At 68.1% G+C, this 111,290-nt stretch carries 113 protein-coding genes and 1 pseudogene; 65 read left to right on the top strand and 49 right to left on the bottom strand.

Annotated features, from left to right (window positions below):
• Nucleotides 1-11: 11 nt before the first annotated feature.
• From ACFWUU_RS08760 to ACFWUU_RS08740, 5 genes are all read left to right on the top strand, one after another.
• Nucleotides 12-953, top strand: coding sequence for a fatty acid desaturase (locus tag ACFWUU_RS08760; protein ID WP_137252913.1), 942 nt, complete (start codon nucleotides 12-14; stop codon nucleotides 951-953).
• A gap of 119 nt (nucleotides 954-1,072) precedes the next feature.
• A complete protein-coding gene (locus ACFWUU_RS08755) occupies nucleotides 1,073-1,765 on the top strand; it encodes a GAF and ANTAR domain-containing protein (protein WP_380173917.1) in 693 nt (230 codons plus the stop codon).
• A 130-nt stretch (nucleotides 1,766-1,895) separates the two neighbouring features.
• The gene (locus ACFWUU_RS08750; RefSeq protein ID WP_380173915.1) at nucleotides 1,896-2,627 is read left to right on the top strand and encodes a GAF and ANTAR domain-containing protein; all 732 of its coding nucleotides are present in this window, start codon (nucleotides 1,896-1,898) and stop codon (nucleotides 2,625-2,627) included.
• 48 nt (nucleotides 2,628-2,675) lie between these two features.
• A complete protein-coding gene (locus ACFWUU_RS08745; protein ID WP_380173914.1) occupies nucleotides 2,676-3,407 on the top strand; it encodes a GAF and ANTAR domain-containing protein in 732 nt (243 codons plus the stop codon).
• 77 nt (nucleotides 3,408-3,484) lie between these two features.
• Nucleotides 3,485-3,658: a CsbD family protein gene (locus ACFWUU_RS08740; RefSeq protein ID WP_137252917.1), complete on the top strand. Its 174-nt coding sequence runs from the start codon at nucleotides 3,485-3,487 to the stop codon at nucleotides 3,656-3,658.
• Nucleotides 3,659-3,669: 11 nt separating this feature from the next.
• On the opposite strand, the gene ACFWUU_RS08735 is transcribed toward ACFWUU_RS08740, so the two are convergent.
• The 12 genes from ACFWUU_RS08735 to ACFWUU_RS08680 all read right to left on the bottom strand — a co-directional run bounded on the left by ACFWUU_RS08735 (nucleotide 3,670) and on the right by ACFWUU_RS08680 (nucleotide 14,294).
• Nucleotides 3,670-3,882, bottom strand: coding sequence for a hypothetical protein (locus ACFWUU_RS08735; protein WP_137252918.1), 213 nt, complete (start codon nucleotides 3,880-3,882; stop codon nucleotides 3,670-3,672).
• A complete protein-coding gene (locus ACFWUU_RS08730) occupies nucleotides 3,882-5,924 on the bottom strand; it encodes a catalase (RefSeq protein WP_380173912.1) in 2,043 nt (680 codons plus the stop codon). Before ACFWUU_RS08730 ends, ACFWUU_RS08735 begins: the two co-directional genes overlap by 1 nt.
• A gap of 43 nt (nucleotides 5,925-5,967) precedes the next feature.
• The gene (locus tag ACFWUU_RS08725; RefSeq protein ID WP_380173910.1) at nucleotides 5,968-6,813 is read right to left on the bottom strand and encodes an NAD(P)-dependent oxidoreductase; all 846 of its coding nucleotides are present in this window, start codon (nucleotides 6,811-6,813) and stop codon (nucleotides 5,968-5,970) included.
• A gap of 10 nt (nucleotides 6,814-6,823) precedes the next feature.
• Complete coding sequence (locus ACFWUU_RS08720; RefSeq protein WP_170989586.1) at nucleotides 6,824-7,834, bottom strand: LacI family DNA-binding transcriptional regulator; 1,011 nt, start codon at nucleotides 7,832-7,834, stop codon at nucleotides 6,824-6,826.
• 11 nt (nucleotides 7,835-7,845) lie between these two features.
• On the bottom strand, nucleotides 7,846-8,979 hold the full coding sequence (locus ACFWUU_RS08715) for a glycoside hydrolase family 99-like domain-containing protein (RefSeq protein WP_380173908.1): 1,134 nt from the start codon (nucleotides 8,977-8,979) through the stop codon (nucleotides 7,846-7,848).
• 17 nt (nucleotides 8,980-8,996) lie between these two features.
• Nucleotides 8,997-9,785, bottom strand: coding sequence for a carbohydrate ABC transporter permease (locus tag ACFWUU_RS08710; RefSeq protein WP_380173906.1), 789 nt, complete (start codon nucleotides 9,783-9,785; stop codon nucleotides 8,997-8,999).
• Between the two features lie 4 nt (nucleotides 9,786-9,789).
• Nucleotides 9,790-10,665, bottom strand: a complete 876-nt coding sequence (locus ACFWUU_RS08705; RefSeq protein WP_380173904.1) for a carbohydrate ABC transporter permease — start codon at nucleotides 10,663-10,665, stop codon at nucleotides 9,790-9,792.
• The gene (locus ACFWUU_RS08700; RefSeq protein ID WP_380173902.1) at nucleotides 10,665-11,984 is read right to left on the bottom strand and encodes an ABC transporter substrate-binding protein; all 1,320 of its coding nucleotides are present in this window, start codon (nucleotides 11,982-11,984) and stop codon (nucleotides 10,665-10,667) included. The genes ACFWUU_RS08705 and ACFWUU_RS08700 overlap by 1 nt, the downstream gene beginning before the upstream one ends.
• A gap of 101 nt (nucleotides 11,985-12,085) precedes the next feature.
• The gene (locus ACFWUU_RS08695; RefSeq protein ID WP_380173900.1) at nucleotides 12,086-12,289 is read right to left on the bottom strand and encodes a hypothetical protein; all 204 of its coding nucleotides are present in this window, start codon (nucleotides 12,287-12,289) and stop codon (nucleotides 12,086-12,088) included.
• 38 nt (nucleotides 12,290-12,327) lie between these two features.
• The gene (locus ACFWUU_RS08690; RefSeq protein ID WP_380173898.1) at nucleotides 12,328-12,999 is read right to left on the bottom strand and encodes a DsbA family protein; all 672 of its coding nucleotides are present in this window, start codon (nucleotides 12,997-12,999) and stop codon (nucleotides 12,328-12,330) included.
• Complete coding sequence (locus ACFWUU_RS08685) at nucleotides 12,996-13,466, bottom strand: pyridoxamine 5'-phosphate oxidase (protein ID WP_380173895.1); 471 nt, start codon at nucleotides 13,464-13,466, stop codon at nucleotides 12,996-12,998. The genes ACFWUU_RS08690 and ACFWUU_RS08685 overlap by 4 nt, the downstream gene beginning before the upstream one ends.
• A 9-nt stretch (nucleotides 13,467-13,475) precedes the next feature.
• Complete coding sequence (locus ACFWUU_RS08680) at nucleotides 13,476-14,294, bottom strand: phytanoyl-CoA dioxygenase family protein (protein ID WP_380173893.1); 819 nt, start codon at nucleotides 14,292-14,294, stop codon at nucleotides 13,476-13,478.
• Between the two features lie 71 nt (nucleotides 14,295-14,365).
• Between ACFWUU_RS08680 and ACFWUU_RS08675 the strand changes: the two genes are divergently transcribed.
• Nucleotides 14,366-15,202 carry a helix-turn-helix domain-containing protein gene (locus ACFWUU_RS08675; protein WP_380173892.1) on the top strand — a complete coding sequence of 279 codons (837 nt, stop codon included), beginning with the start codon at nucleotides 14,366-14,368 and terminating at the stop codon, nucleotides 15,200-15,202.
• On the opposite strand, the gene ACFWUU_RS08670 is transcribed toward ACFWUU_RS08675, so the two are convergent.
• The 3 genes from ACFWUU_RS08670 to ACFWUU_RS08660 are packed head-to-tail and all read right to left on the bottom strand — an operon-like array spanning nucleotide 15,180 to nucleotide 17,466.
• A complete protein-coding gene (locus tag ACFWUU_RS08670) occupies nucleotides 15,180-15,578 on the bottom strand; it encodes an MAPEG family protein (RefSeq protein ID WP_137252931.1) in 399 nt (132 codons plus the stop codon). The two genes, ACFWUU_RS08675 and ACFWUU_RS08670, sit on opposite strands and share 23 nt — an antisense overlap.
• Entirely contained in the window at nucleotides 15,575-16,564 is a 990-nt protein-coding gene (locus ACFWUU_RS08665; protein WP_380173890.1) for a hypothetical protein, read from the bottom strand. The genes ACFWUU_RS08670 and ACFWUU_RS08665 overlap by 4 nt, the downstream gene beginning before the upstream one ends.
• On the bottom strand, nucleotides 16,561-17,466 hold the full coding sequence (locus ACFWUU_RS08660; RefSeq protein WP_380173888.1) for a glutamate-cysteine ligase family protein: 906 nt from the start codon (nucleotides 17,464-17,466) through the stop codon (nucleotides 16,561-16,563). Before ACFWUU_RS08660 ends, ACFWUU_RS08665 begins: the two co-directional genes overlap by 4 nt.
• A gap of 58 nt (nucleotides 17,467-17,524) precedes the next feature.
• Between ACFWUU_RS08660 and ACFWUU_RS08655 the strand changes: the two genes are divergently transcribed.
• Nucleotides 17,525-18,028 carry a MarR family winged helix-turn-helix transcriptional regulator gene (locus tag ACFWUU_RS08655; RefSeq protein WP_380173886.1) on the top strand — a complete coding sequence of 168 codons (504 nt, stop codon included), beginning with the start codon at nucleotides 17,525-17,527 and terminating at the stop codon, nucleotides 18,026-18,028.
• Here the strand turns inward: ACFWUU_RS08655 and ACFWUU_RS08650 are convergent.
• A complete protein-coding gene (locus tag ACFWUU_RS08650) occupies nucleotides 17,992-18,567 on the bottom strand; it encodes a transcriptional regulator (protein WP_137252935.1) in 576 nt (191 codons plus the stop codon). The genes ACFWUU_RS08655 and ACFWUU_RS08650 overlap by 37 nt on opposite strands.
• A gap of 57 nt (nucleotides 18,568-18,624) precedes the next feature.
• Here ACFWUU_RS08650 and ACFWUU_RS08645 point away from each other — a divergent pair, with 57 nt between their 5' ends.
• Entirely contained in the window at nucleotides 18,625-19,203 is a 579-nt protein-coding gene (locus ACFWUU_RS08645; protein WP_380173884.1) for a dienelactone hydrolase family protein, read from the top strand.
• Here the strand turns inward: ACFWUU_RS08645 and ACFWUU_RS08640 are convergent.
• Nucleotides 19,200-20,636, bottom strand: coding sequence for an MFS transporter (locus ACFWUU_RS08640; RefSeq protein ID WP_380173882.1), 1,437 nt, complete (start codon nucleotides 20,634-20,636; stop codon nucleotides 19,200-19,202). The genes ACFWUU_RS08645 and ACFWUU_RS08640 overlap by 4 nt on opposite strands.
• A 120-nt stretch (nucleotides 20,637-20,756) precedes the next feature.
• Between ACFWUU_RS08640 and ACFWUU_RS08635 the strand changes: the two genes are divergently transcribed.
• From ACFWUU_RS08635 to ACFWUU_RS08610, 6 genes are read left to right on the top strand one after another with little or no spacing between them, the layout of a single operon-like run.
• Nucleotides 20,757-21,407, top strand: a complete 651-nt coding sequence (locus ACFWUU_RS08635; RefSeq protein WP_380173880.1) for a TetR/AcrR family transcriptional regulator — start codon at nucleotides 20,757-20,759, stop codon at nucleotides 21,405-21,407.
• Nucleotides 21,404-22,567: an NAD(P)/FAD-dependent oxidoreductase gene (locus tag ACFWUU_RS08630; protein ID WP_380173878.1), complete on the top strand. Its 1,164-nt coding sequence runs from the start codon at nucleotides 21,404-21,406 to the stop codon at nucleotides 22,565-22,567. Before ACFWUU_RS08635 ends, ACFWUU_RS08630 begins: the two co-directional genes overlap by 4 nt.
• Nucleotides 22,568-22,596: 29 nt before the next feature.
• Nucleotides 22,597-23,796: a cytochrome P450 gene (locus ACFWUU_RS08625; RefSeq protein WP_380173876.1), complete on the top strand. Its 1,200-nt coding sequence runs from the start codon at nucleotides 22,597-22,599 to the stop codon at nucleotides 23,794-23,796.
• 11 nt (nucleotides 23,797-23,807) lie between these two features.
• On the top strand, nucleotides 23,808-24,002 hold the full coding sequence (locus ACFWUU_RS08620) for a ferredoxin (protein ID WP_137252939.1): 195 nt from the start codon (nucleotides 23,808-23,810) through the stop codon (nucleotides 24,000-24,002).
• Nucleotides 24,003-24,022: 20 nt separating this feature from the next.
• Nucleotides 24,023-24,370 carry a VOC family protein gene (locus tag ACFWUU_RS08615; protein WP_380173874.1) on the top strand — a complete coding sequence of 116 codons (348 nt, stop codon included), beginning with the start codon at nucleotides 24,023-24,025 and terminating at the stop codon, nucleotides 24,368-24,370.
• Nucleotides 24,360-25,478, top strand: coding sequence for an epoxide hydrolase family protein (locus ACFWUU_RS08610; RefSeq protein WP_380173872.1), 1,119 nt, complete (start codon nucleotides 24,360-24,362; stop codon nucleotides 25,476-25,478). The genes ACFWUU_RS08615 and ACFWUU_RS08610 overlap by 11 nt, the downstream gene beginning before the upstream one ends.
• 78 nt (nucleotides 25,479-25,556) lie before the next feature.
• Here ACFWUU_RS08610 and ACFWUU_RS08605 read toward each other — a convergent pair.
• Nucleotides 25,557-25,880: pseudogene (locus tag ACFWUU_RS08605) on the bottom strand (GNAT family N-acetyltransferase); the annotation flags it as partial.
• Between the two features lie 126 nt (nucleotides 25,881-26,006).
• Between ACFWUU_RS08605 and ACFWUU_RS08600 the strand changes: the two are divergent.
• Nucleotides 26,007-26,498 (top strand): winged helix-turn-helix transcriptional regulator, encoded by a 492-nt coding sequence (locus ACFWUU_RS08600; protein WP_380173870.1) that lies wholly within the window; start codon nucleotides 26,007-26,009, stop codon nucleotides 26,496-26,498.
• Here the strand turns inward: ACFWUU_RS08600 and ACFWUU_RS08595 are convergent.
• Complete coding sequence (locus ACFWUU_RS08595; RefSeq protein ID WP_380173868.1) at nucleotides 26,495-27,373, bottom strand: helix-turn-helix domain-containing protein; 879 nt, start codon at nucleotides 27,371-27,373, stop codon at nucleotides 26,495-26,497. The genes ACFWUU_RS08600 and ACFWUU_RS08595 overlap by 4 nt on opposite strands.
• Before the next feature lie 171 nt (nucleotides 27,374-27,544).
• Between ACFWUU_RS08595 and ACFWUU_RS08590 the strand changes: the two genes are divergently transcribed.
• Entirely contained in the window at nucleotides 27,545-28,375 is an 831-nt protein-coding gene (locus ACFWUU_RS08590; RefSeq protein ID WP_137252943.1) for an SAM-dependent methyltransferase, read from the top strand.
• A gap of 52 nt (nucleotides 28,376-28,427) precedes the next feature.
• Here the strand turns inward: ACFWUU_RS08590 and ACFWUU_RS08585 are convergent, their stop codons facing one another.
• Nucleotides 28,428-29,504 (bottom strand): ricin-type beta-trefoil lectin domain protein, encoded by a 1,077-nt coding sequence (locus ACFWUU_RS08585; RefSeq protein WP_380173866.1) that lies wholly within the window; start codon nucleotides 29,502-29,504, stop codon nucleotides 28,428-28,430.
• A gap of 107 nt (nucleotides 29,505-29,611) precedes the next feature.
• On the bottom strand, nucleotides 29,612-30,166 hold the full coding sequence (locus tag ACFWUU_RS08580) for a helix-turn-helix domain-containing protein (protein WP_137252945.1): 555 nt from the start codon (nucleotides 30,164-30,166) through the stop codon (nucleotides 29,612-29,614).
• A 70-nt stretch (nucleotides 30,167-30,236) separates the two neighbouring features.
• Between ACFWUU_RS08580 and ACFWUU_RS08575 the strand changes: the two genes are divergently transcribed.
• The 6 genes from ACFWUU_RS08575 to ACFWUU_RS08550 are packed head-to-tail and all read left to right on the top strand — an operon-like array spanning nucleotide 30,237 to nucleotide 34,298.
• Entirely contained in the window at nucleotides 30,237-30,923 is a 687-nt protein-coding gene (locus ACFWUU_RS08575; protein ID WP_137252946.1) for an AzlC family ABC transporter permease, read from the top strand.
• On the top strand, nucleotides 30,920-31,243 hold the full coding sequence (locus ACFWUU_RS08570; protein ID WP_380173864.1) for an AzlD domain-containing protein: 324 nt from the start codon (nucleotides 30,920-30,922) through the stop codon (nucleotides 31,241-31,243). The genes ACFWUU_RS08575 and ACFWUU_RS08570 overlap by 4 nt, the downstream gene beginning before the upstream one ends.
• A gap of 16 nt (nucleotides 31,244-31,259) precedes the next feature.
• On the top strand, nucleotides 31,260-31,913 hold the full coding sequence (locus ACFWUU_RS08565; protein ID WP_380173862.1) for a hypothetical protein: 654 nt from the start codon (nucleotides 31,260-31,262) through the stop codon (nucleotides 31,911-31,913).
• 5 nt (nucleotides 31,914-31,918) lie between these two features.
• Nucleotides 31,919-32,620: a tyrosine-protein phosphatase gene (locus ACFWUU_RS08560; protein WP_380173860.1), complete on the top strand. Its 702-nt coding sequence runs from the start codon at nucleotides 31,919-31,921 to the stop codon at nucleotides 32,618-32,620.
• A 42-nt stretch (nucleotides 32,621-32,662) separates the two neighbouring features.
• Nucleotides 32,663-33,553: an ABC transporter permease gene (locus ACFWUU_RS08555; RefSeq protein WP_137252949.1), complete on the top strand. Its 891-nt coding sequence runs from the start codon at nucleotides 32,663-32,665 to the stop codon at nucleotides 33,551-33,553.
• Complete coding sequence (locus ACFWUU_RS08550; RefSeq protein WP_380173858.1) at nucleotides 33,540-34,298, top strand: ABC transporter ATP-binding protein; 759 nt, start codon at nucleotides 33,540-33,542, stop codon at nucleotides 34,296-34,298. Before ACFWUU_RS08555 ends, ACFWUU_RS08550 begins: the two co-directional genes overlap by 14 nt.
• On the opposite strand, the gene ACFWUU_RS08545 is transcribed toward ACFWUU_RS08550, so the two are convergent.
• Nucleotides 34,295-35,299, bottom strand: coding sequence for a glycosyltransferase family 2 protein (locus ACFWUU_RS08545; RefSeq protein WP_137252951.1), 1,005 nt, complete (start codon nucleotides 35,297-35,299; stop codon nucleotides 34,295-34,297). The two genes, ACFWUU_RS08550 and ACFWUU_RS08545, sit on opposite strands and share 4 nt — an antisense overlap.
• A gap of 6 nt (nucleotides 35,300-35,305) precedes the next feature.
• Nucleotides 35,306-36,781: an LCP family protein gene (locus ACFWUU_RS08540; RefSeq protein ID WP_380173856.1), complete on the bottom strand. Its 1,476-nt coding sequence runs from the start codon at nucleotides 36,779-36,781 to the stop codon at nucleotides 35,306-35,308.
• 248 nt (nucleotides 36,782-37,029) lie between these two features.
• Between ACFWUU_RS08540 and ACFWUU_RS08535 the strand changes: the two genes are divergently transcribed.
• The 3 genes from ACFWUU_RS08535 to galE all read left to right on the top strand — a co-directional run bounded on the left by ACFWUU_RS08535 (nucleotide 37,030) and on the right by galE (nucleotide 41,032).
• The gene (locus tag ACFWUU_RS08535) at nucleotides 37,030-37,863 is read left to right on the top strand and encodes a serine protease (protein WP_380173854.1); all 834 of its coding nucleotides are present in this window, start codon (nucleotides 37,030-37,032) and stop codon (nucleotides 37,861-37,863) included.
• A gap of 64 nt (nucleotides 37,864-37,927) precedes the next feature.
• Nucleotides 37,928-40,012, top strand: coding sequence for a spermidine synthase (locus ACFWUU_RS08530; RefSeq protein WP_137252954.1), 2,085 nt, complete (start codon nucleotides 37,928-37,930; stop codon nucleotides 40,010-40,012).
• 66 nt (nucleotides 40,013-40,078) lie between these two features.
• On the top strand, nucleotides 40,079-41,032 hold the full coding sequence (gene galE / locus ACFWUU_RS08525; protein WP_380173852.1) for a UDP-glucose 4-epimerase GalE: 954 nt from the start codon (nucleotides 40,079-40,081) through the stop codon (nucleotides 41,030-41,032).
• Here galE and ACFWUU_RS08520 read toward each other — a convergent pair.
• Both ACFWUU_RS08520 and ACFWUU_RS08515 read right to left on the bottom strand, forming a co-directional pair.
• Nucleotides 41,029-41,808 (bottom strand): SDR family NAD(P)-dependent oxidoreductase, encoded by a 780-nt coding sequence (locus tag ACFWUU_RS08520; protein ID WP_380173850.1) that lies wholly within the window; start codon nucleotides 41,806-41,808, stop codon nucleotides 41,029-41,031. The two genes, galE and ACFWUU_RS08520, sit on opposite strands and share 4 nt — an antisense overlap.
• A 1-nt stretch (nucleotide 41,809) precedes the next feature.
• On the bottom strand, nucleotides 41,810-42,490 hold the full coding sequence (locus tag ACFWUU_RS08515) for a TIGR03089 family protein (RefSeq protein WP_380173848.1): 681 nt from the start codon (nucleotides 42,488-42,490) through the stop codon (nucleotides 41,810-41,812).
• 67 nt (nucleotides 42,491-42,557) lie between these two features.
• Between ACFWUU_RS08515 and ACFWUU_RS08510 the strand changes: the two genes are divergently transcribed.
• Nucleotides 42,558-42,875, top strand: coding sequence for a twin-arginine translocase TatA/TatE family subunit (locus ACFWUU_RS08510; protein WP_380173846.1), 318 nt, complete (start codon nucleotides 42,558-42,560; stop codon nucleotides 42,873-42,875).
• 195 nt (nucleotides 42,876-43,070) lie between these two features.
• On the opposite strand, the gene ACFWUU_RS08505 is transcribed toward ACFWUU_RS08510, so the two are convergent.
• Nucleotides 43,071-43,994, bottom strand: coding sequence for a LysR family transcriptional regulator (locus ACFWUU_RS08505; RefSeq protein ID WP_380173844.1), 924 nt, complete (start codon nucleotides 43,992-43,994; stop codon nucleotides 43,071-43,073).
• 562 nt (nucleotides 43,995-44,556) lie between these two features.
• Between ACFWUU_RS08505 and ACFWUU_RS08500 the strand changes: the two genes are divergently transcribed.
• Genes ACFWUU_RS08500 through ACFWUU_RS08475 form a run of 6 tightly spaced genes read left to right on the top strand, consistent with a single transcriptional unit; the run spans nucleotide 44,557 to nucleotide 50,700 of the window.
• A complete protein-coding gene (locus ACFWUU_RS08500) occupies nucleotides 44,557-45,144 on the top strand; it encodes a hypothetical protein (RefSeq protein ID WP_380173842.1) in 588 nt (195 codons plus the stop codon).
• Nucleotides 45,145-45,184: 40 nt separating this feature from the next.
• The gene (locus ACFWUU_RS08495) at nucleotides 45,185-46,072 is read left to right on the top strand and encodes a siderophore-interacting protein (RefSeq protein WP_380173840.1); all 888 of its coding nucleotides are present in this window, start codon (nucleotides 45,185-45,187) and stop codon (nucleotides 46,070-46,072) included.
• A 9-nt stretch (nucleotides 46,073-46,081) separates the two neighbouring features.
• Nucleotides 46,082-47,425, top strand: a complete 1,344-nt coding sequence (locus tag ACFWUU_RS08490; protein ID WP_380173838.1) for a hemolysin family protein — start codon at nucleotides 46,082-46,084, stop codon at nucleotides 47,423-47,425.
• The gene (locus ACFWUU_RS08485) at nucleotides 47,422-48,480 is read left to right on the top strand and encodes a hemolysin family protein (RefSeq protein ID WP_380173836.1); all 1,059 of its coding nucleotides are present in this window, start codon (nucleotides 47,422-47,424) and stop codon (nucleotides 48,478-48,480) included. Before ACFWUU_RS08490 ends, ACFWUU_RS08485 begins: the two co-directional genes overlap by 4 nt.
• 43 nt (nucleotides 48,481-48,523) lie before the next feature.
• Nucleotides 48,524-49,594 (top strand): NAD(+)/NADH kinase, encoded by a 1,071-nt coding sequence (locus ACFWUU_RS08480; protein WP_137252963.1) that lies wholly within the window; start codon nucleotides 48,524-48,526, stop codon nucleotides 49,592-49,594.
• A gap of 11 nt (nucleotides 49,595-49,605) precedes the next feature.
• Complete coding sequence (locus ACFWUU_RS08475; protein ID WP_380173834.1) at nucleotides 49,606-50,700, top strand: mannose-1-phosphate guanylyltransferase; 1,095 nt, start codon at nucleotides 49,606-49,608, stop codon at nucleotides 50,698-50,700.
• A gap of 708 nt (nucleotides 50,701-51,408) precedes the next feature.
• Here ACFWUU_RS08475 and ACFWUU_RS08470 read toward each other — a convergent pair.
• From ACFWUU_RS08470 to cofD, 3 genes are read right to left on the bottom strand one after another with little or no spacing between them, the layout of a single operon-like run.
• The gene (locus tag ACFWUU_RS08470; protein WP_233714536.1) at nucleotides 51,409-52,167 is read right to left on the bottom strand and encodes a DUF3105 domain-containing protein; all 759 of its coding nucleotides are present in this window, start codon (nucleotides 52,165-52,167) and stop codon (nucleotides 51,409-51,411) included.
• A 44-nt stretch (nucleotides 52,168-52,211) separates the two neighbouring features.
• Nucleotides 52,212-53,186, bottom strand: a complete 975-nt coding sequence (locus tag ACFWUU_RS08465) for a coenzyme F420-0:L-glutamate ligase (protein ID WP_380173832.1) — start codon at nucleotides 53,184-53,186, stop codon at nucleotides 52,212-52,214.
• Nucleotides 53,183-54,160 carry a 2-phospho-L-lactate transferase gene (gene cofD / locus ACFWUU_RS08460; RefSeq protein WP_137252966.1) on the bottom strand — a complete coding sequence of 326 codons (978 nt, stop codon included), beginning with the start codon at nucleotides 54,158-54,160 and terminating at the stop codon, nucleotides 53,183-53,185. The genes ACFWUU_RS08465 and cofD overlap by 4 nt, the downstream gene beginning before the upstream one ends.
• A 115-nt stretch (nucleotides 54,161-54,275) precedes the next feature.
• Here cofD and ACFWUU_RS08455 point away from each other — a divergent pair, with 115 nt between their 5' ends.
• The 4 genes from ACFWUU_RS08455 (at nucleotide 54,276) to ACFWUU_RS08440 (ending at nucleotide 60,651) form a co-directional block, all read left to right on the top strand.
• Complete coding sequence (locus ACFWUU_RS08455) at nucleotides 54,276-55,505, top strand: hypothetical protein (protein WP_380173830.1); 1,230 nt, start codon at nucleotides 54,276-54,278, stop codon at nucleotides 55,503-55,505.
• Between the two features lie 327 nt (nucleotides 55,506-55,832).
• Nucleotides 55,833-56,084, top strand: coding sequence for a WhiB family transcriptional regulator (locus tag ACFWUU_RS08450; protein WP_020389877.1), 252 nt, complete (start codon nucleotides 55,833-55,835; stop codon nucleotides 56,082-56,084).
• Between the two features lie 170 nt (nucleotides 56,085-56,254).
• Nucleotides 56,255-59,170, top strand: coding sequence for a glycosyltransferase (locus ACFWUU_RS08445; RefSeq protein ID WP_380173828.1), 2,916 nt, complete (start codon nucleotides 56,255-56,257; stop codon nucleotides 59,168-59,170).
• Nucleotides 59,167-60,651, top strand: a complete 1,485-nt coding sequence (locus ACFWUU_RS08440; RefSeq protein WP_380173826.1) for a DUF5719 family protein — start codon at nucleotides 59,167-59,169, stop codon at nucleotides 60,649-60,651. The genes ACFWUU_RS08445 and ACFWUU_RS08440 overlap by 4 nt, the downstream gene beginning before the upstream one ends.
• A gap of 1 nt (nucleotide 60,652) precedes the next feature.
• Here ACFWUU_RS08440 and ACFWUU_RS08435 read toward each other — a convergent pair whose 3' ends face one another.
• The gene (locus ACFWUU_RS08435) at nucleotides 60,653-61,036 is read right to left on the bottom strand and encodes a DUF3499 domain-containing protein (RefSeq protein ID WP_137252970.1); all 384 of its coding nucleotides are present in this window, start codon (nucleotides 61,034-61,036) and stop codon (nucleotides 60,653-60,655) included.
• Nucleotides 61,037-61,067: 31 nt separating this feature from the next.
• Between ACFWUU_RS08435 and ACFWUU_RS08430 the strand changes: the two genes are divergently transcribed.
• The 8 genes from ACFWUU_RS08430 (at nucleotide 61,068) to ACFWUU_RS08395 (ending at nucleotide 68,301) form a co-directional block, all read left to right on the top strand.
• A complete protein-coding gene (locus tag ACFWUU_RS08430; RefSeq protein ID WP_233714537.1) occupies nucleotides 61,068-61,514 on the top strand; it encodes a metallopeptidase family protein in 447 nt (148 codons plus the stop codon).
• Between the two features lie 89 nt (nucleotides 61,515-61,603).
• Nucleotides 61,604-62,692 carry a Gfo/Idh/MocA family protein gene (locus ACFWUU_RS08425; protein WP_380173824.1) on the top strand — a complete coding sequence of 363 codons (1,089 nt, stop codon included), beginning with the start codon at nucleotides 61,604-61,606 and terminating at the stop codon, nucleotides 62,690-62,692.
• Nucleotides 62,685-63,428 carry a ThuA domain-containing protein gene (locus tag ACFWUU_RS08420; protein WP_137252972.1) on the top strand — a complete coding sequence of 248 codons (744 nt, stop codon included), beginning with the start codon at nucleotides 62,685-62,687 and terminating at the stop codon, nucleotides 63,426-63,428. Before ACFWUU_RS08425 ends, ACFWUU_RS08420 begins: the two co-directional genes overlap by 8 nt.
• Nucleotides 63,429-63,465: 37 nt before the next feature.
• The gene (locus tag ACFWUU_RS08415; RefSeq protein WP_137252973.1) at nucleotides 63,466-64,860 is read left to right on the top strand and encodes a phosphomannomutase/phosphoglucomutase; all 1,395 of its coding nucleotides are present in this window, start codon (nucleotides 63,466-63,468) and stop codon (nucleotides 64,858-64,860) included.
• Entirely contained in the window at nucleotides 64,861-65,064 is a 204-nt protein-coding gene (locus ACFWUU_RS08410; protein ID WP_137252974.1) for a Trm112 family protein, read from the top strand. It abuts the gene before it with no gap.
• A gap of 9 nt (nucleotides 65,065-65,073) precedes the next feature.
• A complete protein-coding gene (locus ACFWUU_RS08405; protein ID WP_137252975.1) occupies nucleotides 65,074-66,150 on the top strand; it encodes an SIS domain-containing protein in 1,077 nt (358 codons plus the stop codon).
• A complete protein-coding gene (gene manA, locus ACFWUU_RS08400) occupies nucleotides 66,144-67,307 on the top strand; it encodes a mannose-6-phosphate isomerase, class I (protein ID WP_380173822.1) in 1,164 nt (387 codons plus the stop codon). The genes ACFWUU_RS08405 and manA overlap by 7 nt, the downstream gene beginning before the upstream one ends.
• Before the next feature lie 34 nt (nucleotides 67,308-67,341).
• Complete coding sequence (locus ACFWUU_RS08395; RefSeq protein WP_380173820.1) at nucleotides 67,342-68,301, top strand: cation diffusion facilitator family transporter; 960 nt, start codon at nucleotides 67,342-67,344, stop codon at nucleotides 68,299-68,301.
• On the opposite strand, the gene ACFWUU_RS08390 is transcribed toward ACFWUU_RS08395, so the two are convergent.
• Nucleotides 68,298-68,657: a MerR family transcriptional regulator gene (locus ACFWUU_RS08390; RefSeq protein WP_137252978.1), complete on the bottom strand. Its 360-nt coding sequence runs from the start codon at nucleotides 68,655-68,657 to the stop codon at nucleotides 68,298-68,300. The two genes, ACFWUU_RS08395 and ACFWUU_RS08390, sit on opposite strands and share 4 nt — an antisense overlap.
• A 109-nt stretch (nucleotides 68,658-68,766) precedes the next feature.
• Between ACFWUU_RS08390 and ahcY the strand changes: the two genes are divergently transcribed.
• Nucleotides 68,767-70,203: an adenosylhomocysteinase gene (ahcY, locus tag ACFWUU_RS08385; protein WP_137252979.1), complete on the top strand. Its 1,437-nt coding sequence runs from the start codon at nucleotides 68,767-68,769 to the stop codon at nucleotides 70,201-70,203.
• Nucleotides 70,204-70,254: 51 nt separating this feature from the next.
• On the opposite strand, the gene ACFWUU_RS08380 is transcribed toward ahcY, so the two are convergent.
• Nucleotides 70,255-71,214: an RDD family protein gene (locus ACFWUU_RS08380; RefSeq protein WP_380173818.1), complete on the bottom strand. Its 960-nt coding sequence runs from the start codon at nucleotides 71,212-71,214 to the stop codon at nucleotides 70,255-70,257.
• 73 nt (nucleotides 71,215-71,287) lie between these two features.
• Here ACFWUU_RS08380 and ACFWUU_RS08375 point away from each other — a divergent pair, with 73 nt between their 5' ends.
• Together ACFWUU_RS08375 and ACFWUU_RS08370 are read left to right on the top strand one after the other, a co-directional pair.
• The gene (locus ACFWUU_RS08375) at nucleotides 71,288-72,283 is read left to right on the top strand and encodes a stage II sporulation protein M (RefSeq protein WP_137252980.1); all 996 of its coding nucleotides are present in this window, start codon (nucleotides 71,288-71,290) and stop codon (nucleotides 72,281-72,283) included.
• 47 nt (nucleotides 72,284-72,330) lie between these two features.
• Nucleotides 72,331-73,083, top strand: a complete 753-nt coding sequence (locus ACFWUU_RS08370; protein ID WP_233714539.1) for a DUF1206 domain-containing protein — start codon at nucleotides 72,331-72,333, stop codon at nucleotides 73,081-73,083.
• Here ACFWUU_RS08370 and ACFWUU_RS08365 read toward each other — a convergent pair.
• The 4 genes from ACFWUU_RS08365 to ACFWUU_RS08350 are packed head-to-tail and all read right to left on the bottom strand — an operon-like array spanning nucleotide 73,073 to nucleotide 76,949.
• Nucleotides 73,073-73,819, bottom strand: coding sequence for a DUF899 family protein (locus tag ACFWUU_RS08365; protein ID WP_380173816.1), 747 nt, complete (start codon nucleotides 73,817-73,819; stop codon nucleotides 73,073-73,075). The two genes, ACFWUU_RS08370 and ACFWUU_RS08365, sit on opposite strands and share 11 nt — an antisense overlap.
• Before the next feature lie 39 nt (nucleotides 73,820-73,858).
• Nucleotides 73,859-75,445, bottom strand: a complete 1,587-nt coding sequence (locus ACFWUU_RS08360; RefSeq protein ID WP_380173814.1) for an ABC transporter permease — start codon at nucleotides 75,443-75,445, stop codon at nucleotides 73,859-73,861.
• The gene (locus ACFWUU_RS08355; RefSeq protein ID WP_380173812.1) at nucleotides 75,442-76,338 is read right to left on the bottom strand and encodes an ATP-binding cassette domain-containing protein; all 897 of its coding nucleotides are present in this window, start codon (nucleotides 76,336-76,338) and stop codon (nucleotides 75,442-75,444) included. Before ACFWUU_RS08355 ends, ACFWUU_RS08360 begins: the two co-directional genes overlap by 4 nt.
• A gap of 2 nt (nucleotides 76,339-76,340) precedes the next feature.
• Nucleotides 76,341-76,949 carry a TetR/AcrR family transcriptional regulator gene (locus ACFWUU_RS08350; protein WP_137252984.1) on the bottom strand — a complete coding sequence of 203 codons (609 nt, stop codon included), beginning with the start codon at nucleotides 76,947-76,949 and terminating at the stop codon, nucleotides 76,341-76,343.
• 958 nt (nucleotides 76,950-77,907) lie between these two features.
• Here ACFWUU_RS08350 and ACFWUU_RS08345 point away from each other — a divergent pair.
• The 9 genes from ACFWUU_RS08345 to ACFWUU_RS08305 are packed head-to-tail and all read left to right on the top strand — an operon-like array spanning nucleotide 77,908 to nucleotide 85,069.
• Nucleotides 77,908-78,795: an ABC transporter substrate-binding protein gene (locus tag ACFWUU_RS08345; RefSeq protein ID WP_380173810.1), complete on the top strand. Its 888-nt coding sequence runs from the start codon at nucleotides 77,908-77,910 to the stop codon at nucleotides 78,793-78,795.
• Nucleotides 78,699-79,709, top strand: coding sequence for an ABC transporter substrate-binding protein (locus tag ACFWUU_RS08340; RefSeq protein ID WP_380173808.1), 1,011 nt, complete (start codon nucleotides 78,699-78,701; stop codon nucleotides 79,707-79,709). Before ACFWUU_RS08345 ends, ACFWUU_RS08340 begins: the two co-directional genes overlap by 97 nt.
• On the top strand, nucleotides 79,706-80,728 hold the full coding sequence (locus ACFWUU_RS08335) for an ABC transporter permease (RefSeq protein WP_380173806.1): 1,023 nt from the start codon (nucleotides 79,706-79,708) through the stop codon (nucleotides 80,726-80,728). The genes ACFWUU_RS08340 and ACFWUU_RS08335 overlap by 4 nt, the downstream gene beginning before the upstream one ends.
• Nucleotides 80,725-81,609: an ABC transporter permease gene (locus ACFWUU_RS08330; protein WP_380173804.1), complete on the top strand. Its 885-nt coding sequence runs from the start codon at nucleotides 80,725-80,727 to the stop codon at nucleotides 81,607-81,609. Before ACFWUU_RS08335 ends, ACFWUU_RS08330 begins: the two co-directional genes overlap by 4 nt.
• Nucleotides 81,609-82,547: an ABC transporter ATP-binding protein gene (locus ACFWUU_RS08325; protein ID WP_380173802.1), complete on the top strand. Its 939-nt coding sequence runs from the start codon at nucleotides 81,609-81,611 to the stop codon at nucleotides 82,545-82,547. The genes ACFWUU_RS08330 and ACFWUU_RS08325 overlap by 1 nt, the downstream gene beginning before the upstream one ends.
• A gap of 3 nt (nucleotides 82,548-82,550) precedes the next feature.
• Nucleotides 82,551-83,480 (top strand): ABC transporter ATP-binding protein, encoded by a 930-nt coding sequence (locus tag ACFWUU_RS08320; protein WP_380173800.1) that lies wholly within the window; start codon nucleotides 82,551-82,553, stop codon nucleotides 83,478-83,480.
• 49 nt (nucleotides 83,481-83,529) lie between these two features.
• The gene (locus ACFWUU_RS08315) at nucleotides 83,530-83,862 is read left to right on the top strand and encodes a helix-turn-helix transcriptional regulator (protein WP_137252993.1); all 333 of its coding nucleotides are present in this window, start codon (nucleotides 83,530-83,532) and stop codon (nucleotides 83,860-83,862) included.
• A complete protein-coding gene (locus ACFWUU_RS08310) occupies nucleotides 83,862-84,659 on the top strand; it encodes a VOC family protein (RefSeq protein WP_380173798.1) in 798 nt (265 codons plus the stop codon). The genes ACFWUU_RS08315 and ACFWUU_RS08310 overlap by 1 nt, the downstream gene beginning before the upstream one ends.
• On the top strand, nucleotides 84,656-85,069 hold the full coding sequence (locus ACFWUU_RS08305; RefSeq protein WP_380173796.1) for a hypothetical protein: 414 nt from the start codon (nucleotides 84,656-84,658) through the stop codon (nucleotides 85,067-85,069). The genes ACFWUU_RS08310 and ACFWUU_RS08305 overlap by 4 nt, the downstream gene beginning before the upstream one ends.
• Nucleotides 85,070-85,498: 429 nt before the next feature.
• Here ACFWUU_RS08305 and ACFWUU_RS08300 read toward each other — a convergent pair whose 3' ends face one another.
• From ACFWUU_RS08300 to ACFWUU_RS08280, 5 genes are read right to left on the bottom strand one after another with little or no spacing between them, the layout of a single operon-like run.
• Nucleotides 85,499-86,791 carry a DUF58 domain-containing protein gene (locus tag ACFWUU_RS08300; RefSeq protein WP_380173794.1) on the bottom strand — a complete coding sequence of 431 codons (1,293 nt, stop codon included), beginning with the start codon at nucleotides 86,789-86,791 and terminating at the stop codon, nucleotides 85,499-85,501.
• Entirely contained in the window at nucleotides 86,791-87,762 is a 972-nt protein-coding gene (locus tag ACFWUU_RS08295; RefSeq protein WP_380173792.1) for an AAA family ATPase, read from the bottom strand. The genes ACFWUU_RS08300 and ACFWUU_RS08295 overlap by 1 nt, the downstream gene beginning before the upstream one ends.
• Nucleotides 87,759-88,901, bottom strand: a complete 1,143-nt coding sequence (locus ACFWUU_RS08290) for a DUF4350 domain-containing protein (protein WP_380173790.1) — start codon at nucleotides 88,899-88,901, stop codon at nucleotides 87,759-87,761. Before ACFWUU_RS08290 ends, ACFWUU_RS08295 begins: the two co-directional genes overlap by 4 nt.
• Entirely contained in the window at nucleotides 88,898-89,530 is a 633-nt protein-coding gene (locus ACFWUU_RS08285; protein ID WP_380173788.1) for a DUF4129 domain-containing protein, read from the bottom strand. The genes ACFWUU_RS08290 and ACFWUU_RS08285 overlap by 4 nt, the downstream gene beginning before the upstream one ends.
• On the bottom strand, nucleotides 89,527-90,537 hold the full coding sequence (locus tag ACFWUU_RS08280; protein WP_380173786.1) for a hypothetical protein: 1,011 nt from the start codon (nucleotides 90,535-90,537) through the stop codon (nucleotides 89,527-89,529). Before ACFWUU_RS08280 ends, ACFWUU_RS08285 begins: the two co-directional genes overlap by 4 nt.
• A gap of 252 nt (nucleotides 90,538-90,789) precedes the next feature.
• Between ACFWUU_RS08280 and mtrA the strand changes: the two genes are divergently transcribed.
• The 5 genes from mtrA to hpf all read left to right on the top strand — a co-directional run bounded on the left by mtrA (nucleotide 90,790) and on the right by hpf (nucleotide 96,687).
• On the top strand, nucleotides 90,790-91,467 hold the full coding sequence (gene mtrA / locus ACFWUU_RS08275; protein ID WP_130445425.1) for an MtrAB system response regulator MtrA: 678 nt from the start codon (nucleotides 90,790-90,792) through the stop codon (nucleotides 91,465-91,467).
• 155 nt (nucleotides 91,468-91,622) lie between these two features.
• Entirely contained in the window at nucleotides 91,623-93,299 is a 1,677-nt protein-coding gene (gene mtrB / locus ACFWUU_RS08270; protein ID WP_380173784.1) for an MtrAB system histidine kinase MtrB, read from the top strand.
• Entirely contained in the window at nucleotides 93,296-95,068 is a 1,773-nt protein-coding gene (locus ACFWUU_RS08265) for an LpqB family beta-propeller domain-containing protein (RefSeq protein WP_380173782.1), read from the top strand. The genes mtrB and ACFWUU_RS08265 overlap by 4 nt, the downstream gene beginning before the upstream one ends.
• A 64-nt stretch (nucleotides 95,069-95,132) precedes the next feature.
• Nucleotides 95,133-95,822, top strand: coding sequence for a ComF family protein (locus tag ACFWUU_RS08260; protein ID WP_380173780.1), 690 nt, complete (start codon nucleotides 95,133-95,135; stop codon nucleotides 95,820-95,822).
• A gap of 238 nt (nucleotides 95,823-96,060) precedes the next feature.
• Entirely contained in the window at nucleotides 96,061-96,687 is a 627-nt protein-coding gene (hpf, locus tag ACFWUU_RS08255; RefSeq protein ID WP_170989589.1) for a ribosome hibernation-promoting factor, HPF/YfiA family, read from the top strand.
• A 63-nt stretch (nucleotides 96,688-96,750) separates the two neighbouring features.
• On the opposite strand, the gene ACFWUU_RS08250 is transcribed toward hpf, so the two are convergent.
• Complete coding sequence (locus tag ACFWUU_RS08250) at nucleotides 96,751-97,566, bottom strand: S1 family peptidase (protein WP_380173778.1); 816 nt, start codon at nucleotides 97,564-97,566, stop codon at nucleotides 96,751-96,753.
• Nucleotides 97,567-97,700: 134 nt separating this feature from the next.
• Here ACFWUU_RS08250 and ACFWUU_RS08245 point away from each other — a divergent pair, with 134 nt between their 5' ends.
• Nucleotides 97,701-98,915 carry a winged helix-turn-helix domain-containing protein gene (locus tag ACFWUU_RS08245; RefSeq protein ID WP_137253002.1) on the top strand — a complete coding sequence of 405 codons (1,215 nt, stop codon included), beginning with the start codon at nucleotides 97,701-97,703 and terminating at the stop codon, nucleotides 98,913-98,915.
• Nucleotides 98,916-99,088: 173 nt separating this feature from the next.
• Entirely contained in the window at nucleotides 99,089-102,073 is a 2,985-nt protein-coding gene (gene secA, locus ACFWUU_RS08240) for a preprotein translocase subunit SecA (RefSeq protein ID WP_380173776.1), read from the top strand.
• Between the two features lie 48 nt (nucleotides 102,074-102,121).
• Here secA and ACFWUU_RS08235 read toward each other — a convergent pair whose 3' ends face one another.
• Entirely contained in the window at nucleotides 102,122-103,360 is a 1,239-nt protein-coding gene (locus ACFWUU_RS08235; protein ID WP_380173774.1) for an SGNH/GDSL hydrolase family protein, read from the bottom strand.
• A 52-nt stretch (nucleotides 103,361-103,412) separates the two neighbouring features.
• On the opposite strand from ACFWUU_RS08235, the gene ACFWUU_RS08230 reads away from it, so the two are divergent.
• Nucleotides 103,413-104,387 carry an NAD(P)H-dependent flavin oxidoreductase gene (locus ACFWUU_RS08230; protein ID WP_380173772.1) on the top strand — a complete coding sequence of 325 codons (975 nt, stop codon included), beginning with the start codon at nucleotides 103,413-103,415 and terminating at the stop codon, nucleotides 104,385-104,387.
• Here ACFWUU_RS08230 and ACFWUU_RS08225 read toward each other — a convergent pair.
• Genes ACFWUU_RS08225 through ACFWUU_RS08200 form a run of 6 tightly spaced genes read right to left on the bottom strand, consistent with a single transcriptional unit; the run spans nucleotide 104,351 to nucleotide 110,419 of the window.
• On the bottom strand, nucleotides 104,351-105,640 hold the full coding sequence (locus ACFWUU_RS08225; protein ID WP_380173769.1) for an alpha-glucosidase/alpha-galactosidase: 1,290 nt from the start codon (nucleotides 105,638-105,640) through the stop codon (nucleotides 104,351-104,353). The two genes, ACFWUU_RS08230 and ACFWUU_RS08225, sit on opposite strands and share 37 nt — an antisense overlap.
• On the bottom strand, nucleotides 105,637-106,551 hold the full coding sequence (locus ACFWUU_RS08220) for a carbohydrate kinase family protein (protein ID WP_380173766.1): 915 nt from the start codon (nucleotides 106,549-106,551) through the stop codon (nucleotides 105,637-105,639). The genes ACFWUU_RS08225 and ACFWUU_RS08220 overlap by 4 nt, the downstream gene beginning before the upstream one ends.
• A 1-nt stretch (nucleotide 106,552) precedes the next feature.
• Nucleotides 106,553-107,371: a carbohydrate ABC transporter permease gene (locus tag ACFWUU_RS08215; RefSeq protein ID WP_380173764.1), complete on the bottom strand. Its 819-nt coding sequence runs from the start codon at nucleotides 107,369-107,371 to the stop codon at nucleotides 106,553-106,555.
• Nucleotides 107,368-108,294, bottom strand: coding sequence for a carbohydrate ABC transporter permease (locus tag ACFWUU_RS08210; protein WP_380173762.1), 927 nt, complete (start codon nucleotides 108,292-108,294; stop codon nucleotides 107,368-107,370). Before ACFWUU_RS08210 ends, ACFWUU_RS08215 begins: the two co-directional genes overlap by 4 nt.
• Nucleotides 108,294-109,586 carry an ABC transporter substrate-binding protein gene (locus tag ACFWUU_RS08205; RefSeq protein ID WP_137253009.1) on the bottom strand — a complete coding sequence of 431 codons (1,293 nt, stop codon included), beginning with the start codon at nucleotides 109,584-109,586 and terminating at the stop codon, nucleotides 108,294-108,296. The genes ACFWUU_RS08210 and ACFWUU_RS08205 overlap by 1 nt, the downstream gene beginning before the upstream one ends.
• Nucleotides 109,587-109,615: 29 nt before the next feature.
• Nucleotides 109,616-110,419, bottom strand: a complete 804-nt coding sequence (locus tag ACFWUU_RS08200) for an endo alpha-1,4 polygalactosaminidase (RefSeq protein ID WP_380173760.1) — start codon at nucleotides 110,417-110,419, stop codon at nucleotides 109,616-109,618.
• A gap of 281 nt (nucleotides 110,420-110,700) precedes the next feature.
• Here ACFWUU_RS08200 and ACFWUU_RS08195 point away from each other — a divergent pair, with 281 nt between their 5' ends.
• A complete protein-coding gene (locus ACFWUU_RS08195) occupies nucleotides 110,701-111,273 on the top strand; it encodes an OsmC family protein (RefSeq protein WP_380173758.1) in 573 nt (190 codons plus the stop codon).
• Nucleotides 111,274-111,290: the final 17 nt, after the last annotated feature.

The following is a 111,290-nucleotide window of genomic DNA, read 5'->3' as shown; positions in this document are numbered from 1 at the left end:
GAGGAGCGGCCGTGACCACAACTGCAGACCCCGTCGCTTCGCCCCAGGACGAGTTCCAGCCCGCCGGTGGCAGGCTCGAGCGCGGGCTCATCTGGGTATTCATCGTGGTGCCCACGCTGGCGCTGCTGCCGGCGATCTACTTCGCCTGGGGCGGCTGGATCAGCTGGCGGGACGTCGTACTGCTGGTCGTGTTCTACGTACTCACCACCACCGGCATCGGCGTTGGCTACCACCGCCTGTTCACGCACAGCGCGTTCAAGAGCAAGCGCGGCCTGAAGATCGCCCTGGCGATCGCCGGCAGCATGGCACTCGAGGGTCCCGTCATCCGCTGGGTGGCCGACCACCGCAAGCACCACAAGTACGCCGACCGGGACGGCGACCCGCATTCGCCGTGGCGCTACGGCACCTCGGCCTGGGCGGTGACCAAAGGGTTCGTCTTCGCGCATGTCGGATGGGTCCTGTGGGGAGAGGAGCGCGCCGACCCGAAGCGCTACGCCCCGGACCTCCTGAACGACCGCGACATGGCGTCGATCTCGGGCATGTTCCGTCAGCTGGCGGTGCTGTCTCTGCTGGCGCCCGCGCTTATCGGTGGACTGTGGGACAGGTCGTGGCACGGTGCCGCGACCGGATTCTTCTGGGGCACGCTGGTCCGGATCGCGCTGATGCACCATGTCACGTTCTCGATCAACTCGATCTGCCACGTCACCGGACGCAAGCCGTTCGCCGCCCGCGACCGATCCGGGAACGTGTGGTGGCTCGCCGTACTGAGCCAGGGCGAGTCCTGGCACAACCTCCACCACGCCGATCCGACCTGCGCACGCCACGGAGTCCTCCGCGGACAGGTCGACATCAACGCCTGGCTGATCAAACGCTTCGAACGGTTCGGCTGGGCGTACGACGTGAAATGGCCCGACAAGGAACGCTTGAAGAAGAAGCGCACGGCCCTCGTCTGACGGACAAACCGGCGTACGCTCTAAGGACCTGACTGGTCGGGTCAGGCTGCCCCAGACACCGCGGCAGTGATCGTCGCTGAGATCCGGGGTGTTGTCATGAGTGTTCTACGGCCGGCGCTATGAGCGCCCGTGACGCGGACCGGTCCGCAGCCGCGCTGGCCACGCTCACCGGCGATCTCTACATGGCTCCGGATCTCGACACGCTGCTGGAGCAGACGCTGAGGTTCGTGTCCGTCGCCATCACCTGCGACTGCGCCGCCATCGTGCTGTGGCCGGGTCACGGCGTGGAGCGATGGCGGGTCACCGGTTCGGACTCGCGGGCGGCCAGGGCCCAGTACATCCGGTACGAGCCCGGCGAGGGCATGGCGACAGTTCGCTCCCAGCCGGTGATGGTCGGTGACACCGATGCGGAGGTTGCGACCGAGCTGGGGCTTCACAGCGTGATGAGCAGCGTCATCCGGGCCAGGCATCACGACATCGGAGTACTCGACGTCTACGCGTGCGAGCGCGACGCGTTCCGTCCGTCGGACACGGCTCTTGCCGGTGCACTGGCCACGCACATCGCGGTCGCGATCAGCACGGTGACAACGGCTGACACCCTGATCCGCGCGATCGATGCCCACACCGCGATCGGGCAGGCGGTGGGCATCTTGATGGAGCGGTTCGACATCGGGCCCGATGCGGCCATGGTGCTGTTACGGCGTCATTCGCAGGAGCACAACGTCAAGCTGCGGGCCGTTGCCGCGGACGTGGTGTCGGCGCACCGCCCCGCCACGCGATGGTCGCAGCGATCAGCCGGGCTGCCCGGCTGAGCAGGCGGCGGCGGTGAGCCCGGTGGACAGGGGACGCCTCGATGGGCAGAGTGGGAGCAGCGACGTCAGGACCGGGATCGCCCGGTCGAGCGGCCCAAGGCGCGCGGCGACGTCCGAGGTGAGCTGATCCGTGGCATCACCGCGTGTGCGCCAGATTCTTCTCGAGGTCCTGACCGATCCGCCCGGCCGGGCGAGCACGGCCACGCAGGTGATGCAGCGATTGGTCGCCGCGGCGCTGCCGGCGGTGAAGGTCGACGGCGCGAGCGTTGCCTTGATGACGCCGGCCGGTCACGCCGGCCTGTTGGCCGCGACCGACGGTCCCTCCGCGGAGCTGGAGAACCTGCAACTCACTCTCGGAGAAGGTCCGTGCCTGGACGCCTCACGCGCGGGCAGACCCGTGCTCCAGCCGGATCTCAGCAGCGGCGGTACTTCGCGCTGGCCGGGATTCACCTCGTCGGCGACCAACGCCGGCATCGCCGCTGTGTTCGCGTTCCCGCTGCAGGTGGGCGCGATCCGGTTGGGAGTGCTTGACCTGTACCGCACGATCACAGGATCGCTGGAGCCTTCGCAGCTCGCCGAGGCGCTCGACTTCGCTGCCGCTGCGACGACGATCATCCTCGACCTGCAACACAGTGCGCCGATCGGGGAGCTGCACCCGCTCCTCGCCGTCGCCGCCGACGCGCATCGCGAGATCCATCAGGCCACCGGGATGATCTCGGTCCAGGCCGCGGTCGGGCTGACCGAGGCCCTGCTGCTCCTGCGCGCCCGTGCGTACGCCGCGGGCCGCCCGCTGCTCGACATCGCGAACGACGTTCTGAATCGACGACTCACCTTTCACCGCGAGGACGATCATGATGAGTAGGCAGGGCGATCCGGAGAGCGGACCACCAGCGCGGAAAGGAGCCAGGTCATGACCAGGGAGCAACGCCTCGGACGAGTCTTCGTCGAGCTCGCCGACAGCCTCGTCGACGATTTCGATGTCATCGACCTTCTCCATCTGCTCTGCGACCGCAGCGTCGAGCTGCTCCAGGCCGACGCGGCCGGGCTGATCCTGGCCGATCAGCGCGGCCTGCTGCACGTGATGGCATCCACCACCGAGGAAGCCCGGCTGCTCGAACTGTTCGTCCTGCAGAACGACGAGGGTCCGTGTCTGGACTGCTACACCACCGGGCAGCAGGTCGTGAACGTCGATCTCGACGAGGTCGGCCAGCGCTGGCCCAGGTTCTACGCCGCCGCGACCGCGGCCGGCTACCGGTCGACGCATGCGTTGCCGTTGCGGCTGCGTGGCCGGACGATCGGCACGATCAACCTGTTCTGCGAACGGCTGACGAGCTTGAGCCAGGAGGACATCGATCTCGGGCAGGCCTTGTGCGACATCGCGACCGTCGCATTGCTCCAAGAGCGCGCGATCCGCTCCGGCGAGATCCTGGCCGAACAGCTGCAGGGCGCGCTGAACAGCCGCATCGTGATCGAGCAGGCCAAGGGCGTCCTGGCCGCACGAGCAGACGTCCCCCTGGACGCCGCCTTCGCCCTGATGCGGGCCTACGCGCGCAGGAACCACCTGCGGCTGGGCGTGGTCGCGACAGATGTCACCGCAGGCACGATCACCCCCGCCGATCTCCAACCCACAAAGAAGTCCTGACCTCGGGTCCGCACCCGCATGGAGTGGTCCGGCGGGGGCACCGGGGGATGAATACCGGGACGGAAGAGGAGATGGCAATGGGTACGGACGACAAACTCCAGAACGCGGCCGAAGAGGCCAAGGGCAAGCTCAAGGAGAAGGCCGGCGACGCGACCGACGATCGCGACCTGGAAGCCGAAGGTAAGGCGGACCAGACGAAGGCCAACCTGAAGCAGGCCGGCGAGAAGGTCAAGGACGCCTTCAAGGACTGACGCCAGGCCCCTCAGGGGGTCGAACGTGGGGCTATCTGTTCGGCGGCCATCCATTCGGTGGTCTCGGTGTGATCCCGGTCCTGATGCTGGACCAGGCCACGCCAGCCGGACGGGTGGTTCTCGCAGGCGATGAGCCAACCCGGCTGCCAGCGACCGTGGATCCACAGATCCACGTGCGCCGGCAGCTGCAGGTGATCCAGCCGGTAGTCGTCGAAGGTGTTCATCAGACGGACCGGTCCCAGGCCCGATGCAGGCCGACTGCGGCGATGAGTTCGCTCGTGTAGGGCTTGGCGACCGTGTCGCCGAGGACGATGCCAGGTGCGGTCGTATCGATACCGGCAGCTGTGAGTACGTCGACACCGTCGCCCCACGCGGCGATCACCTTGCAGTGCCGGAAGAGTTCGCCGAGCAGGACGGTCAGCCTGCCGTCGGTCAACGTCGGGTTGCCAGCGGCAACGACCACGGCGTCGTACTCGATCGACCGGGTGGTGAGGAACGTGCGCTCGACGGGCTGGGTCGTGCGGGCGCGCTTGATGGTCCCGCCGGACGGCGCGAGGAGCCGCAGTACGGCGCCCTTGGCCTCGATCGCCCGGCGCAGCTTGTTGATACCGGCGAGGTCGGCGCCGTCGGCCGCGATCACTCCGATCACCCGTCCGGCGATCGGCCCAGGCGTGTCGACGAGCTGGGACAGGGCGGGGGAGGGCGTCGGGTCGACCACGGGAGTTCCGCTGGGCGCGGGCATTCCGAGTCCGGCCGCGACCGCCGTACACAGCTCTGTGGCGACGTTCGCGAGTACGCCGAGCATCCGTTCGCGGATCGGCTGTTCGTAGCACTTGCTGAGCTCGAAGGTGAAAGCCTCGACGATGTGGGCCTGCTCGATCGCCGTCATGCTCGCCCAGAACAGCGCGGCCTGGGAGAAGTGGTCGGCGAACGACGCCGGATTCGCCCGGACCTTCGGACCGCTGACCTCACGCGGGACATGCACGAAAGCGCCCTCGTCGGCGGGCACCGGCTCGCCTTCCTGGCCGAGGCTGTTCGGCAGGTACGGCGCGATGCCGCGATGTACTGCGGTCTGGTGCATCCCGTCGCGGAGGTTGTCGTTGACGCCGGCGTGCGGACAGTTGATCGGCAACTGGGTGAAGTTCGGGCCGCCCAAACGGGTCAGCTGGGTGTCGAGGTACGAGAACAGCCGGGCCTGCATCAGCGGGTCGTCGGTGACCTCGATCCCGGGCACCAGGTTTCCGGTGTGGAACGCGACCTGCTCGGTCTCGGCGAAGTAGTTCGTCGGATTGCGATCCAGGCTGAGCTTCCCGACCAACTGGACCTCGCACAGCTCCTCGGGGACGATCTTGGTCGGGTCGAGCAGATCGATCCCCTCGAAGGTCTGGTCGTCGGAGTCCGGCATGATCTGCAGCCCCAGCTCGAACTCCAGCGGTACGCCGGCATCGATGCCGTCGGCAAGGTCCCGCCGGTGGAAGTCGGGATCGGCGCCGGCCGCGATCTGAGCTTCTTCCCAGACCAGCGAGTGGATGCCGGCGACTGGCTTCCAGTGGAACTTGACCAGACACGTCTCGTCCTTGGCGTTCACCAGCCGGAACGTGTGGACGCCGAAGCCTTCCATCGTGCGGAATGAGCGCGGAATGCCGCGGTCGGACATCGCCCACATGACGTGGTGGGTTGCCTCGGTGTGCAGCGAGACGAAGTCCCAGAAGGTGTCGTGCGCGGTCTGCGCCTGCGGGATCTCGCGGTCCGGGTGCGGCTTGCCGGCGTGGATGATGTCGGGGAACTTGATCCCGTCCTGGATGAAGAACACCGGCATGTTGTTGCCGACCAGGTCGAAGTTCCCCTCGTCGGTGTAGAACTTCGTCGCGAACCCACGGACGTCGCGGACAGTGTCGGCCGACCCGCGGGAGCCGAGCACGGTGGAGAACCGGACGAACACCGGCGTCTCCCGGCCACGCTGCAGGAATCCGGCCCTGGTGATCGAGCCGGCATTCCCGTACGCCGTGAACGTTCCGTGAGCAGCCGCGCCGCGTGCGTGCACGACCCGCTCCGGAATCCGCTCATGGTCGAAGTGCGTGATCTTCTCGCGCAGATGGAAGTCGTCCATCAGACTCGGGCCACGCGGACCGGCCTTCAGCGAATGGTCTGTGTCAGCGAGTCGCACGCCCTGCGCGGTGGTCAGCAGCGAGCTGGTCTGAAGCTTGCCCTCCGCCGCGTCGACCGGACGCTCGTCCGGCTGTTGTGCTTTGCGTTTCGGGGGCATGAGACTCCTCAAGAAAGATGCGGTCCACCCCCGGTACCCGCGGCTACGCCTGCTCCAGGTGGGCGATCGCGAGGAGTTCGCCGTCGACGGGACCGAAGTGGGCGAGGGCGTCGCGGTGGATGCTGGTCACCAGCGAGGTCATGGCGGCGGGAACCTCGTGCTGACCGGCGAAGTCTTCGAGGGACTCGAGTTCCTCGACGATCCGATCCAGGCCGAAGGTCGCGAGCTGGTCACCGGTGAGCAGCCGGGGTACGACGTCCTCGATGAAGGCCGACGCGGCCGGACCGTTCAGCAGCAGCTCTCTCAGGCGCTCGGGGTCGAGTCCACCGCTCCGGGCGAGCATCAGGACCTCGCCGACGGCGACGACCTGGTTGAACCACAGGAGGTTGACCAGCAGCTTGGTCAGGTAGCCGCTGCCGTGTGGACCGGTGTAGTGCACCTGCCGGGCGAACGTGCGCAGGATCGGCTCGACCCGGTCTAGGGTCGCTGATTCGCCGCCGGCGTACAGAGTGAGCTCACCTGCTTCGGCCGCGTCCGGACCGCCACCCACCGGAGTCTCGAGGTAATCGATGCCGTAGCGCCTCGCGGCCGCGACCAGCTCTGCTCCGAGGGCAGGGGACGCGCTGGTCAGATCGAGCCAGATCGTTCCTGGGTGGAGGCGTTCGAGCAGTCCGGGAATCGCCGACCGCAGCTCCGGACTCCCGGGCAGAACGGTGACGAGGACAGCGGTCCCCGGTAACGGCTCGCCCCAGGTCGCACCGAAGCCCGTGACCAGATGCTCGACCTCGGCACGTACGTCGTGAACCCGGACCGAGTGACCGGCGGCGACGAGATGCCGGGCAACCGGCAGCCCGATCCGGCCCGCACCGACAAGCGCAATCTCAACCATGACGCCATTGTCAGCGGGGGATTGTGGACGCGCGAACCACGAGCTCCGGTGTGAAGGTCACCTGCCGGTGCGGGCGCGACGGGTCGTCGGCGGTCTCGAACAGGAGCCGAGCGGCGGATTCGCCGATGTCGTGCGCCGGCTGCCGGATCGTGGTCAGCGGTACGACGGCCAGCTGCGCCTCGCCGATGTCGTCGTACCCGACGACCGCGATGTCGCCCGGAACCGACCAGCCGTCCCGGATCAGCTTGTTGACGATCGCGATCGCGATCATGTCGTTGCCGCAGAGGACCGCCGTCGGCCGCGGTTGCATCGCGGTGATGAGGTCGGCCAGCTCGCTGCGTTCGCGGATCGTCCGGCCGCCCGCGTCGGCGCGCTGCAGCAAAGCAGGGTCCTCGCCGGCCGCCTCGATCGCGAGCATCGCGCCCTCGTACCGCGCCTTCAGGACGAGATCGCCGCCCGGACCGCCGGCGAACAGCACCCGCCGGTGACCCAGGTCGAGCAGGTGCTTCATCGCCAGGAACCCGCCGCGGTGCTGATCGACGATCACCGCGGACGACGTCAGCGCCATCCCCTCATGTCCCAGTACGACGATCGGCGTACCGATGGACTCGAGATCGCCGAGGTCCGGCGGCTCCGCGGTCGCCGACGCGATGATCAGCCCGCCGGCCCGCATCTCGGCGAGGTTGCGCACGTACACGCCCTGACGGACCGGATCGCCCGCGGTGTCGCAGTACACGAGCACGAAGCCGCGGCTGCGTGCCACGTCCTCGACCCCGCGGGCGATCTCGGTGAAATAAGGGTTCGCGGCGTCCGGCACGAGCAGCCCGAGCGTGTGCGTGCGGTTCCCCCGCAGCGTGCGTACGGCGCGGTTGGGGACGAACCGGGTCTCCTCGATCGCGCGGTCGATCCGCTCGCGGGTCGCCTCGGCCACCGTCTTGGTGCCGTTGATGTAGTTCGACACCGTGCCGATCGACACGCCCGCGAGCGCGGCGACGTCCTTGATCGTGACGTTCTTCGCCAATTCATCTCCACCTAGCCGAATACAGCCCGGATCATCTCGAGGAACCCGTAGCCATTGTGGCTGTCGGGGAGCAGCGCCGAGCCCTCCGTCCACTCGTTCCACGCGTTCACGGTGATGATCGGATGCGGTTGACCATGCCGTTCGAGGAACGACTTGGCCAGCAGCAGCCCCTCCTTGAACTCCTCGGGCGACGGATCGAACGTCGTCGTCCACGGGTACCGTCCGCGGGCGAACTCCCGATCCTGAGCGGTCCGCGGCGACGCGTCCCACCCGACAGTCACATTCGGATAGAACGGTACGTCGAGCTCTGCGGCGTACCGCTCGTACTCCGCGAACGCGGCGTCTCGCAGCGGGCCGATCTCGGCCTGCGGGAACTCGAACCTGCCGAGATCGGCGTGATGCACCCATACGTACGACGTCGCGGACCGGAAACCGAGCTTCCGCACCAGCTCGGCCGGATCGTCGAGCGTGATCGCCGCGGGCAGTACGCCGACGCCCCAGATCACCGCGTCCAGATGGAGCCCGTCGAAGCCCGCCTGACGCGTCTGCTCGTCGAACCACTGCAGCGCGTCGGCCGTCTCCTCGACGCCGCCGAGGCCGACGATGAGGTTGCCGAGCTCGTAGATCGTCAGCCAGGGCCGGCCGTCGATAGTGAGGTAGTTCGGGCGTGCGAAGTACGTGTCGATGACGTGGTGGGCCAGCTTCTCGAAGGCGGCGCGATCGATCGCGCCGTTCTTGAGGCGCTGCGGCGATTCGTTGGCCGGGTCGTCGTGCGGGAAGATGTTGACCAGTTCGTGGTTCGCCCACATCAGCGCGAATTTGATGTCGTCGCTGTTCCGCGCGGCGAGCAGACCGTCGTCGAGGGCGCCCTGCAGATACGGCCCGTCGTCGTACCAGTAGTAGTCGACGAGAAAGCCGTCGACGCCGTACTCCTTGGCGAGACGGATCTGATGTTCCGCGGCGGCCGGGGTTGCCTCGTCGAAGCGCCCGTCAAGCGGAATGCGTGGTTGCCGGTGCCCGTCGAAGCGCGGCTTCGCGGCCTCGAGGAGTTTCCACTCGTCCCAGTCCTGGCCGAACCACTTCGCGTTCCGCGGATCGGCATGCCAATCCGGGAAGTAGTACGCGAGGATCTTCGGTCGGTCCATCAATGAGGCTCCTTGATTCATTTGACCGCACCGGCGGAGATGCCGGTACGGAAGGTCTTCTGCAGGACGATGAAAACCACCACGACGGGCAGTGAGATCAGAATGTTCGCGGCGAAGATCTTCGGGGTGTCGACCAGCCGCTCGCTCTGGAAGTACGTCGGGACCTGGGTCAGCATCTGCAGATCGGTCGACTGGATGAACAGCAACGGCAGCAGGTACTCGTTCCATGCGGCGAGGAATGTGAAGATCGCGACGACGGACAGGATCGGCCGGCAGATCGGCACCAGGATCTGCCAGAAGAACTGCCACGAATTCGCGCCGTCGAGACGCCCGGCCTCGTAGAGCTCGGCCGGCAGCCCGCGAATGTAGTTGCTGCTGACAAGCACCCCGAACGGGATCGAGATCACCGTCAGCGGGATGATCACCGACCAGTAGGTATCGAGCAGCCCGATCGCCTGGACGACGTAGTACAACGGAACGACGAGCGCGATCGCAGGCAGTGCGAGCCCGGTCAGGATGACGACGGCGCCGACCCTCGAACCACGCGGCCGCAGTACGGCGAAACCGTACGACGCGCTGAGTCCGAGGAACATGACGAGAAGAACGGTCGACACCGAGACGATCAGACTGTTCGCGAAGAATCGCAGGAACGGTGTCGACGACAGGACGACCGTGTAGTTGGTGAATCCCTCGCCGCCCAGGGATTCCTTGACGATGAGCACGAGCGGGATGACGAGCACCACGAGCGCGATCAGCACGAGGAGCTGGCTGAGCACTCGCCCGGGCAGTCTCTGGAACTGGAACATGTCGCTACTGGCTTTCGCTGGTCGAGAGGCGAACCTGCAGGATCGAGAAGACGAGCGCGATCAGCACGAGCACGATCGACAGTGCGGCGCCGTACCCGGCGTGGAACTGCGCGATCACCTGCTTGTAGATGTAGCCGGTCAGCACCTGCGTCGTCGTACCCGGACCGCCGCCGGTGGTGAGGAAGACGAGATCGAACATCTTCAGCGAGCTGATGAAGCCGAGCACGATCAGCACGAGGTGCGACCCGCGCAGCATCGGCGCGACGACCGTCGTGTTCAGCTGCCACGTCGTCGCGCCGTCGATCCGCGCGGCCTCGAACAACCCGCGATCGATCTGCCCGATCGCGGCGTCGTAGATCAAGAAGCTGTAGCCGGTGTACTGCCAGACGTTGATCAGGATGATCGTGCCGAACGCCGTCTTCGGATCGGCCAGCCAGGGCTGGTCGAAGCCGTGCAACCCGAGGCTCTGCAGCAGGTGGTTTAACCCGCCGTCCGGCGTGAGCAGGATGCGGTACGACGTGGCGACGACCGCCGGCGCGAGGACGACCGGGACGAAGACGAGCGTCCGGAGCAGGCCGCGCAGCCGTGTCTTCGTGCGCACCAGGATCGCCAGCGCGAGGCCGAGGGTCAGCTGGATCGCGACCGTGGCGACCGCGAAGACGAGCGTGTTGCGCAACGCCTGCCAGAAGATCGGATCCTGCAGGAGCTTCGAGTAGTTGGCGCCACCCACGAAGTCGGTCGGCGAACCCACGCCGGACCAGTCGAACAGCGAGTAGAACGCGTTGGCTGCGATGCCCGCGTGGATCACGCCGATGACGAGGATCAGCGCGGGCAGCGCCCAGAGGTAGTCCGACAGCGCCAGCGGGCGGTGACCCCGCACTAGCGGCTCACCGCTTTCGACGCGGACTCGACCTTCTTGAGTGCGTCCTCCGGGGACGACGTACCCGCTGCCACCGCCGACAAAGCGTCGCCGAGGGCCGTGGTCAGGTCGCTGTACGGGATCTGCCGCGCGCCGATCAGCTCGGTCAGCGACTGCTGCTGGCCCTGGATGTCCGCGACCTGCGCGGGGTTGATGACGTCGGTGGTCGCCACCTTCACCGAGGTGACCGCCGGGATGTTTCCGCCCGCCGCCTGGATCTTCTGGCCGTCACCAGCGGTCAGGAACTCGAGGAACTTGAACGCGGCGTCCTGCTTCGACGACTTCGCCGAGACCGCGAACCCGTTGTCCGGGCCGCCGAACAGCTTCGTCGGCTCGCCGCCGGTGACCGGCGCAGGGAACGGAGTGGACAGGAACAGACCGTCGATCTTCTTCGTCACGGTCTTCTGCGCGTCGACCTGTCCGGTCTTCGTCATCGTCGCCGGCGTGTTCCAGGTGCCCAGGGCAATGAACGCCGCCTGGTCCGACAGGAACGTGGTCTGCGCATCCGGGTACTCCGTGGCCGCGGTCGCACCGGCCGGGATGATGCCGCTGGTGAACAGGTCCTTCCAGGCGCTCATGGCCTGCACGAACTCGTGGTCCGTCCACGACGTCTTGCCCTGGATCGCGTCGTACACCTTGCCGGGCGCGATGCTGTTGATCAGCGACAGGTACACGTCGGTGTTGACCCACGCGTCCTTCGCGCCATGCGCGAGGCACTTCACGTTGTGGGTCTTGAGTGTCGCGCAGACCTTCTTCCACTGCTCGAAGTCGGCCGGTACGCCGAGGCCGTACTGGTCGAGGATCTTCTTGTTGTAATAGATGAGCCCGGCCGCCGACATGTACGCCGGGAGCGCGACCTGCTTCTTGTCCAGCTGCAGCTGGCTGAGCCCCTCGGGGTTGAACTTGCTCGCCCAGTCCTTGCCGAGGTCCTTGGCGGCGCGGTCCTCGACCGGGACCGCCAGCGGACCGAAGTTCGTGGTGAGGTCGCCGGGCTGGACCTGGAACACGTCCGGGCCCTTGTCGGAGGACAGCCCCGGCCGGAGCGCGGTGACGTAGTCGTTGTAGGCGTACTGCTTGTAGGTGACCTTGACCTGCGGGTTCGCGGCTTGGAAGTCCTTGATCGCCTGGGTGCTGTTGAAGGCGTTCCAGCCCCACCAGGTCAGCGACACCGGACCGCTCTGGGCCTGCTCCTTCGACCCTGAGCCGCAGGCCGCAAGACCGGCCGCGGCGAGGGCGATGACCGTCAGAACGGTGGCCCTCCTCGTTCCTGAGCGATACATCTCGAGCTCCTTGAGTGAAATGTTTCAATCGCCTGTGATCGTAGCCAGAGGCGTTTTCACTGTCCAGAGGTCGACCGGATGCGGCCAACTAATGAATCATTTCACCCGCGGGTGGGGTCGGCGCCCGCCTCCTTGCTCACCCGGTCGCCCACCTCGAGCTGCTTCCACAGGTCGCGCGGCACCTTGACCTTCTGCTTCTCGCCGCCGTCGAGCTCGACCTCGAGCCGGCGGTACAGATTCGAGCCGTCGAGCATCGCCCGCGACTTCTTCACGACAACCCCGCTCCACGCATCCTCGTTGGCCATGAGTACTCCTTCGATCACGGTGAGTGGTCGAGCCGAGACTAGCTCGCGGCGAGGTTCAGGAGTCGCTCCGGCCAGCCGGGATCGGTGGCCTCGGCGATCGGGTAGCCCGAGGCCCACGGGCCTTCCCAGTGGACCTCGATGCCGGGGTTGTGGACCGAGCTCCCGTCCGGGAGGAACAGGTGCGGACTGCCTTGTACGGCGTCCGTGACGGCCACCGCGTGATCGGCGGTGACCTCGGAGCGCGCTCGCCCATCGTCGAGAGCAGCGGCCAGGGCGGCGGCGTCCACGGAATCGACCTCCGCGGCGACCTCGAGGATCACCTGGCGGTGGCCGATCGTCCGGGACTCGAACCAGAACGCCCGCCGAAGCGCGGAGTCCAGATCCTCAGATGCCCGCAATCCTTGGGCTTTGGCCGCATGCACGGCCTCGGCGGCGAGCAGCACGGTGGAAGGGTAGGTCCAGTCCGGCTGCGTCCACAGCCGGAACCCGATCTCCGGCGCGAGCTGCCCGAGCCCGACCGCCTCGCTGTCCGTCCCCGGTCGCGAGTGCGGTCCGTTGAACAGCTCGAGCGCGAACGAGTGGTGATCGAGTCGCACCGCGTCGTCCAACCCGAGCTTGGTCCGCGCCGCCCGGAGGCGGTAGATCGCCACATGCGCGAAGGGGCACAGCAGGTCCGACCACACCTGGATCGTGTTAGCCGCGACGTTCACGCGTCCTCCTGGTGGTCGGCGCCGGGTGGGTTGTTCGTGAAGTGCTCCGGGCGGATCAACACCGCCGTACGCCGGTCCGCGACCATCTCGCGGTCGTACTCGTCGAGATCCGGATGTACTCCGCCCGCCGCCGCGTAGATGTCGCGCAGCAACACCCGCAGGCGCTCCGCATCGATCCCAGGCAGCGGATCGTCCGGCCCGGCCAGCTCGACCGATCCGCTGACGCCGATCCACTGCCACCCCGCGCGGAACACCAGCGTCGCCTGCGGGGTCCGCCGCAGATGCTTCAGCTTCGCGGTGTGCCCGCGCGCGACGAACGCCACGATCGGCTCGCCGGTCAAGGGGTGGTCGAGCACGCCGGCGTTGACCACCGAGGCGGCCGGATCGCCGGACCGTCGCTGCGTGATCGCCACCGCCAGAAAGTGATCCTGCCGTCCAAGCTCGTTGATTCGCTCGAGTCCTCGCATGCCACGAAGCTAACGGACCACGGTCCGGTTATCAAGTGGCCAGAGCGTCGGCTGGATCGCCGGGTCGGTGTAATCCGGATCCGGGTTCTGCCGGACGAGCGTGTCGTTGGGGTGAGCCGAACCGGCACGCCAGCGGTTGCTCGCCGGCTGCAGGTGAATGGCGATCGACCGGCGCGGCGCCGTACTCAGATTGGCCGAACTGCCGTGCACGGTCCGGCAGTGGTGGAAGCTGACCTGCCCCCGCTTCATCCGCGGTACGACGGGAGTCGGGTCGAACCCCTGCGCCGCGATCGACGCCTCCAGGCCGGCGTTGTCCTGCGAGAAGAAGTCGAGCCCGGTCACCGACCACCGATGACTGCCGGGGAGGAACCCGACCGCGCCGTTCACCTCATCCACGTCGTGGAACCCGACCCACGCGGTGAGCATGTCGTCCGACGTACACGACTGCCAGTACTGCCGATCCGTGTGCCACCCCACCCGCGCCGACCCACCCGGCGGCTTGAACAACAACTGGTCGTGCCACAGCCGGATCCCGTCCGCTCCGGAGAGCGCAGCCGCCGTCGCGCCAATTGCCGGGTGTCTTACCAACGTGCCCAGTTCGTCGACGCGCAAGGACGAGTAGTCGTTCTTCCGCAGTACGTCGCCATCCGCGGCCTGCCAGCCTCGTGTCGCGGGCAGATCGGGTAACGCGTGATCGTGGTCGCCGGCGTAGAACCGCTCCATCCCGCGCTCGGCCGCGTCGAGTACGTCGGACGGCACGATCACCGGCGAGATCCAGTAGCCGTGCTCGCGGTAGAAGGCGATGTCGTCTGCTCCAGGTAGCTCCATGCGGACCAACCTAGGAATCGAGAGCCCGGTACGGCGTTGCCGATGTTCAGGCAACTGGACACAATCTTCAGGTGTCCTTGCACCGTCCCAGCGGCCTCCGCGCCGGATTCCACGCCGAAGGTTTCGCTGGGGACAGCGGCCTCCTGCACGCGGGCGAGCAGTGGGTGCCGGAGCAGTTCCTGATCGAGCCGCACGAGCATCCGGTCTGGGAGATCTACCTGCAGCAGCACGGCAGTACGCACTGGGTCGCCGGCGGCGAGAGCTACGTCCTCCACCCGGGGCACCTGTTCGCCGTACCGCCCGGTGTCACTCACCACCTGGCCGGCCGTTCCGGCAACCACCACTTCTACTTCGCCGCGATCGACCGCGAACCCGTTGTACGGCGTCAGCCCGCGCTCGCGCTGCCCTGGCCGAAGACCGTCGTACATCGTGAGGCGGGGGAGCTCACCCACGCGTTCGCGCAGCTGGTCCGCGAGGTCACCACTCGCTACGAGTACGCCGACACCGGGCTGACGCTCGCGGTCGACCATCTGATGCTCGCGGTGTCCCGGTGTCTGGCGCCGGCCGCCGTGCCGCAGCTCGCGATGCACCCGGCGGTGCGGACCGTGAAACGCCTGCTGGACCAGGAGTTTCACGAGCGCTGGACCCTGCGGGAGCTGGGCGATCGCACCGGGCTCGCACCGGCGTACCTGGCCGAGCTCTTCACCACCGAGCTCGGCCAGCCGCCACATCGGTATTTGAACGAACGCCGGATCGACCGCGCCCGCCAACTCCTCGAGACCAGCGACATCACCATCACCGCGCTGGCCGTCAGCCTCGGGTTCAGCTCCAGCCAGCACTTCGCCCGCGTGTTCCGTCAGCTGACCGGGACCACTCCGACGGCGTTCAGATCGTCACCAGCGCGGTGACGCCCAACGCGAGCCCGACGAGATAGGTGCCCATGGCACCGACATCGCGCAGCGGGCCGTGGGTGGCGAGGCTGGGCGACCTGAGCATGCCGACCGCGTGAACGTAGCGGACGAACACGGCGGCGATCGCGAGCGCGTCGACCACCCAACTGTCGGACAGCACCGAACAGACGAGCAGCAGGACGATCATCGTCGGGATGTACTCGGCGGCGTTGCCGTGTGCGCGGACCGCGATCATCAGCCGGTCGGTGGGATCGGTGGGGAGTTGGTTCCCGGCGCCGCGGAGTGCGCGGTTCCGGGTGACGTTGGCGCCGAGCAGGAACAGCAGGATGCCCAGCAGCGCGATACAGACGATGGTGATGGTGTCGAGGCTCATACGAGTACTCCTTCGAACAAACGGCTCACGATGGTTTGACTGAGTTGGGTCCCGAGCAGGGCGTCGGTCTTGTGCATGCCGCCCGGGCAGGTGACGTTGACCTCGATCAGCCGGCCGCCGATCACATCGAGACCGGCGATGGCGAGACCGTGCTTCCGCAGTACGGGACCGAGGGCGGTGACGATCGCGCGATCGTCCTCGTCGGGCTCGGCCGGCGCGACCGGCGGTCCGATCCGGAAGTCGTCGACGGCGGGTCGGCGAAGTACGGCGCCGACTATTTCGCCGTCGAGCAGGAACAGGCGTTTGTTGCCGTGCGCAACAGCAGGCAGGTATTGCTGAGCGATCACCTGCTGTTGTCCGCCGTGGCTCGCGGACTCGAGCAGCGCGACCGCGCCCTGGTCGTCGTGCACGAGCCAGACGTCGAGACCTGCGAATCCGTCGACAGGCTTGACCACCGCGGTGCCGACACGTGCGACGAACTCTCGCAGTTCGGTCGGATCCGCGCCGACGTGGGTCGAGGGACAGAGCTCCGGGAAGTGCAGCGCGACCAGCTTCTCGTGCATCGCGCGAATGCCCTCCGGGCGGTTGATCACCCGCGTGCCGGCGCGCTCCACCAGATCGAGCAGGTACGTCGTGTGCAGGTACCGCGCGTCGACCGGCGGATCGATCCGCAGGTGCACGAGCTCGAGCGACGCGACGTCGATGACCGCCGACTCGAGCTCGTCCCACCAGGTCGCGTCGACGATCCACCGATGGTCGCCGCCGGGCGCCTGCCGCGGCCGAAGCCGGATCCGCCGAGCATGAGCCCGCACCCGACCCTCAACAACCGCCAGCTCCTCCGGCCCACAACACCAAACCTCGAACCCCAACTCCTGCGTCGCCCACATCAACCCAACACTGGCGTCGATGTCGCCGGCCAGCCCCGCCAGTGGATCAGTAACAAACAGAACACCCCGCACGCTGTCCGTGGTGGTTGCGGTGGTCATGCTGCGACCTCTTCCCAGTTGGCCGCTGCTGTGGCGGCGGCTCGCCAGTGTTCGGCCAGGTTTGCCTGCTCGGGTTCCAGTGCGCGGATGACCGCTCGGCGGTGGGCGTCGTCGTACATCAACTGACTGAGTGCGGCGATCGCGCGTTCGACCCCGGCTGGTTCCTGCGCGTCGAGGAATCGGACCTCCAGGTAGGTGCCGCGTGGGCGCACCGGCGGGAACAGTGTGGTGAGGTGTGCCTCCGCACCTTCCAAGAACTGTGTGGCCCCGACAGCGAAGGCTGTGTAGGAGCCGATCGGGTCGTCGCCCCGGAGCACCCGGTCGTCGAACCCGGTCCGCGTCGGGTCCACGTCCAGCCACGTGCCCAACCGCCCGCCGTCCCGCGCGAACGCCGCAGCAATGAACGGCCCGGCGAGATTCAACACCCGCCACTGCTCCAGACCCGCCGCCCCCGGCCACCAGTCCAGGCAGATCTGCGTCGACGCAGTACGCCGCATCATCCGTCGCCCAGCCGGTCCGATCGAGTCGAAGTGCCGCTGCATCGCGACGTACCGCGATGACGTCAGCTGCAACGGCACATCCGTCCGCGGATCCACCGGGATCGTCAGCAATGTGATGCCGACCTGGTCGAGCCGAGTCCGCAGATCCGCGGTCAGCGTCGCCAGGTCCCCGACCGGATCGAGCGACGGCGGCAGGCTCAGCTCGAGCTGACCGCCCGGTTCGAACGTGACGTACGGCGCCGCCATCGCCCCCGCGGCCGCCCGCCGTACCCGCTCGATCGGGACCACGCCGCCGTCCGCGTCGGCGACCACGTACTCCTGCTCGACCGCGACCCGGACCGTCCGCCGGCGCCCCCGCGCGAACAGGCCCGCAACCACTGGGTGAAGCTCCATGGCATCCATCGGGCCCTCCTGATACCGTAAGGTTTCCTGTCGAAATATTGGAAGGTATCCTTACGACATGTCAAGAGCTGAGGTGCCACGACCTGACGAGAAGCCATTGATCGCGCTGGTCGAGCGGGCCAATCGCGCGCTGCAGTCCGATATGGTCCGGCGGGCTCATCTCGACGGGCACACCGAGGTGAAGATGGCGCACAACTCGGTCTTCGGCTTTCTGCACACAGATGGCGCCCGGGCCGCGGACATGGCGATGCGGGCGGGGATCACCCGGCAGTCGATGGGTGAGGTGATCCGCGACATGGTCGCGCTCGACCTGCTCGAGATGCGCTCCGATCCGGACGACGGCCGGGCCAAAGTGGTCACCTACTCCGAGCACGGACTGGCCGTGGCCGGCGACGGCTACCAGTACCTGATCGACCTGGAGAAACGCTTCGCCGAGGAGTTCGGCGAGCAGGAGTACGCCGTTGCCCGCGACGTCCTCGCCCGCATCGTCGACGTCCTCGACCAGGTGTCAGCCGAACACGAGGCTCAGATCTCGTCGTCCGCCGGAGGCAAGGTCGGGTAGTCCACGATCGGGTACAGGCCGACGGTGAAGCCGTACGTCGTGTCGCCGGCCCGGGGGAGCTGGTCGAAGTCGTGGACCAGCGCGGCGACCTGCTGCCAGAACTCCTTCGCGCGGTCGGCCGGGATCCGGGCGTGCCGGATCAGCGAGAACATGTCACCCGCGTCGTACGCCGGTTTGGACTCCTCCGCCGCGACCTCGAAGTCGTTGAAATCATGCGGCAACTCCCCGCCCTGGCGGCCGAGCCCGACGTAGAACATCCGCGCCGCGCGCCCGTAGAACCGCTCCTCGATCGCCCGCACCCGCCGGGTCCGGACCACCTGCAGGATGCCGGCGTCGGTCAGCACCTTCACGTGATGCGCGACCGTGCTCTTCGGCCGGCCGACCGCCGTGGCCAGCTCGGTCACCGTCGCGGCCCGCTCGTGCAACAGCCCGAGAATCGTCGTCCGCAACGGGTCGCTGATCGCCCGCACCTGCTCCGCGGTGGTCAGCTCGATGGTGTCCGCCAGCTCGTAGTCCGGCACCGACCTGTTGATCGACATGATGTGAATAGACTAGCATCACGGATTGTTCGAGATATCTGGATCATTGGAGCCAAGATGGCCGAGATCGTGCTGTTCCACCACGCCCAAGGGTTGACCGAGGGGGTGAAGGCGTTCGCCGACGAGCTCCGGCAGGCGGGTCACACCGTGCACACGCCGGACGTCTACGAGGGCAACACCTTCGCGACCCTCGACGAGGGCATCGGATATGCGAAGAAGACCGGCTTCGGGGTGCTCCTGGAGCGCGGCGTCGAAGCCGCGCAGAGCCTGCCCGAGAACCTCGTGTACGCCGGCTTCTCGCTCGGCGTGATGCCTGCGCAACAGCTCACGCAGACCCGTCCGGGTGCTGTCGGCGCGCTCTTCTTCGACTCGTGCCTGCCGGTGGAGGAGTTCGGCACGTGGCCGGACGGTGTGCCGGTGCAGGTGCACGGCATGGACGAGGACCCGTGGTTCGCCGAGGAAGGCGGCGACCTGGACTCTGCCAAAGCCCTGGTCGCCGCCGTCGACACCGCGGAACTGTTCCTCTACCCCGGCAAGGAGCACCTCTTCGCCGACTCGTCGCTCCCCGGATACGACGAGGGTGCCGCCAAGCTGCTGATGCAGCGCACCCTCGACTTCCTCAGCAAGCTCGCTTAAGCCTCAGCCGCTGCGGACTCCACTGCGACCGCGGCGGCCGGAGCCTCGGTCCGACGCGTCGGGATGAAGGATGCGATCGCCAGCGCGGCGAGGGCGGCGCCCGCGCCGATGAGCAGGACGGTGCGGAAGCCGCTCTGCGAGGGCAGCGTGTAGCCGCCGAGGCGGATCGTCAGGTTGGCCAGGATCACGCCGGCGACCGCGCTGGAGACCGAGGTCCCGATCGAGCGCATCAGCGTGTTGAAGCTGTTCGCGGCCGCGGTCTCGGAGACCGGTACGGCGGCCATGATCAGCGCCGGCATCGCGCCGTACGCCAGGCCGATGCCGGCGCCGATCAGCAGTGAGACCAGCACCAGCTCCCAGACCGATCCCATCAGCACGCTGCCCACGGCGTACCCGGCCGCGACCACGACCGCGCCGAGCATCAGCGTGACCTTCGGGCCGCGGGTCCTGGAGATTTTCGCCGAGAACGGCGCGGCGATCAGCATGACCAGTCCGGACGGGCCCATCACCAGACCGGATGCGAGCATCGACTGGCCGAGCCCGAAACCAGTTGCCTTAGGCATCTGCAGCAGCTGCGGCAGCACCAGCGACATGGCGAACATCGCGAACCCGAACACCATCGACGCCAGGTTGGTCAGCAACACCTGCGGACGCGCGGTCGTCCGCAGATCGACGAGCGGCTCGCTGGTACGGCGTTCCCACCAGCCCCAGGCGAGTAGCGCGACGACCGCAAGCGCGAACAGGCCGAGCGTCCGGCCACCGGTCCAGCCCCAGCTCGCGCCCTGAGAGATTGCCAGCAGCAACGAGATCAGGCCGATCGACAGTCCCAGCCCGCCGAGCAGGTCGAACCGGCCGCCGGAGCGTACCGACGACTCCGGGACGAACCGCACTACCAGCCCGAACACGATCACGCCGAGGCCGGCCGACAGCCAGAACAGCGTGTGCCAGTTGAAGTTCTCCGCGAGCAGCGCCGCGAGTGGCAGGCCGAGTGCGCCGCCGACGCCGAGCGAGGCGCTCATCTGCGCGACCGCGGTACCGACCTTCTCGGCCGGCAGTTCGTCGCGCATGATGCTGATGCCGAGCGGGATCACGCCCGCGGCCAGGCCCTGGAGCGCGCGGCCGGCGATCATCGGCACGAGTGAGCTGCTGAGCGCGGCGACGACCGAGCCCGCCACCAGCATGCCGATGCTGATCAGCAGCATCCGGCGCTTGCCGTACATATCGCCGAGGCGGCCCATGATCGGGGTCGCGACCGCGGCCGCGAGCAGGGTCGCGGTGATCGCCCAGGCGGTTCCGGCGGCCGACGCGTTCAGCAGTTTCGGCAGCTCGGGGACCAGCGGGATCACCAGCGTCTGCATCAGCGCGACCGTGATACCGGCCGAGGCGAGCACCGGCACGACAGCGCCGGCCCGCACGGTGGGAGCAGCGGACATCAGCAGCCTCCTGGGCTGAACTAGATAGTTGGTTTCTGCAACCAAAGACTAAGTCAGGCAGTTGACTTAAACAAGTAGGCGAGGCAAGCTGGAAGAGCAACCACGCGGAGGTGATGTCCTGTGACCAAGAGTGACCAGACAGTCAGGGCTGCGCGGGTGAACGCGACCCGGGACCTGATCCTGGCGACGGCTGAGCGGATGTTCGCCGAGCGTGGCGTGCACGAGGTGTCGAACCGCCAGATCAGCGAGGCGGCCGGGCAGGGCAACAACACCGCGGTCGGGTACCACTTCGGGACCAAGACCGACCTGGTCCGGGAGATCGTCCGCAAGCATGCGGTGCCGGTCGAGGAGCGCCGCCGCGAGCTGATCGCGGAGCTCGGCGCGGATCCGTCCGTCCGGGACTGGGTGACAGTGCTGGTCCGGTCGGCGACCGACCACATGAGCAGCCTGGGTCCGCCCAGCTGGCTCGCGCGGTTCAGCGCTCAGCTGATGTACGACCCGTTGCTGCGCGACATCCAGCTCCAGGAGTCGCTGAACTCGCCGACCCTGCAACGCGTCATCGAAGGGCTCGGCGAACACCTCGCGGACCTGCCGCCGGCGGTCCGGATGGAGCGTGGCGACATGGCCCGGCATCTGATCATCCAGATGACCGCGGAGTTCGAGCGAGCGCAGGCCGAGGGTACGCCGACGGCGCGGGCGACCTGGCAGGAGATGGCCGACGGTCTGATCGACGGAATCGTCGGGCTGCTGACCGCACCGGTGAGTTCGTGAGTGTGCTCGTGGTGGGTGCGTCCGCGGCCGGCCTGACAACCGTGGAAGCCCTGCGACGCAAGGGATATCGCGAGCCGATCACGGTCCTCGGCGCCGAGTGGCACCCGCCGTACGACCGGCCGCCGCTGTCGAAACAGTTCCTCTGCGGCGACTGGGACGAGGCACGGACCCGGTTGCGCCCGGACGCGATGCTGTCCGCGCTCGATGCCGACTTCGTCCTCGGCGATCCCGCGGTCGCCCTCGACGTCGAGCAACGCGTCGTCCGAACCGCCGCCGACCGCGCCTTGACAGCTGATGCGGTGGTCATCGCAACCGGCCTGACCCCACGCCGCCTTCCGGGCCCCGAGCTCGAGGGCGTGCATGTACTGCGCACCCTCGATGACGCAGCCGCCCTGCGCAAAGACCTACTGGTAGCTGATCGGGTTGTTGTGGTCGGCGACGGAGTTCTCGGAGCCGAGATCGCCGCCACCGCCCGCAAACTCGGCCGCCAGGTCACGCTGGCCGGCCCGCAGACGTTCCTCCTGGAAAGCCAACTCGGCCCCGTAGTCGGTGCACTGCTAGGGGAACTGCACCGTGCCGAGGGTGTCGACCTTCGACTCGGCACGGCGGTGACCGGGTTGACCGGGTTGACCGGGTTGACCGGGTTGACCGGGGTGGATGGGCGTGTGCGCGGCGTGCAGTTGGCGGATGGTGAGGTGTTGCCGGCTGATGTGGTCGTCGTCGCGTTGGGTGCGGCCCCGGCGACCGAATGGCTGGAGGGGAGTGGGCTTCGGCTCGACAACGGTGTGGTGTGTGACGCGCAGTGCAGAGCCGCGGACGGGATCTATGCGGCCGGTGACGTCGCCCGGTGGCAGCATGAGGATTCCCTTGTCCGCCTGGAGAATCGGACCAACGCGACCGAGCAGGCGCTGTGTGTCGCCGCTAACATCCTCGGCGACGAACAGCCCTACCGCCCGATCCCGTACTTCTGGACCGACCAGTTCACCGTGAAGCTCCAGGTCCACGGCCGCCCGACGGCCGACGCCGAGGTGACCGTTGCTGAGGGCAACATCAGCGACGGCCGGTTCGTCGCCCATTACCGCCGCGGCGATCGTCTCGTCGCGGTGCTCGGTTGGAACATGCCGAAACAGACCCGCCTGCACCGGGAGCACCTGGTGTAACTCGAATACCTCTCTGGGGAAGGATTCGTATGACTACTCCGGTCTATCCGATGACCCGGGCAGAAGGTTGCCCGTTCGACCCGCCGCCGCAGTTGCGCGAACTGCAGGACGAGGCGCCGCTGGTCAAGGTCCGGATCTTCGACACGACCGCCTGGCTGGTCACGCGGTACGACGACCAGCGCACGCTGCTCGCCGATCCGCGACTGAGCTCCGACGTCAACAAACCCGGCTACCCGAACACCGTTGCCCGGGCGATCCCGACCGGCGAGGATGCCGGGATCGGGTTCATCCTGATGGACGACCCGGAGCACGCGCGGCTGCGGCGGATGGTGACCGCGCCGTTCATGATCAAGCGGATCGAGGCGATGCGGCCGCAGGTGCAGGCGATCGTCGACGGGCTGGTGGACGATCTGCTCGCGGGTCCGAAGCCGGTCGACCTCGTCGAGGCGTTCGCGCTGCCGGTGCCGTCGTTGGTGATCTGCCGGCTGCTCGGGGTCCCGTACGACGACCACGAGTTCTTCCAGCAGAACAGCCGCATCCTGATCCGCACGACCGCGTCGGTCGAGGAGCGGACGCAGGCCCGGAACAACATCGGCCGCTACCTGAACGAGCTGATGGGCGAGAAGCTCGCGAACCCGCAGGACGACCTGCTGTCCGGCCTGGGCGAGCGGGTCAAAGCCGGTGAGCTGACTCGCCGGGACGCGGCCGGCATCGGCGTACTGCTGCTGATCGCCGGGCACGAGACGACCGCGAACATGATTGCCCTCGGCACCCTTGCGTTGCTGGAGCACCCGGAGCAGCTCGCCGTACTGCGGGAGACCGACGACCCGAAGGTGGTTGCGGGTGCGGTCGAGGAGCTGTTGCGGTACCTGAACATCACGCACAACGGCCGTCGGCGGGCGGTGCTCGAGGACATCGAGCTGCACGGGCAGGTGATCAAGGCCGGCGAGGGCGTGATCCTCCCGAACGACATCGCGAACCGGGATCCGTCGATGTTCTCCGACCCGGACACGCTGGACGTGCACCGGGACGCGCGGCGGCATGTCGCGTTCGGGTTCGGCGTACATCAATGCCTTGGGCAACCGTTGGCGCGGATGGAGTTGCAGGTCGCGTACAGCACGCTCTACCGCCGGATCCCGACGCTGCGCCGGGCCGTCGAGCTGGACGAGATCCCGTTCAAGCACGACGGCGCCGTGTACGGCGTCTACTCACTCCCCGTGACTTGGTGAAAGGACGACCTATGAAGATCATCGTCGACCAGGACAGGTGCGTCGCCTCCGGCCAGTGCGTGACCGCGGCCGGTGACGTCTTCGACCAGCGGGACGAGGACGGCATCGTCGTACTGCTCACCGACAACCCGCCGGAGGACCTCGCCGCCGACGTACACCAGGCTGCGGCCGTCTGTCCGGCGCTGGCCATCGTCGTCGAGGACTGATCGCGTCTAGAGTGCTGTAGGTGATCAACGGAGCGCATGTGATCATCTACAGCACGGACGCCGAGGCGGACCGTGCGTTCTTCCGCGATGTGCTGGAGTATCCGTCGGTGGATGCCGGGCACGGGTGGCTGATCTTCAAGCTGCCACCGGCCGAGGTGGCGATGCATCCGGCCGAGGCCGCGTCGCACGAGTTGCTGCTGATGTGCGACGACCTCGAGCAGACGATGGCCGACCTGACCTCGCGCGGGGTGGAGTTCTCGCAGCCCGTGGAAAGGCAGCGGTGGGGTGTGCTGACGGCGTTCCGATTGCCGGGTGGTGGCGAGGTCGGGTTGTACGAGCCGCTGCACGAGCGGGCGCATGATCTCTGAGTTCCGTATCCAGGTGCCGGACGAGGACCTGGACGATCTGCGCGCCAGACTGCGACGAATTCGTTGGCCTCGGCAACTACCTGGCGACGGGTGGACGCGCGGGGTGCCGGTCGAGTACCTGCAGCGGGTCGCGGACCGGTGGGCGGCGTACGACTGGCGGTTGTGGGAGGCGCGGCTCAACGAGTATCCGCAGTACACGACGGAGATCGACGGGCAGACGATTCATTTCCTGCAGGTGCGATCGCCGGAAGCGGATGCGTTGCCGTTGGTGCTGACGCATGGGTGGCCGGGGTCGGTGGCGGAGTTCCTCGAGGTGCTCGGCCCGCTGACGGATCCCGCGGCGTACGGCGGGGATCCACGGGATGCGTTTCATGTCGTCGCGCCGTCCGTGCCGGGGCATGGTTTCTCGCTGCCGTTGCAGGACGGCTGGAATCACGGGCGGATCGCGCGGGCCTGGGCGGAGTTGATGCGCCGGCTCGGATACGAGCGGTACGGCGCACAAGGTGGCGACACGGGATCGGTCGTGTCGCCGCTCCTCGGGCAGCTCGATCCGGAGCATGTGGTCGGCGTACATATCAACGGCGGGCTGGCGTTTCCGCCCGTTGAGCCCGGTGATGTTCAGACCGAGGTGGAACGAGAGCGGTTGGCGGCGGCCGAGCGATTGCGTGCAGTTGGGACGGGGTACGCCGACCTGCAGGGGACGCGGCCGCAGACGGTGTCGTACGGGTTGAGCGATTCGCCCGTCGGGCAGTTGGCGTGGATCCTGGAGAAGTTCTGGGAGTGGACCGATCCGGAGCGTGCGCTGCCGGAGGATGCGGTCGACCTGGATCACCTGCTCACTGACGTGTCGATCTACTGGTTCACCAACACCAGCGCGACTGCCGCCAACCTGTACTACGAGAACCGCCGCGCCGCCGACGACATCCGGCCGAGTGTGCCGACCGGCATCGCGGTCTTCCCGACGGATCCCGCGATCCGCCGAGTACTAGACCGCCGGCACCACATCGTCCATTGGTCGGAGTTCACCCGCGGCGGGCATTTCGCGGCTCTCGAGGCTCCCGACCTGCTCGTCGACGACATCCGCGCGTTCTTCCGGCTGGTCCGGTAGCCGCGCCGGCGCGACGAACGTCAGCAGCGTGCCGTCACGTTCGACGGTGGCGTCCGGCCAACGGCGGCGGACCATCCGGATCGAACGTTCGTTGGCCGCGCTCACGACGAACAGGAAATGCTTCGCGCCGGCCGCGATCGCATCAGCGGCGGCGATCGCCAGCATCCGGATCCCCAGCCCACGACGCTGATCGTCCTCACCGATGACGGCGGCGAGCTCGGCCGTCGCCTCGCCGGGCGCCCAGGCCCACATCGCGTGGCCGACGATCGTGTCCTCGCGCGTTGCCACGAAGGCCGAGCCGGTGGGGCACAGCAGCCGCAATAGCAACGCCGCCCGCGGCGGAGAACCGATCGCGGTCTGGAAGCGGAAGTAGCGGCTGAGGTCGGTCAGCCCCGACAGCATCCTGGCCAGCTCGTCCGCGTCGGGTTCGCCGGCGCGACGGACGAGTGGCGGTCTCGCCTGAGTCTGGTTCACGGATTCAGCGTTCCCTGCTTGGCTGAGTCTGTCAAGCGGACTTACCATGAACCCATGAGTACGGTGATCGGTGAGCAGCTGCCCGAGGCGATGAACTGGTCCACGGAGAACTGCACGATCTCGCGGGTGATGGAGATCCTCGGCGACAAGTGGACTTTTCACGTTCTCCGCGAGATCTTCGTCGGCGTCCGCCGGTTCGAGGACATCCGCGCCCGGGCAGGCATCCCGCGCCAGGTCCTCACCGAGCGCCTCGCAGCCCTGATCGAGCGCGGCCTGATCCGCCGCCATCCGTACCGGCTGCCCGGTCAGCGCGAGCGTTCGGAGTACCGGCTGACCGAGGCCGGGCTAGACCTCTACCCGGTGCTGGTGGCAATGATCCAGTGGGGCGACGAGTACCTCCCGCTCGCCGCGGGCGCGCCGATCGAGCCGCGTCACCGCGGCGACTGCGGCGAACGCGTCACCGTCACCATGCACTGCGAGGGCGGCCACGAGCCGACCCCGCGAGAAGTTGCCTTCCGCCCCGGTCCGGGAGCCCAACGGCGCTAGACATCCAAACGTTCGATCGCCTGACGGATCAGCTTTTCGGTTTCGCGGGGCTGGGCTGCGGTGATCGAGACGGCGTCCATCGTGACGACGTACGTGTCGAGTTCTTCGCGCTTGTCGAGATAGACCGCACTGGTCAGGTGCTCGATGTAGACGATGTCCGGAAGGTCGGCGTCGTTGAAGCGGAGCAGGGTGAACGCGCCGCCGGTCGCGGTGTAGCCGCCCTTCGAGAACGGGATGATCTGCAGCGTGACGTTGTGCCGCCGGGACGCGTCGATCAGGTGCTCGAGCTGGGCTTTGAGGATTGCCGGGCTGCCGATCGGACGGCGCAGTACGGCCTCGTCGACGACCGCCCAGAGCCGCGCGGGTCGTTGCCGCGTCAGCACGTCCTGGCGGCTCATTCGCAACGAAACAAGGCGATCCTGCTCGCTCCGCGACAACGGAACGTCCTGCCGGCCGAGCTGCATGACGGCCCGCGCGTACTCCGGTGTCTGCAGCAGACCCGGGACGAACTGCAACTCGAACGTACGAATGAGATCCGCTGCCATCTCGAGCCCGAGATAGGAGTGGAACCACTGCGGCGTGAGGTCGTCGAACCGTTGCCACCAGCCCGGGCTGTTGGCCTCACGGGCCAATGTCAGCAGGCGTTCGCGCTCGTCGTCGTCCTCGACCTTGTAGAGCGTGAGCAGGTCGTCGACGTCACGCACCTTGAAGCCGACCCGGCCGAGCTCGAGCCGGCTGATCTTGGATTCGGAGCCGCGGATCGCCCAGCCCGCATCGGTCCGGCTGATCTGCGCTTCCTCGCGAAGCCGGCGCAGGTGCACGCCAAGCATGATGCGCAGGGCGGTCGGGCCGCCGTACGCGCCAGGCTCGGTCACCTCATGCCTCCCAGCCGCTGTCCCCGTGGTGTCCCGATGCAACAGCTGATCATTTCACAACAGATAGTGACCTCGTCCACCCCGACGCGCAGATACGGTGTGTCCAACGGGCCCTACGGTCAGTAGAGTCGGCCTCACAGATTTCCGACCACTCTCTGCGAGGTCCACCCGATGCCCGATGCCAAACAGGCACCCAGTTCTATCCCCGTCGGCGTCGACACCAGCCGGGCCAGCATCGCCCGGGTCTACGACGCCTTCTTGGGCGGCAAGGACAACTTCGAGGTCGACCGCGAGGTACTGCGTGGGGTGCAGGCCGCCGCGCCGCAGGCCCAGGACCTGGCCTGGTCGAACCGGAACTTCCTGATCCGCTCGTGCCGGTTCCTGGCCGGTCAGGCAGGTATCACGCAGTACCTTGACTGCGGATCCGGTCTGCCGACCGCCGAGAACACCCACCAGGTCGTGCAGCGGATCCAGCCCGAGGCCAAGGTGCTCTACATCGACAACGACCCGGTGGTGCTCGCGCACGGCCGCGCGCTGCTCGAGGAGAACGAGAACACGCTGTTCGTCAGCGCCGACATCTTCGAGCCGGACGAGGTGCTGAGCAGGCCCGAGGTGCGTGAGTTCCTCGACTTCAGCCAGCCGATCGCCGTGATCCAGGCCGGCACGCTGCACCACTACATCGGCACCGAGGGTGCACAGATCATGCAGAAGTACGTCGACGCGGTGGTGCCCGGGTCGTATACGGTGATTTCGCACTTCTACGACCCGGAGACTCCGGAGCACACCGCGGTCGCCCAGAAGATGGAGGAGAAGTTCATCCACAGCCCGATGGGCAGCGGCCGGTTCCGCACCCGCAAGGAGCTGATGGAGTTCTTCCCGGACCAGGAGCTGGTGCCGCCGGGCCTGGTGCTCTGCGACGACTGGTGGCCGGACGGCCCGCGGCTCAAGCCGCTGAACCAGGTCGAGGAGTGCATCGTCGGCGGGGTCGGCCGCAAGCTCTGACCCAAGGTCATTGTGACGCCCGGGACCACCTCGGTCCCGGGCGTCATGTTCTTCAGAACGTCCAGCGCTGCGCCGCCGAATTGTTGCATGAGGCAACGGTTACCGGATTGCCGAGGGCACCTGGTGCGGTCAGACACAATCCGTTGGCGCGGATGGTGCCGTCGCCGGGCTGCGTCCACTGCTGGTTGGCGCCGCCGTGGCAGCTGTAGAGGATCACGGCGCCGGCTTGCGTCGCGCTCGAGTCGAGACAGCTGAACTGGGCGTGGAACGTCTTGTTCTCCGCATGCACCCAGTTCTGGTTGTCGTTGCCGGTGCAGGAGTACAGCAGGATCGTCGTACCGTCCGAGCCGGAGACGTCGAGGCAGCCGCCGCTGCCGCGGATGTCGCCGGAGGCCGAGTTGCCGATGCCGTTCTCCTGGACGGCTGTCGAACCGTTGAGTGTGACCTGGCTGTCGGCCGCGCAGCCGGTGCTTTCCGAGCTGCCGGTGAAGTGTGCGGTGAGGCTGCCGCTGGTCGGCAGGTTCATCGTCAGCTTCGAGTACGGCTCGTCGTCGCAGGTGGCCTTGTCGTTGTTCCAGTCGAAGTACTCGGTCCAGCTCACCATTCCTGACGTACTGATCGTGTTGCCGGCGCCGGTCTGCAGGCTGCCGAGTTTGAACGACGTACCAGCCGTGAGGTCGCGGACGGTCACGCCGTACCAGCCGCTGCCTTCGCTGGCGACGGCGAACGCGTACGTGTGGCCGGGTGTCGGGGCTCGGTCGAGGCGGCAGCTGCCGCCGGTGCCGTCCTCCTGGAACTTGATGCAGTACGTGCCGGCGTCGCCGACGCGCATGTCGGTCGAGTTCCAGAGCGAGTAGAGGAACATGCCGCCGCCGTCGCGGTGGGTCTGCATGCCGGTGTACCCGCCGACGTCGCCGCCGGTGAAGTCGAACTGGTTGGACCAGTAGACGTTCGCGCGCCCGGGGGAGTTGTTGATCGTCATCCGGAACTCGGCCTGGGTGAGCGAGGCGGTGTCGAACGTGTAGTTGACGTACGTGCCGGGCGTGACGCCGATCGCCGACGCACTACCAGGGACGAGGGCGGCTGCGAGGCCGAGAAGGGCGCACAGCAGTAGGGATTTGAGTCTCATCGGGGGTGCTACCTCCAAGCGAAGTGGGGCGGACTTCGACCAGAGAGCTCTCTCGACTTGATGATGCGCAGACGTGCGCGGAGTTGTCCAGAGGTGAGCGGTTAACGTTACACATGCTCGGAAACGAGCGTGGCCGCTGTGCCTTCCTCGAGAGCCTGGAAGACGTGCGGGAGGTCGCCGGGGTAGGCGATGTAGTCGCCGGGGAAAAGCTCGACCGGGTCGTCGGTCGGCCCGACGAGGGCGCGGCCGGAGCCGAGGACGACATGCTCGACAACGCCGGGCATGTGGGGCTCGGACTTCCGGCCCGGGCCGGGGGAGGCGACGATGCGGTAGATGTCGCGGCGCGCGTTCGGTGGGCTGGACGCGACCAGGGTGGCGCTGTAGTCCGCCTGGTCGGAGTAGATGGCCGGGCCTTCGCCGGCGCGGATGATCTGCACCTTCGGGCGCGGCGGGTCGAGGAGCGCCGCGAACGGGGTGTCGAGTGCAACGGCCAACGCCCACAGGGTTTCCACGCTGGGGTTGCCGGTGCCGGACTCCAGTTGCGACAGCGTGGACTTCGCGACGCCGGCGCGTTTCGCCACCTCGGTGAGGGAGAGGCCGGTCCGGGCGCGGTGCCGGCGCAGGGACGCGGCGATCACGTCCAGTGGTGCCCTGTTGTCCATCGCGTGTTCGCTCCATCGGTCTGGTTGTTCGGCTTGACGAACGGGAGGATCGTTGTTCATCATAATGCCCATGCGTTCGATTTGGCGAACACTCGATCGGGGACTCGCCCGCGATATTGCCTTGGTCTGCCTGGCCGACGGTGTCGTGGGCCTTTCGTACGGCGCGATCAGCGTCGGCGGCGGGCTGCCGTTGTGGGTGCCGATCCTGCTCTCGATCGTAGTCTTCGCGGGTGCGTCGCAGTTCCTGTTCGTCGGGATCGTCGCGGCCGGCGGCAGCCCGATCGCGGCGATGATCGCGGGACTGCTGGTGAACAGCCGGCACGTCGCGTTCGGACTGGCGGTCAGCGATGTGATCGGCAGCGGGTGGCGGCGGTTCCCGGGCAGTCATGTGATGACGGACGAGAACGTCGCATTCGCGATGGGACAGGACGAGCTGGAGCAGAAGCGGGCGGCGTACTGGGCCGGCGGCATCGGCATCTTCGTCTGCTGGAACATCGGCGTCGTGGTCGGTGGGCTGGCCGGGTCGGTGATCACCGATACCGATGTGTTCGGGCTGGACGCGGCGTTCCCTGCGGTCCTGCTCGCACTCGTACTGCCGTCCCTGCGCGACCGGTCGACGCGGACGGCGGCGCTCATCGGTGTCGTGGTGGCGCTGGCGGCGACTCCGTTCCTGCCGGCCGGTCTGCCTGTCCTCTTCGCCCTGGTCGGCTTGCTCTTCTACCGCGCCGAGAAGCCCGCCCTGGAGGTGGCCGGATGACGAACACCCCGCTCCTGCTGGTCGGCATCGGAGTACTTGCCGTAGGCACCTTTTCGCTCAGGTTCGCGGGCCCGGCGTTACGGAGCCGGTTCGAGATACCGGAACGCGCGCAACAGTTGCTCGCGGCGGCCGCGATCGTACTGCTGACTGCCCTGGTCGCGACCTCAGCGCTGACCGAAGGCCATGGCCCCGCTGGAGTTGCACGGCCGGCGGGGGTGCTCGTCGGTGGAGTGCTGGCTTGGCGGAAGGCGCCGTTCGTACTGGTCGTGGTAGCCGCAGCGGCGACCGCAGCCGGGCTCAGGCTGCTTGGCGTGCCGTAGCAGGTACCGTGCGGGCATGACCATGCAGCCCGGCATGCCGATGCCAGCGCCGAAGAAGTCGGTTCTTCCGATGATCGCCATCGCCTGTTTCGTCGTCGGTGCTCTGCTGGTCGGGTTCTTCGTCTGGCGGATCGTCGTGACGGCGCCGCACACGCCGCAGCCGATCGAGTCCGGGCGGGTCGAGCTGAAGGAGGAGGGGCTGACGATCTACTCGTCCGTCCCGGTGCTGACCCCGCCGTGCAAGGCGCAGGACGCCGACGGCAACGACGTACCGCTCAAGCGCGAGACGGGATCGGAGACGATCACGATCAACGGCAACAGCTGGTACGTCGTCGCCCGCTCGGCGCAGACCGTACCGGCCGGGGTCTACAGCATCTCGTGCACCGACGACGAGACCAGCGCGACGTACGCCGCCGGCCCGAAGTCGTCGGTCGTCGCGTTCGTGCTGTCGATCCTCGGCGCGATCTTCTCGTTCCTGGTCTTCGCCGGCCTCGGCATCGTCTTCCTGATCATCTGGGCAGTCCGCAGGGGCCGTCGCAACCGCCCCGCCCAACCAGGTGCCCCAGGCAACTATCCGCCACCGGGCTATCCCCAGCAGCCGAACTCCAACTTCCCACCGCCCCCGCCGTACAACCCAGGTCCGAACCCGGACCGCCCGCAGGACCGGTGACCGCGATGGATCTCGACTGGGCCGGGTGCCGGAACGCGCGTGATGTCGGCGGGTTGCCGACCGCGGACGGGCGGGTGATTCGCGAAGGGGTGCTGATCCGGTCGGAGAGTTTGCAGTATCTGACCGATGAAGGCGTGGAGGCGGTACGGCGGGCCGGGGTCGGGCGGATCCTTGATCTGCGCGGGGACGGCGAGGTCGCGGCGTTCCCGACGCCGTTCACCGGTACGGCGTTGGCGGTGCGGCAGGCGTTGCAGGATCCGGCGGATCCGGATCACGGGCAGCCCACCATCGTCGAGGCGTGTACGTGGATGCTCGATCGGCGGCCGGAGCTGTTCGCGGCCGCGGTGAAGGCGATCGCGGACGAGGAGGACGGCGCGGTGGTCGTGCACTGCCACGGCGGGAAGGACCGGACCGGGATGGTCGTCGCGCTCGCGCTCAGCGTGGCCGGCGTACCGGAAGAAGAGATCGTTGCCGACTACTTCCTGACCCAGGAGCGGCTCGCGCCGTGGCTGGAGGAGCAGTTGGCCGCGGAGCCCGATACGTCCAAGCATCCGGAGATGATCGAGTTCCGCGACACCCGGGCCGAGTCGATCGTCGCGATCCTGCGTCACCTCGACACGACGTACGGCGGACCCGAGGCATACCTGCTGCATGGTGGTCTTACCGGTGAGGACCTCGCGAAACTGAGAGCCCGCTTGGTCGACTGACCTGCGTCACGATCGGATCACACAGCGCAGTACATTGGCGCAATGCCGACCGCCGCAGAGCCGACCGGGGTAGACGACCCCGCGGCCTTGGCCGAACGCTACGGACTCTCCAAGAGCTCGATCCGCCCCCCGCTCAGCTCGTATCTCCGTGAGCTGTGGAGCCGTCGCCAGTTCGTCCTCAGTTACGCCACCGCACGCACCTACGCCATGTACGCCGGAGCGCGCCTCGGCTCGATCTGGCAGGTGCTGACGCCGCTGCTCAACGCCGGGGTGTACTACCTCGCCTTCGGTGTCCTGCTCGGCACCAAGAACGGGATCGACAACTACGTCGCGTTCCTGCTCAGCGGGATCTTCGTCTTCACGTTCACGCAGCGCTGCATGACCGAGGGGTCGCGCTCGCTCGCGCTGAACCTCTCGCTGATCCGTACGCTGCACTTCCCGCGTGCGACCCTCCCGCTCGCCTACGTGCTGAACGAGCTGAACCAGATGCTGGTCTCACTCGCGATCCTGTTCGTCGTGGTCGGGTTCACCGACGGGCCGGCCTGGCGCTGGTTCCTGATCGCGCCGGCGATGGTGCTGCAGATGATGTTCAACATCGGCATCACGCTGGTCTTCGCGCGGATCGGCACGTTCGTCTCCGACATCACCCAGCTGCTGCCGTTCGTCACCCGGACCTGGCTGTACGCGTCCGGGATCTTCTTCTCGCTGCCGTCCAAGCTCGAGGAGCTGAATGCGCCGGCCTGGGTCGTCCAGGTGCTCGCGTTCAACCCGATCTCGGCGTACATCGACATCGTCCGGCGATCGCTGCTCCAGGAGCACAAGCAGAACGAGTTGCCGCACGCCTGGACGATCGCGATCGTGTGGTCGTTCGTGATGCTGGTCGCCGGGTTCTGGTACTTCTGGCAGGCGGAGGACCGTTATGGCCGCGGCTGAACCGACCGTCATCGCCGACAAGCTCGACATCATCTACAAGGTGATCGCCGGCCAGGGCGGCAAGGGTACGGCGGCGACCGCGCTGCGGCGGATCCTGAAACGGCAGGACCGGCCGACGATCCGCGAAGTACACGCGGTCAAGAGCGTCAGCTTCACCGCGAACAAGGGCGACGCGATCGGCGTGATCGGCCGCAACGGCTCGGGCAAGTCGACGCTGCTGCGCGCGATCGCCGGCCTGCTGCCGCCCGCGTCCGGCGCCGTCTACACCGGCGGCCGGCCGTCGCTGCTGGGCGTGAACGCGGCGATGATGAACGACCTCACCGGCGACCGCAACGTGGTCCTCGGCTGCCTCGCGATGGGCATGTCTCCGGCCGAGGTCCAGCGCCGGTACGACGAGATCGTGGAGTTCTCCGGGATCGGCGACTTCATCGACCTGCCGATGTCGACGTACTCGTCCGGGATGGCGGCGCGGCTCAAGTTCGCGATCGCGTCCGCGAAGACGCACGACATCCTGCTCGTCGACGAGGCGCTGGCCACCGGCGACGCCGAGTTCCGGGTGCGGTCCGAGCGCAAGATCAAGGAACTCCGGGACCAGGCCGGCACGGTCTTCCTGGTCAGCCACAGCCTCGAGGTGGTCCAGGAGACGTGCAACCGCGCGATCTGGCTGGATGCCGGCGTACTGCGCCTCGACGGCTCGGTCAACGAGGTCGTCGAGGCCTACATCAAGTCGACCCGGGCCGGCTAGACGGCCTTCGGCTTCTCCCGGAGGCCGATCAGGAAGCCCAGACCCCACGAGACGTGCATGGTCGCGCAGACCAGCGGCATCCAGAACAGGGCCTTCCAGGGCAGGTAGCGGCCTTCCATCGCCGACCCGAAGATCAGCAGCAGCGCGTAGCCCAGCGGCGCGATGAAGCCGAGGTCGAGCCAGCTGACGCCGGTGGCCAGGCCGACGATGCCGAGGATCGTGCCGACGGCCAGCAGGATGACCGCGACCGGCGGCGCCAGGTACCGCTTGTTGGCGGTCTCCGGGTGCCGGCGGATCACCTCGCGGCGCCACTGACCGGTGTGGAAGAACTGCTTCGCCACCGCGGACAGCGACGAGCGCGGCCGGTACGTGACCGAGAGGTCCGGGGTGAACCAGATCAGCCCACCGGTCTTGCGGATCCGGTAGTTGAGCTCCCAGTCCTGGGCCCGGTGCATGGTCTCGTCGAAGCCGCCGACCCGCTCCAGCGCGGCCCGTCGGAACACACCGAGGTACACGGTGTCGGCCGGCCCGGCCTTGCCGCCCTGGTGGAACGTGGACGCACCCAGACCCAGCCGCGATCGGTACGCGCAGGCGACCGCCATCTCGGTCGGGGTCCGGCCCTCGGCCGCCATCACGCCGCCGACGTTGTCCGCGCCGCTCTCGTCCAGCACCTCGACCGCGCGGGTGATGTACCCGTCGGTGAGCGCGCCGTGCCCGTCGACCCGGACCAGGATGTCGTGCTTGGCGTGGGCGATACCGACGTTCAGCGCGGCCGGCGTCTTGCCGGTCGGGTTCGGCACGATGCTGATCCGGTGATCCTTCTCGGCCAGCTTGTCCGCGATCTCCTGGGTCCGGTCCTTGCTCGGGCCGATCGCGAGGACGACCTCCAGCTCACCGGGATAGTCCTGCTCGAGGACGCGGCCGACCGCCTCCTCGAGATGGCGTTCCTCGTTCAGCACGGGCATCACGACGGATACGGGTGGCCAGTGGGACAGCGGCATATCAGGTCAGGCCTTACAGATCGATGCGACGTCGTCGACGCCGGTGGCGGGTGTGGTGGGTGAGGTGGTGGGTTTCTTCGTGGTGCCGTTGGTCGGCTGCTTGGTCGTGCCGGTGGTACTACGCGGAGTGGTCGAAGTCTTACCGTCTCCTCCTGAGCCGCCCTTGTCCAGCGATTCGGACTTGGCGATCGCCTCGGCGACCTTCGTCCGGATCAGCGCGAAGTCCGGGTCGCCGGTGTGGATCAACGGCGGGACCGCGGAGAAGCTTGACACCGGGAGCTTCTTCGCGTCCAGCGCGAGATCGGTGAAAGTGCCCAGCTCGCCGGCCGGAATGTCGGTCTTGACCACCTGTTTGCTGGCCGACGCGATGCCCTGGAACTTGGTCAGCACGGTCGACGGCGACAGCTGGTTCAGCATCGCGGACATCACGCACTTCTGCCGCGCCATCCGCTCGTAGTCCGACGACTCGGCCCGGGACCGGGCGAACCACAGCGCGTGGTACCCGTCCAGGTGCTGGTTCTTGCCGGCCTCGATGTAGCCCTTGATCGGGGAGCTGCCGCCGCCGATCGGGACCCGTTTGCCGATGTCCAGCGTGATCCCGCCGACCGCGTTGAGCAGGTCGCGGAAGCCGGCCAGGTCGATCAGCACGAAGTAGTTGATCTTGAGCCCGGTGACGGCCTCGATCGCCTGTGTGGTGGCGGTTTCGCCCGGGTTCGGGTCGCCGGGGAACAGCGTCTTGTGGTTGGCGGCGTACGTGTAGACGGCGTTCAGCAGGCACTCGGCGGCGCACTTGTTCCACTGGAAGCCGTCGGGGAACTGCTTCGCCATCGCCGTACCGGCCGGGAACGGGACCTTGGCCAGGTTGCGCGGCAGGCCGATCAGCACGGTCCGGCCGGTGTCCGCGTTGATGCTGGCCACCGTCATGCTGTCCGGCCGGGTGCCGATCCGGTCCGCGCCGGAGTCGCCGCCCATCAGCAGCACGTTGTAGCGGCCCTTCTCGGCCTTCGACGACTTCCCGCTGCCGAACACGCTGGCGACGAAGTCCCGCTGGGTGTTCACGATCACACTCGCGTAGACCAGTGCGCCGACCACCACGAAGATCAGCACGCCGTCGAGGATGCTGGTGATCAGCCGGTGGTTGCGCTCCAGCGTCAGCGGCTGCGAGATCCGGTACGCGTCGATGAACAGCGCCGCCCAGCCGACCGCGAGCAGGATCAGGATGATCTGGACCAGCCGCAACGTCCCCGGCCGGGCCAGGAAGTTGATCGTCCCCGAGCGCCAGATCAGGCCGAGGACGACCAGGAACACGATGATCGCGATCAGGCCGAAGACCACCCGCCAGGCCCAGCGGCCCGCGCGCCGGCTGCCCGCGACGATCTGCGCCGACCCGGGCAGGATCAGCGTCATCAGCAACAGTGTCAGCGCCCGCTTGAACCGGACCGGCTCGCGGAGATTGCGCAGGTCTGGCTTCTCCTGCGGCATGACGTCCTTCCGTTCTCCAACCGGGCGGTCTCTTGCCGACCGTACCTTGTCCTCACTTGTCACTCGGTACGACGTGCCGCGCGACGAACTGGTTCGGGCGGAGGCGGATCCGGAGACGAAGAGTAGCAGTCCATTCACACAGCGCAGGAAAACCCGTGCACTCACCCTGCTTGACACAGTTGTGATGGTCGGCGGCGGATGGATGCGTTACGAAGTCCTCTAAGTACAACCAGTGAGGACACCGCCCCATGAAACTGTTCCGTACGTTCCTGGCCGCCACAGCGGTCGCGACTACCACCCTCCTCGGCACCGGTGCGGCCCAAGCCGCCGCGCCCGGTACCGACTTCACCGGGATCGCCGCGCTGAGCAACTGCTCGGCATCCCTCGTCCGGTACGCCGAATCCGTCAGCACCGACAAGGCCCTCGTACTCACCAACGGGCACTGCTACGAAGGCGGGTTCCTGCAGCCCGGCCAGGTGCTGGTGAACAAGGCGTCGACGCGCTCGATCACGCTGTTGAAGCCGGACTCCAGTCGGGCCGGTACGGTCCGCGCCGACAAGATCCTGTTCGGCACGATGACCAAGACCGACATGATCGTGTACGAGGTCAACGAGACCTACGCATCGATCAAGAGCCGGCTGAACGTCACCCCGCTCACGCTGGCCAAGCAGGGACCGGCAAACGGCGCCGGGATGGCTGTCGTGTCCGGTTACTGGAAGCGGATCTACACCTGCTCGGTGCAGGCGACGATCCCGCAGTTGCGCGAGGGCGACTGGACCTGGCAGAACTCGATCAAGTACCAGCAGCCCGGTTGCGAGACGATCGGCGGTACGTCGGGATCACCCGTGGTCAGCACCACGACCGGCGAGATGATCGGCATCAACAACACCGGTAACGAGGACGGCGAGCGCTGCACGGTGAACAACCCGTGCGAGGTCGACGCCAACGGCAACGTCACCGTCGAGCAGGGCGCGGCGTACGGCCAGCAGACCTGGTGGCTCTACACCTGCCTGACCGCGACCCGCAGCATCGATCTGAACAAGTCCGGCTGCGAACTGCCGAAGCCGACCCGCCGCCGCTGACCCTTTGTAACGGTTGCCTGCGGGGTGACGCACGCCACTCCGATATCCGGTAACGTCGCCCCGCATGGCAGTCGACTCCTCCACTGACCACGTCACGACCACCAACTGGCCGAGCCCGTTCGGAGTACGGACGCGGCTGGTTGCGGCCAGTGCGTTGATGCTCTTCACCGAGCTCGCGCTGATCCGGTGGACCGGTTCGAACGTGGTGCACCTGAGCTACTTCTCGAACTTCGTGCTGCTCGGTTCGTTCCTGGGCATCGGGATCGGCGTACTGCGATCCGGCCGCGCGAAACGGCTGCCGTACTACTCGCCGATCATGCTCGGCCTGCTGGTGCTGGTGATCGCCTGGAAGCCGGTGACGGTCAACCGGGGTAGTTCGTCGAGCGTCATCTACTTCACCAGCCTGAACACCACCGGTCCGCCGGTCTGGGTGATCCTGCCGATCATCTTCATCGCCGCCGCGGTGGTGCTGGCCGGTCCGGCCGAGCTGGTCGGTCGCTGCTTCGCCGAGTTGCCCCGGTTGACGGCGTACCGCTTCGACCTGATCGGCAGCCTGGCCGGGATCGTGACGTTCACCGGGCTGTCGTTCCTGGGCGCGCCGCCGATCTGGTGGGGGCTCATCGTCACGATCATGTTCGGGCTGCTGATGATCCCGCGGACGGCGGCGTCCGGTCGCCGGGCCGTGGCGATGGGGTTGAGCGCCGCGATGGTGCTCGCGCCGCTGCTGGTGATGCTCGGGGTGCTGTTCCACGAGTCGACCAAAGCGGACAACAGTTGGTCGCCGTACTACAAGGTGCAGACGAAGCAGTACACGTGGGAGGGCGTGCCGCTGCTGACGATCACGGTGAACGGCGTACCGCATCAGCAGGCGATCCCCGCGGACGCGCGGTTGCAGTGGGAGCCGCAGTACGGACTGCCGTACGAGCGGGCGAACGTCGGGAAGACGCCGAAGAACGTGCTGATCATCGGCGCCGGTTCCGGGTCGGATGTCGCGATCGCGTTGAAGAAGGGCGCGACGCATGTGGACGCGGTCGAGATCGACCCGCGGATCCGCGATCTCGGCAAGGCGCTGCACCCGGATCGTCCGTACCAGGACCCGCGGGTGACGTCGCACATCGACGACGGGCGTGCGTACCTGTCGCGGACGGACAAGAAGTACGACCTGATCCTGCTGGCGCTGCCGGACTCGTTGACGCTGGTGAACGGCGCGAGTTCGCTGCGGCTGGAGAGCTACCTGTTCACGAAGCAGGCGTTCGAGAGCGCTCGCGACCACCTCAATCCCGGTGGGGCGTTCGCGATGTACAACTACTACCGCGAGACCTGGCTGATCGACCGGCTCGCGTCGACGGCGCAGCAGGCGTTCGGGCACAAGCCCTGTGTGGACAAGATCGGTGACGGTCTGCAGCAGGCGGTCGTGACGGTCGGTCTGACCGAGCAGGACCAGACGTGTGCGGCCGAGTGGCCCGGTCCGGCCGCGATCACGCCGCCGCCGGCCACGGACAACCGGCCGTTCCTTTATCTGTTCACGGACCGGATCCCTAGCTTGTATCTGGTGACGCTGGGACTGATCCTGGTCGCCGGTCTGGTCGGAGTAGGCATCGCGGGCGGCGGGTCGTCGTACCGGCGGATGCGTCCGTACGCGGACCTGTTCCTGCTGGGCGCGGGCTTCATGTTGCTGGAGACGAAGAGCATCACGGGGTTTGCGTTGCTGTTCGGTACGACGTGGGTCGTGAACGCGATCGTGTTCGCCGGCGTGCTGGTGGCGGTGTTGGCCGCGGTCGAAGTCACCAGACGGTTCAGGACACCGCCGGTCAAGGTGATGTTCGCCGTACTGTTCGGCGGGCTCGCGTTGTCGTGGGTCTTCCCGGACAGTTGGCTGCTCAGCATGCCGGTCGGGTTGCGCGTGATCGTCGCGGTGCTGATCGCGTTCACGCCGATCTTCGCCGCGAACGTCATCTTCGCCAAACGCTTCACCGACACCGCAGACGGCACAGCCTCCTTCGGCGCCAACCTCCTGGGCGCGATGCTCGGCGGCTGCCTCGAATACGCCGCCCTGATCATCGGCTTCCACGGCCTACTGATCATCGCCGCGCTGCTGTACGCCGGAGCGTTCCTGCTGACACCCAAAGCCCGCTCCCTTGCGCGATGAGCGAGCTGGTACGGGTTCGGCCCGTCTGCGCGGATCCTGCTGGGGTGTGATGGCAGGATCTGAGGTATGACGTGGCTCGTTACTGGTGGTGCCGGGTATATCGGGGCGCATGTGGTGCGTGCGTTCCGCAGCGACGGGATCGATGTGGTCGTGATCGACGACCTGTCGAGCGGGAAGGCGGAGTTCGTACCGGACGGTGTGCCGTTCGTGCGGGCGAACCTGCTCGACGGGACGGCGGTCCGGGAGGCGCTTGACGGCGTCGACGGCGTCGTACATCTCGCCGGGTTCAAGTACGCCGGGGTGTCGGTCGAGCGACCGCTGCACACCTACACGCAGAACGTGACGGCGATGGTGTCGCTGCTCGAAGCGATGGCGGAGAAATCGGTGCGCAACATCGTCTTCTCGTCGAGCGCCGGTGTGTACGGGACACCTCGCGACGAAGAGGTCACCGAAGACACCACGCCCGACCCGCAGTCGCCGTACGGCGAGTCGAAGCTGATCGGTGAGTGGCTGCTGCGCGATCAGGCCGCCGCGACCGAGCTGCACCACACCTCGCTGCGCTACTTCAACGTGGTCGGCTCCGGCGATCCGACCGTGTACGACGCGAGCCCGTACAACCTGTTCCCGATCGTCTGCAACCTGCTGACGCAGGGGAAGGTGCCGCAGATCTACGGCACCGATCACCCCACCCCGGACGGCACGTCGGTCAAGGACTACGTGCACGTCGCCGACCTGGCCCGCGCCCACGTCGCCGCCGCCCGTGCACTCGAGTCCGGCAAGACGCTCGAGCGCGTCTACAACCTGGGTAGCGGCACGGGTACGTCGGTCCGCGAGATCATGGACGCCGCCCGTCGCGTGACCGGCATCGACTTCACCCCGACCGAGGGACCGCGCCGGCCGGGCGATCCGTCCCGCGTGGTCGCGAACGGCGACCTCGCCGCCCGCGACCTTGCCTGGAAGAACACGTACACGGTCGACGAGATGTTCGCGACCGCCTGGGAGGCCTGGCCGAAGGGCTAGTACTCCTTCTTGAAGGCTCCGCTCGTCGTCAGGTTGAGCACACCCGGCCCGGTGAGTACGCCGCCCTCGACCGGGAGGGTGTGGCCGGTGATCCAGGACGCGTCGTCGGAGGCGAGGAACGCGACCGCGGCGGCGATGTCCTCCGGCTCGCCGATCCGGCCGAGCGGATACATCTTCCCGAACCGCTCGAGTGTGTCCGGCTGGTTGTCCCAGTTCGGCGTCCGGATGGTGCCTGGGGCAACGACATTGAAGCGGACGCCGAGGTCGCCGTACCGGGCCGCGTAGTTGACCGTCATCGCGACCTGGCCGGCCTTGGCGGCGGAGTACTCGATGTTGCCGAAGGCACTGAGTCCGTTGACCGAGCTGATCGTGACGACGTTGCCGCGGTTCTTGACGAGCTGCGGGAGCGCCGCCTGGATGCAGCGCGACGCACCGACCAGGGTCAGGTCGAGCTGGGCGTGCCACTCCTCCGGGGTCGTGTCCTCCGGGACCGTCGACACGATGCAGCCGCCGGCGTTGTTCACGACCACGTCGAGGCGGCCGAACCGCTCGACCGCGGCCGCGACCGCCGCGTCCACGTCGTCACGGTTCGTCACGTCGACGCGCAGCGGGAGCGCCTGCTCACCGATCCCGGCCGCGACCTCGCCGACCTTCTCCACCTGGAGATCGGTCACCACCACCGACGCGCCCTCGTCCGCCAGCCGCCGCGCGACCGCGGACCCGATGCCCTGTGCCGCCGCCGTGACCAGCGCGACCTTTCCCTCGAATCGCCGCACGCTACCCCTCCAGAATTCGGTCGATCTTCTCGTCCGCGACCCGGCGCTCCAGCTTGGCGGCGTCCAGGTTGCGGCAGAGCACGATCGAACCACCTCCGGAGATCACCCCGACCAGCAGTCCCAGGCCGTCCCGGTCCGTGAGCGTCCGCTGGACCAGAATGCGATCGCTGACCGGTTCCGCCGTACGGATCAGGTCCGCGTGCGTGAGGTCGTCGTACGCCGGGGAGTCGGGCGTCGGCGGGTCGAACGGGACGAAGACGTCGGGGTGGTTGTAGACCTCCGCGCCGTAGTCCTGGATGCCGTCCGGGATCGGCTCGCGGAAGCGGCCGCCGAGCGGGAGGAGGGCGGAGGCGACGGTCTCGCGGTCGCCGCGGATGTTGAAGTCGGGGCCGGTGATCGCGAGGGTGCCGGTCTTGCTGGTCAGGGAGGCGCCGACCGACCAGGTGGAGAGCGCCCAGACGACACCGAGCCAGTGCGGCGGGAGGCCGATCGCGACGGTCTCGCCGGCCTCCAGGTCGTACTCGTCGACCAGCAGGTTGGCGGTCTTGGCGACCCAGTTCGCGGTGGTGACCGCGCTCAGCTCGATCCGTTCGCCGGTCGCGTCGTCGTAGTAGGTCAGGAACGGGGCGCCGCCGTCCCGGCGGACCGCGGCCGCGAACAGCTCGGGGAGGACTCGTGACATATGGCCCACCCTACGGTCCGGATCCCGGCGTACCGTGGTGGGGGATTTTGTCGAAAGAAGGCTTGTCATGGTGCCACTGCTCGCGCTGCCCGAAGGCGGCGAATGGATCGTCATCCTGGTCATCGTGGTCCTGTTGTTCGGCGCGAAGAAACTGCCCGAACTGACCAAGAACGCCGCCCGCGCAATGAAAGAATTCGAAAAAGTCCGCAACGGCGACGACGAAGAAACCCCCGCCCAGGTAACAGCACCCCCACAAGCCCAAACACCCCAGGCCCCCGCCCAGCAGGCCCAGGCTCCCGCGGCCCCGCCTCAGCCTGCCCCGGCCCAGCCGACAGACAGCCAGCCGGCCCGGCCCACGGATGCGGATGGCGGCACCGCTAAGTAGCCAGCACAGGCCAGCCTGCCACCGAGCGTGCAGCTGGCGCCGACGCAGGCCGCAGGCGCGGGCCGACCGCGTCGCAGCCGGCGGCTGCGACCGATGATGAGGCGGCCCGCCCGAGCGAGCGCGAGAGCGGCCATGAGGCCCCTGCGCGCGAGCTCGCCTTCATCCCCCCGGGCGCCGGGTGGCGCCGGGGTGAGTTCAGGCTGGTGGGTTCACTTCCAGGGCGGCGGTGCGGAGGGCGGTGGCTAGTACGTGGGTTGGTTCGGGGGGTCGGCCGGGGAGGCGGGCGAGGATTGTGCGGCGGAGTTCTTGGGGGCCGCCGCGGACGGTGACTACTCGGACACCGGGTGGTACTGCGGTCGCCATCGACGCGGAGATTGTGGTGAGGCCGGCGCCGGCTGCGACCAGGTGGACTTTGGCGAGCCAGTCGCGGACCGTGTGAGCGATGACCGGGCGTTCGTCGAGGCCCGGCCAGACGCCCATCCAGAGTTCGGTGGAGGAGGCGGGGCCGGCGATCCAGCGCTGACCGCGGAGGTCGGCGACGTCTACCGAGTCGTGCGCCGCGAGCGGGTGCCCGGTCGGCACGGCCAGGCGGAGGGTTCGTTCGGCGAGGGTCTCGAGTTTCAGCGCGGGCGACTCGGCATCCGGCGGACGGAACGGCGGTGCGGATGCGATCAGCGCGAGGTCGATCGTCCCGGCCCGGAGTGCCCGGACCAGGTTGGGGGTCGACCCTTCCCTGGTCGTCACGGTGATCGCCGGGTGCGTACGCCGTACCGCGCTGATTGCTCTCGGCAACAAGACCGCACCAGCACTCGGGAACCAGCCGAGCCGTACGGTCCCGCCGTCGACCGGGAGACCGACGAGCTCCCGCGCCGTCGCGTCGAGCTGGTCGAGCACGACAGCGGCGTTCCGCAGTACGACCTGACCGGCTGCCGTCAACACAACCCCTTCACGACGCCGCTCCAGCAGTTGGTTGCCGGCAGCCCGCTCGAGCGAGGCGATCTGCCGGGAAACGGCGGACTGCGTGTAGCCGAGCGCGGATGCAGCCGCGGTGAAGGTCCCCCGCTCAGCCACCTCCCGGAACACGCGCAAAGCAACCAGCGAGACGTCGGAGAAGTCCATGACATCTACGCATACCACCTGTGCCGAACTTTCGCTGGAGTCATACCCTCTGCAGACCTACGTTGGCCGCATGAGACAACCACGCGTAGCAGTAGTAACCGGCGCCAACCAAGGCATCGGATATGCCCTCGTAGAAGAACTCGCACGCAGGATGAACCCACAAGACCTGGTCCTCCTGACCGGCAGAAACCCCGAACGAGTCGCCGCCGCGGTAGAACAGTTGAACCGCCGCGCCGCCGCCTCCGGCGCCGGCGCGGCGGAAGCTGAGGCGAGAGCCGACGGCGGTGGTGATCTGAGCGGCGCGCCTCATCCCGCTGCCGACCCAGGCGGCGTACGTCAGCCTGCGTCGGCCATGGGTGGCGTGATCCGCGCACCCCATCAGTCATCCGCCGCAGGCGGAGCGCCGGGTGAGGCGAGAGCCGACGGCGGTGGTGATGTGAGCGGCGCGCCTAACCACTCATCAGCCTTGGGCGGGGCTCGGGTTGAGGGGTGGGTTTTGGATGTGACGGATGAGGGGGCTGTTCGGGGGTTGGCTGAGGAGTTGGGGGAGGTGGATTTGGTGGTGTCTAACGCGGTGGGGCCGTTGGAGCCGGGGAAGGCGCCTGGTGAGCAGGTGGATGAGTTTGTGGATGTGGCGAATTTGGGGGCGCAGTACGTTCTGCGGGCGTTTGGGCCGCGGGTGCGGGCTGGTGGGCGGTTGGTTGTGGTGGCTAGTTCTTTGGGGACGTTGGGGCAGTTGCCGGAGGAGTTGTGGGGGCGGTTTGACGGGGTCTCGTTGGAGGACGTCGAGAAGGTGGTGGAGGAGTGGCGAGCCGCAGTGCACGACGGGACGGCGGCGGAGTTGGGTTGGCCGGAGTGGGTGAATGTTCCGTCGAAGGTTGCGCAGGTGGCGGCGGTTCGGGCGGTGGCGGCGGAGCGGCGGGAGAAAGATCTGCGGGAGGACACCCTGGTCGCGTCCGTCTGCCCGGGGCTGGTCGACACCCGCGCCTCCCGCCCGTGGTTCGACGACTTCAGCGAGGCCAAGTCGCCGCAGGACGCCGTCCAACCGATCGTCGACCTGCTGCTGGCCGACCACGTCGACCCGGCGCTGTACGGCGAACTGATCCGCGACGGCAAGGTCGTCGAGTGGAAGCCGTCCACCCCTCGGTAGACCCCTCGCCCACGAAGAGTGGTTAGGTTAGCCTAACTTCGTGAGGGGTACGACGATACGCGGTGAGATCAGGCGCTTGACGCGATCCGGCGACTCCCGGGTGATCTGCCCGGTGCGGGTGGAGGCGATCGAGCAGCTGACGCCACGGTTCAGCCGGGTGATCGTCCAGGGCGACGGACTTGCGGCGTACCGCACGATCCGCCCGGCCGACGCCTTCAAACTGGTCATCCCGCCGGACGGCATCGGCAGCGTGCGGATGCCGAAGATCAGCCCGGCCGGCGCACCGGTCTGGCCTGAGGACCGCCCGACGCCTCTCACCCGCGGCTTCACGGTCCGCACGTTCGACCCGGACACCCGCCGGCTCGCGTTCGACGTCGCGCTCCACGGCGACGGTCCGGCGATCAACTGGCTGACGAACACCCGCCCCGGCGAGACCGCCGTACTGCTCGGCATGAGGCGCGAGTTCCACGCCGGGGACGTCGACCACCACCTGCTGATCGGCGACTCCACCTCCCTGCCCGCGATCGCGAGCATCGTCGAGAGTCTCGACGTACCGTCGACCGTCTATCTGCAGTCCGAGACGCCGGCCGAGCGGGCGCTGGTGAAGGGCGACGTGCAGTGGATCCACTCACCGCCCGTGATCGGCCCGGACAGCGCGCTGGAACAGGCCGTCCGGGCCTTCCGGCGCCCGCCCGGTCGCCTGCAGGCGTGGTGCGCGGCCGAGGCAGGCGTGGTCCGGGCGATCCGTCCGTACCTCGTCAACGAGCTCGGGGTGCACCGCGACGATCTGCACACGGTTGCCTACTGGATCGCCGGTGAGACCTCGGAGGGCGGGGACGCCGTACGCATGCAGGCATTCGCGAAGGCCAGTGAGAAAGGCCTCGACGTCACGGACCCCGCAGTACTGCAATCGCTGGAGTTCTCATAAGGTCGTCCCATGCTGATCCTGGCCGGCCTGGGCCTGGGCCTGATCCTGGTGCTGACCGTTGCCACCGGCTACTTCGTCTCCCAGGAATTCGCGTACGTCGCCGTCGACCGGAGCCGCCTGCGCACGCTGGCCGAGGACGGTGACGCGGCCGCCGCGCGGGCGCTGAAGGTCACGTCGCGGCTGTCGTTCGTGCTGTCCGGCGCGCAGGTCGGCATCACGATCACCGCATTGCTGGCCGGGTACTTCGCTGAGCCGTACCTCGGCCAAGGGCTGCAGCAGCTGCTCGGTTCGGCCGGCGTACCGAATGCCGTCAGCATGTCGGTCTCGGTGATCCTGGCGTTGCTGTTGGCAACGATCATCCAGATGGTGCTCGGCGAGCTGGCGCCGAAGAACCTCGCGATCGCGAAGGCCGAGGCGATCGCGCTGCGGCTGTCCTGGTCGACGCTGTGGTACTTGCGGCTCGCCGGTCCGGTGATCCACCTGTTCGACTCGGCCTCGAACCGGATCCTGCGCCGGGTCGGGATCGAGCCGGTCGAGGAGCTGCCGCAGGGCGCGACGCCGAAGGAGCTCGACCGGATCATCGAGACGTCGTACGAGCAGGGCCTGCTCGACCAGGACACCATGCGGCTGCTCGATCGCGGCCTCGACTTCCGCGGCCGGACCGCGGGCGAGGCGATGGTCCCGCGGGTCGATGTGGTGACGATGCATCGCGACGAGCCGCTGACCCGCGTGGTCGAGCTGCAGGACACCGGGCACAGCCGGTTCCCGGTGATCGGCGACTCGGTCGACGAGGTGGTCGGCGTGGTCGCGATCGGCGATGTCGTCGAGCTGGAGCCGGCCGACCGGGCCGCGATCGCCGTCGGATCGTTGGCGTCACCCGCGGTCGCGGTACCGACGACGCTGCCGCTGCCCGGCGTACTCGAGCGGCTCCGGGTCGCGCGCCGCCAGCTCGCGATCGTCGTCGACGAGTACGGCGGGTTCGCCGGGATCGTGTCGCTCGAGGACATCGCCGAGGAACTGGTCGGCGAGATCCGCGACGAGGACGACCTGCCGGAGACCGGGCTCGTGCAGGGCGGTGACGGGTCGTGGGTGGTGCCGGCGCGCTGGCGGCTCGATCAGGTCGAGGAGGCAACCGGCGTACAACTGCCTGAGGGCGACGACTACGAGACGGTGTCGGGTCTGGTGATGGCGCGGCTCGGTCGTATACCGCTGGTCGGCGATGAGGTTGCGGTCGAGCTGCCGCAGCGGATCGATCACGACGGCCGGCCGATTCCGGCGGAGTACGTGCGGTTGACCGTGCAGACGATCGAACGTCGCGTGCCTGGCATCGTCGTGATGGAGCGGATGGCATGAGTACGACGTGGGCGCTCATCATCTCCGCCGTACTGCTCGCGTTGAACGGGTTCTTCGTCGCCGCCGAATTCTCCCTGGTCGCGTCGAAGCGGCACCGGCTCGAGGAAGCGGCCGCGTCCGGCAGCCTGGCTGCCCGGGCTGCGCTCGCCGGGATCAGCGAGCTGTCATTGATGCTTGCGGGCGCGCAGCTCGGGATCACCTTGTGCACCTTGGGGCTCGGTTCGCTGAGTGAGCCGGCGGTCGCGCATCTGCTGCACCCGCTGTTCGAACTGGCGAACGTCCCTGAGGGCGTCGGGCATGTGATCGCGTTGATCATCGCCGTGGGCGGGATCGGCCTGCTGCACGTCCTGCTCGGCGAGATGGCGCCGAAGTCGTGGGCGATCAGCGATCCCGAACGGTCGGCGCTGGTGCTGGCGATGCCGTTCCGCGCGTTCACGTGGGTCTTCCGCCCGCTGCTGATCGCGCTGAACTGGCTCGCCAACCTGTGCCTGCGGCTGGTCAAGGTCACGCCGCAGAACGAGATCGCCAACGCCCACGGCCCGGACGAGCTCCGGCTGCTGATCGAGTCATCGCGCGAGCACGGCACGCTCGAGGAACCCGAGCACGAGTTGCTGACCGCGATGCTCGCGCTGCAGAACACGACGGTCGGGCAGGTGATGACGCCGATCGCCGAGCTGTCGACGGTGCCCGCGACCGCGACGGCCCGCGAGGTGGAGCTGACCAGCCGCCGCGAGGGCCATTCCCGGCTTGCTGTAGTCAGCTCGGGTACGACGATCTGCGGCATCGTGCATGTCCGCGACGCTGCCCGCGCGACCACGGCGGGCGACACGAACGCGCGTGCATCGGACCTGATGATGGCGGCGCTCGAGCTCGGTGACCGTACGCCGGTCGCGAAGGCGATCCGCACGATGCGCGACGAACGCTCCCAGCTGGCGGTCGTCTGCGGCGGCGACGTGGCGATCGGCGTGGTCGCGCTCGAGGACCTCCTGGAAGAGGTCATCGGCGAGTTCGACGACGAGACCGACCCGATCATCAACGCGGCCAAGCGTGACTAGTACGGCTACCTTATAGGCAGAAACTGTCCGGAGGAGGGGTGGCGTGGCGATCAGCCGGATTGGGCTTGTGGTTCACCAGGGTCGGCCGGTTGCGGTGGAGACTGCCGGGACCGTGCGGAAATGGGCGGCCGACCACGGGATCGGCTGTACCGACATCGACGTCTGGAAGGACCACCAGGAGCGGCGCAGCGGCACCGACGAGCTGCACCACGCCGGCGACCCGGATCTCGTCGTCACGCTCGGCGGCGACGGGACGTTCCTGCGCGGGGCACGGATCGCGGCGAAGAACAACGCCGCCGTACTCGGGGTTGATCTCGGCAAGGTCGGCTTCCTGACCGAGGTGGCGTGCCGCGACGTCGAGGCCGCACTGGAGGCGGTACATCACGGCGGAGCGACGTACGAGGAGCGGATGACGCTGACCATGCGCGCGTCGCGGCCGCTGGAGATCCCGCAGGGGATCGAGTCGTTGCTGCGGTACGGGCACGGTCCGGCGCTGCCGCCACCGCCCGTACGGCACGAGATGGCCGAGGGCGACGGTTGGGGGATGGCACTCGACGTGACCGCGTTGAACGACGTGGTGGTGGAGAAGCTGGCGCGCGACCACCAGGTGGCGCTCGGCGTGTACCTGTCCGGCCGGCTGCTGGCGTCGTACTCCGCTGATGCGGTGATCGTGGCGACGCCGACGGGGTCGACGGCGTACAGCTTCGCGGCCGGCGGGCCGATCCTGTCGCCGAACACCGAGGCGATCGTGTTCACACCGGTCGCACCGCACATGACCTTCAACCGAACGGTTATCGCGGCGCCGGACGAGCCGATCGCGCTGCGCGTGCTGCCGCATTCGGGGCAGGCGGCGGTGAGCATCGACGGGCAGCTGCGCGGCGTACTCGACCCGGGGGACTGGATCGGCGTGTACGGCTCGCCGCAGCGACTGCGGCTCGTGCGGCTCCGGCCGACCGACTTCTACGGGCGGCTGCGCGACCGCTTCAACCTCACCGATGCACCGGCGACGGCCCTCGACGGAGAGGCCGAGCTGTTCTGGCAGCCGGCGGATTCACCGATCCCACCGGACCTGAAGCACCTACGGATTCCGCTAGCACCTGGTGACGACCGGTAGGGTCTTTCCTCATGCGAAACGTGGTGATCCTGGCGGGTGGTTCAGGGACGCGGTTGTGGCCGATGTCCAGAGACGACAGGCCGAAGCAGGTACTGCCGTTGGCAGCGGGACAATCGCTGCTGCGGGTGGCGTTCAACCGGCTCCATGGACTGGTCGAGCCGGAGAACATCTACGTCTGCACGGTCGGTGCGTACACGGACGTCGTACGCCAGGAGTTGCCGGAGCTCGGTCCGCACAACATCATCGGCGAGCCGGCGCGGCGCGACACCGCGAACGCTGTCGGGCTCGCGTCTGCTGTGGTGGCGCGGAATGATCCCGATGCGGTGGTCGCCTTTGTCGGTTCGGATCACCTGATCAGCCCGGAGGACGAGTTCCGGGCCGCGATCGAGCACGGGTTCGAGGTGGTCGAGGCGCGTGGGCGGTCGTTGGTCACGTTCGGGATCGAGCCGACGCATCCGCATACCGGGCTCGGGTACATCGAGCGGGGCGCTGCGATCGAGGGGACGCGCGCGTTCGTGGTCGATCGCTTCCGGGAGAAGCCGGACCGGGCGACGGCGGAGGAGTACCTGGCGACCGGACGGTTCTGGTGGAACTCCGGGATGTTCGTGTGGCAGGCGTCGACGGTGCTTTCCGTGCTCGATGCGCTGTTGCCGGAGTCGGCCGCACGGTTGCGTGAAGTCGCCGCGGTGTGGGACACGCCTGCGCGGGACGAAACGCTCGCGGAGATCTACCCGAACCTGCAGAAGATCTCGGTCGACTACGCGGTGATGGAACCGGCGTCGCAGGGCAAGGTGGACGCGGACGTGGTCGTCGTGCCGATGCCTGTGCATTGGTTGGACGTGGGTTCGTGGGCGGCGTTGGCCGACACGTACGAAGCCGACGCCAACGGGAACAGGACCGACAGCATCACATTGAGCTGCCTGCTGGATTCCCACGACAACATCATCGTCACGGACGACCCTGATCATTTGGTGGCCGCGGTGGGCCTGCAGGGCCACATCATCGTCCACACCCAGGACGTGACGATGGTGTGCCCGCTGTCGGACGGGGAGCGCGTGAAGGATCTGGTGGCACGGGTCCAGTCGGACCACGCCAACTACATCTGATCTCTCGCCCGCGGGTGGTGGTGGGTGGAGGTGGGTGGAGGTGGTCCACCCATCGCGGTGCTACGCGCGGCTCGTTCCTCGCCGTGCTACGCGCCGCACCCGCCCACCCCCGGGCTTATCGCCCGGAGCATCCTTTCCGGCTATCGCCGGGGTTGTTCCGGCTGCCGCCGGGTCTTCCGGCTGCCGCCGGAGTTGCGGGCTGTCGCCCGGACCCGTGCGCGCTGCCGCGCGTGCGACCGCCCCGTGGTGACGCCCGGTCCGAATTCGTCGAGGCGGATCGTGGGGTCCCGTCGTGGGCGAATGAGGCCATCGCGGCTGAACGCTCCACCTACCGCACCACCAGCCGCACACCACCACAGCTGGCCCCGTTGCCCGTGCCGCGCCTGACACCCGCTCGCAGGCGGGGTAGCGCCGCGTGGCCTACAACCACATCCACGCACGACCACAGCTCGCTCAAACCCACGGGCCGGCACCTAGCACTCACCCGCGGGCGGCAGCCCGCAACTCCCGGCGATAGCCGGAAGCCCCCGGCGGTAGCCGGAAGATCCCGGCGGCAGCCGGAAGGTCCCGGCGATAGCCGGATGGGATGCTCCGGGCGATAAGCCCGGGGGTGGGTGGGGCGGCGCGGAGCACGGCGACGAAGGAGTCGCGCGTAGCCCCGCGATGGGCTGACCACACCCGCACGAGCACCGCGATGGGCTTACGGCATCAGCCGCCGTTGGGCTCCTGGGCGTCGGTGGCGGGGTACTTCTCCATGAACTGCTTGAGGGCGTCGCCGCTGACCGACCCGCAGAACTGGCGGTGGCCGAAGGACTTCTGGTCGGCGCCGGGGCCGCTCCAGTGGGCGAAGGCGAGGTTCTTGCCGTCGGGCCAGCCCTTGCCCTCCGACTGCTTGTACGGGGCCGCGATGAACTTGCCGATCGAGCTGTCGGGGAGCTTCGACTTCGACAGCTTCTCGATCTGGTCGATCTGGTCCTTGGGCATGGTGTCGCGGTACCAGAGGATCGTGTAGCCGTGCTCCAGGTTGTGGACCAGGTTCTCCACCGGCGGGCGGTCGCTGCTCGAGTAGAACTTCTTGTCGAACGGCGCCCAGACCGCGTAGTGCGGGCCGGAGGAGGGCGGGGAGACGGAGTACAGGATCTTCTCGCCGTCGGGGCGGTGGTCCTGGGTGCCGCCGGCCGCGTCGTTGGTGGCCGGGTCGCAGGAGGCCGCGGAGGCGGCCACGCCGAAGTCGGTGAGGGCCTGGTTCTTGGTCCGGGAGTCCTGCACCAGCTTGATCGCCGGGTAGGCGATGATCGCCAGGCCGACCACGATCGAGCACACCACGATGATGATGGTGCGGCGGCGGTCCGACCGGGACTGCTCGCGCTGCATCCTCTCGATCATCTCGCGGCGCGACTGCTTCTGCGACGACGCTTTACCCACAGTGTTGGTCTTCCCGGCTAAGGGCGGCCACCGCGCCGCCATGCGAAGGCAGTGTACGAGGCAACCCTAAGAAGTTGCCTAGAAAACTAGCGCGACCGTGAGCCGAACGTGACCGTCGCCTCGGCGCCCGGCCCCGGCCGCACCGTCACGCCGTACCCCTCCGCGTGCAGCAGTACGGCGAGCTTCTCCGCGATCACTCCGACCGTCACCGGCTCGGCGCCGAAGATCGTGACAGCGTTGTCACCCAACTCGAGCCGTACGTCGTCGACGTCGCGCAACAACCCGGCCCACACCGCCGGATCCACCTCGCGCGGACCGGACGGCTCCTGCCGGGACAGTACGGCGGCCCGCGCCGCCTCCCGCGTACCCAGGCTGAACATGTCGAACTCGGCGTCCCGCACCAGCGCCCGCGCACCCGGTCCGTGCTCGCCGACCGGCAGTACGACGTCCTCCAGCCCACGCAGTACGGCGACGGGTACCCCGTCCGCCTTGCCCTTGACCAGCTCACCCGCACTGGCGATCTCGTCCGCCAGCGCCGGCTCCGTCACAGCGAGGACGTTCCCGTGACTGTCCGTCGTACCGCGTAGGTCCTCGATCACCCGCACTCCGGCGGCACCGATGGCCAGGTCGGTCTGACCGTTGCGCCACGGGCGGCCCAGTGTGTCGGTGATCACGATGCCGACGTTGACGTCGTACCGCTCCTTCAGCGCGGTCCGCAGTACCCGCGCCGACTCGTCCGGGTCGACCGGGAGCAGCAGGACCGTGCCGGGTGCTGTGTTCGACGTGTCAGTGCCCGCGGCGGCCATCACCAGCCCGTGCCGGGTCTGCACGATCCGGGTCTCGCCGCGTTGCGCGACGACCCGCACCAGTTCGGCGTCGATGGCTTCCTGGCGGGTGCCGTGCGTGAGCCGGCCCTCCGCCTTGCTGACGATCTTCGACGTGACCGCGACGACGTCGCCGTCGCGCAGGTCGGTGCCGTCGGCGATCAGCGCCGCCAGGTCCGCCCCGGCCGCCACCTCGGGCAGTCCGGTCACCGGGAAGATCTCCAGGTGCTTCCTCATTGCCGCACGGCCTCCGCGAGGTTCAGTGCCGCGTCAGCCATCGCGGCGGTCTTGGTCTCGTCCGTCATCCACAACGGCACGGCCTGGACGTGAATTCCGGCGCCGGCGATCGAATCCGCCTGCATCGCGTCCGACGTGTCGATCAGCCAGCCGTCGAGTACGCCGCCGGTCGCGCGCGAACCGTAGTACCGCGCGACTGCCGACGCCGTGGACGCTACACCGACCGTGGCGAGCACCTTGTCGGCCATTCCGCGGACCGGACCGCTGCCGATGATCGGCGACAGCCCGATGACCGGAGCCTTCGTCTCCCGGACCGCGTCCCGGACCCCGGGTACGCCGAGGATCGTGCCGACCGACACCACCGGGTTGGACGGCGGGATGATCAGTACGTCGCAGTCCGCGATCGCCTCGAGTACACCGGGCGCCGGCTTGGCCTTGTCCGCGCCGACCGCGACGATCTGGTGCGCGGTGATCTCCGCCTGCCAGCGGACCCAGTACTCCTGGAAGTGGATGGCCTTGCGCCGCCCCGGCTGGTCCGGGTCCTCCACCACCACATGCGTCTCGATCCGGTCGTCACTCATCGGCAGCAGCCGCACCGGAAGCTTCCAGCGCGTGCACAGCGCCTCGGTGACCGCACTGAGGGTGTAGCCGGCGTCCAGCATCTGCGTCCGCACCAGGTGCGTCGCGACGTCCCGGTCGCCGAGCCCGAACCAGGTGGGCTCGACGCCGTACGCCGCGAGCTCCTCCTTGATCACCCAGGTCTCGTCCTCGCGGCCCCACTTACGTTCCTCCGAGATGCCACCGCCGAGCGTGTACATCACGGTGTCCAGGTCGGGGCAGACCCGCAGCCCGAACAGGGTGATGTCGTCCGCGGTGTTCCCCACGACGGTGATCTCGGCGTCCGGCCGGGCCTGGAGCAGCCCGCGCAGGAAGGTGGAACCGCCGATGCCACCGGCCAGCACTGTCAATCGCATGGGAAGAGTCTGCACGAGTCGTCAATCGGTCGAACCACCGCGGGACTATGCTGCGGGGGGTCCGAACCATCCGCACAGCTCAGTTGTACGGCCCCCCAACATCCGAGGAGCCCTCGTGGTCACCGACGCAACCAAGAAGCTCAGAGAGCCGGTCGCGTACATCCTGCTCGCATTCGCCGGCCTGCTCGCGCTGGCCTCGCTGATCCGGCTGTTCGTCGGCGGAGCCGGCTTCACGGCCGCCGCAGGCACAGTGCAAGGCGTAGTCACCCCACCCTCGATCTCCGGGCTGGTGATTCTCCTCGTCCTGGTCGGTGCCGTCTGGCTGGTCAACGAAGATGAGCGGACCCCGAACGCGCGTACCGTCGCTCTCGCGGCGCTCGTCATCATCGGCGTCACCGGGCTGATCGGTCTGATCACCGCGTTCGCCGGTTTCAACGAGACCAGCACGGCCGGCATGAAGATCGTCGGCTTCATCTACGCGCTCGGCGGCCTGGCGCTGTACGGCGCTGCCGGTCTCTACATCCTGAAGACCTTCCAGTCGCTGCCCGCGCCGGTGCGGGCGCCGAAGCCGGGTCAGTTCCAGCAGCAGGGCCAGCAGTACGGCCAGACCGCGCCGTACGGTCAGCAGGGCTATCCGCAGCAGGGCCAGCCGGGCTACCCGCAGCAGGGCCAGCAGTACGGCGGCCAGTACGACCAGGGCCAGGGCCAGTACGGCGGATACGCGGCGGCCGGTGCCGCTGGTGGGTACGCCGCGGGCCAGGGCGAGCAGCAGCAGTGGCCGCAGGAGCAGGGCTGGAACCAGGGCGAGCAGCAGGCGTGGTCGGCCGGTGAGGCCGAGGCGCAGCACTCCGCGCAGCACGCGGCCGGTCAGCCGCAGGCCGAGCAGGCCTGGTCCGCCGAGGGCCAGGGCGCCGAGCCGACGCAGGCGTGGAGCTCCGAGGGCCAGCAGCAGTGGGGCGGCCAGGACCAGGCCCAGCAGGGCCAGCAGTGGCCGCAGGAGCAGCAGTGGGGCGGCGCAGAGGCCGGCCAGCAGCAGTGGGCCGGTCAGGATTACGGGCAGGCCCAGCCGGCTCAGCCTGGTCAGCAGGAGTGGGGCCAGCCGGAGCACCCGGTGGCCGAGGAAGGCTCGCACGAGCAGTCCGACGCCCAGCCGCAGGCGTGGCAGCAGGAGCAGGCCTGGCAGGCCGACGAGACCCCGGCCGCCGAGCAGCAGCCGGCCGCGTCGGAGCCCGCGCAGACCGAGCCCGCCGACGAGACCCGGGTCGACCCGCGCGTCGAGCCGGACAAGAACGACCCGAACCAGCAGGGCCAGGGCCAGCAGGGCTGGTGGTCCCAGCCTTCCTGACAGGGAAGGGATCTGGGCGGCAAGCCCTTGCCCAGCTAGTAGGAAAATCCCGGCGCGACGAGGTTTGAGCCCGGGCACACAGCGCGAGAGGCCTGTATCCACAGGCCTCTCGTTCTTTTGCGGCCATGTTGCGGATGATCCCAATAGCAGAGCACGGCTTGACTTTCGTGGATTGCAGGAATGTAATTTCAACCGTGTCGTTCGTTGGACACTCGGTATCGGGGACCGTTGCAGAGCGCAGGACGGACGAGGTCAGGCATGTGGACCGCAAACCCACATGTACAGGGGAACGAACAGGGTCGAGGAGGTCGTACCGTGACAGAGCTGATGGCGATTGTCGACGGTGAGGCGATCGAGGAGGAGCCGAACTGGCAGGAACGGGCGCTGTGCGCCCAGACCGATCCAGAGGCTTTCTTCCCGGAGAAGGGCGGTTCCACCCGCGAAGCCAAGAAGGTGTGCCTCGGCTGCGACGTCCGGGGCGAGTGCCTCGAGTACGCGCTGCAGAACGACGAGCGCTTCGGGATCTGGGGCGGCCTGTCGGAGCGGGAGCGCCGCAAGCTGAAGAAGAAAGCCGTCTGACCGTCGGTAACCAGAGCACAACAACATCAGGACTTCCGCGAGGCCCCGGGCGAACGTCGCCCGGGGCCCGCGGCTTTCCGTGCACTCGATCGGCGGCTGTATGGTGAGTCCTCGCCGGGACCTGCGGGTCACGGTGACCGTCCGCAAGCATCGAGGTGTCACAGCTCCGCATGGAACAAGAAGCTCCGGCCGGCTGGGAATTCTTCGACTCCGTCGACTTCCCGACCGATCACATCGACGACCCGATGGGTCGACCGCGGGTCCGGCATGTCGTCACCGCGGTGGTGGTGGGTCACGAGGGCGCGGCCTGGCTGCCGCGACTGTCCGAGGCGCTGTGGGCGCTGAACCCGCGGCCGGACCGGCTGATCGCGGTCGACACCGGATCCACCGACGAGACCGCTGAACTACTCGCCGCGATGCCCGGCGTCGAGCCGGTCGTCAGCGTCTCGGCCCGCACCGGTTTCGGTATGGCGGTTGCCCGCGGCCTCGAGGCACACGGCTTCGCGCCGATCCCGAGCGCCGTCGGTCCGTACGGCGATGACGGGCACATGCCCGTGGTCGAGTGGCTGTGGCTGTTGCACGACGACTGCGCGCCGGCCCCGAAGGCACTGGAGAAATTGTTGCTTCAGGCCACAATGTCGCCGGCCACCGGCGTCTGGGGCCCGAAGCTGCGACTCTGGCCGCGGGATCGCGAGCTGCTCGAGGTCGGCGTCACCACGTCGCTCGGCGGCCGCCGCGACACCGGCATCGAAGCCGGTGAGCTCGACCAGGGCCAGCACGACCAGCCGCGCAACGTCCTCGCCGTCAGCTCGGCTGGCATGCTCGTTCGCCGCGACGTCTGGGAAGCGCTGCACGGGTTCGACCCGCGGCTGCCGATGTTCCGCGACGACATCGACTTCGGCTGGCGGGCCAGCCGCGCGGGGTACCACGTCGGCGTTGCGCCCGACGCGGTCATCTACCACGCACAGGCCGCTGCGACCGGCGAGCGTGCGCTGGCCGGCACCAGGCGGCACGCGTACCAGCTGGACCGCGCGCACGCCTACTACACCGTTCTCGCGAACGCACCGGGCAAGCTGCTGCCGCTGCTGATCCTGCGGTTCCTGTTCGGCACGGTGCTTCGCTCGATCTGGTTCCTGATCGGCAAGACGCCGTCAGGTGCTGTCGACGAGTGGACTGCGTTGCTGGGCACGCTGCTCGCCGGTGGCTGGACGCAGGCCCGCAAGAGCAGGCGAAATCTCGACCAGGTCCCGTACGACAGCATCAAGAGCCTGTTCTCCCGGTCGGTGCACGCGCTGCGGCACAACCTGGAGGAAACGACCAGCACGATCTCCGAGCGGATCCGTGAAGCCTGGGCGGACGAGCCGGAAGAGCAGGTCGTCACCACTGCACGGCGAGCGAAGTCCACGGCCCGCGTGGCGGTCGACCAGCCACGGTGGCGTCGTCAACTGATTCGCAGGCCGTTCCTTGTCGCCTGGGTCGTGTTGGCGATCGGCGCGTTGATTGCTGCGCGCGATCTGATCGGCGGCGGGTTCCTCAGGTCCAACCTGTTGCTCCCGGCCCACGAGAACATCGCAGCGCTGTGGCATGCCGCAGCTTCCGCTCCGCCCGGCGTGACTCCGCCTGCTTGGCTGGCTCAGCTCTGGGCGTTCTCGACGGTGATGTTCGGTCCGTCCGGTGCGACGAACCTGCTCCTGCTGGGCGCGGTTCCGCTGGCCGGTCTGGCTGCGTGGGCGATGCTGCGGTCGTTCGTCGTCGACCGCGTCGCACGTGCGTGGGGCGCAACGGCGTACGGGCTGGCCGTGTTCACGAACGGCGCTATTTCGCAGGGGCGGCTCGGGACATGTGTGGCGGCGATCGTGCTGCCGCTGCTCGGTGCCGCCGTACACACTGTTGCTCGACGTCGGCGTGTCTACGTTCAGGGCAGCTGGCGGGCCGCGTGGTTCGCCGGTATCTGTCTGGCCGTGCTGTTCGCGTTCACCCCGGCTCTTGGTCTCCTGATTGCGGTCATCCTCGTGCTCGGCGCAGTGTTCGGGCTCGGCTGGTGTCGGCAGGGCCGGCAGCTGGTGTTCTCCGTCGTACTGGGTCTGCTGCTCGTTCTGCCGTGGACGATCGACCTGATCCAGCACCCGTCCAAGCTGGGCCAGGAGGCGGGCGGTCCGCCGACCGCTGCGGTCGGTCCGGGCGACAGCCTGCAGCATCTGCTGACCGGTACGCCGGTTGGTGCGCCGGCGCCGTGGTGGTTCGCCGTACCGCTGATTCTGGTGGCGTTGGTCAGTCTGCTGCGTGAGTCTCGGCAGCGGTACGAGCTGCTCGGTTGGTTTGCCGCACTGGCCGGTCTGGCCGGGACGCTGGTTGCCAGCCGGCTCGGCGGTGGCAGTGGGCCGTTGATGTTCCTGATGACAGCCGGCTGGATCATCGCCGTGACGGTCGCCTGGGACTCGGTCGGCAAGTCCACCGAGATCATTGTGCAAGGTGTGCTCGGCATCGTGTTGCTGACGACCGTCGTGACAGCAGGCTTCTGGCTGGTGCGTGGGACCGACGGTCCGTTGTGGAGCGGGCCTGCTCAGGACCTCCCGGCGTACCTGGTGTCCTCGCAGGATCCGCCGGAAAACCAGTCGATCCTGGTCGTGCGGAAGGCGCCGGCCGGCCAGATGCGGTTCTCGCTGGTCAAGGACGGCGGACCGCGGATGGGTGCGCTGGAGGCGGCGCCTACCGCTGCGCAGACCAAGCCGATCACTGATGTGCTCGCGACCCTCGGTGGTGGCGGCAGTGGTGAGGAAGGCCGGCAGTTGGCGAGCCTTGCGATCGACTACGTGTACCTGCCCGGTCCGGTGGATCCGACGCTGGCGTCCACACTCGACTCGTTGCCCGGCCTGACCAGGGCCAGCGCGAACGACGGTGACGCGTCGTGGCTGGTGGACCGGTCGAAGATCGAGGGAAAGACGCCGTTGAACGACCAGACGCACACGGTCTGGCGCATCCTCGGTCTGATCGGCTGGATCATCGCACTGGTGTTCTGCCTGCCGACAGTTCGCCGGACGGTCGCAGTGCCGCATGGCACGCACGCAAGGAGGGACCCGCGGTGAGCCGGTTGCTGTCCGACCCGCGTCTCCGGCTCGGGGCCGTCATCCTTGCGATGGCGGTGCTGGCCGGGCTCGCCGTGGTCACGCATCCCAAGAAGCCGGACACCAGCCCGGCGGCCGCTGCGACCGAGCCGGCCCGCACAGTCGTGAACCGTACGGCGCTGTCGTGCCCGGTGCTCGCGGCCGGCGGCAAGATGGCCAGCGTGGTGAACGGTGTGTCGCCGACGCTGCCCGAAGGTACGCCGACCGCGGCCGGCAGTGCACAACCCTTGACGATCGCGCCGCTCCCGGCCACGTCCAACCCGGTCGGCTCGATCCTCAGGCGCGGCTTCATCGGTTCGAGCGCTGTGGTGGTCAAGCCGGAGCCGCTGTCGATCCAGGGCGCCGGCCCACTCGCCGCCGGCACGGTCGGCACGAGCACGACGACCTCTGAGGACGGTGTGAACGCCGGTATGGCGAGCGTGCCGTGCCAGCAGCCCGGATCGGACTTCTGGTTCGTCGGTGCGTCCGGTGCGAGTGATCGACGCGACGTACTGGTCCTGACGAACCTGGACAGCGTCAACGCCGAGGTGAACGTCACCGTGTACGCGCGGACCGGTCAGCAGGACCTGCCTGCCGCGCGCGGCATCGTCGTACCTGCCCGCGGCACGTTCCCGTTGTTCCTCAAGCAGATCGCTCCGAACCTTCGCGACATCGCCATGCACGTGGAGTCGACCGGTGGTCGCGTGTCGGCCGCCGTACGCTCCAATGCCTTGACCGGGGACAACGTGCCTGCCGGAGTGGACTGGCTGAACACGTCGGCCGCGCCCGCAACCAAGGTCTTCGTACCTGCGGTCGCGCCCGGTGGCGGACTGCGGATCCTGTCGATCGCGAACCCGTCGGACCTCCAGGCGACCGCCAGCCTGAGCATCAACGGCCCGAACGGGTCGTTCAAGCCGGCTGGTCTGGAGACCGTGCAGGTTGCGGCCGGTTCGGTGAAGACGATCATGCTCGACCCGGTGCTGCACGGTGACCCCAGTGCGATCACCGTGACGTCGGATCAGCCGGTGACCGCGTCGATGCGGATGACGGATGCGGCGCGGACCGAGTTCGCGTCGATCGGGTCGGCCGATGCGCTGACCGGTCCGGCGTACCTCGTGCTGCCGGCGCACAAGCAGCCGGCCGTGCTGCAGGTGACCGCACCGGGGAAGACCGGGAGCGTGAAGTTCGAGCTGCGCGATGTGGCCGGGCGGGCGCTGATGACGCGGGCGCTCGATGTGGTCGGGGGTGCGACGACGCAGGTGTCGCTCCCGGCGCAACCGCGACCGACGTACCTGATGGTGCAGCAGACGCGGGGGACTGTTGTCGCCGGCGTCACGCTGATGCCGGCAGCAAAGCCGGCGAAGGATGACGTGGCGCAGGTGGCTGCGTGGCCGTTGACGACGTCGCTGGTGTTCCGGGCTCAGCTGGGTGCGCAGCCGGACATCAGCGCCGCGCTGCGGTAGGTCAGCCTTCGGAGGTGTTGGCGCCGGGGTCCTGCAGCATTCGCAGGTGGCCTCGGCGGGCTACCTCGACAGGTGCTCCCGGAGTACCCGCACCTGGCTCACGTCGCGGCAACGGACGCGCTGCTTCGCGTACTGCGTTCGCCAGCGCTTCCAGGTCGTCGGACGACGGACCGGCGGCCGCGGGGTCCGGAGCGAGCCGGATTACTTCCCAGCCGTTCGGGGCGGTCAGACGGTCGGCGTGGTCGGCGCACAGGTCGTAGCAGTGCGGCTCGGCGTACGTGGCCAGTGGACCGATGACGCAGGTCGAGTCGGCGTACACGTAGGTGAGCGTCGATACGGCAGGCTTCTGGCACCCGGCGCGCGAACAGATCCTGGCGATGCTCACGACCAGACATTACGCCCACTAGGCTGAGGGTGTGACCGAGGCTCGCCGTCATCGCAGGCACATCGACCGCCACGGACGTGGAATGCTCGGCCCGATCAGCCGGCCGAGCAAGTTCGCGCCGCGCGGTCTGCCGTTGCAGCGGTCCGGCTCGGCCCAGTTCGACGAGGTGGTCGCGATCGAGGTGACCCGGCTGGAGAAGCGGCTGCCGCAGGTGGTCGCGCGGGTCGAGTTCGCGATCGAGGACGTGCCGAACCTGGAGCTCGACGCCACCGAGATCCCGCTCACCCACGCCACCGGCGGGACGTCGCACGAGCCGTACCGGATCGTCGTCTTCCGCCGCCCGATCGAGCTCCGCGCCGAACGCTCCGGCTCCGCCCTGTCCTGGCTGGTCCGCAGCGCCCTCGTCCTCGAACTGGCCGACGTGCTGGCCCTCTCCCCGGAACAGATCGACCCGGACTTCGACGCCGACGACGACTGACACACCCCTCTCCCCACCGTGTTGGAATGTGTTCCGTACTGTGGGAAGGGGTTTGTGTCCGTCGTTGTCATCGGGAGAGGATCGTAGTTGTGAACGATCAAAGACTGCGGGTCGGAGTTGTCGGGCTGGGCTTCGCCGGGCGGACGGCGCTGGAGGCGTTCTCCGAGCTGCCCGATGTCGAGGTGGTCGCGCTGGCGGGCCTCGAGAAGGACATCCTGACCAGCCTGGGCGAGAAGCACGGCGTACCGCATCTCTACGAGAAGTGGGAGGACCTGCTCGAGACCGAGGGCCTGGAAGCGGTCAGCATCGGTACGCCGACGCAGCTGCACGCCCCGATCGCGCTGAAGGCGCTCGAGAAGGGCTTGCACGTCCTGTCCGAGAAGCCGCTGGCGCGGACGGTGGCCGAGGGTACGGCGATGGTCGAAGCCTCGAAGAAGGCCGGCCGGGTGCTGAAGGTCGTGTTCAACCACCGCGAGCGCGGTGACGTCGCGGCGCTGAAGCACCAGATCGACGAGGGCCAGCTCGGCCGGATCTACTACGCGAAGGCGCACTGGATGCGCCGCAACGGCATCCCGGGCATGGGCGGCTGGTTCACCAACCGCGAGCTGTCCGGTGGCGGTCCGCTGATCGACCTCGGCGTCCACATCCTCGACATGGCGCTGCACCTGCTGGGCGAGCCGCAGGTGACGACGGTGTCGGCGAATACGTTCGCCGAGCTCGGTCCGCGCGGCAAGGGCAGCTCGAGCACCCCGGACCGGCCGACCGTCGACACGCTCGGGTCGAAGTTCGAGGTCGAGGACCTGGCGACGGCGTACCTGCGGCTGAAGGGCGGCGGCGCGCTGCAGCTGGAGACCAGCTGGGCGACGTTCCGGGCGCCGGGCGACAACTTCGGGATCGAGCTGTTCGGCACCGAGGGCGGCGCGAAGATCGAGGTACAGAACTACACCACCGTGGACACGCTGCGGATCTTCACCGATGTGGCCGGGGTGCCGGCCGAGGTGAAGCCCGCGACCGGGGCCGGGCTCGGCCACCGGGCGGTGGTGCGGGAGTTCGTCCGGATCGTCAAGAGCGGCGACTGGGACGGTCAGAACGGGTCCGAGGCGCTGCTGCGGACCGAGGTCATCGACGCCTGCTACGCCTCGGCGAAGGCGGGACGAGAGGTTGTGCTGCATGACTGATCCGATTCGCGTCACAGTCTGGGGCGAGAACGTCCACGAAGGCCGGGACGAGTCTGTCCGCAAGGTGTACCCGGACACGATGCACGGGACCATCGCGGCGGCTTTGCGGGCCAAGCTCGGCGAGGACGTCGTCGTACGGACCGCCACGCTGCAGGACCCGGAGCACGGCCTGACCGAGGAGGTGCTCGCGGACACCGACGTACTCACCTGGTGGGGGCACGCCGCCCACGGTGACGTCGACGACGCGATCGTCGAGCGGGTCCAGCAGCACGTGCTGTCCGGCATGGGCCTGATCGCGCTGCACTCCGCCCACTTCAGCAAGATCTTCATCAAGCTGATGGGTACGACGTGCTCGCTCGACTGGCGCGCCGAGAACGACCGCGAGCTGATCTGGACGGTCGCGGCCGGCCATCCGATCGCGCAGGGCATCCCGCACCCGCTGGTGATCGAGCGCGAGGAGATGTACGGCGAGCTGTTCGACATCCCTCAGCCGGACGAGCTGGTCTTCGTCAGCTCGTTCACCGGCGGCGAGGTGTTCCGCTCCGGCTGCTGCTACCGCCGCGGCCAGGGCCGGGTCTTCTACTTCCGCCCCGGCGACCAGGAGTACCCGACGTACCACCAGCCCGAGGTCCAGCAGATCCTCGCCAACGCGGCCAAGTGGGCCGCCCCGGTCGTCCCGCGCCAGCTGCCGACGGTGCACCACCGCAAGGACATCGGCTGGTTCGAGAAGGCCTGAAATACAGGATCGTGCGTGGGCCGGATAGGGTCCACGCATGGTTGACGTTGCGGCGATCTTCAAGGCGTACGACGTGCGTGGGGTCGTCCCGGACCAGTTGGACGAATCAGTGGCCCGGGCGACCGGCGCCGCGTTCGTCGAGGTCCTGGACGTCCTCGCGGGTCCGGGGGCGGTCGTGATCGGGTACGACATGCGACCGTCCAGCCCGGGCCTGGCAGCTGCCTTCGCCGAGGGGGTGACCAGCACCGGAGCGGATGTGATCGACATCGGCCTGGCCTCCACCGACCAGCTGTACTTCGCGTCCGGCCGGCTCGACCTGCCCGGCGCGATGTTCACCGCGAGCCACAACCCGGCGAAGTACAACGGCATCAAGATGTGCCGCCCGGGTGCCGCGCCGGTCGGTGCCGACTCGGGTCTGCGGGATATCGCCGACCTGGTCGCGAAGGCCCTGACCGAAGGCCCGGCAACGAGCTCGGCAACGGGACATGTCACCCACAAGGACCTGCTCACGGCGTACGCCGACCACTTGCACGACCTGGTCGACCTGAACGGCATCCGCCCGCTCACCGTGGTCGTCGACGCGGGTAACGGCATGGGCGGTCACACCGTCCCGGCCGTGTTCGCCAAGGGCCCGGTGACGATCATCCCGATGTACTTCGAGCTCGACGGCAACTTCCCGAACCACGAGGCCAACCCGCTCGACCCGAAGAACCTGGTCGACCTGCAGGCCAAGGTCCGCGAGACCGGCGCCGACCTCGGGCTCGCGTTCGACGGCGACGCCGACCGCTGCTTCGTGGTCGACGAGAAGGGCGACCCGATCTCGCCCAGCGCGATCACCGGCGCGGTCGCCGTACGGGAGCTGGCCAAGCACCCCGGCTCGACGATCCTGCACAACCTGATCACCTCCAAGGCGGTCCCGGAGCTGATCACCGAGCACGGCGGCGTCCCGGTCCGGACCCGGGTCGGGCACTCGAACATCAAGCAGAAGATGGCCGAGACCGACGCGGTGTTCGGCGGCGAGCACTCCGCGCACTACTACTTCCGCGACTTCTGGCGGGCCGACACCGGCATGCTGGCCGCGCTGCACGTGCTGGCCGCGCTGGGTGAGCAGGACAAGCCGGCCAGCGAGCTGTTCGCCGAGTACGAGCGGTACGTCGCGTCCGGCGAGATCAACAACAAGGTCGCGGACGCGGCGGCGACGGTCGCGGCGATCGAAGATACGTATTCTGGCGGCAGCAACATGGACGGCGTGACCGTCGACCATCTGGACGGGTTGACCGTGTCGGCGGGACAGTGGTGGTTCAACGTCCGTGCGTCGAACACGGAACCGTTGCTGCGGCTGAACGTCGAGGCCGCGGACCGGTCCGAGATGGAGCGTGTCCGTGACGAAGTACTGGCCCTGATCACCGGCGCATCGGTGGAGGAGAACTGAATGGCAGTCAATCTGGACCCGGACCTGTTGAGCATCCTGGTCTGCCCGAAGTGCCGGTCGGAGTTCCGCGTGGACGACGAGGCGAACGAGCTGGTCTGCACCAACGCCGGCTGCGCGCTGGCCTACCCGGTGCGTGACGACATCCCGGTGCTGCTGATCGACGAAGCCCGGGACACCAGGGAAACGGCCGCGACAGAGAGCTGACGGAGAGCTATGAGCGTCTTCGACGACACCCGACTGGACGACCCGGCCACCCTCCGGGCGGCCGACCACCTGCTCCGCCGCCTGGCCATGGCCGGTGCTCGCGTCCGCGCCGAGCTGGAAGCGTCCGAGGACGTGCTGTCCAACCTGACGTCGGACGGCTTCCGCCCGCGCGCAGTGGTGGCCGCCGGTCGCGACGCCCGCCTGGTCCGCGCTGTGCTGGAGCCGGTCTGCCCGGTTCCGTTCCTGGCCTGGCCCGGTCCGGGCCTGCCCGGCTGGGCCGGTCCGCTCGACATGGTCGTCGTACTCGGCGGAGCCAACGAGGACGCCGACGCGGTCTCGGCCGCAGCCGAAGCGGTACGGCGTGGCTGCGGCCTGCTGGTGGCTGCGCCGGAGGACTCGCCGGTCGCGATCGCATCGGCCGGCTTGCGGCACGCGATCCGGCTGCCGTCCCAGTCCGACGACCAGCTCGCGTCGGCGGTCGCAGTACTGCAGGCGTTGCACCAGCTGGAGCTCGGTCCGGAGGTGGACCACAAGTCCGTCGCGTCGATGCTGGACGACGTCGCGATCGAGTGCTCGCCGAACAACGACGTAGCCTCCAACCCCGCCAAGGACCTCGCGCTGATCCTTGCGGACGCGCTGCCGCTGGTGTGGGGCGGTTCTGTCCTCGCAGCGCGTGCAGCTCGTCGCGTGGTCGAGGCGCTGCGGCTGGCGAGCGGCCGGCCCGCTCTGGCCGCTGACACCGGTCACCTGCTGCCGGTGCTCAACCAGCCACCGCGGGACCTGTTCGCGGACCCGTTCGACAAGCCTGCGGAGCTGCGGCCCGCGCTGGTCATCCTGGACGACGGCGTGGAGGACGAAGGCGTCGCCGAGCACCACCGCAAGCTCGAGCGGAAGGCCGAGGCACACGACGTCCGCGTGTTCACGGTCCGGCAGGCCAGCGGCACGGACATCGCGCGGTACGCCGCTCTGACCCAGCACGGTCGCTACGCCGCGGCGTACCTCGGGATAGGCCTCGGCCGCTACGGGACGGCGACCGACACCGACCCGGTCGAGCCAGGGATCCCCTCGGAGGACCCGGCGTGGTAGTCCCGCTGCAGAACACGATCCGCGACTACGCCTGGGGCTCGGCGACCGCGCTCCCCGAGCTGCTCGGCGTGGCGCCGGACGGCAACCCGCAGGCCGAGATGTGGATGGGTGCGCACGAGTCCGCGCCGTCCGTGCTGCCCAACGGCGACACGCTGTACGACGTGGTGTCGGACGACCCGGCCGCGGTGCTGGGCGAGGAGACGGCCGAGCGGTTCGAGGGCCGGTTCCCGTTCCTGGCCAAGCTGCTGGCGGCCGGGCAGCCGCTGTCGATCCAGGCACATCCCTCGCGGGACCAGGCCATCGACGGGTACGAGCGGGACGAGGCGGCCGGGATTCCGCGCGACGCCGGAGACCGGAACTACAAGGACGCCTGGCCGAAGCCGGAGATCCTGATCGCGCTGGAGCCGTTCGACGCGCTGGTGGGGTTCCGTCCGCTGGACCGGACGATCGCGCTGCTCGAGGCGCTGGGGCCGGCCGGCTTCGGTGAGCTGACCGACCAGCTGCGGGACGGGAAGCTGCGGGAGGCGTTCACCGATTTCATGAGCGCCGACCGGGATGCGATCCGTCCGCTGGTCGGTGCGCTCGGCGAGGCGGTTGCGCAGTACGACGGGGAAGCCTTCCCGCTGGAGCGGGAGACGCTGTCGAAGTTGTGCGCGGACTTCCCGGACGATCCCGGCGTACTCGCGGCGTTGCTGCTGAACCGGGTCCGCCTGGAGCGGTTCGACGCGGTCTACCTGCCGGCCGGGAATGTGCACGCGTACCTGCACGGCCTCGGTTTCGAGGTGATGGCGAACTCCGACAACGTGTTGCGTGGTGGGCTGACGAGCAAGCACGTCGACGTACCGGAGCTGGTCTCGGTGGTCGACTTCGAGCCGCTAGCGGACCCGGTGCTGACCGCTGACGGCGAGGGTGTCTACGAGACAGGGTGTGAGTACTTCGCTGTCCACCGGGTCGAGCTGGATGGTGGCGAGCAGACCGTCGAGGGTGTCGGGCCGCGGATCATCTGCTGTGTCGCGGGCGCGATCGATGCTGCGGGCAAAGAATCCGTTGTGACCCCGGTGACACTGTCCGCGGGTCAGTCCGCGTTCGCCGCGGGACCCGAAGGACCCTGTATCTTGCGTGGTTCTGGCACGGCGTTCGTCGTGTCGGCCCGCTGATCTCTGCAGTTTTCCTTGGGAGGACCTGAACACCATGGCTGGTGGCGGAAACAAGGCCGTTGTCGCGGCTTTGCTGGCGAACACCGGGATCGCGGTCACCAAGTTCGCCGCCTGGGCCCTGACCCAGTCGGCGTCGATGCTGGCCGAGGCGATCCACTCGCTCGCCGACGCGGGCAACCAGGTGTTGCTGCTGGTCGGCGGCCAACGCGCGAAGCGGGCCGCGGACGAGCTGCACCAGTTCGGGTTCGGCCGGGAGCGGTACGTCTACTCGTTCATCGTGTCGATCGTGCTGTTCAGCGTCGGCGGTCTGTTCGCGCTGTACGAGGGCTACCACAAGGTGCACGATCCGCATGGGATCGACAACTGGAAGTGGGTTCCGGTCGCGGTGCTGGTGCTCGCGATCGCGATGGAGAGCTTCTCGTTCCGGACCGCGATCGTCGAGGCGAACAAGCTCCGTGGGAGCGTTCCCTGGGTCCGTTTCGTCCGCAACGCGCGGGCGCCTGAGCTGCCGGTCATCCTGCTCGAGGACTTCGCCGCGCTCACCGGTCTGGTGCTGGCGCTGATCGGCGTCGTACTGACCCTTGTCACCGGCAACGGTGTGTTCGACGGTCTGGGCTCGATGGCGATCGGCGCGCTGCTGGTCTGCGTGGCGATCTTCCTCGCGATCGAGATGAAGTCGCTGCTGCTCGGTGAGTCCGCGACCCGCGAGTCCCAGGACCGCATCGTCGCCGCGATCGAGAACACGCCCGGCGTCCAGCGGCTGATCCACATCAAGACCCTGCACCTCGGCCCGGAGGAGGTGCTGGTCGCCGCCAAGGTCGGGGTCGAGCCGACCACCGACGCGGCCGTCGTCGCCGAGACCATCGACGCCGCCGAGCGCGCCATCCGCGCGGCCGAGCCGATGAGTCAGCACATCTACCTCGAGCCCGACGTCTTCGACGAGAACCACGTCCCCGACGAACGCCCCGCCGTACCCGAGGCTCCCTCGCACTAGCGCTGCTTGGGTGGGAGCACACCCGACCTACCAAGCCATCTGAGGGCGCGGTCGCGGTCGATCTGGGCCTGGGTCGGGGGTGCGGTGAGGCGGCCGGTGCGGTAGCCGAGGTTGCGGATGTCGGCGGCCACGGACGGCTCGGCGAGGGCCCGGAGCGCGAACGCCAGCGCGGCCGGGGTCACGTCGTACCGGCGTTCGAGGTCGAGCGCGAGTTGTACGGCGGCCAGGTCGCGGTCGTCGTACTGGCGCTGGGCCGTGTGTTCGGACCGGGACCGCGGGAGCAGCCCGAGCGCCTCCCGGTAGCGCAGCATGCGTGGAGTGGTACCCAGCTGGCGAGCGGCCTCGGTGATGCGCATATCTCAATCTTGACATTTCGGTGTCAAAATCGCGCCCGGAGCGATCAAACCGCGTGCCTCGCCCCTCTAGGCTCGTGCGAGTACCAATCACAGTCTTCAGGGGAGCGGCATGACCTTCGACTACAAGGTGGCGGATCTCGGCCTGGCCGAGTTCGGGCGCAAGGAGATCCGGCTGGCCGAGCACGAGATGCCCGGCCTGATGGCGATGCGCGAGCAGTACGGCGACAGCAAGCCGCTGTCCGGGGCCCGGATCATGGGTTCGTTGCACATGACGATCCAGACCGCGGTGCTGATCGAGACGCTGGTGGCGCTCGGCGCCCAGGTGCGCTGGGTCTCCTGCAACATCTTCTCCACCCAGGACCACGCCGCGGCCGCGGTCGTCGTCGGCCCGGACGGTTCGGCCGACGCCCCCGCCGGTGTCCCGGTGTTCGCCTGGAAGGGCGAGACGCTGGAGGAGTACTGGTGGTGCACCGAGCAGGCGCTGAAGTGGCCCGGTGAAGAGGGTCCGAACATGATCCTCGACGACGGCGGCGACGCCACGATGCTCGTCCACAAGGGCACCGAGTTCGAGAAGGCCGGCGCCGTACCGGACCCGTCGACCGCGGACTCCGAGGAGTACGCCGTCGTGCTGTCGCTGCTGACCCGCACGCTGCGGGAGGAGCCGCAGCTGTGGACCACCATCGGCCAGGGCATCAAGGGTGTCACCGAGGAGACCACCACCGGCGTGCACCGGCTGTACGAGATGCACAAGGCCGGCGCGCTGCTGTTCCCGGCGATCAACGTGAACGACTCGGTGACCAAGTCGAAGTTCGACAACAAGTACGGCTGCCGGCACTCGCTGATCGACGGCATCAACCGCGCCACCGACGTACTGATCGGCGGCAAGGTCGCGGTCGTCTGCGGGTACGGCGATGTCGGCAAGGGCTGCTCGGAGTCGCTGCGCGGCCAGGGCGCCCGGGTGATCGTGACCGAGATCGACCCGATCTGCGCGCTGCAGGCCGCGATGGACGGCTACCAGGTGAGCACGATGGACGACGTCGTCGGCATCGGTGACATCTTCGTCACCACCACCGGCAACAAGGACGTCATCACCGCCGACCACATGGCCGCGATGAAGCACCAGGCGATCGTCGGCAACATCGGCCACTTCGACAACGAGATCGACATGGCCGGCCTGTACAAGACCGCCGGTGTCGAGCGGGTCAACATCAAGCCGCAGGTCGACGAGTTCCGGTTCCCGGACGGCCACACGATCATCGTCCTGTCCGAGGGCCGCCTGCTGAACCTGGGCAACGCGACCGGCCACCCGTCGTTCGTGATGTCGAACTCGTTCACCAACCAGGTCCTGGCCCAGATCGAGCTCTTCGTGAAGACCGCGGAGTACCCGACCGACGTCTACGTCCTGCCGAAGCACCTGGACGAGATGGTCGCCCGCCTCCACCTCGACGCCCTCGGCGTCAAGCTGACCGAACTCTCCAAGGAGCAGGCCGCCTACCTCGGCGTCCCGGTCGAAGGCCCGTACAAGTCGGAGCACTACCGCTACTGATTCCCCCCACAGCAAACGCCCCGCAGATTCCTGCGGGGCGTTTTGCTGTTCTCAGGACCACTGGGATTCGTTGCTGCCGGGGGTGGCCCAGCCTTGGGCGTTGAGGGTGGCTGGGCGGGGGCCCGGGGGTGGTGGGGGTGGGATGAAGGGGGTCGGCGCGGGGACGGGGGCCTGGGCGCCGTACGGGCTGGGTGGGGTGAACGGGCCGGCGGGGATTGCGTAGGACGGGGCGAAGGGGCCAGTGGGGGTGGGGCGGTGGGTGGAGAGGCGGATGAGTTCTCGGCGGCGGCGTTCGGCGAGGATGGCGGAGAGGTAGGCGGGGGCGATGATCGGGGTCGGCGGGGCCGGGGCCGTGACGGCGGCCATCTTGGCGGCGAGGGCTTCGCCGAGGGCGATCTGCGGGCCGGGGAGGAGGTCGGTGTAGCGGGCGAGGTAGTCACGCGCCGCGTTGGCCAGGTCGTCGGACAGCCGCGAGAGCTCCAGCGACTGCGCCCACTGGACCAGGTGGCCGGGGACGAACAGCGGCGGTGACGCCATCGCCTGGTGCCGCTCGCGGATGACGACCGTACCGGCGACCATGTCTCCGATTCGCTTGCCCTGCTTGTTCATCAGGCTTGCCACGATCCCCGGACACGCCGCGAACCACGGCGCGAAGTCGACGAAGAACCACATCAGCGTCCGCACCAGCGCGTGCCGGAACCGGATCGAGCTGCCGTCGTCGCGCACCACCTTCAGCCCGAGCACCATCTTGCCGACGGTCCGCCCGCGGGTCAGCGTCTCCATCACGACCCGGTAGCCGACCGCCACCAGCAGTACGACGATGAAGATCAGCGCGAACGCCAGCGCCTCACTGGACTCGCTCCCGAGCAGGAACCCGGCCAGCAACGAGATCAGCACGACCAGTACGACGCCCTGCAGCGCCACGTCGATCGCGCACGCCAGCGCCCGCGTCGGCATCCGCGCGATCCGCACCTGGAGGACGACCGCTTCGCCGGTGACCAGCTGAGACACGTCGTCGCCCCCTCCTGACTAGACACTGCGTCCGGCTAGTCTGCCAGCAGTCGGGTGGAGGAAGGGGGTAGCTGTGGACGTCGAAGCGTTCGTATCGGTGCACCAGCCGCAGTGGGACCGCCTCGCCTACCTGACCCGTCGCCAGCGCCGCCTGTCCGGTGCAGAGGCCGAAGAGCTCGTGGTCCTCTACCAGCGCGTCGGCACACACCTGGCCGCGCTGCGAGCCGCCGGCGCCGATCCGGTGTCGATCGGTCGCCTGTCCGGCCTGATCGCCGACGCCCGCGGTGCGGTGACCGGTGCGCAGGCACCCGTCTGGCGCGACATCTCGAAGTACTTCCTGGTCAGCTTCCCGGCCGCGCTGTACGCCTCCAGACGCTGGTGGCTCACTATCGGTCTGCTGTTCTACCTGGTCGCGGCCTGGACGGCGTGGCGAGTGCTGGCCCACCCAGAGGTGATCGACTCGATCGGTACGCCGGACCAGGTCAAGCAGCTGGTCGAGCACGATTTCGAGTCGTACTACTCCGACAACCCGGCACAGGACTTCGCACTCCGTGTCTGGATCAACAACGCGACTATCAGTGCCGCCGTGCTCGCACTGGGCATCCTGCTGGTGCCGTCTGTCTTCATCCTGTGGGACAACGCGGTCAACCTCGGTCTGAGCGCCGGTCTGATGATCGGCCACGACCGGGGCGGCCTGTTCTTCAGCCTGATCACGCCGCACGGTCTGCTCGAGCTGACCGCGGTATTCGTCGCCACCGCGGCCGGACTGCGCCTCGGCTGGTCCTGGATCGCTCCTGGCCCCCGCACTCGTATGCAGGCCATCGCCCAGACCGGACGCGCCACGATAGGCATGGCGATCGGACTGGCCGCAGTACTCCTCGTGACCGGCCTGATCGAGGGCTTCGTGACACCGTTCCTGCCGGCACCGGTCCGCGTGACGATCGGCATCCTCGCCGAGCTGGCCTTCTTCACCTACGTCTGGACTCTCGGTCGCCGGGCGTACCGTCACGGTGAGTACGGCGACATCGATGAGGCGGACCGGGAAGCCAGCGCACCTGTCTCCGCCTGATCGGTTTCCGGTGTGGGAACCGGGTCAGGGTGAGGATGGACCAGGAAGTGAGGCACAGCCGTGCGTACGGCGTGGCGATCACTGTCGGCCTGATGGCCTACGGAGTCGTCTATCTGCTGATCGCATGGATCGCTCTGCAGCTCGCCTGGGGGAAGTCGTCCCAGGAAGCGTCGCAGAAGGGCGCGCTGGAGGAGCTGGCGAGCAAACCGCTCGGCGGCGTCCTGCTGTGGGTCGTCGCGATCGGGTTGTTCGCGCTGGTGATCTGGCGCGCGCTGCAGCTCATCTACGGTCACCTGGACATGGAGCACAAGCTCTCCGCGATCGGCCGCGCGGCCGTCTACCTCGTGGTCGGCATCAGCGCGGTCAAGATCGCCGTCGGATCCGGCGGCGGTTCCAGCACCAGCCAGCAGCAGTCGATGTCCGGCCGGGTCATGCAACACGGAGCGGGCCGGGTGCTGATCATCGTGGTCGGTATCGCGATCATCGCCATCGGTGCACGCCAGATCCACAAGGGGATCACGAAGAAGTTCACCGAGGACCTGGTCGGCGGTGTCTCCGAGACGACGATCCTGCTGGGCCGGATCGGGTACGTCGCGAAGGGCATCGCGTTCGCCGTGGTCGGTGTGCTGTTCGCGTGGGCCGCGATCAGCTATGACCCGAAGAAGGCCGGCGGACTCGACACCGCGCTGCGCACGATCAAGGACCAGCCGTTCGGTTCCGTCCTGCTGACCGTGCTGGCGCTCGGCGTCGCCGCGTTCGGCCTGTACTGCTTCAGCTGGTCGCGCAACGCTAAGAAGTGAGGCGTCCCGCTTCGATTCGTGACCACTGGGCGATGGGCCGGCCGTCGATGACCTTCGGGAGTACCGGGTCCTCGGTCGCCCACTGTTTCGGCCAACCGTCCGGTGAGTCCTCGAACGGCTCCTGGCGTCCGTACACGGTGAGGTCCATCAGCGCGTAGTTGTTGTCCATCACCTCGACGCCGCGCATCGTCGTCCAGTACGTCTCGAAGACGCGGTCGCCCTGGCGCACGTACGAGATCAGGTACATCTGGCCGATGTTGCGTCCGACGAGCAAGCGCTCGAGTGACCCGACCCCGGAGTACCACGGCATCGTCCAGCCCATGAAGTCGCGGTACGCGCGGCTCTCGGCGTACGGGCCCTGGGCGAAGACGGCGAACGTGATGTCGCGCGAGTGGAGGTACGAGATCTCCTGCACCTGACCTGTGCACCAGGTGCAGCCCTGGCATTGTTCTTCTGCTGGGTGTCCGGTGTGCCACATGTAGTAGTAGGCGAGGAGTTGCGTGCGCCCTTCGAAGGCTTCGAGCAGGGTGACCGGACCGTCAGGTCCGGTCACCGGGATGCTCGCGTCGACCTCGACCATCGGCAACCTCTTGCGCTGTGCCGTGATCTCGTCACCCTCGCGGGTGTGGGCTTTCTCCCTGGCGCGCAGGTGATTCAGATCCGCGTCGAACGTTGCGCGATCGACCACCGGCGGGAGGGCAGTGCTTTCCGGTACGGCTCGTTCGTGCTTTCTCATACTGGCCACGTCGGAGCCGGTACCCCGTTCTCGACATCGTCAGGCAGGAAGATCGCGTCTGCGCAGTCCCACCAGGCCTGCGAAGCCGACGACCACGGCGATCGCGAGCAGGGCGATCAGTGGACCTGCGGACACCGTTCCACCTGGCAAAGAGGGGAGATGGCTGAACGGCGAGATGTCGCGGATCCAGCCCGCCGTCGCGACGCCCGCACTCACGAGGCCGATCAGAATGCAGACAGTTGGTCCGGCCCACGAGATCATCGAGGCCTGCGGGAAGAATCCGAAGATCGCGATCGCAATCGCGGCCAACACCCACACCGCCGGGAGTTGCGCCAGCGCTGCACCGATGAGTCTCGGGACCTGTCCGCCCACATCGCCGATCGCGATGCCGTACGCAAGCCCTTCGGCCACGCCGGCCGCCAGCAACGCAACCGCCGGCCCGAGCAGACTGAAGACGAGATGGCTCGCGGCCCACTGCCAACGACTCGTCGCGGTCGCCAGCACGGGCTCGGCCCGCCCGCTGCTCTCCTCGACGCGCATCCGCAGTGTTGCCTGTACGGCGTACGCCGAGGCGATCAACCCGACCAGTGTCATGACTCCGGCCAGGAACGAGTCGATCAGCCCGGCCGATCCGCCCATCCGCTGGAACATCTCCTGGATGGTCGGATCGTCCTTCATCATGTCACCGACACCTTTGGCGACACCGCCGAACAACAAGCCCAGCAAGGCGAATCCGACCGTCCACGCGAGCAGCAGACCGCGGTGCAACCGCCAGGCCAGCGCGAACGGCGAGCCGAGCGTCCCGTCCGCGGGGCCGAGCTTGTCGGGTAACAGTCCGGCGCCGATGTCCCGTTTGGTTGCGAGAACGACGGCGGTGGCGACCAGGGCGATGGTTGCTACCAGCAACACGGCGGCGAGCCACCAGCGGTTCTCGGCGTACGGGTGGATCTGTTGTGCCCAACCGATCGGTGAGAGGTACGACAACCAGGCGAGCGGGCCGTCCGTGTGCGCGCTCGTGTCGCCGGCGGCGCGCAGTACGTAGGACGCACCGAGAACGCCGATCGCGATCCCGCGCGCGCTGCCGGCGCTCGCGGTCAACTGCGCCGCGACTGCGCCTACTGCGGCGAAGAACCAGCCGGTGCCGGCGTAAACCATGCCGATGGCAACGGATCCTGCTACCGGGAGATCTTGGCTGTGCATGCCCAAGGCAAGGAGAACGGCCAGCGCCAGGTTGGCGCCGAAGACTGTGATCAGCGCCGCTGCCAGTTGTGCGTGCCGGCCGATGACGGTTGCCCCGAGCAACTCACGACGGCCGGTCTCTTCCTCGACCCGGGTGTGCCGGATCACCGTGAGCAGGCTGATCAGTCCGACCATCACCGGTACGAACCCGAGTCGCCAGGTGACGAATTCGCCGAGGCTGGAGCCGGACAGTTCGCCGTACAAGGTGATGAAGCCGGCGTTGCTTGCGTACTTGATGCGGGAGTCCGGTGTCGGGAACAGATCGCCGTACTCCTTCACATAACTGACCGAGATCGCCACCAGCAGCACGATCCACAACGGCAGGACGATCCGGTCGCGGCGCAGGATCAGCCGGATCAGTCCGCCGGTCCCCGCGAGGCTCTTCATTTCACCGCCTCGGGTTCGTACAGCCGCAGGAACAGCTCCTCCAACGACGGCGGCTGGCTCACGAGACTCCGTACGCCGATCTCCGTCAAGCATCGGAGCACCGGGTTGATCTCGTCGGTGTCGACGTCGAACTGGACGCGTCCGTCGGCCTCCTTGAGATCGTGGACGCCGGACAGCTGGGCCAGGCCGTTCATCGGTCCGACCAGCTCGGCCTGGATCGACGTGCGCGTGAGGTGCCGCAGCTCGGAAAGCGTGCCGCTCTCGACCGCGCGGCCGGCCCGGATGATCGTGACGCGATCGCAGAGCGCCTCGACCTCGGACAGGATGTGGCTGGACAGCAGCACGGTCCGGCCGTCGCGGTCGCTGATCTCCTGCACGACCTCGCGGAAGACCTCTTCCATCAACGGGTCAAGGCCGCTCGTCGGCTCGTCGAGCAGTAGGAGCTCGACGTCGGAGGCGAACGCGGCGACCAGCGCGACCTTCTGGCGGTTGCCCTTCGAGTACGCACGGGCCTTCTTGCGCGGGTCGAGATCGAACCGCTCGAGCAGCTCGGCCTTGCGCTTCTTGTCGATGCCGCCGCGCATGCGACCGAGCAGGTCGATCGCCTCGCCGCCGGACAGGTTCGGCCAGAGCGTCACGTCACCGGGGACATAGGCCAGGCGGCGATGCAGGTCGGTCGCGTCCGACCAGGGATCGCCGTCGAGGACCCGCGCGGTCCCCTCGTCCGCGCGCGTCATTCCCAACAGGATGCGAATGGTGGTGGTCTTCCCCGCGCCGTTCGGGCCGAGGAACCCGTGCACCTCACCGGTTCGCACCGTGAGGTCGAGACCGTCCAGGGCAAAGGTCCGCCCGAACGACTTGACCAGACCTTCCGTGCTGATCGCAGCCGGCATGATCACTTCTCCTCAGAGCGTTGCTGGAGTTTTTCGATTTGTTCGGGGGAGATGAGCGGGATCGTGAAGACCTCCATCAAGGCCTGGCCGATCCGGTTGTAGCCCGCCGGGGTGGTGATGTCCTCGCCGAGCGCCTTCGAGACCTGGTCCCGCAGGATGAAGACGCTCAGCTTGATCGCGGCCAGCGCAGCGGCGTACCCGCGGGGGTCCTTCGGTTTGATGCCGTAACCGCTGGCCCATTCCTCGACCGCGTCGACCCCTTCCAGGAACAGCGCGGTCGCGGTCTCGGAGCCGTCCATCATCGAGCGAACGATGTACAACTGCAGCGGAAACGCGATCGGATGCAGCACCAGCGGATCGAGCCCGGTGAGATCACCGTCCTGCGTCAGCTCGGCCCCGATCTGCAGCATCCGATCCTTCGCGTACCGGTCGCAGGCGTCCCGCAGCGCCTCCTTCGACCCGAAGTGATGCCGGACAAGCCCCGACGACACCCCCGCCTCGGCAGCAATATCCCGGATCGAGGCCCCCTCGATCCCACGCTCCCCGAACAACCTGATCGCCGCATCCCGAATCCGAGCCCGCGCCGTCAGGTCCTCTGCCGCTCGATCCATCACCCACTCCTCTCCCTACACACAAAAGCAAACTACTACACGATCGTGTAGTCAAGTGCTTTGAGGGGGTACTGCGGCCAGCCCCGCGTGCTACGCAGCTGCTTCCTTCGTCGCTGCGTCCTCAGCGCACCCGCTCCGCACGCACCCGCCCACCCCCGGCTCATCGCCGTGCATCCCCTTCCGGCTATCGCCGGGGTCTTCCGGCTATCGCCGGGGTCTTCCGGCTGTCGCCGGACTGTGCCGGCTATCGCCGGAGTGGGCGGCTGCCGCCGCGAGTCGCTCGCTGCGCTCGCGGTGACTGCTGGCCGGGTCAATCGATGACTGGACCGTGGACCCTGGCGGGTGTCGACTCCTGCTGTCGTGACGCGAGTGGGTGTGATCGGCCCCCGGGGTGCTGCACATCCACCCACCTCCGGCTCGGTGCCGTGCGTCCCCATCCGGCTAGCGCCCCGGATCGCTCGCTGTCGTTCGCGGGTGAGTGCTTGGCGGGTGTTCTTCGAGGAGCGGGTTGTAGTGATACGGGCTGTGGGTCTCGATCGCGGATGTGGTGTCGCGAGCAGCACCCGCGCGCGCGGGTGGTAGCTGTGCCAACAGTCGCGCTCGCCGCAGCACCCAACATCACGAGCCCCGGGGCCGCTACAGCACGCTCTCGACCGCGGGCGGCAGCCCGCAGATTCCGGCGATAGCCGGAAAAGTCCGGCGATAGCCGGAAGACCCCGGCGATAGCCGGAAAGGGATGTACGGCGCTGAGTCGGGGGTGGGTGGGGTGCGGGCGGAGCGGGTGCGCTGAGGAGCGGAGCGACGAAGAAAGCCCGCGTAGCCCGCGGGGTAGACCGCATTCTGACCGGTAAGAAGGTTACTTCGGTGTGACAAAGAGCCGTAGTTTGTTGACAGAGGGGTGTCTGCTGGTGTGGGTTCTTCCCCAAACACCAACACCAGCTGGGGAAGGTTGGCGGCCATGAGGAAGTTGTTGGCGGTGCTGGGGGCGTTGTGTTTGGCGGTGGTTCCGGGTGCGGCGTACGCGGCTGATCCGGTGAAGGATCCGGCCAAGAAGGTGATCAAGATCGGCGTGACCCAGTCGGTCGACTCGATGAATCCGTTCTTGGCTGTGCGGCTGGTGACCGGGTCGATCCAGCGGATGATCTACGGCTTTCTGACGGTGCCGGACTCGAAGACTCTGCAACCCAGTCCGGATCTCGCCGAGTCCTGGACGACGTCGCCGGACGGGCTGACGTGGACGTTCAAGATCCGGCAGGCGAAGTGGTCGGACGGGCAGCCGATCACGGCGGACGATGCGGCCTGGACGTTCAACAAGATGATCACCGACGACGGCGCCAAGACCGGCAACGGTCCGGCCGTCGCGAACTTCCAGAGCGTCACCGCGAACGGGCAGGAGCTGACCATCAAGCTCAAGACCCCGCAGGCGTCGATGCTCGACAACCCCGTCCCGATCATGCCGAAGCACGTCTGGGAGAAGGTCAAGGACATCTCGGAGTACGACGCTGAGGTGTACCCGACCGTCGGCAGCGGACCGTACGTCGCGGTCGAGCACAAGAAGGACCAGTTCGTGCGGCTCGAGGCGAACCCGCAGTACTGGCGTGGGCGGCCGAAGGTCGACGAACTGCAGGTGATCTTCTACGACAACCCGGCCGCCTCGATCGTCGGGCTGAAGAAGGGTGACATCGACCTGATCGGGCGGCTGAACCCGCCGGACTTCGAGTCGCTGAAGGGCGATGACAACATCGTCCAGTGGAACACGCAGGGCCGGCGGGCGGCGTACCTGCAGATCAACCACGGCGCGACGACCAGCGACAACAAGCCGATCGGCGACGGCACCCGGCCCTGAAGGATCCGAAGGTACGGACCGCGCTGCACTACGCGATCGACAAGCAGAAGCTGGTCGACGAGGTCCAGGGCGGTCTCGCGAAACCGGCCGACGGGTCGATCATTCCGCCGCTGTACAAGGACTTCTTCTGGGAGGCGAGCGGCGCCGAGAAGGTGACGTTCGACCTCGCGAAGGCCAACAAGATCCTCGACGACGCCGGGTACAAGAAGGGACCTGACGGCGTACGGACGATGCCGGACGGGTCGCGGAAGCTGCAGTTCCGGTTCAGCATCCACACCGATACACCGATCGAGGACAAGCTCGCGGAGTACCTGACCGGCTGGTTCAAGGAGATCGGCATCACGCTGACGACCAAGCGGCTCGACTCGAGCAAGTTCACCGAGGAGACCGGTACGACGGCGCTGTTCGACATCGCGATCAGCGGCTGGTCGGTGAACCCGGACCCGGAGGAGGTGCTCGGCACGCACCTCTGCAGCCGGCGTCCGACCGCGTCCGGGCAGGGCGGTGGGACCGAGTCGTTCTACTGCGACCCGCAGTACGAAAGCCTGTATCTGCAGCAGCAGAAAGAACTCGACCGCACCAAGCGCGCCGACATCGTGAAGAAGATGGAGGAACGGCTCTACACCGACGCCCCGGTGATCGCGTTGTACTACCCGAACGATCTCGAGGGCTACCGCAAGGACCGGATCGCCAGCATCACGCCGATCCCGGAGGACAAGGGCCTGCTGTACGGCGGGTCCGGGTACTGGCCGTTCTACACGCTCGAGGCGGTGTCGAAGGACGGGGCCACGGCCGAAAGCGGTGGGATGAGCGGCGGCGTGATCGCGGGCATCGCGGCGGCCGTGGTCGTCGTACTGATCGGTGGGTTCTTCGTACTGCGGCGTCGCCAGGGCGCGGCCGATGAGCGCGAATGACGGTCACGGTCGAAGCTCCTGAGCAGACCCCTGCTCGCCACGGTCTGCTGCGCTACGCGGCGACCAAGGCGGGCGGAGCCCTGCTCAGTATCGCGATGGTGATCGTCGCGACGTTCTTCCTGTTCCGCCTGCTGCCCGGCGATCCGGTCCGGGCGCTGGCGCAGGGGCGGAACATGACGCCGGAACAGCTCGACCTGGAGCGGGCCCGGCTCGGGCTCGACAAGCCGATCCCTGAACAGTTCTTGCACTTCGTGAAGCAGACGCTGCAGTTCGACCTCGGGGTCTCGTACGAGTACAAGCGACCGGTCGTCGACCTGATCGGCGAGCGGATCGGGTCGACGCTGTTGCTCACCGGTACGGCGTTGGTGATCGCGGTCAGTCTCGGCCTCTGGCAGGGTGCGCGCGCCGGGTGGAAGCCTGGCAGCCGGTTCGACAAGGTGTCGACCGCGATCTCGCTGGTGCTGTGGTCGGTACCGACGTTCTGGCTCGGGCTGTTACTGCTGATGGTGTTCGCGGCCGGGATCGGGCCGATCCCGGGGATCTTCCCGACGCGCGGCAGTTCGAGTGTCGACAAGCCGGACGGGTTCGCGGGCGTGCTGGATGTCGGCGTACACATGGTGCTGCCGTGTCTGACGCTCGTCGCGGTCGTCTACGCGCAGTACCTGCTGGTGATGCGGTCCTCTGTGCTCGACGAGGTCGGGCAGGACTACATCACGACGGCGCGGGCGAAGGGTTTGCGCGATGACGACGTACGGCGAAAGCACGCCGTACCGAACGCGTTGCTGCCGACGGTGACGCTGGTGTTCATGCGGATCGGGTTCGTGGTCGGGGGTGCCGTGACGGTCGAGGCGATCTTCAGTTGGCCGGGGCTCGGGCAACTGTTCTACGAGGCGATCCGGGTGCCGGACTTCACGTTGATGCAGGGGACGTTCCTGCTGATCACGGTGTCGGTGATCCTGATGAACACGTTGGCGGACGTCATCTACCACCTCTTGGATCCGCGGGTGAGGTCGGCATGAGCAACGTGACCTGGGTACGCCGTCGTCGTGCCGCCGGGCGGTTCTGGGCGGATTTCCGGACGCACCGGGCCGGCGTTGCCGGCTTGGTGATTCTCGCGGTTGCCGTCGTACTGGCGCTGATCGCACCGCTGTTCATCGATGCCGGCGTGACGAATGTGGTGTCCGGGACCGGCGCGAAGCTGGCGCCGCCGAGTCTCGACGACCCGCTCGGTACGGACGAGTCGGGGCGGTCGGTGCTGCTGATGATCTGGTGGGGTTCGCGGACCTCGCTGCTCATCGGATTTCTCGCGGCGCTGCTGAGCATGGTGATCGGGACGGTGCTCGGGATCGCGGCCGGGCACTTCCGGGGATGGGTCGGTGCGGTGATCCTGCGGGTGACCGACTGGTTCCTGGTGCTGCCGTCGCTGGTGACCGCGTTGGTGCTGGCGGCGATCCTGGGTGGTTCGACGGCGACGATCATCGTGGCGATCGGGGTGACGTCGTGGCCGTCGACGGCGCGGTTGATCCGCGCGCAGACGCTGGCCGTCGAGGCACGCCCGTACATCGAGAGATCGCTGGCGCTCGGCGGCGGGCATTGGCACATCACCACCCGGCATGTGCTGCCGAACGTCGCACCGTTGCTGTTGGCAAGTACGACGTTGGAGGTGGCGAGCGCGATCGTCACGGAGTCGACGCTGGCGTTCCTCGGCGTGAGTGCGAACAAGACGTCGTGGGGGACGATGCTGCGCGGGGCTTATGACTGGGGTGCGGCGACGGTCGGCGCCTGGTGGTACATCTTGTTGCCGGGTCTCTGCATCGTGATCGTGGTGATGGCTTTCACCTTGTGTGGAAGGGCTTTGGAGTCGGTCTTGAATCCTCGTCTGCGGACCGGGGGCGCCTGATGCTTGAACTCGACAACTTGTCCGTGACCTACAAGGCTGGTGGCGATATCCCCGCCGTCCGCGGCGTGTCCTTGTCGTTGGCGGCCGGGGAAGCGGTTGGCCTGGCCGGCGAATCGGGCTCGGGCAAGTCCTCGGTCGCGCTTGCTTTGTTGCGGCTGCTGCCCTGGTCGGCTGTCGTGGGTGGACGGGTCCTGCTCGACGGCGAGGACGTGCTGACGATGAAGTGGGGCCGGTTGCGCGCCGTACGCTGGTCGTCGGCATCGATCGTCTTCCAGGGCGCGCAGCACGGGTTGAACCCTGTGCAGCGGATCGGGGAGCAGATCGCGGAGCCTCTCGTCGTACATCGACAGGCCTCGGGATCTGCTGCTGACGCGCGGGTGCGGGAGCTGCTCGAACAGGTTGGACTGCCGGCCTGGCGAGCCCGGAGCTATCCGCATGAGCTGAGCGGTGGCCAACGGCAACGAGTGATGATCGCGATGGCGCTTGCTTGCTCACCACAACTGATCATCGCCGACGAACCGACGACAGCGCTCGACCTGATGGTCCAGGCGCAGGTACTGACGCTGATCCGCGACCTGATCGCCTCGCACCGGATCTCGCTGCTGATGATCTCGCACGACCTGTCGGTCCTGGTCGACGTGTGCGACCGCCTCGCCGTCATGTACGCCGGACGCTTGGTGGAGCTCGGTCCGTCGTCGGGGGACTTTCGCCACCCGTACAGCCAGGCGCTCGCGGCGGCGTTCCCGACCGTCGGCGATCCCGCTTCCCGGCTGGCGCCACGCGGTCTGCCCGGTGATCCGCCGGATCCGCAGCAGCTCCCGGGTGGTTGTTCGTTCCATCCGCGTTGCCCGGTCGCGATCGAGTCGTGCGCGACGTCCGACGTACAACTGCGTCCGGTCGGCGATCGAACCGCCGCCTGCATCCTGGTAGGGGAGTGACTCTTGCTAGAGGCAACTGATCTGCATGTCGAATTCTCCGGCCGCGGTGGTCGACGAGCCCGCGCCGTCGACGGCGTCAACCTCTCCATCGGCGCCGGCGAGATCGTCGCCCTCGTCGGCGAATCCGGCTGCGGCAAGACCACCCTCGCCCGCACCCTGCTCGGTCTGGAACGCCCCACCGCGGGCCAGATCGTGTACGACGGCACGCCGCTGAACTACTCCGGTCGCGCCCTGAAGGCCTTCCGCCGTCAGGTCCAACTCGTCCTCCAGGACCCGATGGGCTCCCTCAACCCGCGCCAGACCGTCTACGAAGCGGTTGCCGAAGGCCCCCGAATCCACAACCTTCCCGACGAGGAATCCGTCGTCTCCTCAGCCCTTTCCCGCGCCGGACTCCGCCCGCCCGAACGCTTCTTCCATCGCTACCCCCACGAACTCTCCGGCGGCCAACGCCAACGCGTCGTCATCGCCGGCGCACTCGCCCTCGACCCCAAGGTCCTCATCGCCGACGAACCCGTCGCCTCCCTGGACGCCTCGGTCCGCGGCGAGATCCTCTCCCTGATCCTCCGCCTCCGCGACGACCTGGGCCTGTCCGCCCTCGTCGTCACCCACGACCTGGGCCTGGCCTGGAACATCGCCGACCGAGTAGCCGTCATGTACCTGGGCCGCATCGTCGAATCCGGCCCCACCGAAGCCATCCTCACCAACCCCCAACACCCCTACACCCAAGCCCTGCTCTCCGTCCTCCCCGATTCCCCCCAACGCATCATCCTCACCGGCGAACCCCCCGACCCCACCCAAATCCCCACCGGCTGCCGCTTCCACCCCCGCTGCCAACTCATCCCCACCACCCCAGACACCACCGCCTGCACCTCAAAGCCCCTCCCAATCCTCCCCACCACAACCCAACCCCAGGTCGCATGCCACCTAGCTTGAGTGGTTCTGGTGGTTGACAATAGTTAACAGTTGGTAGAACTATTGCGGCATGGTGGAAGATGCGGTGGATCGGTTTTTTGAGGTGTTGGCGGATCCGACGCGGCGGCAGGTTGTGCGGTTGTTGGGGGAGGGGCCGCGGCGGGCGGGGCAGTTGGCGGTGGCGACGGGGGCGTCTTCGCCGGCGATGAGTCGGCATCTGCGGATCCTGTTGGAGGCCGGGCTGGTTGCCGATGAGCGGGTGCCGGACGACGCCCGCGTTCGTGTCTTCCGGCTCAATCCGGAGCCCGTGGTCGCCGTACAGGCCTGGCTGGATCAGGTTCAGGCGCACTGGCGTGATCAGTTGGGCGCGTTCAAACGCCACGTCGAGCAGAAGGAGTCCTGATGACCGAGCAGTCCGTCGAGGTCGCCGTCGAGGTCCCCGTCGCGCCTCCGACCGCGTTCAAGATCTTCACCGAGGAGATCGACCTGTGGTGGGTACGCGGACCGATCAACTTCTGGGACTCGGCCCGCGCGATCGAGGTACGCATAGAGCCGGGCATCGGTGGTCGGATCCTCGAGGTGTACGCCGATGACGCGCTGGAACGTGGCGTGATCACCGCGTGGGAGCCTGGCGAGCGTCTCGAGTACCGCAGTTCGGTCGACGACACCGAAACGACGATCACGTTCGATCCGATCGACGGCGGTACTCGCGTCACCGTGGTCGAAGCGCTGGTCGAGGGCGGCACCAGGGCCGACTACGCGTGGCAGAACGTCCTGTACTGGTTCCCGGCCTGGGTCACCCGCCGCGACTCGGCGCCGTCGACGCCGCGTGAGGTCGGACGACTCGCAATCGCCTTGTACTACGAGGATCCGGCCGCCGCGGCTCGGTGGCTGCACTCGGTGTTCGGCCTAGAAACGTGGGACCGCATCCCGGAGGAAGGCCGCCAGCCGAGCTGGATCGAGCTGCATGCCGGTGCCTCGTCGATCATCCTCCTCAAGCGCACCGAGCCGGGCGCACCGGCCGGGGACCACGCGGCCTGGGTGTACGTCGACGATCTCGACGCGCACTTTGCACACAGTCAGGAGAACGGCGCGAAGATCTTGCAGGAGATCCATCAGTACGGCTTCCGCTCGTACGAAGCCGAGGACGTCGAGGGCCACCGCTGGACGTTCCTCCAGGCCCGGCCGACGCAGCCATGACCGAACCATCAGCCACCGCATCCATTGAGGTCGCGGTGGATCCGGCGACCGCATTCAAGGTCTTCACCGAGGAGATCGACCTGTGGTGGGTCCGCGGCCCCATCAACTTCTTCGACGCGGCGCGAGCCACCGCGATGCAGATCGAGCCAGGCGTCGGCGGGCGGATCCTCGAGGTGTATTCGCCGCCCGACGACGTACTCGAAATCGGCAAGATCACCGACTGGCAGCCCGGCGCCCGGTTCGCGTACCGCAGCTCGGTCGACGACACCGAGACCCGGATCGCCTTCGACGCAACCGGCGCCGGCTGCCGCGTCACCGTCGTACAGTCGCTACTCCCCGGCGGCTCCCAGGCCTTCTACTTCTGGTGCAACGTCATCCACTGGATCCCCGAGTGGCTCGCCCGACGGTGAGCGCGGTGGGGACGCTGCGGCCGCGAGGTAGGGTGACGGTGTGCTGAGAACGTCGTGGGGTGGGGTGGCGGACGCCGGTAGTCGACGCACCATCCCGCCGCCACGGTCCACCTCGGCGACGGCGGTCCGCACTCGACCGGGCGATAAGCCCGCAACCGTCGGCGGCAGCCGACAGATCCCGGCGGTAGCCGGAAGAGCCCGGCGATAGCCGGCAACGCCCGGCGGCAGCCGGCAAACCCGGCAACGCCCGGCGGCAGCCGGCAAACCCGGCGATAGCCGGAAGAGCCCGGCGATAGCCGGATGGGATGCTCCGGCGGTAGCCGGGGGTGGGTGGGGTGCGGGCGTAGTGGGCGCGGTGAGGAGCGGAGCGACGAGGGTAGCGGCCGCGTAGCACGCGGGGTGGACCACATGCGTCAGCGTCGCGGGCTTCTACAGGCGGCCGGCTTTCTTTAGGGATAGGTAGGTGTCGGCTAGGGCGGGGGCTATTTGGTCGGGGTTTTCGTCTACTACCGTGACGCCGGCTCGGGTGAGGGTGGCGGTTAGGCGGTCTCGGTCTAGGCGGGTGCGGGCGGCGGAGGCGGCGGCGTATACCTCAGGCAGGTCAGATCTGGTGGATTCGAGTTCGGTCAGGCGGGGGTCGGCGACGGAGGCCAAGACGACGACGTGGCGGCGGAGGAGGGGGCCGATGACGGGGAGGAGGGACTCCTCGATGACGGCGGGATCCAGGCCGGTCAGCAGCACGACCAGAGAGCGTTGGCCAAGGCGCTCCAGGACCTGGGAGACGACGATGCGGAAGTCCGTCTGGACCAGCTCGGCCTCGACGTTCGCCAGTGCGTTCACGAACGACGGCAGCACATCCTGCGGCGCAGGGCGTCGTACGTCGGCACGTACTGCCGAATCGCAAGCCAGCAAGGAAACCCGGTCCCCGGCCCGCGTGGCCAACGCAGCCAGCAACAGCGCGGCGTCCATCGCATGGTCCAGCCGCGGCGCATCCCCGACCCGGCCGGCGGACAGCCGACCGGAGTCGATCACGATGACGACCTGGCGATCCCGCTCCGGGCGCCAGGTCCGCAGTACGACGTTCCCGCGCCGAGCCGTCGCCCGCCAGTCGATGCTGCGTACGTCGTCCCCCGGCACGTAGTCCCGCAGCGAGTCGAACTCAGTCCCTTGCCCGCGCACCAGCAGCGCCGTACGCCCGTCGAGCTCGCGCAACCGCGCCAACCGCGACGGCAGGTGCTTGCGGCTTTTGAACGGCGGCAGAGCCCGCACCGTCCACGGCACCTGGTGGGAGCTCTGGCGGCCAGCGAAGCCCAGCGGACCGACAGAGCGGACTGTGACCCGAGAGGCGTGCCTGTCGCCGCGACGGGTTGGGATCAAGTGCGTCGTCACGCGGCGGCGTTCGCCCGAGGGGATCTCCAGTCTGTGCGGTGAGTCTTGTACACCAGCTGACGGGGGCCACGCATCACGCAAGAGCCCGCGGACCCGCCGGCCAGGGTTGGCGACGACCATCTGCACGACAGCCCGCTCACCAAGCCGTACGGCGTTGTCCCCGTCCCGGCTGAACTGCAGCCGCCGTGGCGATCCAGCCAGCAGCACATCCACGAAGCACACCACCAGCACAACAGCCACGACCACGCCGACCCCTGCCCACGACGGCATCACCAGGGCAACGAAGACCACGCCGGCCGCAGCCAGCACCCCAGCCCGCCCGGTGAGCACCATCAGCGCGGTACCGGCACCGTAGCGAGCACGCTCTCCAGTACCGCGTCCGCACTCACACCCTCGAGCTCCGCCTCCGGCCGCACCTGGACTCGATGCCGAAGGCAAGGACGCGCCATCGCCTTCACATCATCCGGAATCACGTAGTCCCGCCCGGACAGCCACGCCCACGCCCGCGACACCGCCAGCAACGCCGTAGCCCCACGCGGCGACACCCCGAGCTGCAACGAAGGAGACTGCCGCGTAGCCCGGCACAGGTCCACGACATACGCCAGTACGTCGTCCCGCACCGCCACCCGCCGTACTGCGTTCTGCCCGGCCAGCAAGTCCTCCGGCCCAGCAACAGGCCGCAGCCCAGCCGCCTCCAGATCGCGCGGATCGAACCCCTGCGCATGCCGAGCGAGTACTGCGATCTCGGCGTCACGCGGCGGGATGTCCAGCGTCACCTTCAACAGGAACCGGTCCAGCTGTGCCTCCGGCAACGGATAGGTGCCCTCGTACTCGATCGGGTTCTGCGTCGCCGCCACGACAAACGGAACGGGCAGCTTCCGCGGCTCACCATCCACGGTCACCTGCCGCTCTTCCATTGCCTCCAGCAACGCCGCCTGCGTCTTGGGCGGCGTCCGGTTGATCTCGTCCGCCAGCAGGATGTTCGTGAACACAGGGCCAGGACGGAACTCGAACTCCGACGTCTTCGCGTCGTACACCAGTGACCCGGTGACATCACCAGGCATCAGGTCCGGCGTGAACTGCACCCGCTTGGTGTTCAGCCGCATCGCCGTCGACAGCGCCCGGACCATCAGAGTCTTCGCCGTACCAGGAACGCCCTCCAGCAGCACGTGGCCGCGGCAGAGCAGGGCGAGCACCAACGCGGTCACCGCGGTGTCTTGGCCGACCACCGCCTTGCCGATCTCGGTCCGCAGCGCAACCAGCGCCTGCCGGGCCTGTTCGGCGGTGACTTCGGTAGTCGTCACGGGTGTCGTACCTCCTGGGTCAGTACGTCGAGCTCGAAAGACAAGGACATCAGAGCGGCGTCAGACAGCGGCGGCATGCCGTAGAGCAGTTCGTACAGCATGACCGGGTCCCTGCCGGTACGTGCAGCCACAGTCGCGACCACCGCCGACGGCTCGGCCCGCCGTGGGATGCCGTGCGCCTTGTGCAGCTGGCCGAGCGCTGACTCGCGCAGCGCCGCCGCGGCGCGGTCCCGGGCACGTGAACGTCGGTAGAGCCTCGCCCGGCCCTCAGTGGTCTCGGCCGCATGCACGATCACCGGCAACCGCTCAGCCACGACCGGACCGAGTCGCCGCCCACGCCAGATCGCCACAACGAGCACGGCGAACGCCAGCGCCCACCCGATGTAGCGAACATCCGGCGGAATCAGCGGCGCAGTGCCGGCGCTCTCCGAGCCGGTGTCGGTCGACTCGAACTGCGGCAGGTACCAGGTCAGGTCCTGATGCGTACCGATCAGGTTGAGCGCCAGCGCCGCGTTGCCGTCGTCAGCCAGCTGCGCGTTGGTGAACGACGCCGGCGTACCGACGACGTCGACGATCCGGTCGCCGACCTCCAGCCGGATCACCGTGTTGTTGATGCCATCGCCGTAGCAGGCGACAGCCGCAGACGGTGCGCTGTACGTCGGCCCGCTGACAGTGACTGTGCCCGCTCGAACCGCAGCCGGCAGGTCGCACTGGGCCTCCCGGCTCCGTGAGGAGAACACATCGCCGGTCTGTTGCACACCAGGCGCCAGGATCTCCAGCGCTCGACTGCCGGGCCGGATGAGCACCAGGTGGCTCCAGCGAGCCTGAGCGATCCGCTCCAAGTCAGGGCGACCGAGTGACCCGGCCGGGCCGATGATGAGAGCCTTACCCTCACCTGGCTGTACGGCGTCGTCCAGCGTCTCCGTGCTGTGCACAGAAACTCCATGGTTCTTCAGCAACGTAGCCAGCGCCCGTGCCCCGTCCGAATCCGTGGAGTCCGGGCTGAACGGCCCTGACGTCCGCGCCGAGGTAGCGATCAGGATGACGATCGCAACCAGCACAATCAGCCCAGTAACGAGCAAAGGCGTCCGCAGTGCCCGCCAGCTCTCACCAGCACTCCGCCCGAGCGGCGTACTCATACAGCCACCCGTGCAGTCCGCGCAGCGTCATCAGCAGCCACTACCGCGGCGTACCGCTCCGGCGTCCCCGGACGGTTGCCGTAGACAACCTCCGTGAACACCAATGCGGCCGGCTGCAGCGGTTCACGCAGTACGGGCGCGATCCGCGAGGCATCGGCAACCACCTCGTACGCCGTACGCCCTGGCCGCTCGTCCAGCACGGTCCGCTCGGTCAGCTCCGCGACGCACGCCCGGAACCGGCTGCGGATCGCCAGCGCGTAGTCGCCGGACGCAGCCTCCCGCTCCGCCAACGCACGGTACTCCGCCGCGCTGGCCGGCCGGGCGGTGTCGAAAACGGCCTGCGACTTCACCCTGCGACTGGTCCGCAGCACTCCGGCTCGCCAGAGGACCACGAGCACCACCAGCACGAGCAGAGCGATCAGCATGGCCAGACCGGCGTGGCCGTTAGGAGACGAGCCGGTCAGGCTGTTCAGGAGGTCGCCGATCCAGTCCAGCACCTTGCCGATCGCCTTCTGGATCAGCGAACCGCCCGAGTCCCGGTACGTCGACTTGGACAGCTCCTCGGCGGCCTCACGCGCGGCCCTCTCCCGGTCGATGTCGACGGGCGGCTCCTGCAGGAAGAGGATCACGCAGTCTCCTCGAAACGCAGGGCCGGACGCATCCAGAGGTCGAGCCCCTCCCGCCGTACCCGGAGGTCCAGGTAGATCAGGGCCTGTACGGCGGACATGAAAGCCAGGCTCGCGATCAGCGTCATCACCGTGAAGATCCCCACGGCGACACTGACGACGACGGCCACCACCGTGGCCCCGTTGCTGTCGGCCCACGAGCCCAGCGTGAGCACCAGCGCGGTGATCCCGAACTGCAGCGCGTACCCGATGATCTGCACGACCAGCCCGCCGAACAGCAGGATCCCGAACACCCGCCAGAACTTGCCCTTCACCAGCTGCCAGGACCGCCGCAGCGCTCCCCAGACCCCGACCCGGACCGGTATGTAGAGCCCGATGTCCGGCGCGTGCCGGCCCTCCATCAGTACGACGGTCCCGGCCAGCACCAGCCTGATCCCGAAGATCAGCACGAGTACGCCGCCGACCAGCATCATCACCACGGCCACCGCACCGGCCGCGTCGGAGGAGATGGCAGCGTCCGTACCGGCGCCGATCCCGAGTACTGCGAGCCCCCAGCCGCCGATCAGCAGCATGAACGACAGCGACTGCAACAGACCGACAACAGCCAGTGCAGGCAGCGCAGGTCGTACCAGCCGCATCAGCTCGCGCGGACCGACCCGATGCGCCAGCTGACTCCGGACCGCGGCCAGAGCGATGATCCCGGACAGCATGCTCGACACGACCGAGAACAGCACCACCTGGACGCCGTACGTGAGCAGAAGCGCCGCACCGGCCTGCTCGAACGGGTCGTTCGCGCCGAAGAACCCAGGAATGCCACCCGGTACGGCGACCTCGGTCAGCACGGCCTGCACCGCGACCAGTGCGATTCCGGCCAGCACCGGTAGGCCCAGCATGATCGTCTTGTTGTCGGAGATCGTCCGGGCGGCGTTGTCGAGCAGATCCGCCGGCAGCCACGGCCGCAGCGGCTCAGTGGCCACGTCGTCGTGCAGCTGCATGTTCTGGTCGGCCACTGCGCGCCCCCTCCTCCCCGAAGCCCGGTCTGAACAGTCTGAACCGCCGTGCGGTCAGGCACGTGAGTTGTGGTGAACCCTCGAAGTGCACCATGATCCCGGATGATCACAGCCCAACTCGGGGTCACACGGCGATCCGGCGTGTGCACTACCGGGGAATGGGACACTATCCGTAGTGCGTACGGCCTGCACCCGCCGGCCGCACACCGATCGGACGGCAAGGAGTAGGGCGTGGCAGACGGTAACCGGACGATGCGGGGCCGCATCCTCATCGTCGACGACGACACCGCGTTGTCGGAGATGCTCAGCATCGTGCTGCGCAACGAGGGCTACGACACCTATCTGGTCGCAACCGGTGACAAGGCCGTGCCGGCCTTCCGGGAGTTCAAACCCGATCTGCTGCTGCTCGACCTGATGCTGCCCGGGATGGACGGGATCGACGTCTGCCGGGCGATCCGGGCCGAGTCCGGTGTGCCGATCGTGATGCTGACCGCCAAGAGCGACACCGTCGACGTGGTGCTCGGCCTGGAGTCGGGTGCCGACGACTACGTCGTGAAGCCGTTCAAGCCGAAGGAGCTGGTGGCCCGGATCCGGGCCCGGCTGCGCCGGATGGACGAGCCCGGTCCGGAGTCGCTGACGATCGGCGACCTCACCATCGACGTGGCCGGCCACTCGGTGAAGCGGGCCGGCGAGACGATCCAGCTGACGCCGCTGGAGTTCGACCTGCTGGTCTGCCTGGCGTCGAAGCCCTGGCAGGTGTTCACCCGCGAGGTGCTGCTGGAGCAGGTCTGGGGCTACCGCCACGCGGCCGACACCCGGCTGGTGAACGTGCACGTCCAGCGGCTGCGCTCCAAGATCGAGAAGGACCCTGAGCACCCGGAGATCGTGGTCACGGTCCGCGGGGTCGGATACAAGGCGGGTGCGGACTGATCGAGTACGGACGCGGCCAAGAGTCGCAGGCTGCCTCTGGTGACCCGGCAACCGACCCGGTAGCCGAGGAGCACACCGGACAACACTCCGGGCAGCAGACCGGTCGTCAGACCGGGCAACAGCAGGGGCAGTCGACGGCACCTCCGGAGCAGGAGGTGCCGGAGTCCCGCGGGACGGAGCTGGAACTGACCGTCACCGCGGCGGACTGGTCTGCCCAGCCGCAGCCGATCTGGCGGACGCACCCCAAGCACTGGCCGGACATCTGGCGTCGCTCCATCCAGGCCCGGATCGTCACCGGGACCCTGCTGATGTCGACGCTGGTCCTGATCCTGGTCGGCTGGGTGATGATGAGCCAGGTCACCGACGGCGTCCTGGAGTCCCGTCGTAGCAGCGCGCAGGCCGAGGTGCGGGCCCAGCTGGCCCAGCTGTCGATCACGATCGACGCCGCGAACCGCAACACGATCAACCAGCAGCTGTCCGAGCTGGTCCTCGGCTCCAACCGCCCTGGCCTGTACGACGTCCTGCTGGTGCCGACCGACCAGGCGGCGTCCAACGCGATCCGCTACACCGGTCTGGTCGACAGCGACTCGATCCCGGAGGCGCTGGCGTCCTCGGTGATGAGCGACGACTCCAAGCTGTGGGACACCTACACCGAGATCAACTACCGCGACGCCCCCGGCGTGCCAGGGCTGGTGATCGGGTCGCAGATCCGGATCAACTCCACCGGCGACCGGTACGCGATCTACTTCCTGTTCCCGCTCACAGCGCAGCAGGAGACGCTCGATGTCGTACAGCGCGCTCTGGTGACCGCAGGTCTGTTGCTGATCGTTCTGCTGGGCGCAGTGGCCTGGCTGGTCACCCGACAGGTCGTCACGCCGGTCCGGATGGCACGGCGGATCGCTGAGCGGCTCGCCGCCGGCAAGCTCGAGGAGCGGATGCAGGTCCGCGGTACCGACGACCTGGCCCGCCTGGCGGTGTCGTTCAACAAGATGGCCTCCAACCTGCAGCGCCAGATCCGCCGCCTCGAGGAGCTGTCCCGCCTGCAGCGCCGGTTCGTCTCGGACGTCTCCCACGAGCTACGTACGCCGCTGACCACCGTCCGCATGGCCGCTGACCTGCTGCACGAGAGCCGCGACCAGTTCGACCCGATCAGCCGCCGCTCCGTGGAACTGCTGCAGAACGAGCTCAACCGGTTCGAAGAGCTGCTCGCCGACCTGCTGGAGATCAGCCGGTTCGACGCCGGAGCTGCTGCGCTCGACCTGGAGGACGTCGACCTCCGCGACATCGTCAGCCGGGTACTGGAGAACCACGAGACTCTGCTGCACCGCAAGGGCTGCGAGGTCCAGCTGGACATGCCGGAGCCCTGCCGCGCCAAGGTCGACTCACGCCGCATCGAGCGGATCCTGCGCAACCTGATCGGCAACGCCATCGAGCACAGCGAGGGCCTGCCGATCCGGATCAGCACGGCGTACGACGAGGACGCTGCCGCCGTGGCCGTCCGCGACCACGGCGTCGGGTTCCGCGCCGAGGAAGCCGAGATGGTGTTCAGCCGGTTCTGGCGGGCCGACCCGGCCCGGGCCCGGACCACCGGTGGCACCGGCCTCGGCTTGTCGATCGCGCTCGAGGACGCCCGGCTGCACGGCGGCCGGCTGGACGCCTGGGGTTCGCCCGGCGACGGTGCGTACTTCCGGCTCACGCTGCCGCGCCGGCCGGACACCGCGCTGACCGGTTCGCCGCTGCCGCCCCGGCCGCCCGACGCGTCCCGGGTCGTCACCGAGCTTGTCGACGTCGGAGCGCCGTACCAGAAGCTGAGCGGCGGTGAGGACCGATGAGGCGCAGGTTGCTCGTGGTCCTGCTGGCTGCCGTAGTACTGCTCGCCGGCTGCGCCGCCGTACCGACCAAGGGCACCATCCGCAGCGGGGAGCGGCAGGGGCGTGCGCAGGACCTGGGCGGTGTCGGTGTCGAGGCGAAGCCACCGCGGGCGAACGTCGGCGAGATGGCGATCGTCAGCGGGTTCCTCGAGGCCATGTCGGACTCGCAGGCGTTCGACGTCGCCCGGCAGTACATGACGCCGGAGGCCGCGGCGAAGTGGCAGCCCGAGGCGCAGACCGTGGTGTACGACCAGAGTCCCGAGTCACTCACCCGCGTCGGCGACGGGGTCCAGCTGACCGCCCTGAAGATCGCCACCATCGGGGAGCGCGGAGAGTGGATCCCCGCCGCGGCGACCGAGCGGGCCGACTTCTTCTTCAAGCTCAAGAGGATCGACGGGCAGTTCCGGGTCGACTCGGTCCCGCCCGGTGCGTACCTCGGCAGCAACCAGGTCGACCTGAAGCTCGCGCCGCGCGACCTGTACTTCTTCAACCAGAGCCGCAACATCCTGGTGCCGGACCCCGTCTACCTGCCGCAGAACCTCTCACCGGGCCAGGGCGCGACGCAGCTGATCCAGGAGCTGCTGAAGGGCCCGACCACCCGCCTTGGCAACGGCGTGGTCACCCTGGCCCCACCGGGCACCGAAGTACAGGTGTCTGTGCCGGTCGACTTCGGCGTGGCCACAGTGGCGCTCAACGACAGCGCAGGTGCATTGCGAGATCCGGACCGGCGGCTGCTGGCCGCACAGATCGTCTGGACGCTCAACCAGCTCAATCTGCGCGCCAAGATCACCGTCGGCGGCGCGCCGCTGCTGCCGGACGACCCGGACGTGCTGCCGTTCGCCAACTTCAGCCAGTTCGACCCGCAGGTGTCGGCCGGATCGCAGACGAAGCTCTACGGCCTGCAGCACCAGAAGGTGCAGCGGATCGCCGGCCTGGACGGGGCCACGGAGATCGCCGCCCAGCCGCTCAACTCCAGTCCGCTCTGGGCACACAAGGCCCAGTCGTTCGCCGTCAGCCTGCGCGGCGAGGCAGGAGCGATCGTCACCGCCGCCGGCAACGAGGTCCTGTACGGGCCGCTGGACACGACGGACAAGGACGCTGACGCCGTCCCGATCAAGGTCGAGGGGACGACGCGGCAGCCGAGCTTCGACAACCAGGACAACCTGTGGATCCTGGACCGGACCGACACTCCTCATCCGCGGCTGCGGGTCCGCGATCACGACGGCCGGCTGACCCTGGTGGCCGTCGACTTCAAGGGCGATATCCCGCTCGACCTGCGGATGGCACCTGACGGTGTGCGGGCGCTGCTGGTGATGAAGCCGAAGTCCGGCGGCCAGACGTACGTGCAGACCGGCACGATCCAGACCACCGGCAGTGGTAAGCAGTTGGTGCTCGCACAGCTCCGTCCGCTCCGACTGGCGCTGACCAACATCACCGACGCGGCCTGGAACAAACAAGGCATCGTGGTCATCGGCGCGAGCAGCGCGGTCAGCAACTCGGCCCGGCAGGCCTGGCTGGTCAACACCGACGGTTCCAGCCTGCAGTTGCTGCCCGGATCGACGCCCGACTTCCGGCCGCAGTACGTCGCCTCGAACCCGAACAAGGACACCCTGCCGGTGATCGAGGACGACGCCGGCCGCATCCACTGGCTCAGCCGGGACCTGATCTGGGTCTCGCCGGACTCTGTCGGCGGCGGCCCGGCGGCGATCACCCCGACGTACCCCGGCTGACAGTTGTCCACAGGCCGGCGACCGGGTGGTTGCGGTCGGCGGCCGGTTCGCGGATGGTGGTGCGGTGCCGGTCCGGGACGCGTTCGTGGATCTCGTCCTGGGCGGCCGGTGCGCGGGCTGCGACCGGCCCGGCGTAACTCTCTGTGATGGTTGCCAGGGGCTACTGACGACACTGACTCCGTTCCGTGCATGGCCCGACCCGCGCCCGCCCGGACTCCGTACGCCGACCGCCGCCGCGCCGTACGCCGGGGAACTCCGCGCGTTGATCCTGGCCCACAAGGAGCACGCCCGGTACGCCCTCGCGAAGCCGCTCGGCCGGCTGCTGGCAAGCGTCGTCCGGACCGCGCTGGGGGACCGGCGGGCGGCGTGGTTGTGCCCGGTGCCGTCGTCGCCGGCAACGGTCCGGCAGCGCGGGCACGATCCGCTCCGGCGGATTACGAAGGCTGCCGTCAGATCCCTGCGCAGACAGGGAATCGACGCCCGGGTGGCCGACGCGCTGCGCGTCGTACGGCGTCCCGAGGACCAGGCCGGGCTGTCCGCGGAACGCCGTACCGCCAACCTGGACGGGGCTTTCGGGCTGCGTTCGCGCTGGGCTGAAACCCTGATCGATCAACCGGTCCTGCTGGTCGACGACGTGATCACCACCGGTTCCACGCTCAGCGAAGCCTGCCGTGCCTTGGAATCCCGGGGGATTCCGGTCCTCGGCTGTGCCGTTCTGGCCGCGACGCAACGGCTTTCGGCGTCTGGTTCATGAGAACTTCCCTACCGGTTTTCGCCGAAGCCGACTAGCGTTGGCCTATGACACCCGCAGGGGCTTGTCGGGCAGTGGAGTGGCGCAGGACCGGATCAGCCGGATTCCTGGCCGCGGAGTCCGACCGGCTCGACCGCGGGTGTTCTCGTTTCGGGCGCCCCAATCGCCACCGACAGAGCGAGGACACGAAAGATGGGGGCCCGCTGACGTAACAGAGAGTCGCCGATCGATGGAGGTTTCCGTGGACGTCGTTGTCAAGGGTCATCACTGCGAGGTCAGTGACCGCTTCCGGCAGTACGTCGAGGAAAAACTCGAGCGGATCGAGAAGGTCGATCACCGGGTACTGCGTTGCGAGGTGGAAGTCAGCCAGGAAAAGAACCCGCGACAGCACGATCGAGCGATGCGTGTCGAGCTCACCATGTACACCAAGGGTCCGGTGGTCCGCGCAGAAGCCTGCGGCGAGACCAAGCAGGCGGCGTTCGACGTCTGCCTGGACCGACTCCGGTCCCAGGTCCGCAAGGCGGCCGATCGCCGCCGGGTGCACCGCGGTGAGCGTGGTCCGGAAGGCCTGCGACACGTGAACGCGAAGCAGCCGCTCAACGGCAATGCACCCGTAGTGGAGGAACCAGTCGCCGAGGAAGAGGTGGCGACACACAAGTACGGATCTGTCCTCGTGACCGGCGACGGACCGCTGGTGATGCGGGAGAAGACGCACACCGCCAAGCCGATGACCCTGGACCAGGCGCTCTACGAGCTCGAACTGGTCGGGCACGACTTCTACCTGTTCGTCGACGCGGACGAGAACCAGCCGAGTGTCGTCTACCGCCGCCGCGGCTACGACTACGGCGTGATCCGTCTGGCCAACTAGACCTCGGGAGGAACGACGAAGGGGCCGGGCGATCGCCCGGCCCCTCCGCTGTTCCCCGATGGATCAGCTGTCGATCTGTGCCTGCAGCTCGGAGGCGTACGTCGCGACCTCGGCGTACACACCCGGGTTGCCGGCGTCCGCGCAGCCGACGCCCCAGGAGACGACGCCGAACAGGCGGCCGTTGAGGACCAGCGGGCCGCCGGAGTCGCCCTGGCAGGAGTCCTTGCCGCCGTCCTCGTAACCGGCGCAGATCTCGCCGTCGGGGATGTAGCCCTCGCTCGCGTAGACGTCGGAGCAGTACGAGTCACCGAGCACCGGCACGTCGACCTTCTGGAAGGTGTCCGCCGGACCGGTGTCCTCCGTGTCGCCCCAGCCGTAGACGATCGAGGCCGCGCCCACCGCATCCGCGGCCTTGTCGGTCTCCAGCGGCAGCGTCGGTACGCCGTCGAACGGCGTGGCCAGCGTCAGCACGGCGACATCGTGGCCCGGCGACTTGCCGTACTCCGGGTCCACCCAGATGTTGCTGATCTTGGACTCCTTGCCGGTGGACTTGTCGCTCAGCACATCCCGGCCCTGGATCGCGGTGTAGGTCGACGCCGGCTCGGTGGTGCAGTGTGCCGCGGTGACGATCTTGTTCGCCGCCACCAGCGTCGACCCGCAGTACTCACCGGTCGGGTCGGGGGAGCCGCTGTTCGAGAGCTGGATGGCCCAGGGGGTGTCTGCGGTGTGGGCGATGGTGCCGCCGACGATCCGGGTCTTGGGTCCGTCGGGCGACTGCGCGGCCGATGCGGAGCCGGCTACGGCCACCGCACCGAGGGACGCCGCGGTCAGTACGCCGGCCGCCAGGGCAGCGCGGACCACATGCTTCTTTCCTGTCATGCCTCACTCCAGGGAGATAGGGGCCACGCGGGCGGGTGGCCTGCTCGCAGGTTCTCCCGAACACCATGCGTAGCGCACCTCCCACTTTCGGTAACTTCAGAGTTATGTCGGTGCCCTCCGGCAGAATTCCGCGTATGACGACGCAGTTACAGCTCTCGACCGCTCAGGCGCGCCGGGTGGCGCTGGCGGCGCAGGGGTTCATCGATCCCCGGCCGAAGGGCGTGCCGGACATGCGAGCCCTGGGCCGGGTGCTGGGTCGCATCGGGCTGATCCAGATCGACTCGGTCAACGTGCTGAGCCGGACGCAGTACCTGCCGCTCTACTCCCGCCTCGGGCCGTATCCGCGCGACCTGCTCGATCGGGCAGCGGGGAAGGCGCCCCGACGACTGGTCGAGTACTGGGCGCACGAGGCGTCGCTGATCCCGGTCGACACCCACCCGCTGATGCGCTGGCGGATGGCACGCGCGACGACTGAGGCCTGGGGTGGTCCGCGGTCGATCGCGAAGGAGCGGCCGGATCTGGTCAAGCAGGTGCTGGCCGACGTCCGCGACCACGGACCGTTGACCGCCCGCGAGATCGACGACGACGTCGAGCGCACGAAGGACAACTGGGGCTGGAACTGGTCCGACGTGAAGCGGGCGCTCGAGTTCCTGTTCTTCGCGGGCGAGATCACGGTCGCGCGCCGCAACCAGCAGTTCGAGCGGATGTACGACGTACCCGAGCGGGTGCTGCCCCGCGATGTCGTGGAGACGCCGACCCCGTCGTTCGACGAGGCGCACCGCGGGCTGATCTCGATCGCGGCCCGGGCGCACGGCGTCGCGACGGCGCAGTGCCTGCGGGACTACTTCCGGACCGCGGTGGAGCCGACCCAGCAGGCGATCTCCGAACTGGTCGAGGAGGGCGAGCTGGTCCCGGTCCGGATCGACGGCTGGAAGCGTCCGGCGTACCTGCACAAGGACGCACGGCTGCCGCGCCGGGTGAACACGCGGGCACTGGTCAGCCCGTTCGACTCGCTGGTGTTCGAGCGCACGCGGACCGAGGCGCTGTTCGACTTCCGGTACCGGATCGAGATCTACGTCCCGGCCGAGAAGCGCCTCTACGGGTACTACGTGCTGCCGTTCCTGCTCGGTGACCGACTGGTCGCCCGCGTGGACCTCAAGGCCGACCGCACCGGCGGCGTACTGCTGGTCCAGTCGGCGCACGCGGAGCCGAAGGCGCCGGTGGAGACCGCCGAGGAGCTGGCCGCCGAGCTCGTCCAGCTGGCCGGCTGGCTCGGGCTGGACCAGGTCCGGGTGGCCGGTGGTGGTGACCTGTCGCCAGCGCTCAGTGACGCGCTGCGAGGTTTCTGAAAGACTGCTGGGAACTTTCCGGCCCGCCCGAGCGTGGGTCGGATAACGCTGCGGGCGTGGCTTGGCACACCCGGCCCCGTACGATGGGGGACGCACGCCTTCCCACTGGGTCGGCCGTGCCATGCGGCGTCGCCCGCTTCCAGGCAGCAGCAGCAAGGAGAGAACTCCCCACCATGAAGGTTGTCGACAAGGTCCTGCGGATCGGCGAGGGCAAGATCCTCCGCCAGCTCCAAGGCATCGCGAAGATGGTCAACTCCATCGAGGACGACTTCGTCGCCATGTCCGACGAGGAGCTGCGCGGCCAGACCGCGGACTTCAAGCAACGTCACGAGAACGGGGAGTCCCTCGACGCGCTGCTGCCGGAGGCCTTCGCGGTGGTCCGGGAGGCGGCGAAGCGGACGCTGCACCAGCGCCACTACGACGTCCAGATCATGGGTGGCGCGGCGCTCCACCTGGGCAACATCGCGGAGATGAAGACCGGTGAGGGCAAGACCCTGGTCGGCACCCTCCCGACGTACCTGAACGCGCTGTCCGGCAAGGGCGTGCACGTGGTCACGGTGAACGACTACCTGGCCAAGTACCAGGCCGAGTGGATGGGCCGGGTGTACCACTTCCTCGGCCTCGACTACGGCGTGATCCTGCCGGAGATGACGCCGGCCGAGCGCCGGATCGCGTACAACAAGGACATCACCTACGGCACCAACAACGAGTTCGGCTTCGACTACCTGCGCGACAACATGGCGCAGAGCATCGAGGACTGCGTCCAGCGCGAGTACAACTACGCGATCGTGGACGAGGTGGACTCGATCCTGGTCGACGAGGCGCGGACCCCGCTGATCATCTCCGGCCCGGCCGAGGACTCCAAGCGCTGGTACGTCGAGATGGCCCGGATCGCGAACCAGCTGAAGGCCTGGACGCTGGCCGACGAGGCGGAGCTGAAGCGGAAGAACCCCCGCGTCACCGACCTGGAGATCGACGAGACCAAGCGCCGGGTCGCCGACTACGACGTCGACGAGAAGAAGCGCACGGTCGCCATCCTCGAGCGCGGTATCGAGAAGGTCGAGGACCGGCTCGGTATCGACAACCTGTACGAATCGGCGAACACCCCGCTGATCAGCTACCTGAACAACGCGCTGAAGGCGAAGGACCTGTTCCACCGGGACAAGGACTACGTGGTGGTCGGCGGCCAGGGCGAGGAAGAGGTCCTGATCGTCGACGAGCACACCGGCCGCACGCTGCACGGCCGCCGCTACAACGAGGGTCTCCACCAGGCGATCGAGGCCAAGGAAGACGTCGACATCAAAGAGGAGTACCAGACCCTCGCGACGATCACCCTGCAGAACTTCTTCCGGCTGTACGACAAGCTCGCCGGCATGACCGGTACGGCGATGACCGAGGCGAACGAGTTCTCCAAGGTCTACAAGCTCGGCGTGGTGCCGATCCCGACCAACAAGCCGATGATCCGGGTCGAGGAGCGGGATCTGATCTACCGCACCGAGGACGCCAAGTTCGACGCTGTGGTCAAGGACATCGTCGAGGTGCACGCCGCCGGTCAGCCGATCCTGGTCGGCACCACCTCGGTGGAGAAGTCCGAGCGCCTGTCCCGGCAGCTGCTCAAGGAGAACGTCAAGCACGAGGTGCTGAACGCGAAGCAGCACGCGCGTGAGGCGGCGATCGTCGCCGAGGCCGGTCGCAAGGGTGCGGTCACGGTGGCCACCAACATGGCCGGCCGTGGTACCGACATCATCCTCGGCGGCAACCCGGAGTTCCTGGCCGACAAGGAGCTGCGCGCCCGCGGCATCGACCCGGTCGAGGACATCGAGCTGTACGAGTCGGAGTACCCGGCGCTGCTGGAGCGGTTCGAGAAGCAGGTGAAGGAGGAGCAGGAAGAGGTCCGCGAGCTCGGCGGCCTCTACGTCCTCGGCACCGAGCGGCACGAGTCCCGCCGGATCGACAACCAGCTGCGTGGTCGCGCCGGCCGGCAGGGCGACCCGGGCAAGTCCCGGTTCTACCTGTCGCTCGAGGACGACCTGATGCGGCTGTTCAAGCGCGAGATGGTCGACTGGGCGATGTCGCGCAACAACGACGACACCCAGCCGCTGGAGAACAAGGTCGTCACCAAGGCGATCGCGTCCGCGCAGGGCCAGGTCGAGGCGCAGAACTTCGAGACCCGGAAGAACATCCTCAAGTACGACGACGTGATGAACCGTCAGCGCCACGTGGTGTACGACGAGCGCCGTCGCGTGCTCGAGGGCGCCGACCTGCGCGACCAGGTGCAGGACATGCTCGAGGAGACCGTCACCGGGTACGTGCAGGGCGCGACCGCGGACGGCTTCGCCGAGGACTGGGACCTGGACGCGCTGTTCACCGCGATGCGGACGCTGTACCAGACCGAGCTGACCGAAGAGGACCTGATCGAGGAGGCCGGCGGCGAGAAGGCCGGTCTGACCCAGGACTTCCTGATCGAGCGGTTCATCGAGGACGCGACCGCGGCGTACGAGCGGCGCGAGGAGCTGCTCGGCGAGGAAGCGATGCGCGAGCTGGAGCGGCGCGTCGTGCTGAGCGTGCTGGACCGCAAGTGGCGCGAGCACCTGTACGAGATGGACTACCTGCGCGAGGGCATCGGCCTGCGCGCGATGGCGCAGCGCGACCCGTTGGTCGAGTACCAGCGCGAGGGCTACGACATGTTCGCCTCGATGATGGAGTCGATCAAGGAAGAGTCGGTCGGGTTCATCTTCAACGTCGAGGTCGACATCGAGGCGATGCGCGCCGAGATCGAGCTCGCCAACGAGGCCCAGTTGGCCGACGAGGAGAACCTGACCGGCCGCCGGATCGAGGACATCCTCACCCCGGGTGCGCCGGTCGCGGAGTTCCCCGGCCGGACCGAGGGCGAGGAGCGGCCGCAGGATGCGCCGCGTCCGCGGGACACGCCGCGTCTGCGCGCGAAGGGTCTGACCACCGAGAGCCGCCCGCAGCGGCTGTCGTACTCCGCGCCGACGATCGACGGTGACGACGAGGTCGCGATGCACGAGGACGCGGTCGAGAACGGCAAGCTCGAGTACGCCGGGACTCCGCGCAACGCGGCCTGCCCGTGCGGCTCGGGCAAGAAGTACAAGCGCTGCCACGGCGACCCGCAGTCGGACGTCTACAAGTTCTGAAGCGCCAGATAGCCAAGGCCCGGTCCGCATGGACCGGGCCTTGGTTTTTCAGAGCGTGTTGAGGCCGACGGCGTCGGCCATCACTCGGTAGCCGGTCGCGTTGGGGTGCAGGTGATCGCCGCTGTCGTACTTCGGCGCCAGCCGGGCCGGATCGGCCGGGTCGGCGAGTGCCGTGGCGAAGTCGGCGACCGCGTCGAACTCGCCGCTCGTCGCGATCCACGCGTTGACCGCCGTCCGCAGCTGCGCGCTGTGGGCGGTGTAGACCGAGGCGCCGCGGAACGGCGTCAGCGTCACTCCGACGATGCGGATCCCGCGTGAGTGCGCGTCATGGATCAGCGTGCGGAAGGCCGCGATGAGCTGAGCAGGCGTGATCGGCGGGTTCGGCGTCGTACAGGACGTCGGTGCGATCTCGGGGTAGCCGAGGTCGTTGACGCCGATCAGGACGATCGCGGTCCTGACACCGGGCTGGTCCAGCACGTCGCGATCGAACCGGGTCAGACCGCTCTCGCCGTAGCAGGCGGAGTCGTTCAGCAGCCGGTTGCCGCCGAGCCCGGCGTTGAGGACCGGCCGGCCAGAGCGTGCGGCCAGCAGATCCGGGTACCGCTGCCCGGGCGGCGCGGCGTAGCCGTTCGTGATCGAGTCCCCGAAGGCGACGATCGAACCCGTGCCAGGAGTCACGTCGACGCCGGCCAGGAAGTACCAGCCGCCACTCGTCTCCCGGTACGCCGCCCCACCAGCCTCGAGCTGGTCACCGACCGCCCGGTACGACGCCCCGGCGGCGCCGAACTCGTGGAAAGTAGCCGGACCGGTCGCGTGGGCGAAGTACAGCGTGACCGCGAGCTGCGTTCCACTCGTCAGCCCAGAGAGCGCCACCGCGTCGCCCACGACCTCCCCGCCTGTCGGCACACTGACCGACGAAGCGCCTCCGAATCGCACCGACTGAACCGATCCCGGAACGACCGCCGAGCCCTTAGCAGCCCTAGCGACGGTCGCCCCGGTCAGCTCGAGCGGCTGTACGCCGTACTGGTTGCTGATCCTGATCCGTACCTCAGAGCCACCCGAGCCCAGCCGGATCACCTGACGGACCGACTGGTTGGCGAATCCCTGCCCGGACCAGTTCTGGTTCGCGTTGGGCGGCTGCAGCGCCGTCATCCATGCCGTACGCCACGTCGGTGACGCAGGGGGTGTCTGCCGAGCCGTGGCCGGCACGAGTGAGGTGTGCGCTGCTACCACCAGCAGCACAGCCAGCACTCCCGCGAGAGCACACCAACTCCGCACAAACCGCACGTCAGGTTCCTTTCGTCACTCCCTCGATGCGCAGAGGAGTGGCGAGGTTGTGATGGGTGATGATGAGCACATGTGGCTGACGGAGACGTTCGGGCTGTCCGTGCCGGTGATCGGCGCGCCGATGGCGAATGTGAGTGGTGGCCGACTGACCGCGGCGATCTCGGCCGCTGGCGGGCTGGGGATGCTCGGCGCCGGCTCGGCGGTGACGGCCGACTGGATCCGGACCGAGGGCGCGATCGCGGCGGCGAGCGGGAAGCCGTACGGCATCGGTCTGATGGCGTGGTCCGTGCAGGAGCGCCCTGAGCACCTCGAAGCCGTCCTGGAACTGAAGCCCGCGCTCGTCTCGCTCAGCTTCGGCGACTACACGCCGTACGTCGCACCCCTGCAACAGGCGGGCATCGTCGTCGCGACCCAGGCCGGGATCGTCGCGGACGCGCGCGAGGCGATCGACGCCGGCGTTGACGTGATCGTCGCCCGCGGCGCCGAGGCAGGTGGCCACGGGCGGAACGCAGTCGGATCGCTGCCGCTCCTACAGGCGATCCTCGAGCTGACCGATCTGCCCGTCCTCGCAGGCGGCGGGATCTCCGGCCCACGCGGCCTGGCCGCTGTGATGGCGGCGGGTGCCGCCGGCGGCTGGATCGGTACGGCGTTCCTCACCTGCGTCGAGGCGCAGACCAAGGAGCCGGCGCGGCAGGCGATCATCGCGGCCGACGAGACGGCCACCGTCTACGGCACCGTCTTCGACGCGGCGTCGCGGGCCGGCTGGCCGGACGAGTTCGGCGGCCGGGCCCTCCGCAACGCGTACTTCGACGCGTGGGAGGGCCGTGAGCAGGAGCTCAAGTCCGACGACGACGGGCACGCGGAGTACGTCGAAGGCAGCAAGGCCGCCGACCCCGCCCGCGCGTCGATCTACGCGGGCGAGGGCGTCGGCGCCTTGACCGGTGAGCCGACCGCGGCCGAGGTGCTGGCCGGCTTCGCGTCGTACCGCGACTACTTGAGGGCCGCCCTCAGCGACGGGTCCAAGTAGTTGTTGTGAGCAACGACCAGGTCGTTGCACAGGGCCCAGATCTGTTCGACCGGTAGCGTCCCGGCCGTCGCCGGGTCGACCATGACGGCCTGGCGGATGGCGCGAGGATCGTGGTTGATCGCGGCGTGGACGGTGAGTTCGGCGACGTTGAGGTACGAGCGGTTGAGGGCGGCGCACTGGGGTGGGAGTTCGCCGACCGCGGTCGGCTGGACGCCCGAGGCGTCGACCAGGCTGGGGACCTCGACGGTGGCTCCGGACTGCAGGTTGGGGATCAGGCCGGTGTTGGGGACGTTGGCGTAGATCGTGCGCGGGGTGCCCGTGACCATGCTGTGGATGATCTGCGGGGCGTACTCCATCGTGGGGTCGACCTCGAGAGGCTCGCCGGCCTTCAGCGCACTGCGGGTCTGTTCGTAGGACGCGAGGTTCTCCGCGACGATCTCCAGGTACGCGCCGATCGGCAACCGCAGGCGGTCGACTTCCGAGGCGTGGCCGAGGTACCACGGCACGTACTCCGAGGAATGCTCGCTCGTCTCGGTCGGGTAGAAGCCGAGTCGTCGGTACATGTCGACGCGTACCCGCCGGAGCAGCTCCGGGTCCGCCGCGATCGCCTCGTCCAGCCGGTCGTACAGGTTCTCGCCGGCGCGTTCGAAACGCAGTACCCAGGACTGGTGGTTCACGCCGGCTGCCTGGTAGGTGACCTCCTCGTACGGAACGCCCACGAGCTCGGACAGGCCCTGCATCGTCCAGTAGACCGAGTGGCAGAGGCCGACGACGTTCTTCACGCCGAGCGCCTTCAGGTACCAGACGTTCATCACCATCGGGTTGGTGTAGTTCAGCAGCCACGCGTCCGGGCAGACATCGGCGATGTCCTGCGCGAGCCCCCGCAGTACGGGGAAGGTCCGGAGTGCGCGGAACACGCCGCCGACGCCGAGCGTGTCGCCGATCGTCTGCCGGATCCCGTACCGCGCGGGGAGCTCGAAGTCGATCTTCGTCGCCTCGCTCATCCCGACCTGGACGATGTTGATCACGAAGTCGGCGTTCTCCAGGGCGGCCCGCCGCTCGAGGTGCGCGGTGATCTCCACCGGCCGGTCCTGAGCGAGGTACGACGCAGCCGCTGCCGCCGTGTCGAGCCGCTCGGGGTCGATGTCGTGCAGCGCGATCTGCAGCGGACCCAGGTCGAGCCCGAACAGATCGGAGAGCAGTCCTTGGGTGAAGACGACACTGCCTGCACCGATGAAAGCGATCTTCGTCATGCTGTGGCTTCTTCCCAGGTTGGTTGGGCCGCGGTGCCGCCGGCGGCTCTCGTGGACAGCGAGCCGCAGGCCGCCGCGATGGTCAGTGCGCGGTCCGGTTTCATGCCGTTGAGTACGGCGGCCACCCAGCCCGCGTCGAAGCTGTCACCCGCGCCGATGGCGTCGACGGTCTCGACCTTCAACGCCGGTGCGGTGATGACCTTGGAACCGTTGTGAGCGAGCGCGCCCTCAGCCCCGTTCTTCACCACGACCAGCGGGCCGCGACGGGCGAGGATGCCGGCGGCGTCGACGACCGAATGGTGGCCGGTCAACGCGAGCGCCTCCGCCGCATTGGGGAGGAAATAGTCGGTGACGCGGAGGATCGGGTCGAGCATGACCCGGTCCCACTTGCCGGCCGGGTCGTCGTTCGGATCCAGCGAGGTGGTCGCCTTGGCGGCCTTCGCCTCCTTGAACAGTCCGGCAAGCCCGATCGCCAACTCCGGCAGCAGGTAGAAAGACCCCGCATGCACATGCCGCACCGATCGCAGCAACGAACGGGGCACATCCTCTGCGGCGGTACTGGGCATACATCCCGGTGACGTCAGGATCGCGCGATCGTCCCCCGACGTCAGGATGGTCGTGAGAGGGGTGGGGAGCGTGGGATCGGTGACCAGAGCATCAACATTGACGCCCCGGTCCGAGAGCGCCGTACGCACGAACGCCCCGGCCGCATCGTCACCGACCCGGCCGGCAAACGCGACTCGCAACCCGAGTCGAGCCGCGCCACAGGCCATGATCGAAGCCGAGCCGCCGAGCACGAGCGAGCCGGAAGGAACCAGCCGCTCCTTCTGCCCGAAGAGGATCGGTTGAGCGACCGGCCCGACGACGACGTCGGGGTTCGCATCACCGATCACGAGAAGATCGAAAGTCATATCAGCCCTTGAGTCCGGTGGAGGCCAGAGAGCGGATGAACGCCTTCTGGGCAAGGAGGAAACCGAGCAGTACGGGCAGCACGGTGATCACGTTGCCGGCCATCACCGCGGCCCATTGCGTGTGGTGCTGGCCCTGGAACGTGGTCAGGCCGAGCTGGAGGGTGTACGTCGAGTCGCTGTTGATCGCGATCAGCGGCCAGGTCAGGTCGTTCCAAGTCGCGAGGAACGTCAGGACGGCGACCGTGCTCAACGCCGGCCGCGCCAACGGCAGCACGATCGAGATCAGGATCCGCAGCCGACCGCAGCCGTCGATCCACGCCGCCTCCTCGAGTTCGCGCGGGAGCGAGACGAAGAACTGCCGGAACAGGAACACCGACAGCGGCGTGACCAGCGACGGCACGATCAGCGCGCCGAGCGTGTCGATCAGCCCGAGCTCCTTCATCACCAGGAACGTCGGGATCATCGTCAGCTGGAACGGGATCACCATCGTCGCCAGCATCAGCCCGAGCACGACCTTCGACCCGGCGAACCGGATTCGCGCGAACGCGTACCCGCCGAGCGACCCGAGCACCAGGTTCGCCGTCACCGCGACCGCCGAGACGATGAACGAGTTCAGGAACCACCGCGGGAACAACGCGTTCCCGAGCACGTACCGGTACCCGCCGAGGTTGATCCCGTGCGGCCACAACGCCGGCGGGAACCGGTTGATCTCGGCGTTGCTCATCACCGAGCTCACCAGCAGCCACATCAACGGCAACGCGAACAGTAACGCCAGCGGCGCGAGGACGAAATGCCAAGCACTGAAGGGCAAACGCTTCATCGGGAAGCCACCCTCCGCCGGTAGATCTGCAAGGCCACACCGATCACCAGCAACGCAACCGCCAAGGTGTACGCCGCCGCCGCGCTGTAGCCGGCCGTGAACGTCTTGAACGCCTTCTCCCAGATGAAGTACACGATCACCGTCGTCGACCCGAGCGGTCCGCCCTTGGTGGTCACGAACACCAGGTCGAACACCTGCAACGCGTTGATCGTCTGGAACAGCACCAGGAAGATCGTCACCGGCGTCAACGCGGGCAGCGTGACGTGCCGCAGTACGCCCCAGCGTCCGGCGCCGTCGATCCGCGCCGCCTCGACCAGCTCGCTCGAAACCCCTTGCAGGCCGGCCAGGTAGACGATCACGCAGAACCCGGTCCCGCTCCACAACGAGATCGCGACCAGCAGGTACAGCGCCTGACCCGGATCGCTGAAGAATCCCTGCGCCGGCAGCCCGAGCTTGTGCAGCACCGAGTTCGCGACGCCGAACTCCGGGTCGAGTACGAACGAGAACAGCACGCCCTGCGCCGCCGCCGACACCACGAACGGCACGAACACCAGCGTCCGGTACAACCCGATGAACGCGATCTTCCGATCCAGCGCGATCGCGATCGCCAACCCCGCGACCACACTCAACGGCACATACAGAACCGTGTAGATGAGCGTGTGCGACACCGCCGACCCGAACGTCGGATCCTTCAGCAACGCCTTGTAGTTGGCCAGCCCGACCCACTCCGACGGCGACACCAGATCGTTGACCTGGAACGACAACAGCAACGACCACAACACCGGTACGACACTGAGCCCGAGGATGATCACCACCGACGGGCTGACGAACGCCCACCCGGTCGCCCCTTCGTTCCGGGCCCGCCGTCTCGCGGCCGCCCGGCTCCGCGGGTCGACCGTGAACGTGCCGACCACGCTGGCCATCAGTTCGGCACCGCCAGTACCTGGTTGCACTGATCAACGGCCTGCTTCAACGCGTCCGCCGGGCTCAGCTTCCCGAGCAGTACAGCGGCGATCGCCTCGCCGACGTGCTGCGAGATCTGCGGGTACGTCGTGATCGTCGGCCGCACCTTCGCGGTGTCGAGCGCCTTGACGAACACGTCCAGCCCGTTCGTCTCGGTCGAATGCTTCTTCCACTGCGGCAGGTCCGCGGTGGCCTTCGTGATCGGCAGGCTGCCACCCTTCATGTCCCACTGGATGTCCTGCGCCGGCTCAGCCAGCCAGGCGACGAACTCGGTCGCCGCCTTCACCTTCGCTTTGCCGTTGTCGAAGATCGTCCAGGTGTCCGGCCCCGAGATCGTCAGCGGCTTCCCGGAGTACGACGGCAGCGGTACGACGCCGTAGTCGAGGCCGGCGTCCTTCAGCTCCGGCAGCTGCCAGGGGCCGGTGGCAACCATTCCCATCCGTCCGCCGAGGAAGACCTGGTACAGCTGCTCGCTGCCGGGCTTCGGGTCGACGTACAGCGACTTGTCTGTGCGGAGCTTGTCCAGTGTGCCCAGCGCCTGTGCGCCGACCGAGTCGAAGCCGACCTTCTTGCCGTCGCCACTGACGACGTCGCCGCCGAGATCCCAGATCATCGGCCAGATCCGCCAGACGGTGTCCTCGTCGCCGACGCCGGGCCAGCCGGTGCCGAAGATGCCCTTCGCCGGGTTCGTCAGTTGCTTCGAGGTGGCAACGAAGTCGTCCCAGGTCCAGCCGTCCTTCGGCGCCGCCACGCCGGCCGCGGCGAACAGTTTCTTGTTGTAGACCACGCAGAGCGAGTCGAGCAGGGCCGGCGCGGCCCGGACCTTGCCCTTCACGCTGACCGCGTCCTTCGCGGCCGGCCAGTAGTCGTCGATCTTCAGCTGGCCGGTGAGGTCGGCGACCTTCGGGCTCTTGGTCAGGCTGGCGAGGTCCGACCCGAAGATGTACGCGATATCCGGGTAGGACCCCGCCGCCAGACCGGCGGTGACCTTCTGCAGCATGCTGTCCGCGGTGACCCCACCACCGCCGCCGACCACCTTGATCTTCGGGTGACTGCTGTTGAACGCGGTGATCAAGGAGTCGATCGCGGCCTTGCCGGTGTCGACCTGACCGTGCCAGAGGTCGAGCGTGACGACGCCGTTCGCGTCGGCTCCCTCGTCGTCGTTCTTGCCGCACGCGGCGAGGGAGCCGGCCAGGGTGGCGGCGGCCGCGGCCCGGAGGACGTCGCGGCGGGACAGGTTTCGAGCATGCATGAGGGTCTCCAGAGCGATGGAGGAGGGATTCAGCAGGTCTTACGGACGTATCCGGGCTGACCCGGAGTCGAGACGTCGACGTCGCGCTGCACGATCGTCAACGTCCCGCCGTACTGCGAGCAGGCCGTGGCGCGGCCGCTGTTGGTGTACTCGATCACGATCACGTTGTTGCCAAAGGCATCGACGTAGTCGCCGCACTCGTCGTACTGGCCGCACTCCTCGGCGACCGCGAAGTCCAGGCCGACCGCCTGCCGGGAACCGGCCAGCTCGACCGTGTTCTTCTGCGCGATGGCCAGGTTCTTCGAGTGCGCATGCGTGGCGAGCAGCGTCAGGTACGCCTTCGCGTTGGCCGCCGTGAGCAGCTTCTTCGAGCGCGTGTAGCTGTCGTAGTTGTCCGGCTCGATCGCCTGGTACCCCTTCGCGGCACAGCCGTCGATCCAGCCGTTGACCTTGGCCGCGATCCGGTTCCGCTTGTCCGCCGTACGGAAGTCGAGCAGCGGTTCGCCCCAGTCCTGGTCGATCACGAGTCTGCCCTTGGCATCGCGGAGCAGCAGGTCGGAATCCCACTGTCCTTGTTCGCCGGGTTGGACCTGGAAGGCGTTGACGTAGCAGATGTTGTAGAGCCCGGCCGCCGGTGCGGCGGTCCGGTCGCGGGTGACCACCTGGACGCCGGCGGGCGGCGTGTAGGCCCCGCCGATCTGGTAGTCGAACTTGGCGTGCGTCGGCGGCAGGGTGACGGCCGCGTCGGCGGAGGTCCGGGTGAGGACGGTTGCGGTGACTGCTAGGGCGGTGGCCGCCATGCCGGCGAGGAGGCGGCGAGAGAGTCTGGACACGATTTGCTCCATCGGTCCCGGGGACGCGACCCCGCCTCGGGCCTCACCTGAACCCTGGCGCCGGAAAACCGGACTTCAGGCCCTCGGCCTGCTACCGGCTGGGTGCGTCACTGCCGAACCAGTTAAGCGACGAGATGACCGTGCGGTCAAGGGAAACTTGCAAACAAGTGCGCGAATTCCGCCTGATAGTGCGGCACTGCGCATGGGAAGGGCGAGGGAAGAGCCAGGGAAGGTCGCCCTCCTACCGTCCTCGGCAGACACCACTCACCGAGGAGGGGACCATGACCACCGCAACCGAGAGTCCGCGCCGCAACGGCGTCGACACTGCAACGCTGTTCGCGACGATCGACGCCGTCAAGGCCCAGAACGAGATCGCCAAGTTCCAGTTCCGGGCCAGCAACACCTGGGTGTCCGGGACGCACAGCCGCTCCACCGCGTCGGACTTCTTCGGCGCCATGCAGGAGCTGCGGCACAAGTCCGACACCGTGGTCGAGTTCGACCACCCCGAGGTCCTCGTCGGCACGGACCACGGGCCGACGCCGGTGGAGTACCTGCTGCATGCGATCGCCGCCTGCATGACGGCCGGCGTCGCCAACATCGCCGCCGCGCGGGGTGTCGAGCTCACGAAGGTCACCTCGACCGTCACCGGCGACATCGACCTGCTCGGGATCCTCGGGCTGTCCGACGGCTCGGTCCGCAACGGCTACGAGCAGATCCGGGTCGCGTTCTCGATCGAGGGTGACGCGGACGAGGAGACCCTGCGCGGCATCGTCGAGCAGTCCCGGCGCCGGTCCGCCGTGTACGACGTCCTCGTCAACGCGACGCCCGTCGCCATCGACGTCACCTGCCCCTGACCAACGCCGTACGAGCC

It is taken from the genome of Kribbella sp. NPDC058693 (assembly GCF_042715335.1).
Classification (GTDB): domain Bacteria; phylum Actinomycetota; class Actinomycetes; order Propionibacteriales; family Kribbellaceae; genus Kribbella; species Kribbella jiaozuonensis.
This window is presented reverse-complemented; position numbering and strand designations above follow the sequence as displayed.

Coding starts and splice junctions, on each gene's coding strand:
- ACFWUU_RS08450 (WP_020389877.1), top strand. CDS start 55,833: ATGGCGATTGTCGACGGTGAGGCGATCGAGGAGGAGCCGAACTGGCAG.
- mtrA (WP_130445425.1), top strand. CDS start 90,790: ATGCGGGGCCGCATCCTCATCGTCGACGACGACACCGCGTTGTCGGAG.
- ACFWUU_RS08335 (WP_380173806.1), top strand. CDS start 79,706: ATGACGGTCACGGTCGAAGCTCCTGAGCAGACCCCTGCTCGCCACGGT.
- ACFWUU_RS08405 (WP_137252975.1), top strand. CDS start 65,074: ATGAGCGTCTTCGACGACACCCGACTGGACGACCCGGCCACCCTCCGG.
- ACFWUU_RS08585 (WP_380173866.1), bottom strand. CDS start 29,504: ATGAGACTCAAATCCCTACTGCTGTGCGCCCTTCTCGGCCTCGCAGCC.
- ACFWUU_RS08470 (WP_233714536.1), bottom strand. CDS start 52,167: ATGGCGGCGCGGTGGCCGCCCTTAGCCGGGAAGACCAACACTGTGGGT.
- ACFWUU_RS08290 (WP_380173790.1), bottom strand. CDS start 88,901: ATGAGTACGCCGCTCGGGCGGAGTGCTGGTGAGAGCTGGCGGGCACTG.
- ACFWUU_RS08715 (WP_380173908.1), bottom strand. CDS start 8,979: ATGGACCGACCGAAGATCCTCGCGTACTACTTCCCGGATTGGCATGCC.
- ACFWUU_RS08695 (WP_380173900.1), bottom strand. CDS start 12,289: ATGGCCAACGAGGATGCGTGGAGCGGGGTTGTCGTGAAGAAGTCGCGG.
- ACFWUU_RS08360 (WP_380173814.1), bottom strand. CDS start 75,445: ATGAAGAGCCTCGCGGGGACCGGCGGACTGATCCGGCTGATCCTGCGC.
- ACFWUU_RS08315 (WP_137252993.1), top strand. CDS start 83,530: ATGGTGGAAGATGCGGTGGATCGGTTTTTTGAGGTGTTGGCGGATCCG.
- ACFWUU_RS08265 (WP_380173782.1), top strand. CDS start 93,296: ATGAGGCGCAGGTTGCTCGTGGTCCTGCTGGCTGCCGTAGTACTGCTC.
- ACFWUU_RS08445 (WP_380173828.1), top strand. CDS start 56,255: ATGGAACAAGAAGCTCCGGCCGGCTGGGAATTCTTCGACTCCGTCGAC.
- ACFWUU_RS08230 (WP_380173772.1), top strand. CDS start 103,413: ATGGGTGATGATGAGCACATGTGGCTGACGGAGACGTTCGGGCTGTCC.
- ACFWUU_RS08485 (WP_380173836.1), top strand. CDS start 47,422: ATGAGTACGACGTGGGCGCTCATCATCTCCGCCGTACTGCTCGCGTTG.
- ACFWUU_RS08535 (WP_380173854.1), top strand. CDS start 37,030: ATGAAACTGTTCCGTACGTTCCTGGCCGCCACAGCGGTCGCGACTACC.
- ACFWUU_RS08650 (WP_137252935.1), bottom strand. CDS start 18,567: ATGTCGATCAACAGGTCGGTGCCGGACTACGAGCTGGCGGACACCATC.
- ACFWUU_RS08740 (WP_137252917.1), top strand. CDS start 3,485: ATGGGTACGGACGACAAACTCCAGAACGCGGCCGAAGAGGCCAAGGGC.
- ACFWUU_RS08355 (WP_380173812.1), bottom strand. CDS start 76,338: ATGCCGGCTGCGATCAGCACGGAAGGTCTGGTCAAGTCGTTCGGGCGG.
- ACFWUU_RS08220 (WP_380173766.1), bottom strand. CDS start 106,551: ATGACTTTCGATCTTCTCGTGATCGGTGATGCGAACCCCGACGTCGTC.
- ACFWUU_RS08415 (WP_137252973.1), top strand. CDS start 63,466: ATGGTTGACGTTGCGGCGATCTTCAAGGCGTACGACGTGCGTGGGGTC.
- ACFWUU_RS08645 (WP_380173884.1), top strand. CDS start 18,625: ATGGCCGAGATCGTGCTGTTCCACCACGCCCAAGGGTTGACCGAGGGG.
- ACFWUU_RS08330 (WP_380173804.1), top strand. CDS start 80,725: ATGAGCAACGTGACCTGGGTACGCCGTCGTCGTGCCGCCGGGCGGTTC.
- ACFWUU_RS08225 (WP_380173769.1), bottom strand. CDS start 105,640: ATGACGAAGATCGCTTTCATCGGTGCAGGCAGTGTCGTCTTCACCCAA.
- ACFWUU_RS08580 (WP_137252945.1), bottom strand. CDS start 30,166: ATGGACAACAGGGCACCACTGGACGTGATCGCCGCGTCCCTGCGCCGG.
- ACFWUU_RS08325 (WP_380173802.1), top strand. CDS start 81,609: ATGCTTGAACTCGACAACTTGTCCGTGACCTACAAGGCTGGTGGCGAT.
- ahcY (WP_137252979.1), top strand. CDS start 68,767: ATGACCTTCGACTACAAGGTGGCGGATCTCGGCCTGGCCGAGTTCGGG.
- ACFWUU_RS08540 (WP_380173856.1), bottom strand. CDS start 36,781: ATGCCGCAGGAGAAGCCAGACCTGCGCAATCTCCGCGAGCCGGTCCGG.
- ACFWUU_RS08530 (WP_137252954.1), top strand. CDS start 37,928: ATGGCAGTCGACTCCTCCACTGACCACGTCACGACCACCAACTGGCCG.
- ACFWUU_RS08660 (WP_380173888.1), bottom strand. CDS start 17,466: ATGGATGCCATGGAGCTTCACCCAGTGGTTGCGGGCCTGTTCGCGCGG.
- ACFWUU_RS08475 (WP_380173834.1), top strand. CDS start 49,606: ATGCGAAACGTGGTGATCCTGGCGGGTGGTTCAGGGACGCGGTTGTGG.
- ACFWUU_RS08640 (WP_380173882.1), bottom strand. CDS start 20,636: ATGTCCGCTGCTCCCACCGTGCGGGCCGGCGCTGTCGTGCCGGTGCTC.
- ACFWUU_RS08300 (WP_380173794.1), bottom strand. CDS start 86,791: ATGGTGCTCACCGGGCGGGCTGGGGTGCTGGCTGCGGCCGGCGTGGTC.
- ACFWUU_RS08210 (WP_380173762.1), bottom strand. CDS start 108,294: ATGGCCAGCGTGGTCGGCACGTTCACGGTCGACCCGCGGAGCCGGGCG.
- ACFWUU_RS08195 (WP_380173758.1), top strand. CDS start 110,701: ATGACCACCGCAACCGAGAGTCCGCGCCGCAACGGCGTCGACACTGCA.
- ACFWUU_RS08555 (WP_137252949.1), top strand. CDS start 32,663: ATGCCGACCGCCGCAGAGCCGACCGGGGTAGACGACCCCGCGGCCTTG.
- ACFWUU_RS08205 (WP_137253009.1), bottom strand. CDS start 109,586: ATGCATGCTCGAAACCTGTCCCGCCGCGACGTCCTCCGGGCCGCGGCC.
- ACFWUU_RS08560 (WP_380173860.1), top strand. CDS start 31,919: ATGGATCTCGACTGGGCCGGGTGCCGGAACGCGCGTGATGTCGGCGGG.
- ACFWUU_RS08465 (WP_380173832.1), bottom strand. CDS start 53,186: ATGAGGAAGCACCTGGAGATCTTCCCGGTGACCGGACTGCCCGAGGTG.
- ACFWUU_RS08755 (WP_380173917.1), top strand. CDS start 1,073: ATGAGCGCCCGTGACGCGGACCGGTCCGCAGCCGCGCTGGCCACGCTC.
- ACFWUU_RS08685 (WP_380173895.1), bottom strand. CDS start 13,466: ATGCGAGGACTCGAGCGAATCAACGAGCTTGGACGGCAGGATCACTTT.
- ACFWUU_RS08250 (WP_380173778.1), bottom strand. CDS start 97,566: ATGACAGGAAAGAAGCATGTGGTCCGCGCTGCCCTGGCGGCCGGCGTA.
- ACFWUU_RS08390 (WP_137252978.1), bottom strand. CDS start 68,657: ATGCGCATCACCGAGGCCGCTCGCCAGCTGGGTACCACTCCACGCATG.
- ACFWUU_RS08610 (WP_380173872.1), top strand. CDS start 24,360: ATGATCTCTGAGTTCCGTATCCAGGTGCCGGACGAGGACCTGGACGAT.
- ACFWUU_RS08680 (WP_380173893.1), bottom strand. CDS start 14,294: ATGGAGCTACCTGGAGCAGACGACATCGCCTTCTACCGCGAGCACGGC.
- ACFWUU_RS08245 (WP_137253002.1), top strand. CDS start 97,701: ATGACGACGCAGTTACAGCTCTCGACCGCTCAGGCGCGCCGGGTGGCG.
- ACFWUU_RS08395 (WP_380173820.1), top strand. CDS start 67,342: ATGGCTGGTGGCGGAAACAAGGCCGTTGTCGCGGCTTTGCTGGCGAAC.
- ACFWUU_RS08550 (WP_380173858.1), top strand. CDS start 33,540: ATGGCCGCGGCTGAACCGACCGTCATCGCCGACAAGCTCGACATCATC.
- ACFWUU_RS08600 (WP_380173870.1), top strand. CDS start 26,007: ATGAGTACGGTGATCGGTGAGCAGCTGCCCGAGGCGATGAACTGGTCC.
- ACFWUU_RS08590 (WP_137252943.1), top strand. CDS start 27,545: ATGCCCGATGCCAAACAGGCACCCAGTTCTATCCCCGTCGGCGTCGAC.
- ACFWUU_RS08670 (WP_137252931.1), bottom strand. CDS start 15,578: ATGAGCCTCGACACCATCACCATCGTCTGTATCGCGCTGCTGGGCATC.
- ACFWUU_RS08490 (WP_380173838.1), top strand. CDS start 46,082: ATGCTGATCCTGGCCGGCCTGGGCCTGGGCCTGATCCTGGTGCTGACC.
- ACFWUU_RS08565 (WP_380173862.1), top strand. CDS start 31,260: ATGACCATGCAGCCCGGCATGCCGATGCCAGCGCCGAAGAAGTCGGTT.
- ACFWUU_RS08310 (WP_380173798.1), top strand. CDS start 83,862: ATGACCGAGCAGTCCGTCGAGGTCGCCGTCGAGGTCCCCGTCGCGCCT.
- ACFWUU_RS08215 (WP_380173764.1), bottom strand. CDS start 107,371: ATGAAGCGTTTGCCCTTCAGTGCTTGGCATTTCGTCCTCGCGCCGCTG.
- cofD (WP_137252966.1), bottom strand. CDS start 54,160: ATGCGATTGACAGTGCTGGCCGGTGGCATCGGCGGTTCCACCTTCCTG.
- ACFWUU_RS08625 (WP_380173876.1), top strand. CDS start 22,597: ATGACTACTCCGGTCTATCCGATGACCCGGGCAGAAGGTTGCCCGTTC.
- ACFWUU_RS08735 (WP_137252918.1), bottom strand. CDS start 3,882: ATGAACACCTTCGACGACTACCGGCTGGATCACCTGCAGCTGCCGGCG.
- ACFWUU_RS08345 (WP_380173810.1), top strand. CDS start 77,908: ATGAGGAAGTTGTTGGCGGTGCTGGGGGCGTTGTGTTTGGCGGTGGTT.
- ACFWUU_RS08545 (WP_137252951.1), bottom strand. CDS start 35,299: ATGCCGCTGTCCCACTGGCCACCCGTATCCGTCGTGATGCCCGTGCTG.
- secA (WP_380173776.1), top strand. CDS start 99,089: ATGAAGGTTGTCGACAAGGTCCTGCGGATCGGCGAGGGCAAGATCCTC.
- ACFWUU_RS08620 (WP_137252939.1), top strand. CDS start 23,808: ATGAAGATCATCGTCGACCAGGACAGGTGCGTCGCCTCCGGCCAGTGC.
- ACFWUU_RS08730 (WP_380173912.1), bottom strand. CDS start 5,924: ATGCCCCCGAAACGCAAAGCACAACAGCCGGACGAGCGTCCGGTCGAC.
- ACFWUU_RS08710 (WP_380173906.1), bottom strand. CDS start 9,785: ATGTTCCAGTTCCAGAGACTGCCCGGGCGAGTGCTCAGCCAGCTCCTC.
- galE (WP_380173852.1), top strand. CDS start 40,079: ATGACGTGGCTCGTTACTGGTGGTGCCGGGTATATCGGGGCGCATGTG.
- ACFWUU_RS08665 (WP_380173890.1), bottom strand. CDS start 16,564: ATGACCACCGCAACCACCACGGACAGCGTGCGGGGTGTTCTGTTTGTT.
- ACFWUU_RS08700 (WP_380173902.1), bottom strand. CDS start 11,984: ATGTATCGCTCAGGAACGAGGAGGGCCACCGTTCTGACGGTCATCGCC.
- ACFWUU_RS08510 (WP_380173846.1), top strand. CDS start 42,558: ATGGTGCCACTGCTCGCGCTGCCCGAAGGCGGCGAATGGATCGTCATC.
- ACFWUU_RS08655 (WP_380173886.1), top strand. CDS start 17,525: ATGTCAAGAGCTGAGGTGCCACGACCTGACGAGAAGCCATTGATCGCG.
- ACFWUU_RS08515 (WP_380173848.1), bottom strand. CDS start 42,490: ATGTCACGAGTCCTCCCCGAGCTGTTCGCGGCCGCGGTCCGCCGGGAC.
- ACFWUU_RS08410 (WP_137252974.1), top strand. CDS start 64,861: ATGGCAGTCAATCTGGACCCGGACCTGTTGAGCATCCTGGTCTGCCCG.
- ACFWUU_RS08365 (WP_380173816.1), bottom strand. CDS start 73,819: ATGAGAAAGCACGAACGAGCCGTACCGGAAAGCACTGCCCTCCCGCCG.
- ACFWUU_RS08305 (WP_380173796.1), top strand. CDS start 84,656: ATGACCGAACCATCAGCCACCGCATCCATTGAGGTCGCGGTGGATCCG.
- ACFWUU_RS08745 (WP_380173914.1), top strand. CDS start 2,676: ATGACCAGGGAGCAACGCCTCGGACGAGTCTTCGTCGAGCTCGCCGAC.
- ACFWUU_RS08575 (WP_137252946.1), top strand. CDS start 30,237: ATGCGTTCGATTTGGCGAACACTCGATCGGGGACTCGCCCGCGATATT.
- ACFWUU_RS08570 (WP_380173864.1), top strand. CDS start 30,920: ATGACGAACACCCCGCTCCTGCTGGTCGGCATCGGAGTACTTGCCGTA.
- ACFWUU_RS08350 (WP_137252984.1), bottom strand. CDS start 76,949: ATGGATCGAGCGGCAGAGGACCTGACGGCGCGGGCTCGGATTCGGGAT.
- ACFWUU_RS08420 (WP_137252972.1), top strand. CDS start 62,685: ATGACTGATCCGATTCGCGTCACAGTCTGGGGCGAGAACGTCCACGAA.
- ACFWUU_RS08725 (WP_380173910.1), bottom strand. CDS start 6,813: ATGGTTGAGATTGCGCTTGTCGGTGCGGGCCGGATCGGGCTGCCGGTT.
- ACFWUU_RS08505 (WP_380173844.1), bottom strand. CDS start 43,994: ATGGACTTCTCCGACGTCTCGCTGGTTGCTTTGCGCGTGTTCCGGGAG.